Genomic DNA, 114,605 nt, shown 5'->3' on the forward strand with positions numbered 1-114,605 from the left:
GAAGTGGACTACATCAAGCGCCTCGTCGGTCTGCCCGGCGACCGCATTCAGGTCACCAATGGTGTGCTGTTCGTCAACGGCACGGCCGTTCCAAAGCAGCCCGATGGCGTCTTTACCTCGGATTACCGTGCCGATCCCGGCGCCAACGTTCCGGTTTTCCGCGAAACGCTGGATAACGGCGTGACGTTCGACACGCTGGACCAGTCACCGGACTCGCGCGGCGATAACACCCGTGAATTCATCGTGCCTGAAGGCCATTACTTCATGATGGGCGACAACCGCGACAATTCGCTCGACAGCCGTTTCGACGTCGGTTTCGTGCCTGCAGAAAATCTGATTGGCCGTGCAAGCGTCATCTTCTTCTCGCTGGGCAACGATACGCCATTCAGCCGTGTCTGGGACTGGCCAGCTAACATGCGTTGGGATCGCCTGTTCAAGGTCGTCCAATGAGCAAGATAAAGCCGCTTTCATTGGAGGAAATCGGTCGTCTGGAAGCGCTCATCGGTTATAACTTCAGGGAAAAGGCACGCCTGGACCGTGCATTGACCCATGCGAGCGCGCGCTCCGCCAAAGCGGGCAACTATGAGCGGCTGGAGTTTCTGGGAGATCGCGTACTGGGTCTGTGCGTAGCAGAGCTTCTGTTTTCGACCTTTCGCTCCGCCACCGAAGGCGAGCTTTCCATACGGCTCAACCAGTTGGTCAGCGCGGATTCCTGCGCGGCCATTGCTGACGAGATGGAGCTGCATCTCTTCATCCGCACCGGTTCCGACGTCAAGAAGCTGACCGGCAAGACCATGCTGAACGTGCGCGCTGACGTGGTGGAAAGCCTTATCGCCACCATCTATCTCGATGGTGGGCTGGAGCCTGCCCGCCAGTTCATTTTGAAATACTGGCAAAAGCGTGCAACCAAGGTCGATGCCGGACGCCGTGATGCAAAGACCGAGTTGCAGGAGTGGGCGCACGCAAAATTTGCGGCCACGCCTCTTTACAGGATTGACGGGCGTACCGGACCGGATCACGATCCGAGCTTCACGGTAACGGTGGAAATACCCGGTCTGCCGCCTGAAACAGGCGTGGACCGCTCCAAGCGCGCTGCGGAGCAGGTGGCAGCGACCAGACTATTGGAACGCGAAGGCGTCTGGCAGAAACCATCTGCCGCAAACTGATTGGACACTTATGACAGAGAACGAATTCAACGCCGCGCCGGAAAACGAAGATGGTCCGGACGCTGGCGAAACCAGACCGACCCATTCCGGCTTTGTCGCGTTGATTGGCCCGACAAATGCTGGCAAGTCCACGCTCGTCAACCGACTGGTTGGCGCGAAGGTGTCGATTGTCAGCCACAAGGTGCAGACGACGCGCGCGGTTATGCGCGGCATCGCCATCCACAACAACGCTCAGATCGTTTTCATGGATACGCCCGGCATTTTCAAGCCGCGCCGCAGGCTCGACCGAGCCATGGTCACATCGGCTTGGGGCGGTGCCAAGGATGCGGATGTCATCCTGTTGCTGATCGACAGCGAACGCGGCCTCAAGGGTGACGCCCAGACGATTCTGGAAGGCCTGAAAGATGTGAAGCAGACGAAAATTCTCTGCCTCAACAAAATCGATCAGGTGCAGCGCGAGGATCTTCTGAAGCTAGCGGCCGCCGCCAACGAAGTCGTTTCCTTCGATCGCACCTTCATGATCTCCGCCACCAACGGCTCCGGTTGCGACGATCTGATGAACTATCTCTCCGAAGAGCTGCCGCAGGGGCCCTGGTACTACCCTGAAGACCAGATTTCAGATTTGCCCATGCGTCAGCTGGCGGCAGAAATCACCCGCGAGAAGCTTTTCCTGCGCCTTCATCAGGAGCTTCCTTACGCTTCCCACGTCGAAACCGAGAAATGGGAAGAGCGCAAGGATGGCTCCGTTCGCATCGAGCAGGTCATCTATGTGGAGCGCGACAGCCAGAAGAAAATCGCACTCGGCAAGGGCGGCGAAGCCATCAAGGCGATTTCGACCGCATCTCGCAAGGAGCTCTCGGAAATTCTGGAGCAGCCCGTGCATCTCTTCCTGTTTGTGAAGGTGCGTGAAAACTGGGGTGACGACCCGGAACGGTTCAGGGAAATGGGTCTCGAGTTTCCACGGAACTGAGACTTTGCAGCATTGCCGGGAGGGGGCGCCGGGACGACGCCTCTAATACACGTTTCGAGTTTGTTGTTGCTGCTGGAAGGTCAGATTGCTCAAAAAGCCCAATGGAATCTCAACGACTCCCTGCGAGCAATGTCCTTTGCGCGGCCTGACCCATTTTCGGGATTTCACGCCGCCCGAACTCGATTTCGTTTCCCGGTTCAAGACCGGCGAACTGTCGGTCGAACCGGGGGCCATCGTGCTGATGGAAGGCTCCCACAGCGCCCATCTCTACACCGTTCTGGAAGGCTGGGGGTTTCGCTACAAGACGCTCGAGGACGGGCGTCGGCAAATCCTGAACTATCTCATGCCGGGTGATCTGGTCGGGTTGCAGGGAACCGTCATGGGGGAAATGCAGCATTCCATCGAGGCGCTTTCTCCGGTGACCCTCTGCGTCTTCGAGCGCGGTCGTCTTCACAGCCTCTTTGCTGACCATCCGTCGCTGGCCTATGACATAACCTGGATTGCGGCCAGCGAAGAGCGGATGCTCGACAGTCACCTGTTGAGCGTTGGCCGACGCACCGCCCTTGAGCGGGCGGCCTATCTTCTTGCGTTTCTTTACGACAAGGCGGTAAGGGTGGGGCTGATGGAAAAGGATATGGCTATCCCCGTCACGCAGCAGCATGTTGCCGACACTTTGGGCCTGTCCATCGTCCACACCAACAAGACGCTTCGCAAGCTCGCCGACCGGGATTTCATCCGCTGGACGGACAAGGGCTGTCTCGTGCTCGATCATGTCGGTCTTGCACAGGCCGCAGGTTGGCACCCGGACAACCGCGGGGCGAGACCTTTTATTTAGATGTCGCTGATGTATTCTCGATTTGTTCCGCTATGTCTTTTTTAAATGACTAGTGTGAGTCGATCTGCGATGTCATAAATTATTGATCCCAAGAACCCTTGGGAATGTATTGCTGTCGCGGTTTGTTCCGCGTCTTGAGGAAGATAAAGAATGATCCCTCAGCGGGTTCTCGTCGTGGAGGACGAATATCTGGTTGCGATGGACGTCGAAACGTCCCTTCAGGCCATGGGTGTCGATACCATCGATATCGCGACCACGTTGTTTCAGGCCAAGGAATCACTTTCGCGGGCAAAGCCGGATTGTGTGCTTCTCGACGTCAGCCTGTCGGACGGCATGAGCTATGAACTGGCGCGGCATCTTCGAGATCACTCCATTCCATTCGGTTTTGTCAGTGGCTATGGCGATACCAGCGGCTTTCCGCCGGACTTTGCCAATTCGCATCTGCTCGATAAGCCCTTTGGCGAGGTGGAGCTGAAGGCATTCGTTTCCCGTATCATGGCTGTCGAAAGTTAAGCATCGCTTCGCCGGATTGGGTATAGTCCTTTCTCCGAACCGGCAATGTTAAGCGACCCATTCCATGCAGTGGCAAGACGAGGCAATCATTCTGGGCGTCAAGCGCCATGGCGAAACGAGCGTCATCGCAGAGCTGATGACGCGCAGCCGTGGCCGACATCTTGGCATGGTAAGGGCCGGACGGTCGCGCACAATGCAGCCGGTGCTTCAACCCGGCAACAGAGTCGATGTGACCTGGCGCGCACGTCTGCATGATCACCTCGGTGAATACCGCATAGAGCCGCTGCAATTGCGCGCCGCGCAGCTGATGGAAACCGCGACGGCGGTGTACGGCGTGCAAGCCATGGCGTCTCTGCTGCGGCTGCTGCCGGAGCGTGATCCTCACCCCCATCTGTTTGAAGCCCTGGATGTCATTCTCGACAACCTGTCCGACCCTGCGGATGCAGGCGAGCTCTTCGTACGCTTTGAACTGGCGGTGTTGGACGATCTTGGTTTTGGGCTCGATCTCAGCGAGTGTGCCGCAACGGGCCTGCGTAACGATCTTGTCTATGTTTCTCCCAAAACGGGCAGGGCGGTCTGCCGCGCGGCGGGTGCGCCCTATGCCTCGCGCATGTTGGCGCTGCCGCCATTTTTAAGCGTTGAGCAATCGAAGGCAGCCGATCGTGAAAGTCTGGCCGCCGCATTCCGGCTGACGGGACATTTTCTGCATCGTCATGTCTATGAGCCACGGGGCATCAACGAAAATGCCACCCGCGACGGTTTCGTGCAGGCGGCATTGAAAGCTCTGGAAAAAGCCGGTTGATCGAGGCTGTTCAGGCCGCAGCAGGTCGTGCCACAGCACGTTCCTCGATGGGCCAGTGCACGATGGCGGCGAAGATGCCCATGGCAACGCCGAGCCACCACACCACATCGTAAGAGCCGAGCTTGTCGTAAAGGAAACCACCCAGCCATACTCCGAGGAAAGAGCCGACCTGGTGCGAAAGGAACACGACGCCACCTAGCATTCCAAGGTGACGGGTTCCGAACATGATGGCAACGAGTCCGTTTGTCGGTGGCACCGTCGAGAGCCACAACACGCCCATCACCGCCGCAAATATGATGACCGACAGGGGAGATTGCGGCAGCAGCAGGAAGGCCGTAACGGCGATGGAGCGGCCAATATAGATATAGGCGAGAAGATAGGGCTTCGAGTAGCGCTGCGCGACGAAGCCGGCGATGAGAGAACCGGCGATGTTGAAGAAGCCGATCAGCGCCATGGCAATGACCGCGTAGCGCGGCTCAATACCGATATCTCCGAGATAGGCCGGGAAATGCGCAGTGATGAAGGCGACCTGGAAGCCGCAAACGAAAAAGCCGGTCGTTAGCAGCAGATAGCTCTTGTGTCCGAGGGCTTCTTTCAACGCCTGGGCTGCGGTCTGCTGAAATTGCGCCTGGGACTGGCTTCCCGATGACGAATTGCCGCGCAGGGGCCAAGCGAGAAGCGGCACGATCAGCATCATGGCTGCGAGCCAGACAAGGCTGTCCGACCATCCATAGCTTGAAATCAGGCCCTGGCTGATGGGCGCGAAGATGAACATGCCAGCAGAACCGGCTGCCGTGCCGATGCCGAATGCCATGGAACGCTGTTCCGGCGTGACATGCCGGGCAAAGGCCGAGAGAATGACGCTGAACGAGCCCGCCGCGATGCCGAGGCCGACCAGCACGCCGCCGCCAAGATGCAGCCATAGCGGCGATGTACCGACGGACATGCAGACAAGACCTGTCGCATAGATCAAGCCGGACAGAACAAGCACACGCGCCGTGCCATATTTATCCGCCAGCGCGCCAAAGAAGGGCTGGCCAAGACCCCAGAAAAGGTTCTGCAACGCCATGGCAAAGCCGAATGTGGAGCGGTCCCAGCCCGTATCTGCCAGCATGGGCAACTGGAAGAAGCCCATGGCCGAGCGTGGCCCGAAGGTCAGCACCGCAATCAGGGACCCGGCGACAATAATGAGCCATGGCATGGGTTGGCTGGCGACTCGTTTTGCAATGGACATGGATGTTCCTCAGTAGATGAGAAACATTATCACTGATCGCCGATCTCTCCAGCAACTTTTCTTGAAGATTGAATGAGCGCGCTTGATGGGTTGGTGCATGTTCCAGTCACGCTCCCTGAAAGGCTCCAGCTGCTAATGGAGCCCTTCTGGAAACAAGTGTTATTTGTCGCGCGTAAAGGTAATGATCGATCGCGTCGTACCGGGCCAATTCGGCATCTGTCTCCAGGGAGTTAATACTTCCAGACGTTCGCCATTGCGACGGAATTCGCGGCATTGCGTGGTGCCGACCCATTCAGGGTTCCATGATGCTTCAACATGAGTACACCATTCATTCTTCTTGGTTTTCTCGATGCCGGTATAGGCAACCAACGTGTTCAGCAGCGCAGCCTTATCTGCATCCGTGCTACCAGCCTTTCTGCCTTCGCCGGTCAGTACGAAGGAAACACGGTGATCAGCTGTGAAAATAACGCGACCCGTCGGATGGTCGCCCATTGCGGGGATTTTTTTGCCGGTAGCCTGGGATTCGACCTCATAGCTTACAAGTTTCCATGAGCCTGTTAGAGAAGTATCGTCAGCCTTGGCCTGCCCATTTGATAGACAAAAAGATGCAATTACAGCTACCGTCCAGATTTTAAAGTTCATCTTATTTAGAGCCTTTAAATATTAGTCATGTTGTTACTGATGTTCAGTGCTAACGCCACGTGAAATTAAACAAGTAAAGTCAAAGTGTGGAAAATCGTAAATAAACGACTTAGAAATTAAGAATAATCATAAAGTCTCTTTGGGATGTCGACCGGCGGAAATAGTGAATCGTCAAGTGGCGGCATTCGACAGCTGTCCCCGTTGAACAGACTGGAAGGGGGATGATGCTTACCCCCGCCGCTTGAGTGGCCAGCCTTCTTCCCGCTCTTCCACAATCTTCGCTATGTCTCCAACTGCAATCGATCCAACGCCACGCGGCGTCACGTTCCAGCCGAACAACACGCCGGGCACGCGGCGGTCGGCAGACATGCGCAGGCGACCCATGGCTTTCATGGGGGAGGGTACATCGCGGGAGCCGGTTGTCTGATCCTGCGTGGTCATGATGCAGCGGGTGCAGGGTTTGACGAGGTCGAGCCGGATGCCGTTGATTTCGAGCGATGCCCAGCGGTCTTCGGCCCATGCTTCATCCGTTTCCAGCACGATGTTGGCGCGAAAACGCTCCATGCCGACCTGATCTTCGCCGTTAGCGGCCATATTGGCATTGAGGGCAGCAAGCGAAGCCGTGGTGGTGACGAGGATCTGGTAGCCGTCGGAGAATGTGACGGGCGTTTCGTCTCCTGCCCACTCCGGGTTGGCAATGCGGCGTGACTGCTCATCGAAGAAGACGAGCATTACATCGCGGCCGAGCCAGCCGGAGAGCGTTTCATTCGCCTCATCCGTGGCGATTGCCGCATCGATGACGGATTTCCACACGGTCGCATCGAGGCGCCTGTCCGATGGTTTGGCGAGAATCTCGCCCTTGCCCTCGGCAGAGATCCGCAAGCCGCCCTGTTCAGGCACCACGCTGACCGTCGCGAGAGCCTGCATTTCGCGTTGGGTGATGAAGTGCCCGGACGCGTCAACCAGCACGGCGCGACGGTCTCCAGCCAAACCCTCGGCGGTTATTTGGCTCTGCGCAAGCGAGATGCCGCGGGCGCTTTTCAAAGGGTAGATGTTGAGTTCCGTAATGCGCATGGTTGCCTCAAATCTCGTCCAGAAACAGGGTCAGAACCTGTTGCAGACGTTCATGCCGTTCTTTTGCCAATTGCCGCCCGGTTTGCGTCTGGAAGCCATCGGCAAGCTTGAACAGCTTGTTTTCGAAATGATCGATGGCAAATCGCCGATCATCCAGCGGGCGGTTTTCTGCCAGCGGATCTTCGGGGTCGTAGAGGGCAGAGCCCATGCGCCCGGCGATGTAGAAACAGCGCGCGGCACCAACCATGCCGATGGCATCCAGCCGGTCCGCATCCTGTAGAATTTTTGCTTCCAGGGTTTCAGGGGCAATATTGGCGGAAAAACTGTGGGTCAGAATGGCGTGGGCAACGGCCTCGATATCCGTCTCTTCCCAGCGCAGGTCCCGCAGCAGGCCGCAAGCCTTTTCCGCTGCAAGTCGCGACGCCTGCGCGCGCAGTGGCGAGTTCTTTTCCACGGCAACGCAGTCATGCAGCAGCACGCTTGCCGCCAGCACCGTTCCATTGCCGCCTTCCTGCCCATGAATACGCATGGCATTGCGAAACACGCGGTGAATGTGCGCCAGATCGTGCGATCCGTCATCGCCCTGCGTGGCGTGGGGTATCAGCGTTTCGGCAAGCTGCTCGTAAGGCGAAAAGGCATCTGCCCGCATGTGATTCCCTCGTCATGAAAGATGCTTTTAGGACGGGGAAAAGGCAGGCGCAATCACCCCTGTTCTTCCTGCGTCTTTGGCTGGGCGGTGAGTATCTTCTGGTAGAACAGGCCAATCCCGATCAGGACCACGCCAAGACCGATGAAGGACAAAGCCCGCAGCACGCCTTCCAGATTGCTCATGTCGATGAGGAATGCCTTGGCGACGGCGAGCAGCACCAGGGCAGCGGAAGCAAGGCGCAGGCTTTTGGCGTTGAAGCGGGAACCCAGCAACAGCAGCAGCACGCCAATGACCAGCCAGACAACGGAATAGCTGTAGGTTTCTCCCTGCAGGAAGCCCTTCCAGTCCGCGATGTTTTCACCCTGCCAGAAACGGCGGACCGAGAGTGTCGCCCAGGCAAAGCCAAGTGCCGCGCCAGAAAGGGCCAGCATCGCGACATAGGCGGCGGGGCGTTTGCCGCGCGCATACCAGGCAAGCCCGCCATAGGCCGCAGCCGGCATCAGATAGGCGATGAGCAGCAGGTTCAGGAACGGCCACGGCCCGGTATTTTCGCCGGTAAAATAGGGGTTGAGCGCAAAGAAATGGGCCACCAGCACATTGAACATGGCAATGACGCCCGCCAGCATGGAGCCATAGCGAAAGATGGGGCTCGGGCTTTTCAGATCCAGCGTCATCAGCACGCCTGACATGCCGATGGTCAGCAGCGTGTAGATGGATTGTTCGCCAAGCGTTGGCGCAGCGTCGTTCAACACGCCGCCATTCATGGCGTGACGAACGAGAATGGCGATGGTCAAAAGACCCATGAGGCTGGCTATGGCCTGCAGGACGTTTTTTGCCCGAGCGCGCGGCCAGTCGCGCAACAGCCATGCGGAGGCGATAGCCAGCAAGGCCGGTATGCCGTAACCGGGCAGAAGCGCGTTGAAGAGCGGTGTTGTGCCAAGGTTCTGCGGACCGACGATGGTGGGCTCCCACGCAATGCGGCCAAGAACAAAGAGGCAGGCCAGCGCCATGACAAAGGGCAGGGCGTGCCAGCGCAGTCTAAGGCCGCCAAGCAGGTAGGAAAAGCCGACGACGGAAATGAGGATGGTGGTCGCCAGACCCGATGTCAGCGTATGAACGACAAAGACCGTCGCCAGGAACGACCCAAGTGACATGATGTTGAGGGGTGCTGTAAACGCCTCATCGTCTTTCTTGCTCAGCCAGTAGGCGCGGCCAAACAGCAGCAGCGCCGCAGCCAGACCGTAGGCCGCATGCAGCCAGTCACGCGTCAGGTTGCCATATTCCACGAAACTGATGATGCCGAGACCGAGCGGCACGATGGAGCCGAGAACAGCCCACAGGATGCCGAAGGAGCGATCCCTCGAAGACATGCGCCGGACGGCCTCTATGGAGAACAGCAGGAAGATAACGCCCATGACCCGCGTGATGGTGCCTTGCACGGCGGTGTCCACCCCCGATGCCGAAAGTGCGGTGCTGCCGTCACCCAGTGTGGGAAGGTAGTTGACGCCGAAGCCAGCCAGAAGATTGGCGCAGCCAAGGGCCGCCAGCGATGCGAAGATGGCAGGCCAGACCGCGTGGTTGCGCCCGGCACCATATGCCGCCAGCCCAAGCACCAGAACTGCCATGGCATAAGCCGGGTGCATCGTAATTCCGGTCTCGATGACGGAAAAGGCGAGCGCCGGCAGGACAATTGCCATGGAAAGCGTGATGTTGATGCTCAGTGGCGCCCGGCTCATGAGATCGGTCACAATCGATCGGCCGGCGAGGTCCGGTTGCGTATCTTCTTCGATATTTTGCTGCTGGCTCAAGTATTTTCCGGGCCATATCCAGATCGATCCGGCGATCATGGCAATCAGGCTGGCAATGACAGGCTCGGCTTCGATCAATGGCGCAAAGACCATGTAGCCTAAAGCCCAGAGACCAAGGCCCACATTGGCAAGAGTGGGGACGACGTGCCAGCGTTGGCTGCGCGATGCCGCAGCTGTCGCAAGCCATGATGCGGTAAGATAGCCGAAGAGTGCCCAGATGTTCGGGCTTTCGGTGGAAATCAGCAAGGGCGTGGCCATGGAGCCGAGCAGGCCAAGACCCGCCAGCGCCTGCCCATGCAGCAGCGACAGTCCAAGTGTTGCGAAGCCGACAATCGCCAACAGAAGGAAGGCCGTCGTCGGGCCGATGTATCCATAAATGCCATAGGCGGCATAGGTGACGCCGAACAGGGTCAGAGCACCAGCTGCCGTCAGCACGCCGGGAATCATTGCGTTAGAATAGGCGCTTGCAATGTCAGGCATGACCTTGCGCCGGACGGCTTCACCGGCGGCGGCCAGCAGCAGGCCGAAGATTGCAGCCATGGCCAGCCGGACGCCTGGGCTCAGAAGGCCGCTTTCAATGGAGTATTTGACGAGGAATATGCCGCCTAGCGCCAGCGCCAGACCACCGGCCCAAACCGCCCAACGCGCTCCGAGCCTGCTTTCAAAGCTTTCCTTCTGACGTTGCGGAGCTGGTTCTTCGGTTGTTGCGGGGCCGTCTTCCGCAGTCGTTGCGACTGCGGGCAGGGCTTCCTCCGAAGGCTTTGCAGCTATGGGCAAAGCCTCTTCCGTCGTTGATGGTGCAGTCGTTGCTTCCTGCGAAACATTTTCGCTGGGCAGGCTAGGCGCAATCGCAAGCTTTGACTTGAGAGCCTTCAGTTCCGCTTCGACGATTTCAAGCCGCCGCGAGTTCTTGATGCTCGCATTCAGCGTGTAGAAAAACGCCACGATATAGGCCAGCAAAAGCAGCAACAGGAATGCGGTCATAAGAACTCCGGATATGATCCTGTTTTTTAAGCTCTTTCTGAAGGATTAGGCAAGGCCCGTCACGCCAGCCTCCACCGCCCATTGTCTTGCCAGCTCCACATCTTCCAGCCCAAGTTCGTGACCAAGTGGCAGATGTGTGATTTTTACGTCGGCACCATTATCCTCAAGGCGGGCTTTCAGTTGCTCCGTTTCATTGCCGTGGCGATCCTTCGTGCCTGCTGCAAGCGTCAGCTGTTTTCCCGCAAGATCCGAAAGCGGCCACGGTTCAAGCACCGGCATGGGGCGCAGCAGCAGGGCATTACGCGCAAATTGCGGGTAGAGCGCAAAGAAAGCAGCCAGGAAGTTGGCGCCATTCGAATGGCCGATGAAGCTCAGCCTTTGCCAGTCCAGATCATAGGCGGAAATTGCTCCCTCGATGAAAGCGGCAAATGCTTCCGCTTCGGATGCGATGTCCTTCTGGTCAAAGCTTGTGGAGGAGAAGCGGCGAAACCAGCGCGCAATGTCTTCTTCCGTGCTGCGGCCGCGCACGCCAAGCAAGGTTGCGCGCGGGTTGGCACGGTGTGCGAGAGACATGAGACTGGTTTCGCTGCCGCCTGATCCATGCAGGAGAAGGATCGTGCTGCCATCCGCATCCTTCGGCGTGTAGAACCGGTGCACGAAAGGAAGGTCGCGGTAGATGACCCGCTCTTCCCCCGGCATGGAGAATTGCGGCAGAGCCACGCGCACGTCCTCCTCATCCCGCATGAAAAGCGGCGGTATGAAGAGTTGCTCTCCCAAGGTTTCTGCCGGCTCATCCAGCGCCATGCCCGGCGCATCTGTGGCCATCTCGATCAGCACGTTGCCGGGTTCGCGAACATAGAGGGAAGAGAAATATTTCCTGTCATGTGCGTTTGTGGTGGAGGAGTTCAGGGACTTGAGCTCCTTGAGCGTCTCGTTCAGGTCATCCATGTCTCTCGCACGAAAGGCGATGTGATCCACCGTGCCGGTGCCGGGTGCGCTCGACCAGAAACCTGCGGCATCGCGTACATCCACAATGTCGCCGGACGCTGATACCAGTCGCCGGATCGATCCGTTGTGACCAATCCGCTCATAGCCGAAATAGCGCTGCAGAAAGCTTTCCGTTTCCTCTGGTACTTCACTCAGCATCGTTGCGCCGCGAATGCGGCGAATGGCGTGTTCGAGAGGGATGCCGGGGGCCACATGCGGCGTTGCCTCCGGAAAAGCATGAGTGCCGACAAGTTTGAGGATGATGCCGTCAGGGTCCTTCAAGCGAATGACCGGTTCGCCGAATTCCTCCATCGGGCCTTCGGTGCGAATGCCGGCAGAGAGCGCGCGCGTCAGCCAGAAGCCGATGCTGCCGGGGTCTATGGCAAGCGACACTTCGAGTGTCTGCCCGTAGCCCACGCGACCCTGGCCACCGTCTTCCCAGACAAGGAAGGTCATGAGAGAGCCCGGTGTCGCCGCGTGATCGCCGTAGAAAAGGTGGAGCTGCATGGCATCTTCGAACCCGGCCGACCGCTTGACCAGCCGCAGCCCCAGAAAGCCGACGTAAAAATCGACATTCGCCTGAACCTTGCGGGTGATCATGGTGATGTGGTGGATGCCGAGGGCGGATGTCATGGGTGCCTCCAAAAGGTCTTCGCTTGAGGCCCTATGTTTGCCGCATCTGCTTTTTTAGCAATCCCGCCATTAGAGAACGATGTGTTCGTTTTGTGAACAATCTTGTGACGAAGGCCATGAATGCCTGCGAAACGCGCTTAAAGCAGCTGCTAAAAATGCTAAAAGCATAATATTTAATCAAAATAATTTTTGTGTAAAAAATGTGCTGTTTTTGCTTGCCATGCCGTTTCAAATTGGTTTGTATGGTCGCCAACACAATAAAAAACCTCCAGAGGGAAATTTCAGAATGTTGACGCGAAGGCTGTTTTCAAAGACAGCGGCTTTGGCCGCTATAGGTTTGTCTGCAACTATTGCAGCGCTGCCCCTTCCAGCCTTCGCGCAAACCGCCGTCAAATTCACGCTTGATTGGAAATTCGAAGGTCCTGCCGCCGGCTTTCTGCTCGCGCTCGACAAGGGATATTTCAAGGCGGAAGGTCTTGATGTGACGATCGACAGCGGCAATGGCTCGGTGGAAGCCATTCCGCGCGTGGCGACCGGTGCCTATCAAATGGGTTTCGGTGACATCAATTCGCTCATCAAGTTCCTGGACGAAGATCCGTCCCAGAAGGTCAAAGCCGTCTACATGGTCTATGAGCGCCCGACATTTGCGGTTGTTGGCCGCAAGTCGCTGGGTGTGACCGGTGACCCCAAATCGCTGGAGGGCAAGACGCTGGGCGCACCGCCGCCGGATGGTGCCTTTGCTCAGTGGAAGGCTTTCAAGCAGGTCGCGAAGATCGATGACAGCAAGATCAAGATCGAATCCATCGGCTTTCCCGTGCGTGAGCCGATGCTCGCAAAGGGTGATGTCGACGCCGTCTTCGGTTTTGCCTTTTCGGTCATTCTCAATCTGAAAGCCCAAGGCATTGCCGATGACGACATAGCAACCATCCTCATGGCGGAACATGGCTTGAATCTCTATGGCAATGCCGTGATGGTAAACACTGATTTTGCTGCGGAAAACCCCGCTGCGGTCAAAGGATTCCTCAAGGCTCTCGCCAAGGGTTTCGCCGATGCGGTCAAGAACCCCGAGGAAGGCGTTGCTGCCGTTTTGAAGTGGAATGAAACGCTCAACAGCGACATTGAATTGCAGCGGCTGACAATGGCCAATGCCATGAACATCAAGACACCCTATGTCGTCGAGAACGGCATGGGTGGCTTAGATCCCGCGCGCCTTGCGGCATCGCTCGAAACGCTCAAGGTCTCGCTTGGCCTCAAGGGAAATGCGAAGGCCGAACAGGTGTTCGATGCGAGCTTCCTGCCGCCGAAGGATGAGCGGTTGCTGCCCTGACGCTCGCCCGGCGACGGCAACTGCCGTCGTCGTATGAAGACTGCGAGCTTCAAAGCGAAATTCAAAAACAGGAACAGGAATGGCTCATCTGGTTGAAATCGATGGCGTCGATATGCGCTATGGCGGCACAGCCGGTACGCTTGCCGTTTCAGGTCTCGATCTTAAGATCAAGAAGGGCCAGTTTGCCGCTGTGGTTGGACCATCGGGCTGCGGAAAATCGACCTTGATGAAGCTCGTCACCGGCCTTCATATCCCCCAGACCGGCAACGTCATCGTCGCAGGTAAGCAGGTGACGGAGCCGGTATCCATCGTTGGAATGGCATTTCAAAACCCCACCATGCTGCCATGGCGCACAACGCTGGAGAATATCCTGCTGCCGCTGGAGATCGTGGAAAGACACAGGCACAGGCTGAAGGCCAACAAGGCAGAATATATCGCCAAGGCCGAGCGCCTGCTGGAAATCGTGGGGCTGAAAGGCTTCGGCTCGAAATTCCCGTGGCAGCTGTCTGGCGGAATGCAGCAGCGGGCAAATCTCTGCCGCGCGCTCATCCATGAGCCTGAATTGCTGATGCTGGACGAACCATTCGGCGCGCTGGACGCCTTTACGCGCGAAGAGCTTTGGTGCGTCATCCGCGACCTGCACGCTGCCAAGCGCGTGACCATCGTGCTTGTGACGCATGATCTGCGCGAGGCGACATTTCTGGCCGACAAGGTCTTCGTCATGAGCGCAAGACCGGGGCGGATACTTGCGGAACACAAGGTTCCTTTCGCCAGACCGCGCCAGCTGGATTTGATGTATGAGAAAGGCTTCAACGAGATGGTGCAGCAGTTGCACGGCGAAATCGCCAAGGCGAGGGTTGCTGCATGAGTTCGGCCATCGAAAGCCCGGTGGCTGCGGTACCGCCCAAGCCACTGGTTGCCCGTATCAACTGGGTCAAGGCGGCGCCGTGGCTCTATACGCTTGCGCTAATTCTTGTGTGGGAACTGCTGGTCCACGCGCTGAAGATGCCGCAGACCGTTCTGCCGTCGCCCATGCGGGTCGCGCAGGCCATCGTGCAATACTGGTCGCCGATCTGGAAAAACTCGCTGCAGACGCTTTATACGACCACGCTTGGATTTGCGCTTGCTGTGGCAGCAGGGCTGGCAATCGGTCTGTTCATTGGGTGGTCCAAAACCATTTATGCCGGGCTTTATCCGCTCATGATCGGCTTTAACGCCATCCCTAAAGTGGCGCTAGTCCCCATTCTTGTGATCTGGTTCGGCATCGGAACCGTGCCTGCGGTGCTGACGGCCTTCCTCATCTCCTTCTTCCCGATCGTCGTCAATGTGGCGACCGGTCTTGCCACCATCGAGCCGGAAACAGAGGATGTTTTGCGGGCGCTGGGCGCAAGGAAGATGGACATTATGCTGAAAGTGGGCATCCCCAGATCAATGCCCTATTTCTTCGGCTCTCTGAAGATTGCCATCACACTTGCCTTTGTCGGGTCCGTTGTCTCAGAAACCGTCGCTTCCAATTACGGGCTTGGCAACATGATGAGCTCGGCCCAGAGCCAGTTCAATGTGCCGCTTGTTTTCGCCGGGCTGTTGATGCTCGCCGTCGAGGGCATCGTCATGTACGCCATCATGGCGTGGGTTGAACGACGCATGACAGGCTGGGCACACCGGTCTACCATGGGTCAGTAAGTCGGGCAGGCAGGTCGTTCGGACGACCTGCCTGCGTCACGCTTTTACTGCGCGGACTGATCTCCGACATTCACCGCGCGTTCGTCGAACGCTGACTTCAGCGCCTTTGTCACATCGCGAGTCGTCGCAAACCAGTTATCGCTTTTCGCCCAGTAGCGCAGCTTGACGGTTGCGCTGTCGTTGCTGGCGGAATCGACAAATGTTGTCGGTGCGGGATCAAGCAGAACACGGCTGTCGGAGCGGACGATGTTCATCAGCATTTCCTGCGTGTCAGCGATGCTTTCGCCCTTCGGAACGGTAACGGTAAGCTCATGGCGGCGTGATGGGAAACGGCTGAAATTGGTAATCGGCACGTTCCACAGCGTCGAATTGGGAGCCAGGCGATAAAGCCCGTCACTGGTCTTCAACTCCGTCGCAAACAGTCCGATTTCAACGACAGTACCGGTGACCGCGCTGGTTTCGATATATTCGCCAACGCGGAATGGGCGAAGGACGAGCAGCATGATGCCGGCAGCAATGTTCTGCAGCGTGCCTTGAAGCGCCAGACCTACGGCCAGACCGGCGGCACCCAGCGCCGCAAGGATCGAAGCCGTCTGTACGCCAAACTGGCCAAGTACCATGACGAGCACGAGAATGAGCACAACGTAGCGCACGATGCCGGAGAAGAACCGCGCCAGCGTTTCATCAAATCCGCGAATGCGCGACAGACCCTCATAGGACCAACGCTGTAACAGCGTTGCAGCAATCCAGCCGATGATGAGCAGAATAAGGGCTCCAACAATGGAGAAGGAATATTGAACCATCAGCGCACTTGCCTGACGAAGTGCCGCCTGCGACGCGACGATGATATCCGTAGCCTGTTGATCCATATATCCTAACCTCTTTATGTTGCGTGAGAAACGGTAACGGCGCGATGCCGGTTTTGCTCCATCCGTAGAGAAAAAACGACGATCGGGGACCGTCCGAACCGGTTAAATAACGAAGCGGTTTTTTAGATTTGTGAAATGTCGACCAGAAATAAATGGTTAACAATTCGTTTTAATTTTCACTTCAATTCAAGTAATTATTGTCTGGTTCGCCTTTATCGCGTGGCGCGAACATGTCCCCCTAAACAGTCCAAGACAATATGCTCCGACAGGGAGACGGTGAATGACGACCATTTCATCAATTTCTAATAATCAGTATTATCGCAGCCCCAACGCTCTCGCCCAGACCTCCGATAGCACTGTCAATCACGAAGGAAACAGCACTGCCTCAGCTGGCGGCTCGTCTTCAGGCTCCAGTATGAGTTCTGAAAGCGCAGACAGCAGCAGCGCGATCAACCAGTTCCTTTCCACGCTGATGACGATGCTGCTCAACTTCTCACCGACCTCCGAGTCCGACGAGACGTCGAGCAGCACCAGCGAACAAGCACAAGCCGACTATTTCTCCAGTCTTGATGCGGATGGAAGCGGCACGCTTTCGCAATCCGAATTCTCGACAGCTCGGCCTGATGATGTGACCGAGGAGATGTCGACCAACCTCTTCACACAGCTGGATAGCGATGGCGATGGTGTCGTCAGCGCGGCAGAGATGTCTGCCATGGAAACCCGGCCGCGTGGTCCGCATTCCGCTGGCAGCGAGGAGGACGATCCGACCACGACATCGTCCCTGGATACCAACGGTGACGGCGTCGTTTCCCAGGCAGAATTTCTGGCCAGGCGCCCTGACGACCTAGCCGAAGACATGGCGACAAGCCTGTTCAAAAGCCTGGACAGCGATGGTGACGGTTCCGTCAGCCAGGAAGAAATGAAGGCGGGCAGGGGCACGGAAGGCGTAGGTCCACTGCAACGTGCCATGTCTTCTTCAGCGGAAACTGCAGAGAGCGATGACAGCAGTGTTGTCGATGGCTCAATGGATGGTTTTCTCGCGCGTCTGGAACAGATAGCCAAGGAATATCAGTTCGTAGGCGATGAAGAGGACACCACCGCGCAGTCGATCACCGTCTGACATGTCGTTGCCGCAATGATGCGGCGACCTCATCCATGGAGAGCCGGGGGCGGATCGTGCTTCCGGTTTTCGCCTCACTCCTGAGCCACCTGCTCATAGAGGGGCAGGACAAAGGGTACATTGCCATCCGTATCCGCGCCGCGTCCGATTGATTTGATGGCTGCAATCAGCGCACCGCCCCGGCCAAGCAGGCGATCGCCGATTTCGATGATGCGGGAATTGGGCGTAGCATAGGGTGAAACGATGCGGAGCCGCGCGGCGAGCGCCGCGTCATCCTGTTCCGGCCGAACCGCCAGAGCGACGATAAGCGCAGCGGCGGGAGAGCGCGAAACGCCCATCCAGCAATGAATCAGCAACGGGGCGGACTGGTCCCACCCATGGGCAAAATCGATCAGTTGCTGCACGTGCAGATCATCCGGTGCAATCAGCTTGTCGGTGCCCTTGAAGGTAATGTCATTCATCTGAAGGGTCAGATGGCGTTCTGCAGAAATCACGGCAGGGCGGTGGAAGCTCTGCTCTTTCGCAATCAGCGTTACCATTTCCCGCGACTTGTGTCGCACGGCCATTTCCCCGATGCGCGACAGGGGGCAAACGACAATCTGGCTCATCTCAAATCCTTCCGAAGCTGCTCTATAGCTTCGAAGCGTGCTATGAAGCGACCTTGAGCATCGATCGCAGGCACGGGCGATATCTCGATCATGTCTCTGGTTATGCCGCGTGGCAGGCCGAAGAACTTCTGCGCTTCGCTGAGGGAGAAACCCGCCAGCTCGGTTGCCTCAAAAAAGGCTGCGACAGTATCCGCCTTCTTGATGCGGTCCTTGAGTTCGCGTCCTGGATGCGGGGCAAGACCGAAGCGCAGGTGGATTGCCGCTTCCAGCCGCTTTTCGACACTCTTGTAACCGCCGCCGACGACGGATTTGAAGGGCGATATCATGTCGCCGATCACATATTCCGGCGCGTCATGCAACAAGGCCATCAAAAGTTCGTCCGCGGTCGCCGCAGGGTTCAATCTGGAGAAAATGGTTTCCACGATGAGGCTGTGTTGCGCGACCGAAAACGCATGGTCACCCTGCGTCTGCCCGTTCCAGCGCGCCACTCTGGCGAGACCGTGAGCGATATCGGCCAGTTCCACGTCAAGCGGCGAGGGGTCCAGAAGATCAAGCCGCCTGCCCGAAAGCATTCGCTGCCACGCGCGTGGCGTTTTCGACGCTGCCACGTTCAGTCTTCCGAAGAGACTGCCGGGTCGGCAGCAGGGAAGCTCAACCTGCTCCAGGCGGGCAGGGCGGCCGTGACCGTGGCGGAGCCTGCGGTGATATCGGCACCCGATGCCATCGCATCGGCGGCGCGATCCGTACGGATGATGGCTAGTCCCTGTTTTCCGCAGACGGTGCCGAGGACGCCGAGAGGCTTGCCGGCCGCGAGGATTTCCGTGCCGCTGTCCGGGAGGTCCTTATCTGCAGTTACCGTTACGACACGGCGGCGGGCCGTGCCGCGATGCTTCATCCTCGACACGACTTCCTGCCCGACGAAGCAGCCCTTCCTGAAGGAGACGCCTCCATTCACGTCCATCAGGACATCATGCGGGAAGGCATCCTGAAGCTGGTAGTCGAGACCAGCGACGACGATGCCATGTGCCACGCGAAGCTGGTGATATGAAGATGCGTCTTGCGCGCTGGAAGTGCCAGGCATGCGGTAGAGATCGACACCGGCCTTCGAGAAACGGCTATCCTTGACGGCACCTGCCGGTGCCGTCTCATCCCAATAGACGCTGACGCCCGGTTGTTCGTCTGCGGTGAGTTGGACGGGGGCACGCAGCTTGTACATGGTCAGACGGCGTAGCAACTGGTCCTGTTGATCGGTACCTGTTTCCAGCTCGTATCCGTCGTCGCTGCGCCAGATCAGGAATTCGAACATGATCTTTCCCTGCGGCGTCAGCAGTGCGCCAGCGCGCGCTTCGCCAGCGGGCAGCGAATCGAGATCGGGCGTAATGAGGTTCTGCAGGAAATCCGTGGCACCGGTGCCGGAAACCCGGATCAAGCTCCGGTCGATCAGAAAGGCGGAAGACATGGGCGTTACCACTCGGGGTTCGTTCTTTCCCGAAGAGCTAGAGCGTTTTCAATGCAATTGAAACCCTTCTCTTGGCCTGATGTCCATTAGAAAGGTGTGGGAGCAGCAGGAGTGAGGCGCATTGCACGGAAGGTGCGGACCTCAATCCCCCGCCGTGAAGAACTTCCATTGGCCGTCAGGCGAGATGCCGATCCGGTAGAAGCTGTAATTCCCGTATTCCTGCATATCCGCGAGATCGCCCGCGGTGATGATCCGCAGCAACTCCACCTTTTCAGGCTGAGTGAGGGTGTTTAGCGGCTTTCCGGCAAAATAGGGGAAGACATACATCTCGTCAGGCGTGCCAGCGTCGACATGCGCATAGCCGGTCGACAGCAGATCAATGATGATGGCGAGGACTTCCAGCCCATCCGGATCGCCGGAGAAGCTCTTGAGAGCAGCGACGGGATCTTCCGCATCACCATCCACCCTTGCCTGGTTCGGGCCGGGATTGACGAGCGGGCGCAATTTTTCAATGTCGCCGGTAGAGGCTGCATCGATGATGAGCTGGCGCAGGCGACGAACCGGCTCAGGTGCCTTGCTGATATCGTGCTCGATCTGTGCCGAAATCTGCGGTGTATCGTTCTGGGGCTGTTCGGCCTTCTGCGCGCCGGAGCGATTTACCAGGGGATCGGGGAGCGGAATGCCGTCCGAATCACCTTCGACTGCGTCCGGCTCTACGGGCTGCTTGTTCTCAGCAGGTTTTTCACCTTCGCTACTGGCGGGATCCTGCGCTGGCCGCAATTCCGACAGGGCGAAAGCAGAGCCTGGAACGCTGACGGCGAAGACGGACAATGAGAGCATCAAGGAAACAGCGGCTGTCGACCGCAAAAACCCCTTGCGAGAGCGATACATGATATAAAACTCCAGCTTACTGAATAATGCGGTGAGGGGAGAATTCGCCCTCAAGCATGCGCTGGCGCAGAGATTCCAGCATGGCTTCAGCGCCCGCTTCACCGTGCATACGGATGGTTTCGCGCATGGCAAGAGCGATAGCGGCGTCAGCGATGATCTCCGGCTCGATCCCATCGGCCATACCGTCGGCCCATGCTTCGTTTTGATGTTCCAGAGCGACCTGCATCTTTTCATGCGCGATCATATCGTGGATTTCGTTACGGCTTGTTTGCATCTTTCATCCTCGACAAGGCGGGCAACTCGTTACCACCCTGTTAACAACTCTAACAGTCTTTTCTCAAAACGGCACGGCCCGCAGCCAAAAGAGGTTAATAAACCACTAATTTCCGAACCTTGACGCAATTTCCTGCGCCAGTGTTGCCCCTTCGATACGGTATTTCTCTTCTGCAGCGATTGCGGCAGGCGTGCAGGCCGTATGAACGGCCGCAAAACTGCGATAGCCACGGTTGAATGCTGCAGTCATTCGCTGCCGCCGATTTGGCTCATTGGCGGTGTCTGCCGCCAGTAGATCGCTCATCGACTTGCGCCATTCCTCCGAGCCCGTGGCAGGACAAAGCGTGCGCAGATATTGCACGGCACCCAGTATCTCAGACAGTCGCGCCATCTGGTTGTCATAGGGTGCTGGCTTGTTTTCCTGCTGGGCAGCGGCTGGCGGCGGCGGTGGAGTGTGCTGCGCAGCATTGGCCACGGTCAACGGCGTTCCCGTTGCCACAGCAATCGCCAGCATCCATTCCATCCGTCTTTTGATCAATTTACGCATTACCCGGCATGACGGTTTACTCATCCGCCCGGAGATAGCCGCGATTCTTCTCAGCATTGCAACTGCCCCAGCAGACGTTCTGCACACTCGACAACGCTTTCCGGCGCAGGCAGGCCTCGGATTTCATCCAGCGTGTACCACCCGGCTTCTGCCGCATCGTCTGCTGCCACCACGACTGCGTTGCTGTCGGCTTCCACAGTGTATACCGAGAGAAAGAAATGGCTGGTCAAATGTCCGTCAGCGTCATAGCCGGGCAGATCATAGGTCGCGAAAAGCTGTGGATGACGGGCGACGATGCCGGTTTCCTCTTCCAGTTCACGCAATGCAGTTTCGTCCGGGCTTTCACCCGGCTCACCGCGGCCGCCCGGAAAGGCGAACATGTCTTGCGAGGGAGGATTGATGCGGCGCACGAGGAGCACGCGATCGGCGCGTCGAACGATTGCGGAAGAGGCAGCTTGGGGCAGGGGCATACGGTATCCTTGTGCGATATCGATGATCATTATGACCTGAACCTTGCAGGAAACGTGGCAACAGCTTCACGTTGCAGGAAATTCTTGAGGCAAGGCCCACTGCATCAGCTATATGAGGATATTCGATTTTGCTCAGTCCGCGCGCAGGCCGGTCACCGGCGGGAACATCGCATGAAACTCTATCTCATCTATGCCGCCGCAGCGCTGGCCGAAATTGCAGGCTGCTTTGCCTTCTGGGCCTGGCTGCGCATGGAAAAGTCCATCGGCTGGCTTGTTCCCGGCGTGGCGTCGCTGGTTGTGTTTGCATGGCTTCTCGCACTGGTTCCGGCTGATGCTGCCGGACGTGCCTATGCCGCCTATGGCGGAATTTACATCGTCGCCTCACTGCTCTGGCTGTGGGCCGTCGAGGGACAGCTTCCGGACAGATTCGATATGGCCGGTGGGGCGATTTGCCTTGCGGGTGCTTCGCTCATATTGTTCGCTCCAAGAGGATGAGAGCTTAAGGCCATGTGTGGACGTTTCGTGCTGGATGCCGCGCCAGGAGAAGTCGCGGACTATATGAACCTGAGCGAGCTGGAGGATTTTCCGGCACGGTTCAACATTGCGCCGACACAGCCCATTCTGGTCGTCGTGGAAGGTGGCCACTCAGAGCCGGGAAGCAACCTGCCCAACCGGCAAGCGTTGCTTGTGCGCTGGGGCTTCCTGCCGGGCTGGGTAAAGGACCCGAAGAGATTTCCTCTGCTGATCAATGCGCGTGCCGAGACAGCAATCGGCAAAGCCTCTTTTCGGGCGGCCATGCGGCACCGGCGAATTCTTATTCCGGTTACCGGCTTCTATGAATGGCGCAGACCATCGAAAGAGGAGGGCGGGAAATCGCAGGCCTATTTCATAAAGCCCAAGCGCGGCGGCGTGATTGCCTTTGCCGGCCTGATGGAAACCTGGTCATCGGCTGATGGTTCTGAAGTGGACACTGGCGCCATTTTGACTACGGCCGCAAACCGGACGATTGGACAGATTCATGACCGGATGCCGGTTGTCGTCTCTCCGGAAGATTTCACCCGCTGGCTGGACTGCAAGACCCAGGAACCGCGCGATGTTGCGGACCTGATGCGGGCGGCGGACGAGGATTTGTTTGAGATGATTCCCGTGTCTGATAAGGTCAACAAGGTTGGCAACACCGGCGCGGATTTGCTTGAGCCGGTTGCGGAAAGTCTGCCCACAGCCCCTAAAAAGGCGCCGAAAGACGACGCGCAGATGTCGCTGTTCTAGAGCGCCTGCCTCATGACATCTGGTCAAGCCTGGACAGCTCTCTGCGCGCCATGACATCGGAATAGACGCAGTTACGACCATTGGCTTTTGCAATGTAAAGCAGTTGGTCGGCGGCCGTCAGCTGCTGATCCAGAGATCCGCCCTTTTCCACCTCCACGACGCCGACGGAAATCGTCAAAGGTATCTCGGAACCGACAAGGCTTTCCGCATTCGCTGCGACTTCCTGACGAAGGCTTTCGCAGAATGCATGCGCCTGCTGGCCGTCCAGGCCTTTGAGGAAAATCGCGAATTCTTCACCGCCAATGCGTGCGGCGAGGTGCTCGCCTTTGCTACAGAAGTCTGAGAGAAGATTGGCAAGCATTTTCAGCGCCTTGTCACCTGCGCTGTGGCCAAAGGTATCGTTGATCTGCTTGAAGTGGTCGATGTCCACAATGGCGACTGCCCCACGTGCACCAGTTACCTTCAGGTTTTCCAGCAGACCGGTTGCATGGTCGAAGAAGGAACGTCGGTTCGGCAGGCCGCTGAGGTGATCCTTTTCAGCAAGCTCACGCAGACGCATCAGCTGTTTCAACGTTTCGACATTGTTGTCGATACGACATTGCAGCTCTTCCGGCACGAAGGGCCGGTAGATGAAATCCGACGCGCCGGCTTTCAGAAAATGCGCCGAGAGCATTCTATCGGTGGATGACGAAACGCCAATAATGCGAAGTTCTTCGGAGGAGCGTCCAGCGCGGATGAGGCGCGTCAACTCGTAGCCATCCATATCCGGCATGTAGTAATCGGTAATGACGAGTTGTATCGAGGGATTGCTGGCCAGGATATCAAGGGCCTGTGCGCCCGAATAGGCCTCCTGCACGGTAAAATTCTGCCGTGTCAGAATTTCCTTGAGGCTGGACCGTGCCGCTTTCGCGTCATCAACGATGAGAATGGAAAATTGTCTGTTGGCCAAGATACGGTCGACCGTCTTGACCACCGTATCGACCGTGCGACGTCCGTCCTTGACGATATAGTCGATGATCTTCTTTTCGGCATAGTGCTGCCGTGCCTGCTCGTCCACAGTCGCCGTAAAGACAATCGTCGGGACTTTGCGCTTTTCCAGCAGATTGAGGATTTCGCCATTTGGTGCGTCGGGCACTGTCAGACCGGTCAACGCAAGCGTAAACTTATGTCGCTTGAGGAGATCAGCGGTTTGCGACATCGTTTCACAATGGAAAATCTCGGCGTTCGTCTCGTCCGCGAGCCGCGTCTTCAGCAGAATGGAAAGAGCAACTGAATCTTCGATGAGAAGAATTTTATCCCGCATGAGTTGGTCGCAACCTTTGAAAACGAATTACGGTGTCATTGTCTTCGTTCGTCTGAAAGTTGGCCAAGCTGGATAGTAGCAAACGGTAGAGAAACAATTTTCCGAAAAAAGAACGATAAACGATATTGTTTTATATTTGGTGTTTTCGCCGGCTCCAAGAATAGCCGTATCTTTGCATGGCACTGGGCGCAAATCCAGCTACTAAACCACGCCTATAAAAAATGGCACCCGAGGTGCCAGTTTCCTTATTCGTCAAAAATCTGCGCCAAATGGGCGACTGTGCCGATTTACCGCCGTCTCAGGCTGCTTTCGGCTCTTTGGATTTGCGTGTCAGCATCAAAGCGGCAGCGGCTACAGCCTTCAGGCCAAGCGGCCTGTAATGGCTGTTGAGGTCCGGTTTCGCCGGAACGTCCTGTTTCGTCGTTTCGCTCATTTTCAATCTCCTGAATTCCCCTGTAAAGCCGCCGATTGGCGGTCTTCCCGGAAACCTCTTTCAAAAGAAATCATGACGAATTCGAGGCAAATTCAATCAATTGAAATTTGCAGGCTGCGACATTTCGTGTCCGGGCGAATGGACTAGAGACCGCGATCCATGGCGCTACCGTCGTGATGGTCACCGTGGATATCTTCCTCGATCGTCAGCGTGCCATATCGCTTGTGCCAGATCCGGGCGCTGAAGGGCAGGAAGGCCAGATAGGCAAGGACGGTAACGACAAGCACTTCCCAGGTGAAACTCATCAACAGCGCAACGTAGAGAACGACGATGAGAATGGCGGGAAGAACCAGATCGCGGCGAATGCGGCTTTCTGATTTGCCAGACCACACCGGCAGTCGGCTGATCAGGAAATAGCCGATAAGCACCGTGTAAGCGCTGCCGATATAGGCGAAGGTCTTGCCGGGCTCTATGCCCATGAAGCCGAGATAGACCGGCAACAGAACCAGCATGGCCCCCATGGGTGCTGGAACGCCCACGAAGAACTCGTTCTGCCAGGGCGCCTTAACTTCACGCTCAATCATGACGTTGAAGCGTGCGAGCCGCAGCCCGGCGGCGATGACATAGATAAGAGCGGCGATCCAGCCCAACGAGCGGGCGTGATCGAGGAGGTAGGCATAGACGACAAGAGCGGGTGCAACGCCAAAGTTGACGATATCAGCCAGCGAGTCCATCTGGGCGCCGAACTTCGACGTCGCCTTCATCATGCGCGCCAGGCGGCCATCGACACCGTCGAGGAACGCGGCGAGCAGGACCATGCCGACCGCAAGTTCGAAGCGGCCCTCGAAGGCGAGGCGGACGCCGCTCAGGCCTGCGCAGATGGCAAGCACGGTAACGAGATTTGGAATGACAAGACGCAGCGGTATTTCCCGCAAGCGCGGCCCGCGGCCACTGTCATTGGTCATCTCTGGCTTGATGTTGCTGCCGGGCTCGGGCGTCGTCGTTTCCATGGCGTTGCTCCTGCTCAGGCTTAGCCGCGTCGGCTGATGACCGGACCCTTGGCAGAACCAAATTCCGCCAGAACGGTTTCACCGGCAATGGCTGTCTGGCCGACGGACACGCGTGTCTGGAAGCCTTCAGGCAGGAAGATGTCCAAACGAGAGCCGAAACGGATCAGGCCGAAGCGTTCGCCAGCATCGACAGGCTCGTTCGGCTTGACCCAGCAGACGATACGGCGTGCGACCATGCCGGCAATCTGCACAACGCCGACCTTGCCATGCGCGGTCTCGATGACGAGGCCATTGCGCTCATTGTCTTCCGAAGCCTTGTCGACCTCCGCGTTGAGGAACAGGCCGGGGCGATAGGCGACATTGATGATGCGGCCGCGCACAGGCGAGCGGTTAACATGGCAATTGAAGACGTTCATGAAGACGGAAACGCGAACCATCGGCTCCTTGCCAAGTTCCAATTCGAGCGGTGGAACCACGGTCTGGATCGCTGACACGGTTCCATCGGCAGGGCTGATGATGAGCGTATCATCCTGTGGCGTGACCCGCTCCGGATCCCGGAAGAAATAGGCGCACCAGGCAGTCAGAACCAGACCGATCCAGAAGAGCGGTTCGGCTATCCAGCCAAGCACCAGCGACGCGACGAAAAAGGCGGCGACGAAGACGTAACCTTCCTTGTGGACCGGCACGATGGTGTTACGAATGGTGTCGAACAGGTTCATTGATCTTTCTTCTCCGAATTTATCTTTGGTCAGCCCGGCCGGGTCGTGGCGCTATGCTGCTATGTCAACCTCGCGACCGGACTTTTGCAATGCCTGGCTCTGCAATGCCCACTCCGGCACCAAAGCCATTCTGCATATAGTCATTCCGCGACGATATTCACGCCCAGACGCGACAACACACGAATAGGTGACTACAGGCAAAACGCTTGGCGAGCAATCTGTTAGGCTTGAACGCCAGCGTTTATACGCATCAATGCGCGGGTTCTCCCCGGTCCACGACACCCAGGTCGTCCTGTTCCCTGACTTCGCGCAGGCGTTCTTCCGCCTGGATGGCTTCGCGCTGGCGGCTCCACATGGAGGCATAGAGCCCGCCCATCTCGATGAGTGACGCATGGGTGCCACGTTCGGCAATCGTACCGTCCTTGAGAACGATGATCTCATCTGCGCCGATGACGGTGGAGAGGCGGTGGGCGATGACCAGCGTCGTGCGGTTCTTGGAGACGATATCCAGCGCGCTTTGAATTTCCTGTTCGGTGTGAGTGTCGAGCGCCGAGGTTGCCTCATCAAGGATGAGGATGGGCGGTGCCTTCAATATCGTGCGGGCAATGGCAACGCGCTGTTTTTCACCGCCGGAAAGCTTCAACCCACGCTCTCCAACCATGGTCTGATATCCCTGCGGCAGCTTGCTGATGAAGCCGCTGATCTGGGCGGCACTGGCTGCTGCCATGATTTCGTCCTGCGACGCATCCGGCCGTCCATAGCGGACGTTGTAGGCGAGCGTATCGTTGAACAGCACCGTATCCTGCGGCACCATGCCGATAACCGAACGCAGGCTTTTCTGCGTTACATCGCGGATATCCTGCCCATCGATGGTGATCGAGCCGTCTTGAATGTCGTAGAAGCGATAGAGCAATCGCGACAGGGTGGACTTGCCCGCGCCGGATGGTCCGACGATCGCAATTGTCTTTCCGGCGGGCACATCGAAGGAAATGCCCTTGAGGATTGGACGGTCGGGATCATAGGCAAATCGCACGTCGCGGAAACTGACCGTACCCGCGCCGATCTGAAGTTCCTTCGCGTTCGGTGCATCCACCACCTCTGCCTCGACTTCCAGAAGGTCGAACATCTCCTCGATGTCAGTCAGGCCCTGGCGGATTTCGCGATAGACGAAGCCGATGAAATTCAGCGGCACCGAGAGCTGCAGCAGCAGGGCGTTGATGAAAACGAAATCACCGATGGTCTGCTCGCCGCGCTGCACTGCCAAGGCAGACAGCACCATCATGACGGTGGAGCCAAGGCCAAAAATGACGCCCTGGCCGAAGTTGAGCCAGCCGAGCGACGTCCAGATGGCGGTTGCCGACTTCTCATATTTCGCCATGGAGGCATCGAAGCGGCGCGCTTCCATGTCTTCGTTTCCGAAATATTTGACGGTTTCAAAATTCAGCAGCGAGTCAATCGCCTTGGTATTGGCGTCCGTGTCGCTGTCATTCATCGATCTGCGGATGGAAATGCGCCAGTTGCTGGCCTTTACCGTGAACCAGATATAGGCCCAGACGGTGATGACGGTGACCGCCACATAGATGAAACCGTAGGTCATCCAGAAGACGATGACGGTCAGCAGAAACTCGATGAATGTGGGTGCCGTGTTCAGGATCGTGAACCGGACGATGGTTTCGATACCCTTGGTGCCGCGCTCGATGACGCGCGACAGGCCGCCGGTCTTGCGCTCCAGATGAAAGCGCAGGGAGAGGCGGTGCATGTGCACGAAGGTCTTGAAGGCAAGCTGGCGGACTGCGTGCTGGCCAACGGAGGCAAAGAGCGAATCCCGCAGCTGGTTGAGAGCGACCTGCAAAAGGCGCGTCAGATTATAAGCCACGACAAGTGCGACGGCACCCAACAGGAAGACGGGGACGAGCCCCGCCATATCGAGCTTGCCGTTCAGTGCATCCGTTGCCCATTTGAAGAAGTAGGGAACGGATATGAGAACGAACTTGGCGAGGATAAGAAAGAACGTGGCCCAGACGACCCGCATCTTGAGGTCTGGCCTGCCTTCGGGCCACATATAGGGCCAAAGATTTATGATCGTCTGCAACGGATTGCCCGAATCCGCTGAAATCGTCTTCTTCTTGTCCGTCATGCTCTGCTCCGGAAGGCGTCTGCCGGAATGCAGACAGCAACACGGCGGCTTCCTTGAAGCCGCCGTCTCAAATTAGATATAGCTGTCTTTCGGGCAATGCAATGCCGCAGGGGAGATCACCGACCCATCAGGCGCTTGCGGTGCAGCTCTTCGGCATTGGGCAGGGCATTTTCAGGAACGCCGAAGATCTGGCCGGGCTCGATCAGATCAGGATTTGCGATCTGATCCTGATTGGCAAGATAGATCGTCGTATATCGAACACCCTGACCGTAAACGCGGCGAGAAATCTGCCACAGAGTATCGCCGCGTCTGATGATGACGGCGCTGTCGCTGTGGGCGAGAGGTGCCTGTTCGAAGGTTTTCGGACCAGTCTGTGGTTGGGCCTGCGTTGTGGAAGCCGCAGCATTGGCAGCTTCAGGCATTGCCGCGTTCAACTGCGCGAAACGGTCGGAGAGGCTGGCGATCTGCTTGCCTATGGCCGCGACATCGTTCGGCAGACCATCGATGACGGCAAGCAGCGCACGCGCCTTGGCGACGATATCGGTAACGAAAGCCGTGAAAGCCGGATCGGCATTGGCAGCTGTACGGAATTCCGACAGCGAACGCAGGGCAATCGATGTGGCGGACTTTGCAGCTGCAACCTGTTCCAGCGCGGGCGACTTGCCGTCCGCGTAGAGACCGGAGAGAATGGCGAACGCCTTGTTCACATCAACGCGCAATGCCTCGAAAGCGGTGCGGTCACTGACAACGCCAGGGTCCTGCAGACCGGCGGCGGCACCTGTCGTTGACGACGGCTGTGTCGGCGTCTTCTGCATCGCGACCGTTGCCTGATCGCTTGCGGGACGCATGAAGGGCACGCGAACGCGAACGGTAACATTGCCCTCAGCATCAAGCGCCTCTGCCGTGACGATATGATCGCCAACGCTCAGCTCGATATCGCCCTCAATGACGAAGCTGCCGGATGCTTCTGCCTTCGCACTGCCGATCTGCTGATCGTCCACGAGGACACGCACGTTGGTGCCAGCCGGGGCGGATCCGGCGACGAAGATTTTCGTTCCCTCAAATTCCACGGCCATGACGCGGATGGATGAGGTTTCGCCGGATGTGGCGGCAGAGCCAGCCTGACCCTGCGCTGCAGGGGCTGTGGTGGATATGCCGGGCTGCACTGCTGTCTGGCCAGGCTGTGTCTCGCTGGCGTTCTGACCAGCGGCTCCGAGCGCAGGCGGGGCTGTCTCCGGCATGGTCAAGACGCGGCTGGCTTTTCCAGGCGTCGTCACCATGGCAAGAAGCTCGCCACTTTTCTGTTTCGGAACGGAAACGGTCGCGGTTTCCGTTGATTGGACCGTCGCGCCGTCCTTGCCGACGGCGCGCAGCACGATTTCATGATCGCCGGGCGGAAGCGGATTGTCGAGGACCGCGGCAAAGTCACCACTGCCTTCAACGGTCGTCTGCGCGATGACCTGTCCGTTGTTGACAATCTCAAGCTTGGAGCCCGGAGCAGCCTTGCCAGCGATGACAGCCGAACCATCCGGCTCGACGCGCAACACGTCGAAGCGTGGTAATTGAGGATCCGCTGCAGGTGTCGAAGCAGGCGTTGCGGAAGGCGCGGGCGCCGCAGGCGTTTCGGGCCGTGGTGCCCCATCGTCCGTGCCGGCAAAAACACCGGCAAGACGACGGACCTGATCCGCAGCCGCTGTCGCATCCGCAGGGAGGCCGCGCAGGAAGGTTATGGCTCTTTCGGCTGCGGTCCGCGCCGTTGTGATCAGACGTGAAGTGTTCTCGTCAAGTGATTCTGGAATATCGACATTTCCAAGTTCCTTGAGGGAATCCTCGACCTTCGCGCGTGCAGCTGCAAATTCCTCGTTGGTCGGCACCTTGTTGTCGGCAAAGCGGCCCGTCATATCCTTGATGGATTGGGTTGCGGCTTCTGCCAGACGTCCAACCTTCTCGGCGATATTGGTTGTTTCCTTCGCCGCATCCGACAGAAGGTCGCCGGATTTCTCGCTACCCATTTCCACGCTGTTCTTGACGTCGTTGCCAGCCTGATTGATGGCATCACCAATCGGTCTATCATCGGTAGACATACGTGGGAGAACGAAGAAGACCATGAGAAGCGTCGCGACGCCAAGCACGATAAGCGCCAGCAGTCCGGCCCTTTTATTGTTCATCATCACTCTCCGGGTAACTTTCTTGTCTTCACGTTGCGATAGCTAGCGTTTAAAAAACACTCATACAAGCGGCTGCCCTTGAAAAGCAGCCTATCCAGCGCTTCATTCCCCAAATTTTCTTGACGGATTGGCCGCCCGGATGTTCCCTCAGCCCATGACTGAAGAAAATACATCGATTCGATCCATCTGCGTCTATTGCGGTTCTCAGCCGGGACGCGACCCAGCCTATATGGATGCCGGGCGCGCGCTCGGCAAATCCATTGCTGAAAACGGCATCCGCCTTGTCTATGGCGGCGGCACAAAGGGCATCATGGGCGCTGTCGCAAGCGGCGTTTTGTCAAATGGCGGCGAAGTCACGGGTATCATACCGGAATTTCTGGTGGATATGGAGGCTACACGCCATTCTCTCGGACAATTGAACGAGCTCATCATCACCAAGGACATGCATGAGCGCAAGCACATGATGTTCGAACGCTCCGATGCCTTCGTTACCCTGCCGGGTGGCATCGGTACGCTGGAAGAGATAGTCGAGATCATGACCTGGGCGCAGCTTGGTCGTCACGCCAAGCCGATGGTGTTTGCCAATATCAACGGCTTCTGGGACCCGATGCTTGAACTGATCCGCCATATGCGCGACCAAGGCTTCATTCACCGGGCGCATCTGCTCAACCCGCTGGTCATCGACAAGATTGAAGATGTCGTTCCCGCCATCCTTGAGCAGGCGACGGCGCAAAACAACCCGGAAGGCGACCCATCGGTCATATCGCGCCTGTGATGCTGCTCGCAGTGGGTTGCCGCGTCTAGGACGCGGCCCTGCTGCGGACCAGCCCCGGCACGGTGTAGACCAGAAGCGCTGCCCAGATCATCATGAAGGCGGCGAGGCGCACCGTATCGAACGGCTCCTTGAAGATGAAGACTGCGATGATGAAGATGATCGAAGGCGCTATGTATTGCATGATGCCGATTGTCGAGAGCTTCAACAGCTTGGCGCCATTGCCGTAGAGAATGAGCGGCGTTGCGGTCACCACGCCGCTTGCTATGAGCAGCCATGTATCTACCGGCGTTCCCGCGAGAAAATGGGCCTGGCCCGTGCTCATGAGATAGACGATATAGGCAAGTGCGGGGGGCGTCATTAACAGGACCTCCAGCAGGAACCCCTGTGTCGGGCCTATCGGCAACGTTTTTCGGAAAAACGCATAGAAACCCCAGGAGACCGTCAGGGCGACGGAAACCCAGGGGAGGCTGCCAGCGTGCCATGTCAACAAGGCGACGGCGAGAGACGCCAGGACAATAGCCGCGATCTGAAACCGGCTGAGCTTTTCTCTCAGCAGCGCGGCTCCCAGAAAAATGCTGAAGAGCGGGTTTATAAAATAGCCAAGTGCCGCATCGAGCGCGCGGCCACTGCCAATTGCCCAGATATAGACACCCCAGTTGATGCTGATGATGGAAGCCGTCAGGCAAGCCATGGCCAACATGCGCGGTGTCGTCAGTGCCGCCCTGATTTCGGCGGTGCGACCCAGGATAACGAGCACGGCAGCGGCAATCGGCACGGACCAGACCACCCGGTGCGCAATCACCTCGAACGGCGAGACATGCGCGACAGCCTTCATGTAAAAAGGCAGAAAGCCCCACAGGATATAGGCGACGAATGCATAGGCAAATCCCCGTGCTCCATCCGCCTGTCTGGCACTTTCATTGGTTTGGTTCACGGCCATGTTGAATACCACGCTCATCGGAAAGCACCGGGCTATTCCTGTTTTGCGTGATATACCAATTCATTCGCGTGAAGGATGGTGTCAGAAAAAATGAGGCTGCCCGAAGAGATGCGCCGCCTTGAATCAGAATGTCAGGCGGTGCATCTAATCTCTTGTAACCAAGGGTTATTTTCCCGCGAAGCGATCTGTCGCCCGGATGAGCTGGTCGAGAATGCCCGGCTCGCTGACAGCGTGGCCGGCGGCCTCTACGATACGGAAGTCTGCCTTTGGCCATGCCTTTGAAAGCTGCCAGGCATATTTCAGCGGGCAGGGCATGTCGTAGCGCCCGTGGATGATGACGCCGGGAATGTCTTTCAATTTATAGGCGTCGCGCAGCAGCTGGCCCTCTTCAAACCAGCCGCCATTGACGAAATAGTGCGTTTCGATGCGCGCAAAGGCGATCGCATACTGGTCCTCGCCAAATTCATCGACCCGCGTCTGGTCCGTCACAAGCGAGATCGTGGCGCCTTCCCACTGGCTCCAGGCCCTTGCGCATTCCAGTTTTTTCTTTTCGTCAGAACCGGTGAGATAGCGGTTATAGGCCACCATCATCTCGCCGCGCTCGCCCTCAGGAATAGGCGCGATGAAGGTTTCCCAGCGATCGGGGTACATTTCCGAGACACCGAACTGGTAGTACCAGTCCAGTTCCGCCTTGGTCAGCGTGTAGATGCCGCGCAGAACAAGCTCGCTGACCCGCTCCGGATGCGTTTGCGCATAGGCGAGCGCCAAGGTCGATCCCCACGAGCCACCGAAGACCTGCCACGTCTCGAAGCCGAATTTTTCGCGCAGCTTTTCGATATCTGCCACCAGATGCCAGGTTGTATTGGCCTCAAGCGAAGCGTAGGGCGTTGAGCGTCCACATCCCCGCTGGTCGAAAAGGACGACATCATAGAGCACTGGGTCGAAAAGACGCCGCTGCATAGGGTTGACGCCGCCGCCGGGACCGCCATGCAGGAAGACAGCTGGCTTGCCGCCCTTGGTGCCGACACGCTCCCAATAGATGACATGGCCATCGCCTACATCCAGCATACCGGTTTCGAAGGGTTCGATCTCTGGATAGAAGCTGCGCAGCGTCTCGCTCATTGCATGTTCCTCAATTCACATTGTCTTCAGGTGGCCATACAGCCGTATCGTGGTCTGGATGCTGGTAGGAAACCAACGTGCTCTCATCCAGACTTTGCTGCGCATCGGGCTTATCGAACAAACTCTTGATCCATGGCATCTGCATATGGGCGTTGACCTGCACCTGCGGCTCAAGGTCTTGCGGGTGGTCGAAGGCGCCGATGGCAATCTCCACACCGCCGGGATAATGATATGTCAGCGGCGTACCGCATTTGTTGCAGAACCCGCGATGGATTTTCGCCGAAGAGCGAAAGAGCGTCGGCTGTCCGCGCGTCCATGTCAGATGCGCCTGATCCGCCGTCACCAGCGCGCCGAAGATGTTGCCGAAATGCTTCTGGCACATGCGGCAGTGGCAGATGGAAGGGCGGCCAAGCTTGCCTGCGTGAAAGCGTACCGCACCACACTGGCAGCCGCCGGAATATCCCGTATCAGTCATGATTTCTTCTCCGGCCATTCTGGCGTGTCGTGATCTGGATGCTGGTATGAGGTCAGGTTCACCAGATAGTCCACCGTGGTCAAGTCCTCTTCTGTCGCCACGGCGGGAAGGGTGTGGAGACTGTCCACGAAACCGATCTTTTTCTCTATACCCCATTGTATCGAGGGCGGAAAAGCTGAGGGATCGTCAAACGCGCCAGCCGCGATTGCCATGCCATCCGGCGCCTCATAGGTCAGCGGCGTTCCACACTCTGCACAAAAGCCACGCCGCACAACATCCGAAGACTGAAACCGCTTCGGCTCGCCTCGGGTCCATTCGAAACGCACACTACGGACCGAAACCAGTGGCGCATAATAGGCACCGAACGCCTTCTGGCACATGCGGCAATGGCAGATGGAGCTATCTTCAAGAACGCCCTCGACATGAAAGCGGATCGCACCGCATTGGCATCCACCGGTGTGGATCGTCATGGCTTGTCCTCCTCGATTGCTCTCTGGATGTGGAGACTTGGATTGTCGACACACTGTGAGATGCCGTTGCGGGACGGCATCCAACCCGATCACCAGCTTATGCGAAGGACGAGCAAAATCAACGATACATCCAAGACGCTGTGACGTCGCTGCGAAACAGAGAGGGGGCGTGCCGCGAAGCAAGCCCCCTGTGCAGCCAAAATTGCAGCGGTAGCGAAAGCCTTCAACTAAGGTGCGAAAAACCTATCGCTTGATTTCCCAGGTCGTTATCCGCTCGCCGGTTTCCTTGTTCTTGCCGTCCTTCAACTGGATGCCTTTGGCCAGGAGGTCGTCGCGGATGCGATCTGCTTCCGCGAAGTTCTTCGCCTTCAGCATCTCGAGCCGCATTTCCACCAGAGAATCAACCGCTGCCGCAATGGCATCATCCACAACGGCCTTTTTAGGCAAAACACCCAGCAATGCGGCACTGGCTGCGAAAGCGGGCAGCTTTTCCAGATCGGCATTGGCGGCTTGCGCGAGTGCGTGAAGGGCTTGCACAGCCGCCACCGTGTTGAGATCGTCCGCCAAGGCATCCAGCACCGTATGATCGGGCTCGGCATCGCTGACATCAGCGGCAGGCCATTTCGCCAGCAGACGTTCTGCCTCTTCCAGACGCTTGACCGAAAAATCGATAGGCTCGCGGTAATGGGTCATCAGCATGGCAAGACGCAGCACGTCTCCCGCCCACTTCCGACCGCCAAATGTTTCGGTGTGCAGCAACTCGTGGATTGTGATGAAATTGCCATCCGACTTCGACATTTTGCGGCCTTCGACCTGCACGAAGCCGTTATGCATCCAGACATTGGCCATGACATGCGTGCCGTGGGCGCAGCGCGACTGGGCGATCTCGTTTTCGTGGTGTGGGAAAATCAGGTCCAGCCCGCCGCCATGAATATCGAAGGTCTCGCCAAGGTAACGACCAGACATGGCCGAGCATTCGATGTGCCAGCCGGGGCGACCGCGGCCCCATGGGCTTTCCCAGCCGGGCTCATTGTGGCCCGAAAGCTTCCAGAGCACGAAATCTCCGGGGCTCTTCTTGTGAACCTCGACCGCCACGCGCGCACCCGCCTGCTGTTCGTCCAGCGGGCGCTTGGAAAGTTGGCCGTAATCGCCCATGGATTTCGTATCGAACAGGACTTCACCGCTGGCGACATAGGCGTGCCCGCGCGCAATCAGTTTCTCGATGATCTCGATCATCTGCGCGATATTGTCGGTGGCGCGGGGCTCGACCGTCGGCTCCAGGCATCCCAGCATGGCGACATCGTCGTGGAATTGCTGTGCCGTCTTTTCAGTGACGGAATGGATGGCATCGTTCAGTGGCAGGTCAGGGTAATCCCGCAGCGCACGCGCATTGATCTTGTCATCGACATCGGTGATGTTGCGCGCATAGGTAACGTGTTCCTGGCCATAGACATGACGCAGAAGCCTGTAGAGCACATCGAACACGATGACGGGACGCGCATTGCCAATATGGGCGAAGTCATAAACAGTAGGACCGCACACATACATGCGGACATTATCAGCATCGATCGGCTGGAAATCAGTCTTTTCGCGGGTCAGCGTATTGTAAAACTTCAGGCGCGACATGGGATTTTTCCTCAAGGGCAATCAATTCCCCAGCCGGAACGTTTGTCTGCTTTGACCTTTCGGGAGACGAAAACGATCTGGCGGGGTGGTTAAACCGGCAAAATTCAACTCAGCAACAGCAGCAGATCGTTATTTTCATGGCTTGCCTTATGAAACGGCAAGAGGTTCCGGTCAAGAGCTGTGGTGCGCCGCTGCGCACCAATCTCCACCTTTACTCCGGTGCGCGGTAGCTCACGAACTTCCGGTCGCGGACCACGTAGATCCTGCCGGTTTCCGTAACCTCAGGTGAGGCCAGCGGCAGAATGGCGGCTGCGACCTCTGATGGATGGGGCAGGGTGTCAGGATTTTCGCCTGGCATGGCCTGGGCGCGCATGGCCGTGCGGGTGGCGCCGGGATTGATGCTGTTGACGCGCAGTGCGGTCGCTTCCGTTTCCGCTGCCCATGTGCGGGCGAGAGCCTCGACCGCTGCCTTGGACGTTGAATAGGCACCCCAGAAGGGACGGCAGGAATGCGGTGCGCCCGATGAGAGGATGAGCGCGCGGCCTGCATCGGATTTCAACAACAGGGGTTCTACGGATCGGATCAGGCGCCATGTGGCAGTGACGTTGATGGTCATGACCTTTTCGAAGACCTTCGCCTCGATATGCCCGACGGGAGAAATGACGCCAAGCACGCCCGCATTGGCAACGAGAATGTCCAGCTTGCCCCAGCGCTGATGGATGGATGCGCCGAGTGCATCAATGGCGTTCATATCCGCAAGATCAAACGGCACCAAGGTTGCGGTACCGCCCGCTGCCTTGATGGCATCATCTAGGTCTTCGAGACCGCCGACCGTTCTGGCGCATGCTATGACATGTGCCCCGGCTTTTGCCAGTTCCAGCGCCGTGAAATAACCGATGCCACGGGATGCGCCGGTCACGAGCGCGATGCGGCCTTTAAGGTCGATGGTCATTGTCTCCCCCGAGAAGATGTTTAAGAGTGCGTCTTAAAGGCAAGCGCACCAGACGGCAATTGGCCGGGACGTCGCATGGGCAGGTGCGACAAGAAAAGCCCGCGCAGCAGCGCGGGCAATCTTCAATCAGCCATTGCTGGCAAGCATGGAAATCTTGTTGCCCATGGCTTCGCCATTCTTGTCCAGAAGGCGGGTCGGATATTCACCGGTAAAATAATGATCGGTAAACTGCGGACGGGCAGGGTTGCGGTCCACGCCGCCCACGGCCTGATAAAGGCCATTGATGGAAAGAAATGCCAGCGAATCCACGCCGATGAACTTCGCCATGTCGGCGACATCGGCATACTGGTTTGCCAGCAGCTTGTCGGCATCCGGCGTATCGATACCGTAGAAATCCGGATGGAAAATCATCGGGCTGGCAACGCGGATGTGCACTTCCTTGGCACCGGCCTCGCGGATCATCTGCACGATCTTGACCGATGTGGTGCCGCGCACGATGGAGTCATCCACCAGAACGACCCGCTTGCCTTCGATCATGGCGCGGTTGGCGGAATGCTTGAGCTTGACGCCCAGTGCACGAATGGACTGGGTTGGCTCGATGAAGGTGCGGCCGACATAGTGGTTGCGGATGATGCCATATTCGAACGGAATGCCGCTTTCCTGCGCAAAGCCTAGAGCAGCGGGCGTGCCGCCATCCGGCACGGGCACGACAACATCGGCCTCCAGCGGCGCTTCCTTGGCAAGGATGCTGCCCATGTTCTTGCGGGTCGTGTAAACGTTGCGACCGCCCACCACGGAATCCGGACGTGCGAAATAGACATATTCGAACAGGCACAGGCGTTCTGGCTGTGGCTTCACCGGCTTGCGGGCATCAATGCTGATCGAGCCGTCCGGCTGTATCTCGCAGATGATGACCTCGCCATTTTCGACATCACGAATGAACTTGGCGCCGATAATATCGAGCGCGCAGGTTTCGGAGCAGAAAATCGGCTTGCCATCGAGTTCACCCATGACAAGCGGGCGGATGCCCGTGGGGTCACGTGCGGCAATCAGCTTGGTGCGCGTCATCGCCAGCATCGAATAGCCGCCTTCCATCTGCCTGATGGCATCGATGAAGCGATCGGCGGTGGAGGAGTGGCGGGAGCGGGCGATCAGGTGGAGAACGACTTCGGTGTCGGATGTAGACTGACAGATGGCACCGGTTGCGATGATCTGGCGACGAAGCGTCAGGCCGTTGGTGAAGTTGCCGTTATGGGCAACCGCGATGCCGCCTTCTTCCAGTTCTGCAAACAGCGGCTGCACGTTGCGCATCGCGACTTCGCCGGTGGTGGAGTAACGCGTATGGCCGATGCAGATGGAGCCGGGCAGGCGGGCCAGCGTGGCTGGATTGGTATAATGGTCTCCGACAAGGCCCATATGCCGTTCCTGGTAGAACCGCTTGCCATCGAAGGACACCATGCCGGCGGCTTCCTGGCCGCGGTGCTGCAGGGCGTGCAGGCCAAGAGCCGTCAGTGCCGCCGCATCGGGATGGCCGAGGACGCCGAACACGCCGCATTCCTCATGCAGCGTATCGCCATCAAGAATGTCGTTGAAAGTAGAATGCGAAAGCGGCTCATTCATCTGGCTTGCCTTTGCTGAAGTGCCAAAAACAAAAACCGCGCCGGGGAGATCGTCCACCAGTTTGGTCTGTCTACTGCCTATATTGAATATCTAGCACAAATAGCGCGCCTTGCATGTATTGCAAGACGCGCATGACCGTCAATTGTTTGTGGCTGGAGCGGTTGTCGCAGGTGCGTCTTCCGCTGGAGTCTGCTCGGTCGTTCCTTCCGCTGGCTTGCCCAGAATGCGGGCCCGGATTTGCGGCTCGATATTGTCGGGAAGGGCCGCTTCAAGCTTCGAGACCAGACCGTCCAGGAAAGGCTTGGACTTGGCCTGCGTTACCCATTCCGGCTGGGTTCTGACATCGACCAGCCAGTTCCAGAAGGCAACGGCGACGACCAGAAGCAGGATGCCGCGGGCCGCCCCGAAGAGAAAGCCGAGTGTCCGATCCAGAGCGCCGATACGGCTGTCGATGATGAAATCGGCAATCCGCGACGTTATGAAGGATATGATGATGAGGGCGACGAGGAAGATGACGCCCGCCGAACCGGCAACCGCGATCTTTTCGTCATCGGTATAGTTGCGCGCATAGGGCAGCAGCACCGGATAGAGATAATAGGCGGCCGCGACCGAGCCGCCCCAACTAGCGATGGACAAAATTTCCCGCGAAAACCCCCGCACCATGGCGAGAATAGCGGAGAATAGAACGACGGCAATGACTATGCCGTCGAAAATCGTAATGGGCATCTACCAACTCCGGAGAACGCGACACTGAGTGAATCGTCACTGTGCCAAATTTGGTCCCTCTTACACTAGGCGTTTAGCCAGTTAAAGGACCAATAGCTTATGTTCTCAAAACTTGACCGTATAGTTCGAGCGCAGCCACACGGTCGGGTCCTGCCCCTGCGTGGTTGCGTTGACCATGAATGATGCCGTGCCACCGGCTACATCGAGCTCCGCACCGATGCCGCCGCGAACCCAGACCTGCTTGAGATCCTGACCTTCAATGCTGAAATTGATGCCGGTCAGTGTGCCGCTGGTGGCTGCGGATTGATCCTCGAACTGGTAGCTCACTTCTGTTTTTGCCAGAAGTCGAACGGTCTCGCTCATGGGGCGAACAAAATCCGCACCGATGCGGGCAATCGTCGAATGATCGCTCGTCTCGTCATAGCGCACGGGGAAGGAACCGCCGGTTTCGCTGTAGCCATCGACCGTCGTGCGCGCATAGGAAAGGCCCGCATAGGGGGTGATATCCGTGTTTGCGACATTCGCAGCGTTCAGCCAGTCGAAGCGGATCTTGCCGCCCCACGTGTCAGCGTCCGTGCTGCCGTTGGAGTAATCCTGTGCCGCGCCATTCAGGTAACCGCGCGAGGTATCGATGCTGGTGCGGCTGAAGTAACCGCCGAGGGTGACGTAGAGATTGGAACCCACATTGGCGGAGGCCTCGGGCGAAAGGTAAAAGCCCTTCTGTTTCACCCAGCCGCCTGCATCGAGATCCTGGTCGCTATAGCTGCCACCGACCGAAATGCGTGCGGTGATGCCTTCGGCAATGCCATAGCCATAACCGAATTCACCCAGCGCCAGACCGCCCTTGGAGATATCGCTGTTGTCATAACCACCATCGACCGTGCCCCAGGCAGACCGTTCACCGACACCAAGCAGGTTGCGCATCGGGTTACCCTGGGCACCGAACATGATGGTGTTGGCGCTGGAAACGCTGTTCTGCACGGTACTGGAAGCCGCCTGGACGACCGTTGGATAGAATTCCTCTAGCGTGATGATGCCACCGGTGCCGCCATCTGTACCGCCACCTGCATCACCACCTGTGCCGCCGCCTGTATCACCACCTGCGCCGCCGCCTGTATCGCCACCGGTATCACCGCCTGTGTCGCCGTCTGCGTCACCGGTAGTGTCACCGCTGAATTCACCCACACGGGCCACAAAGACGTCGCCGTTGCTTGTGTAGCCCATGACAACATTACCGTCATCGGAAATGAAGACCGCATCTTTTGTGGTGTAATTTGCCGTGACATTGGCACTTGCCAGCCACTGATCGACAGAAATCATGTTTGTCGTTTCAGACCAGCGAAACGCCTGATCTCCATAGGCGGTGCTCGTTGATTTACCAACGACGTAAGCGCCGTCGGCGCTCACGGCACGAGCCTCCGACGTGCTGGTGCCACCTTCATGGAGGACGCCCAGATCCGTGAGCGTCGTCTGGTTGTCGGAGTGCACGAGATAGCGAAAGGCATGCGTGGTGGAAACTTGATCCAATGTATCCATGGCGTCACCGGAACCGACGATCGCATTACCCGAAAGTGACAATGCAGCGGCATTCATGGCTCCCGGGGCCTGGGAATAGATGTCTTGCATCATGTTGCCGATGTCTTTAATTCCGCCGTCCGGCGTCCAGCGAAAAACCTTATAAAGCGAATTGCCTATCCCGCTGCCTGCTACCACGGCCCCGTCGGCGCTCACGAAGTAAGCGTAGGAGTAATCGTAAAGGTCGTCGTTAATATCCGTCACGGTGTTCGTTGCCGTGTTCCACACCATGGCATGGCTCTTGTCGTAGTCCAGCGGATCAGCTGGCCGAGCCAGCAAGTTACCGACAACTGTGCTGCCATCGCGGCTTATTGCATCGGCAAAGATATCGCTGTACTGGCTGCTGTTCGCCGGCGCTGTCAGCGTCGGGCTGCCGTTCTGCCAGAGGAAAAGCCGTGCGCCGTCACTCTGGTAGCTGTAAGTGCCAAAAACCTTGCCGTCGTTGCCTACGCCAGAGATAGTAAGGGATGCGCCGTCCTTGTTCTCGATTGAAATATTTGTGTAGGCTCCGTTGCGCCAGATGAAGCTGATGGTTTTGCCTGTTTGCGAGTCGTCATATTTGCCGACCACATATTTTCCATCAGGGCTTATGCTCCTGGGTTGAAAATTCTGTGCGCCCTGCGGAGGGGTCAGGGTGACGCTGGAATCGTTGGCATTGGAAACGACTTGATAGGTATACGTTATGCCGTCGCTGCTAGGAATTCCCACCAGGTAGAAGGCGCCATTGGCGCTCATCCCGTAAATATTCGATTGCGCATGGGGGATAGCTGAAGCAGCACTACCGTAACCTGCGACCACCGCTGCCAGCGATACGGCAGCCAAATATCCATTAAATTTCTTTTTCAGCATATACTCACCAAGCAATCTTCGATCCGAACCAATACTCGGATTTACGAATGATCAGGTAGCATTGGCCATTTTTGATTTCAATATTCTAGATTTAACCAAGTAAAGTTACGAATAGAGCGCGATAGTATATTTATCCAATTTTAACGAGTTTATATATGCGTTGGTTTTTAAGTGAAGCATCATACAGGATAAAAAAATACCGAGATAATCGCCAATGAACTTACATGAGTAATGTTCGATTTTCTATCCAAGAGTATTTTTTGAATATCATGAGAGTATTTGTAATGTTTTTGCCGTCGACTCCAAGAAAAAATTTGGACAGTCGGTGTTGAAAATTTACATCACTTTCCATCGGCGAAAAGCTTTGTGAAATGGGACGTCGTTACCAAGAAAGCATTTCGCTGCTAACAAACTTCAGCAACTTGAGCTTGAAATATTCATAGCTCGATGATGCCTCCGGACTAGGTGATCGACCGAAGCACGACGCGTCCTGCTGGACCACTCGCTTCCATCTTAAAACAATAAATCAAACTCGCCATTGCTCGCTGCATGGCTCGCACGACATCTCACATTCGCTGCTGTCACGGTCACGCAATGGTGTTTACACGGCCCGCCTTCAGGGAGGCGACCGCGCATTCGGTTGCTCACGGAAGCCGCGCGGTCACTATGCCTTCGTCGGGTCTAGTAGCCACCTCTATGTAGCTCTCGACGTAGGCGAAGACTGCTCTAATCATCCTCAGCTTGCCTGAACCGGCTGCCCGACCCCGCAATACGTGAGACAAGATCCGGCAGGCTTTCGATTTCAGTCCAGCGTCCCTTGCTACCCTTTGGTAATTCAGCCGACGCGGACGGCAGGAACGCGCTGGAAAAGCCGAGCTTTTCAGCCTCCTTCAACCGTTGCCCCGTTTGCGAAACGGGGCGCACTGCGCCAGACAGGCTGACCTCACCGAAATAGACGCAATCGGCGGGCAGGGCGAGGCCGGCCAGCGAGGAAACCAGTGCAGAAGCTATCGCCATATCCGCTGCAGGCTCAGAGATGCGGTAGCCGCCGGCGATGTTGAGGTAGACGTCGTGGCTGCCAAGCTTCACCCCGCAATGGGCTTCCAGCACCGCGAGGATCATGGCAAGGCGTGACGAATCCCAGCCGACGACGGCGCGGCGCGGGGTGCCGAGTGAGGTGGGTGCGACGAGCGCCTGAACTTCCACCAGCACCGGGCGGGTACCCTCCATACCGGCAAACACCGCCGCCCCCGGCGATTTTTCATTACGCTCGCCCAGAAAGAGTTCGGAGGGGTTGGAAACCTCCCGCAGGCCCTTGTCGGACATTTCGAACACGCCGATTTCATCGGTCGGACCGAAACGGTTCTTCACCGTGCGCAGGATCCGGTAATGATGACCACGGTCGCCTTCGAAATACAGGACCGCATCGACCATGTGCTCGACGACGCGCGGCCCGGCGATCTGCCCATCCTTGGTGACGTGACCGACCAGCACCATGGTCGCGCCCGTCTGCTTGGCAAAGCGGATCATGGCCTGCACGCCGGTTCGCACCTGTGTGACCGTGCCCGGCGCGGAATCGGCCGTGTCGCTCCACAAGGTCTGGATGGAGTCGATGATGATGAGGTCCGGGCGCTTGCCTTCCGAAATCGTGGCGAGAATATCCTCGACATTGGTTTCCGCCGCCAGGAGCACGTCGGTATCGGCGGCACCCAGACGCTGCGCGCGAAGGCGCACCTGTGCGACCGCTTCTTCGCCCGAAACATAGACGATGCGGTGTCCGCGACGGGATAGTGCCGCTGCCGCCTGCATCAACAATGTGGACTTGCCGATACCCGGATCGCCACCGATCAGGACCGCCGACCCGCGCACGAATCCGCCGCCCGTGGCGCGGTCAAGCTCGCCCATGCCGGTTGGAATTCGCGGGGCTTCTTCGATTTCGCCCGAAAGCGACGTCAGTGTAACCGGGCGTCCCTTTTTGGGCGTCTTGCCCGGGCCGGACCCGATGCCACCCATCGGATCTTCTTCAACGATGGTATTCCACTCGCCGCAGCCCTCGCACTTGCCTGCCCAACGAGTATGGACCGTGCCGCAGTTCTGGCAGATAAATTGTGTTCTGGCTTTGGCCATGAATTCCGGTGCTTCTCTTGCAAATGGATGGCGGCCGTCTGCTCATGATCTCTCAACGGTAGAGAGCGAACAGATCAGCGACGACCCGCATGAATCATTTTGATCACTTTTTGTTCTCTCGTAGCACAGGTCTGTCGCTCTTTCCAAGGGCCGAAACCGCCAGAGACTTTGAGCGCCTCAGTCCTCTTCGATCAGATACTGGCGCTCGTATCGCAATCCAAGACCGGTCAGCATTTCATAACCGATCGTTCCGGCTGCGCGTGCCACATCGTCCACGGGCATATTGGGGCCGAAGAGTTCGATGTAGTCGCCAGCACGGATTGCGTTTGCGGGGAGGTCGGTGACATCGAAAATCGTCAGATCCATTGTTACCCGACCCGCAATCGGCACCTTGTGACCATTCACGAAGCCATGAGCGCCGCTATTGCCCATTTCTCGGAGAGGGATGCCGGAGCCGGAGAGGGAGCGGTGGTAGCCATCCGCATAGCCAGCGGAGGCAATCGCGAGTCGGCTGTCTCGTGTGAGGCGCAGCGTGCCGCCATAGCTGACGGTCTGGCCCTGCTTTGCTTCACGGATTTGAAGGATCCGTGCTTCGGCTTTCGCCACTGCCCGCATCGGATTTGCTACGCCGTTGACCGCCTCACCACCGTAAAGCGCTATGCCGGGGCGGGTAAGGTCAAAGTGGTAATCCGGTCCGAGGAAAATTCCGGCAGAAGCGGAGAGGCTTGATTCGACGCCTTCGAAAGCCGCGACAACCTGTTGGAATGATTCAAGCTGCATCCTGTTCATGGGCGAGGATGGCGTGTCTGCGCAGGCGAGGTGCGAGAGCACGAGGACAGGGTCGAAGCTTGCCGGTCGTGTCACGTCGTCAGCCAGAAACAATGCATCATCCAGCGACAGCCCCAGACGATTGAAGCCCGTATCCACATGCAGCGCGAAGGGGTGATCGCCACGCTCGGCCATCAAACCCATCCAGAATGAGAGCTGTTCTTCCGATGCAACGACCGGCACAAGATCGTTTGCGAAAACCAGACGTTCCTGCCCGGGCCATATGCCGGACAGGACAAAAATCCGGGCTTCCGGTGCGTGGGGGCGAAGCGTTGCGCCCTCTGCCACGGTTGCAACGAAAAAGTCCCGTGCACCGGCGTGATAGAGCGTTGCGCCGCAGTCTTCGATACCCATGCCATAGGCATCGGCTTTTACCACTGCACTGGCGCGGGCCTTGCCGGAGCGACTGGCCATGTCGCGCCAGTTGTCGGCAAGTGCGCCAAGGTCGACGGTCAGGCGCAGCGGCGCAGCATCGAAGGCATCGGTTTCAATCTCGGAAAAGCTGTCGTCAAAATCGTCTGTCATGGTCCTGTACCGCTGGCTCTGATGGCGCTGGTCTATCACCTTTGTAGCAGCGGGTCATGACGCGAGAGACAAAACTTTGTCACGGCAGCATTGTCCCCCGGGGAGGCGAACTCAGGGGACGAAGCCTGAATCAATATCTCAGGCTTTGGGGTCAAGTGCCTGTAAAGACAACGCCCTGCGTGGCTGGCAGCAGGGCGTTGGTCGAAAAATCAATGCTCTTCATATTGCGTGAAGGATGGATCGGCCAGGTCCGCAAAGCGGGTGAATTCCGACTGGAAGGCGAGTTTGACGGTGCCGGTCGGTCCGTGACGCTGCTTGGCGATGATGACGTCTGCGGTGCCCTTGACCTTGTCGAAATGGGCTTCCCATTCGGCATATTTGGGGTCCGAGATATCGCGAGGTTCCATGTTCTTGACGTAGTATTCCTCGCGGAAAACGAAGAGCACCACGTCGGCGTCCTGCTCGATGGAGCCCGATTCGCGAAGGTCGGAGAGCTGGGGTCGCTTGTCTTCGCGGCTTTCCACCTGACGGGATAGCTGGGAGAGCGCGATGATGGGAACATTGAGTTCCTTGCCCAGCGCCTTGAGACCCGTGGTAATCTGGGTGATTTCCTGCACGCGGTTTTCGCCTGACTTGCCGGAGCCGGTCATCAGCTGAATATAGTCCACCACAAGGCAATCGAGGCCGCGCTGGCGCTTGAGGCGGCGGGCGCGGGCGGAGAGCTGAGCGATGGAAATACCACCGGTCTGGTCGATATAGAGCGGCACCTTCTGCATCATCTGGCTGCAGGCGACGAGCTTCTCGAAGTCCGCTTCGGTGATTTCACCACGGCGGATTTTCGAGGACGAGACTTCCGTCTGCTCGGAGATGATACGTGTCGCCAGCTGTTCGGACGACATTTCGAGCGAGTAGAAGCCGACGACGCCGCCATTCTTGGCCTTGAACGAACCGTCCGGCTGGACTTCCTGCTCATAGGATGCAGCGATGTTGTAGGCGATGTTCGTGGCAAGCGAGGTCTTGCCCATACCCGGGCGTCCGGCAAGCACGATCAAGTCGGAACGCTGCAGACCGCCCATGCGGGCGTCGAGAGAATGGATGCCGGTGGAGATGCCCGACAGGTTGCCGTCGCGCTCGAATGCGGCGCCCGCCATGTCGATGGCGAGCGAAACCGCGTCGTTGAAGGACTGGAAACCGCCGTCATAACGACCGGTTTCGGCCAGTTCGAACAGGCGGCGTTCGGTGTCCTCGATCTGCGTCTGCGGTGGCATGTCCAGCGGCGCGTCATAGGCGATGTTGACGACGTCCTCACCAATCTGAATCAGCGCGCGGCGAAGCGCCAGATCATAGATCGCGCGGCCATAGTCTTCGGCGTTGATGATCGAAACAGCGTCCGAGGCGAGACGCGCCAGATATTGCGCCACGGTCATGTCGCCGATCTTGCCGTCGGCCGGCAGGAAGGTTTTGATTGTCACCGGGTTGGCGGTTTTGCCCATGCGAATGATATCGCCCGCGACTTCGAATATCTTCCGGTGAAGCGGCTCATACAGATGCACGGGCTTCAGAAAGTCGGAAACGCGGTAATAGGCGTCGTTGTTGACGAGGATGGCGCCAAGCAGCGCCTGTTCCGCCTCGATATTGTTCGGTGCCTCACGGTAAAGCGGTTCAGCAGCCGGGGCGGGGGTGATTTTTCTCACAGCGTCGTTCATGGTTTTCTGTGATCTCCCTTAAGGCTGGTCGGAGCCTTCGTTTCATGCAAGCCTGCCGGTTTGAGGCCAGCGGCGGCGGCAGTCAAGGACATTGCGGCAACAGTGGCAAAGAGGCGTGCGGGAACTTTGGCAGGCGTCCTCACAAATTGTGTTGTTAACAGTAATCCACAGGCAAAGCCGTGAAGTGCAGGTCTGCAATTCGAATCGGTCGTGGTGGCTATGAGTTTACGTCATGGCTGCCATCGCCACAAAGCATCTTGCATCTTACCGCTTGCGAAAATAAATAGGGATGAAATAGATAGCGTGCTAATTATAAGGTGAAAGTACTTTGTCCCGTGCGAGTGAAAAAGAGCAGCTTTTCGATGAGATGGCGGCTTTCAATCGTAAGCTCAGATCCTTCTTCGATGCCCGGGTGGCAGAGCAGGGGCTGACGCTTGCGCGCGCCAGGGCTCTTTTTGCACTATCGCGCCGCGGTCCGCTGACCCAGAAGGAGCTGGCTGAAGAGCTGGAAATCGAAACTCCGACGCTTGTGCGGGTGCTGGATGCGATGGAGAAACAAAAACTCATCGAGCGGCGTTCTGACGAGATCGATCGGCGCGCAAAACGGATCCACATGACGCCAGATGGTATGACCACATTCAAGGATGTTGATATGCAGGCCAAATCCATGCGCGCAGAGATCGCGGCCGATATTTCGACGGACGATATTCGCGCAGCACTGGATGTGGTCCGAAAGCTCTCTCACAATCTGCAAAATCTCGCTGGCGAGAGGGTGCAATCATGAGCAACGCCCTGTCGAACACGGATGTAGAGGATGACGATGCCTCACAGGTAAGCGAGACCGCTCCCGCAGCGCCAGCGCCCGTGCCGGAGAAGTCGCTGGTCGCGAAACTGCTTTATATTGCCGCCGGACTGACGTTTTTCGTGACCCAGGGCATGGGCATGAACATCGTCATGGCCAACATCTATCAATTGCAGGGAGAGTTTTCAGCGACGATTGCCGAAGTTGCCTGGCTTTCCGCGGCCTATATGGCGCCCTATGCGACCTTTTCCATTGCGCTTTTCAAGGTGCGCCAGCAATACGGCCTTCGACCCTTCGCAGAAATCAGCATCATCTGTTTCGTTCTGGCTTCCTGTCTCAACCTCTTCGTGACTGATCTGCATTCGGCCATTGTCGTGCGCTTTGTCAGCGGCATGGCTGCGGCACCTTTGTCATCGCTCGGCTTTCTCTACATACTCGAGGCTTTCCCGGTGCAGCGCAAGCTGACGCTCGGCCTTAGTATCGCACTAACCGGCACGCTTCTGTCCGCGCCGCTCGCCCGCATCGTCTCGCCGACGTTGCTGGATATCGATGGCTGGCAGGCGCTCTATACGATGGAAGTAGGGCTTGCTCTTGCCGCCTTGCCCATCATCTATCTCTTGCCTTTGACGCCGCCACCGCGCGCCAAGGTCATCGAGCGTGTGGATATTCTCAGCTACATGCTGTTTGCGGGCGGGCTGGGCTGCCTTGCAGTATTCCTCACCCTTGGCCGCTTCTACTGGTGGTTTGAAACCTGGTGGCTCGGCGTTCTCCTTGCCACATCCGTCGGTCTGCTGACGGTGATGACGCTGATTGAGCTGCCGCGGAAAAATCCCATGCTGGATTTGCGCTGGATATTCTCGCGGACCAACCTGCATCTGATTGCAATTCTGCTGATATATCGCGCCGTTTCGTCTGAGCAGTCGTCAACAGCGGTCAGCCTCTATCAGCAGCTCGGCATTCTCAACGAGCAGACGACGTCGCTTTATGCGCTGATCATTCTGGCAACCGTGCTGGGTGGTGCGCTGTGCGGAATATTGATGCTGACGAAATATGTCGACACCGCCCACGTGATCGCGCTTTCATTGATTGCCCTTGGCGCATTCATGGATAGCGGGCTGACTAATCTGGTTCGACCGGAACAGATGTATCTCAGCCAGGCAATGATTGCCTTTGGTGCCGCCATGTTCCTGCCGCCTGTGATGGCGAAGGGCTTTGGTGCGGCATTGGCTAAGGGCCCGCCATACCTCGTCAACTTCATCACCATTTTCCTGTTTACGCAGATTACCGGATCGATGTTGACGACAGGCCTGCTGGGATCTTTCGTGACGCTAAGGGAAAAATTCCATTCCAACATCCTCGTGGAAAGCATCCTGCTGCAAAACCCGCAGGTCGCTCAACGCGTCAGCCAGCTTTCGGCGGGATACAGCCATGTCATTACCGATCCTGCCTTGCTCAAGGCGGAAGGTCTTTCGCTGCTCAGCCAACAGGTAACGCGCGAAGCCTACATATTGGCATATAACGACACGTTTCTGCTGATTTCGGCCTGTGCCGCGGCAGCTCTTGTCATGCTTCTCATCCATCTTGCATGGTTACGTTTCAAGCCTCTGCTCAAAAGCGCAGAGGATGGCGTGGCCGCACCTCAATCGTGATTGTCCGAGATATCAAAATGCTGAAGAAAATTTTCACGCCTCTTACTCTTATTGTTCTTCTGGGCGGCGTCGCCGGTGTGGCGCTGGTGCTCTACGCATGGCGTCTGCCGCCGTTTTCCAGCACGGTGGAAATGACCGACAATGCCTATGTGCGCGGCTATGTCACCACCATGAGCCCACAGGTCAGCGGTTACATCGTCGATGTGCCGGTCAAGGATTACCAGGAGGTCAGGGAAGGCGATGTTCTGGCCAAGGTCGATGACCGCATCTTCCGCCAGAAGCTGGCGCAGGCGGAAGCCTCGCTCGACAGCCAGAAGGCGGCTTTCGACAATTCCCGCCAGCAGGAAATCGCCGCCAAGGCCAATATCGGCTCCGGTGAAGCGGCGGTGGATAGCGCACAGGCATCACTGAAGCAGGCCCAGTTGGCTGCGGATCGTCAGGACAGCCTGCTTCGCAGTGGCGCCGGAACCTCCAGCGTGCAGGAAGAAGCGCAAGCCAATCTCGACAAGGCTCGTGCAGGTCTCTCACAGTCCAAGGCCGCACTTGAGGTGGCCCGGCAGGATCTCCAGACCATCATCATCAATCGCGGGTCTCTACAGGCGGCGGTTGCCAATGCGGAGGCCGCTGTCGAGCTGGCAAAGATCGACCTGCAGAATACCGAAATCCATGCACCAAGGGACGGCAAGCTGGGCGAAGTCGGCGTGCGCGTCGGCCAGTATGTCGCTGCCGGAACGCAGTTGATGGCGGTCGTTCCCCACGATATCTGGGTCGTCGCCAACTTCAAGGAAACGCAGCTTGGCGGCATGGAAGTGGGGCAGGCGGTTTCGATCTCGGTCGATGCCCTCCACCGTCGCAAGCTGACCGGCAAGGTCGAGCGTTTTGCACCCGCTGCCGGCTCCGAATTCGCAGTTATCAAGCCTGACAATGCCACCGGCAACTTCGTCAAGATCGCTCAGCGCCTTGGTGTCAGAATCTCCATCGACCCGGATCAACCGCTCGCTGCTGAACTATCTCCGGGGATGTCGGTCGTGGTGCGGGTAGACAAGGCCGCTACGCCGGGGAATGCCGGGACGGTTGCAAAGTAAGACGGATTTTGCGGGCAGGGGGCTCGGTCCTGCCCATTGTTACAGCGCGTTCCATTCTGCCGGAAGACAGAATATTTCGCGAAAACCCTTGCTGCCCGCGGGCGTGATGCGCAAAGCGCGACTGTCGGCGCGTCTGGCCAGCCAGCCCAGTTCCAGCGTGCGGTCCAGAAGGGCGGCGCCGACGCGCCCGGCAATATGGTAGCGGCGCTCGCTCCAATCCAGACAGGTCTTGCAGAGAGGGCGCTTCGAATGCGTGCCCTTGTCGAGGTCGATCCCGAACTCCCGCAGAAATGCATTTCCCTTTTCGGTCAGGAGCGCACCCTCGTCCGACAACAGGATGTGCCCATTTTCGGAAAGGCTGTCGGCCATGGCCACAGCCAACCTGCCAGCGATATGGTCATAGCAACTGCGGGCGATCCGCATGTCTTTTTCTTTTGGACCGACAGGATGATGCCGCTTCGGCCCATCGGCGGCTATGTTCATCAATGCATCGATGCCGTTGGCAACCTGCGCAGAGGCGAGACGGTAATAGCGGTGCCGCCCCTGCTTGACGGTGGAGAGAAGATTGGCATCGACCATTTTTGCCAGATGGCCGCTGCCCGTCTGTGGTGTTACCCCCGCCTGCCGGGAAAGCTCGCCCGCCGTCAGCGCCTGTCCGCCCATCAGGGCACACAGCATATTGGCACGCGTGGTGTCGCCCATCAGATTCGCGATGGCGGCGATGGTGTTGGGTGAGGCGATGCTTGTCATTCCGCAACGCTAGCACTAAAGCTGCGCACCGTCAGCGGGACATTGTTCGGCCGCTGCCGAAGCTTCCGGTCTGCCGACGTCTCTATAGGATGAGCATTGGCATCATGTAAGGGACATTGGAATGACGGGAAAAATCGGGCTTATGCGGGAACTTGGCCTGCTTGTTCTGCTGGGATGCCTTTGGGGCAGTTCCTACACCTTCATCAAGCTCGGTATCGAGACCATTCCGCCGGTAACGCTGATTGCCGCAAGAACCACGATAGCCGGTGGCATATTGATGGTCATTCTTTACTGGCGCGGCCTGAGACTTCCGACGAGCCCGCAGCTATGGAAACGCTTTGCGATTCAGTCGCTCCTCAACAGTGTTTTGCCCTTCACACTCATTGCATGGGCGGAACATTACATTGACGCCGGTCTGGCCGTGATCCTCAATTCTCTGACGCCGGTCTTCGCCTTTCTTCTGACGCTGCTCATCACCCGGCATGAGATCGTCAATGGCCGAAAGCTCTTCGGCGTCATGATCGGACTGATCGGAACGATCGTGATGATCGGCATACAGGCGCTAAACGGTCTCGGAAATGTCGTGCTTGCCCAGCTTGCCGTCATTGTCGCCACCGCATTGTATGCCGGTGCCGCAATCTTCGGAAAGAACTTCAAGGGCATCGATTCGATGATACCGGCAGCAGCATCGCTGATATGCGGCGCCATCATCCTCATTCCGATCAGCCTCATTGTCGACCGGCCATGGGAACTTGCGCCCTCAACCAGGTCGATCATGGCGCTGATGAGCCTCTCGATCTTCTCCACCGCTCTTGCATTCACCATCTACTTTCGACTGGTGCATACGCTCGGCTCGCTTGGAACGACCGCGCAAGCCTATGTGAGGGTGCCGGTGGGTGTTGCCATCGGGGTCATCTTTCTGGGGGAAGAGCTGCACGCCTCGACCATCGTGGGTCTTGTCTGCATCCTCATGGGTGTTGTCGCCATGACGCTGCCGCCTGGAGTGCTGCGGCTGGGGCGCCGCAAAAGTCCAGCCAGGCAGGACGAGCCTGCTTCCTCGTAAAACCGGCCTGATATCTCCCCTATGAAAAAACCCCGGATGTTGCCATCCGGGGTTTCTTTATAGCCGTAAGGCCAGAACGATTACTCGTCGTCGCCGTCCTGATCTGCATCTGGATCAAAGAAGTCTTCTGGACGAAGAGCATCTTCGTCAACGCCGTAGATGGCGTCTGCAGATGTCAGGCTCTCACCCTTTGCCTGACGCTCGGCTTCTTCAGCAGAACGGGCAACGTTGAGTTCAACCTGCAGCTCGACTTCCGAATGGAGGTGAAGCGTAACATTGTGCAGGCCGATGGTCTTGATCGGTGTGTTGAGCTCGACCTGGTTGCGGCCGATGTTGAAGCCTTCTGCGCCGAGGATTTCAACAACGTCGCGAGCAGCGACAGAGCCGTACAGCTGGCCGGTTTCGCCAGCGGAACGTACAACGATGAAGCTCTTGCCTTCGAGAGCGTCTGCAACCTTCTGGGCTTCAGACTTGCGCTCAAGGTTACGGGCTTCGAGCGTTGCGCGCTCGGATTCAAAACGGGTCTTGTTGGCAGCGTTGGCGCGAAGAGCCTTGCCCTGCGGCAACAGGAAGTTACGTGCGTAGCCGTCACGAACCTTTACGGTTTCGCCCATCTGGCCAAGCTTGGCGATGCGTTCGAGAAGAATGACTTCCATCTTCTTGATCCTTTCTAGTTATCGGTTTCGTTGTTGTCGGATTTCCGTACAGGGGTGAGGGAGATCGTGCTGCGCACGTCGCTCAGACCCAGTACGAGAATGATGAGCAGCGGAAAGACGAAGACCGCTGAAATATAGCTGAGGACCAGAACCGGCCAGCGCCAGTCCTTGCCCTTGGAACGGTGGTGCAGGGCGGCATAGCCGGCCATCAGGAAGCCCGCGCCGAAGGTGCCGCAAATGACAGCGCCGACCATGGCGACAGTGCCGCCGACGAAGGTCATGACGATACCGGCCAGAAATACGAAGATCGCGTTGCGATGCATCCGCAAAGCGGCTGCGATATCTTCGCGCGGGCGCAGACCCTTGCCGAAGGAATTGACCATGCGGCAGGCAAAGTAATAGGCCGCAAAGAGCATGATAACCCAAAGGCCGCCCTGAATCATGGGAAGCATCAGAACCAGCAGGGACTTTGTCTGAGACAGGGCCGTCGCATCCGGCGTGAAGCCTGCTTCGCGCGCCTGTACCGACGTCATCATTGCATCGACCAGCTGCGAAACGAGCTCAGGACCGTAGCCGATCATCGTTCCGAGAATGACGACCGATAGGGTGATAAGGCCGCACAGATGCAGGACGATGCCTGAAAGTGGATACCAGGCCAGCAGATCCTCAGGGCCACCAAGCTCGGAAGCGGGGCGTGCGAGATTGGCAAGATGAGACAGCCAGCCCGCTGGAACCAGTGTAAAGATTGAAATCGTAAGCGCGAAAATCGGCGAGACGGCCAGCGCACCCAGAAAGGCGGCGGACAGCACGGCAACGATGGCTGCAGCATTGCCCCAGCCCAGGCCGGCGACGAGCACGGGCATGGCGGAAGCAGCATAGAGCAGGAATGACATGGACGACTGTGCAGTTGCGCCGAGCGTAAGAAACGCTGCGCATATGCCGGCAAGGATGCCGGAAATCAGCACTGTCTGGTTCAGTTTTTGCACGTCGCTGTCCTGCTGGGATTTGGTAGCAGTTAGAGGATGGCCCGTTTGAACCGGATCCCCAACATGGGATTTCATATCTGGATCGATCCGCGCCCAACGCGGAAGGAGATATCTACTGATAGAAACGAGGCCGCGCGAAGACGCGGCCTCGCACCGTCAATTAAGACAGAACGTAAGGCAGCAGGCCGAGGAAACGAGCGCGCTTGATCGCCTGAGCGAGTTCGCGCTGCTTCTTCTGGGAAACAGCTGTGATACGGGAAGGAACGATCTTGCCACGCTCGGAAATGTAGCGCTGCAGAAGACGTACGTCCTTGTAGTCGATCTTCGGAGCGTTAGCGCCGGAGAAAGGGCACGTCTTGCGACGGCGATGGAACGGGCGGCGTGCCTGGGAAGAAGATGCGTCAGCCATTATATATGCTCCTTATGCACGGTCTTCGCGCGGACGGCGCGGACGGTCTTCACGGTCGCCAAAGCCACCTTCACGCGGCGGGCGAGGACCACGGTCGAAACCGCCTTCACGCGGGCCACGGTCAGGACGGTCGCCGTCACGGCGTGGACGGTCGTCGCGATCGCGCTTCTGCATCATTGCAGACGGACCTTCTTCGTGGGCTTCCACGGCGATGGTCATATAACGAAGAACGTCTTCGTTGATGCGCATCTGACGCTCGATTTCGTGGATTGCCGGCGCCGGAGCATCGATGTCCATCAGAGCGTAGTGAGCCTTGCGGTTCTTCTTGATGCGGTATGTCAGGGACTTCAGACCCCAGTTCTCGACGCGTCCGACTTTACCGCCAAACGATTCGATAACGCCCTTGTACTGCTCGACAAGTGCGTCGACCTGCTGGGCAGTGATATCCTGCCGGGCAAGGAAGATGTGTTCGTAAAGAGCCATTTAAGCTTTGCCTTTCTTGCGTTTCATTCATCACCCGGCAACGGCGCTAAGCCTCAACGACTGCTCCTGTTTGGCGAAAGCCAAGGGCAAGAAAAGCGTTGTTCGAGACGGTCGAGAGCGGAGACACGGGAGGCCGGAAAAACCTTATGGTTCCTGCTGTTTCGTAAACGAAACCAGCCCTCCGTTCAGCCACCAGCCAATTGGACCGGGTGTTGTGAACAGCGCGCTTATACGGATTTCTGCCAGGATTGCAAGCGCGCTGTCCAGATAGCTCGTTTTGATCGGCCTCAAATCGCCATCGGGTATTGGCGATGGATGTCGGCGATACCCTTCAAGGCTTCATCGGAAAGCACCACATCCTTGGCGGCTATGTCCGTCTTCAACTGCTCCATAGTGGTTGCGCCGATGATGACGGATGCCATGAAGGGGCGTGTCAGGCAGAACGCCAGAGCCAGTTGCGCCGGGTCTAGGCCGTGCTCATAGGCGAGTTCCAGATAGGCCTTGACCGGAGCTTCCTGAAGCGGCTGCAGCCGTCCACCGATATCGCCGTTGATGGAAGCGCGGGAGCCCTCCGGGCGCGCACCGCTCTGGTATTTCCCCGTCAGGATGCCGCCTGCGAGAGGAGAGTAGGCGAGCAGGCCGACGTCTTCGTGATGCGAAACTTCTGCAAGGTCGAGATCGTAGGGACGATAGAGGAGATTGTATTCATTCTGAATGGATGCAACGCGTGGCAGACCGTTGGCCTCGGCAATATCGATGAATTTCTGCGTGCCCCAGGCGCTTTCGTTGGACAGGCCGATGGCGCGGATCTTGCCAGCCTTGACCAGTTCGCCAAGTGTCTGAAGCTTTTCGGTGATTTCCTCGAGCGTCTTGACCTTGTCCTGCCTGGAGGCGTCGAAGTTCCAGTTGCCACGGAAGGCATAGGTGCCACGGTTTGGCCAATGGATCTGGTAGAGATCGATATAGTCGGTCTTCAGGCGCGAAAGGCTGGTGTCCACCGCTTCGCGAATTCCCGCCGCATCAATTTCACGGCCGTTGCGGATGTAGTCGCGGCCTGAGCCCGCAACCTTGGTGGCAAGGACGATATCCTTGCGCTTGCCGGATTTCTGGAACCAGGTCCCGATGTAATCTTCGGTTCGGCCCTGCGTCTCGGCTGAGACGGGGGTGGTTGGATAGAGCTCGGCGGTATCGAAGAAATTGACACCCTGATCGACTGCGTAGTCCATCTGCTCATGCGCCTCGGCTTCGGTGTTCTGCGTGCCCCATGTCATGGTGCCGAGGCAGATTTCAGACACCGAAATGCCTGTGCGTCCCAGATTATTATATTTCATGAAGATGTCCTGATGCTTGGCGTGTAGCTCGAAGGAAGATGGCGATGAGGCCGCAGCGGGTCAAGTTCGTGGAAAAACATTCCGAAATGCCCGGAATAACGACGGATCAACATCCTGTTATCGGCAAAGGGTAGTATTTTCAATCTCGCTAATGCAAATAGCGTGGAAGCTTTTGCTCTTTGCGCGTCGGCAAATAATGCCCGCTGCGCGTTGGAGTGTTGATCAGAACAAGCTGGAGGACGCTAGATGACAGACAGTGCAGCCATAGCCCGACCGCCACAGGAGGGCGGAAACGATGCCCCGCCCGCAACCGGTCGGTGGAAACTGATCGGTCCGGGAATCGTAGCGGCGGCCACAGGCGTTGGTGCGGGCGATCTTGTCGCCACCCTGATTGCCGGTTCCCGGTTCGGTTACGCGCTTTTATGGGCGGCGGTCATTGGCTGCATCGTCAAGATCGCGCTTGCGGAAGGCTCGGCGCGCTATCATCTGGCAACCGGCTCCACCATGCTGGATGGCTGGCGCTCGCTTGGAAAATGGACGAGCTGGTATTTCGGCATTTATATCATGGTCTGGGGTTTCGTGTATGGCGCAACGGCCATGAGCGCGACTGCCCTGCCTCTCGCGGTTTTCTTTCCATCCGTGCCGCTTTGGGCATGGGCGGTGCTGACGGGACTTTCCTGCGCCGCATTTGTCGCCTTCAATCGCTACGAAGCCTTTGAAACCGTCATGAAAATCTTCATCGGCGTCATGTTCGTCATCGTGATCGGCATCGCGATCATGGTTTCGCCGAATGTGGGTGAAGCCGTAACAGGTCTTATTCCAACGATCCCGGAAGGCTCGGCAATTTATACGCTCGGCCTGATTGGCGGCGTCGGCGGCACCATCACGATGGCCTCCTATGGATATTGGGTCAATGCCAAGGGCTGGCGCACGCCTGCCTGGATGGGCGTCATGCGGCTCGATAACCGCGTCGCTTATATCGTCACCGGCATGTTCGTCATTTCGATGCTTATCATCGGCGCCGAACTGCTCTACGCCTCCCAGATCGCGCTTTCGACCGGCGATCGCGGCCTGCTTGATCTGGACCGTGTGCTGGAGGAACGATTCGGCAGCACCATGTCCACGCTGTTTCTCGTCGGCTTCTTTGCCACTGCGGTGTCTTCGGTGCTTGGCGTGTGGCAGGGCGTGTCGATGCTGTTTGCGGATTTCGTCCGTGGCATCAAGGCAGAGACCGGCAGCCGGGAAGGGCTGGAAAAGACCCCGGCATTTCGCTTCTATCTTTTCTGGCTGACAATTCCGCCCATGGTGCTGCTGTTTCTCGGAAGGCCTTTCCTGCTTGTCATCATCTATGGTGCGCTGGGCGCTTTCTTCATGCCCTTCCTTGCCCTGACGCTCATCTGGCTGCTGAACTCAAAACGCGTGCCGAAAGAATGGCGCAGCGGCTGGCTTTCGAACGGTCTGCTCGGCATTTCCGCCTTGCTGTTCATCGTACTGTGCATCACCGAAGTCGTTGGTCTGTTCACACGATAAAGCCGCAATTGCGGGGTGTGAGAGGTGGACAGAAGCCTTGCGTACCCCGCAAAGCCTTGACTCCGTGAGCTGGAATGTGAATGGAAGTCCCAACAAATAAGAGAAGGGATGGATCCCATGGCTATCGCATTTACATTTCCGGGACAGGGCAGCCAGGCTGTCGGCATGGGCAAGGAGCTTGCCGAAAACTTTGCGGAGGCACGCGCCGTCTTCGAAGAGGTTGATGACGCTCTCGGCCAGAAGCTTTCCGACGTCATGTGGAATGGACCGGAAGAAACCCTGACGCTGACCGCAAATGCGCAGCCTGCATTGATGGCCGTTTCTGTGGCTGTCATGCGGGTGCTGGAAGCACGCGGTCTAAATCTGGCGGACAAGGTTTCCTATGTTGCGGGCCATTCGCTTGGCGAATATTCCGCGCTCTGCGCTGCCGGAACCTTCTCGCTTTCGGATACGGCACGTCTTCTGCGCATTCGCGGCAATGCCATGCAGGCGGCAGTACCCGTCGGTGAAGGTGCAATGGCCGCCATCATCGGGCTGGAGCACGGCGATGTCGACGCAATCTGCAGCCAAGCCGCCGCTGATGGCGTCTGCCAGATCGCCAATGACAATGGCGGCGGACAGCTTGTGATTTCCGGTTCGAAGGCTCCGGTTGAAAGGGCTGCTGCTCTCGCCTCCGAAAAGGGTGCCAAGCGCGCCATCATGCTGCCCGTTTCCGCACCTTTCCATTCCGCGCTGATGGCGCCTGCGGCTGAAGCCATGCGTGAGGCGCTGGCCAATGTCAGCAAGAAAAGCCCTGTCGTTCCCGTCATCGCCAATGTTCGCGCAGCGCCGGTCTCTGATGCCGACGAAATTGCGCGTCTGCTGGTGGAGCAGGTGACGGGCCAGGTGCGTTGGCGCGAAACCGTTGAGTGGTTTGCCGCAAACGATGTGACGACACTCTATGAAATCGGCTCCGGCAAGGTGCTGACGGGTCTGGCGCGCCGTATCGACAAGACGGTGAACGGCGTTGCCGTCGGGACGCCTGCGGATATCGATGCCGCTCTGGCAACACTTCTCGGCTGAGTTATAAAGATAGACAAAGGATAGGCATCATGTTTGATCTGACCGGCCGCAAGGCTCTCATCACCGGTGCAACTGGTGGCATTGGCGAGGAAATCGCCCGCACATTGCACGCGCGCGGCGCAACGGTTGGCCTGCACGGCACCCGCGTCGAGAAACTGGAAGCGCTTGCCAGTGAGCTGGGCGAGCGCGCCAAGATTTTCCCCGCCAATCTGGCTGACAGAGCAGAAGTCAAGGCGCTTGGCGAAAAGGCAGAGGCGGAGCTCGAGGGTGTCGATATCCTCGTCAACAATGCCGGCATCACCAAGGACGGTCTGTTCGTTCGCATGAGCGATGAGGACTGGGACAATGTCATCGAGGTGAACCTCACCTCCATGTTCCGTCTGACGCGCGAACTGACGCATCCCATGATGCGCCGCCGCTTTGGCCGCATCATAAACATCACATCCATCGTTGGTGTGACCGGCAACCCAGGTCAGGCCAACTATTGCGCCTCCAAGGCGGGCATGATCGGTTTTTCGAAGTCGCTGGCGCAGGAAATCGCCACGCGCAACGTTACGGTAAACTGCGTCGCGCCCGGCTTCATCGAAAGCGCGATGACGGGCAAGCTGAACGACAAGCAGAAAGACGCCATCATGGGCGCCATTCCCATGAAGCGCATGGGAACAGGTGCCGAGATTGCATCCGCTGTGCTTTACCTTGCTTCCAACGAAGCAAGCTATATGACTGGCCAGACCCTTCATGTGAATGGTGGCATGGCAATGATCTAACAGTCGTCCAGCTGGCACGCCGTGAAGAAAATTGCCTGTAGAGCAAGATGGTTAGCACTATTTTAAGGCTTTTTTCTCCCCGGAAACCGTGTTAAGCGGGCGAAGACTGTGAACAGTCGTCCCGGAAACAAAGGCGGCCGTTGCGATTTCTCGTGACGATGTTTAGCTTGAACCGGGTTGAACGGGTTTGCCCACGGCGCCTGCCTTGTAAAGGGTGCTTGGGGTTTTAACAGGGCAGGGTGTCTGAAGAAGGCATTCCTTTCAAAGTAAAGGTCGAGGAAACCGACATGAGCGATATCGCAGAACGCGTAAAGAAAATTGTAGTTGATCATCTTGGCGTTGACGCCGAAAAAGTCGTTGAAGGCGCAAGCTTCATCGACGACCTGGGCGCTGACTCGCTCGACACCGTTGAACTGGTTATGGCGTTCGAAGAAGAATTCGGCGTTGAAATTCCGGACGATGCAGCAGACTCGATCCTCACCGTAGGCGACGCTGTAAAGTTCATCGAAAAGGCTCAGGCCTAATCGACCGAATTAGGGAAGGCGTCAGCCTTCCCGATATGGCCCGGCCAGTCCGGGCCAATATTTTATCCTGCTGCGCGCCGTATCGTGCGATTGTCAGGAATGGAATGCGGTGCCCTGCGAACGCGCGGAGGGTGCTTTGAAATTGGAATAGGCACATCGTAGTTTTTGAAAACATTGCCGGTTTTCCAAAACTATGATGTGCGGGGATGATTGGATAAGGGCGGAGCATTAGCGATGAGACGTGTCGTTATCACCGGTACCGGCATGGTATCTCCTCTTGGTTGCGGAACAGAAATCACCTGGGAACGGCTATTGGCCGGTCAGAACGGTGCCCGTCTGGTAACCGAGTTCGAGGTCGAAGATCTCCCTGCTAAAATCGCCTGCCGCATTCCTGTTGGCGATGGCACCAATGGCACCTTCAACGCCGACGACTGGATGGAGCCAAAGGAGCAGCGCAAGGTCGATCCGTTTATCGTTTACGGAATGGCCGCTGCCGAAATGGCGTTGAACGATGCCGGCTGGCACCCCGAGACAGACGAAGACCAGATCATGACCGGCGTCCTCATCGGCTCCGGCATTGGCGGTCTGGAAGGTATTGTGGAAGCGGGCTACACCCTGCGTGACAAGGGTCCACGCCGCATCTCTCCCTTCTTCATTCCTGGCCGCCTCATCAACCTCATTTCCGGACAGGTTTCCATTCGCCACAAGCTGCGCGGACCCAACCATTCCGTGGTGACCGCGTGCTCGACCGGTGCTCACGCCATCGGCGATGCGGCCCGTCTGATCATGCTGGGTGATGCGGATGTCATGGTCGCCGGTGGTGCGGAATCGCCCGTCTGCCGCATTTCGCTTGCCGGTTTCGCGGCCTGCAAGGCACTGTCGACGCAGCATAATGACGATCCGCAGAAGGCTTCTCGCCCCTATGACAAGGACCGCGACGGCTTCGTCATGGGCGAGGGCGCTGGCATCGTCGTTCTGGAAGAACTGGAACATGCCAAGGCTCGCGGCGCAAAGATTTACGCTGAGGTCGTAGGCTATGGCCTTTCGGGCGATGCGTTCCACATCACCGCTCCATCGGAAAATGGCGAAGGCGCATATCGCTGCATGGTGATGGCACTGAAGCGCGCAGGGCTTACCCCTGCGGACATCGACTACATCAATGCCCATGGCACATCCACCATGGCAGATACGATCGAGCTGAGTGCCGTGGAGCGTCTTGTGGGCGATGCCGCCTCGACGATTTCAATGTCGTCGACGAAATCCGCAACGGGCCATCTTCTGGGTGCAGCCGGTGCGATCGAAGCCATTTTCGCAACGCTTGCCATCCGCGACAACATCGTGCCGCCGACGCTCAACCTCGATAATCCCGATGTTGAAACGGCGATAGACCTTGTGCCGCACAAGGCTCGCAAACGTCAGGTCAATGTTGCCCTGTCCAATTCCTTTGGATTTGGTGGCACCAACGCGTCGCTCGTTTTGCGCCGCTACGAAGCATAAGCTGAACGGTACTTGCCGTTTGCGCGGGAATCGCAGAAAAAGCGTTGAGCTTCCCGACATAGGTACAGGCGAGATCATCTGGTTTCGCTCTTATCCGGTGTCTCGTAATATCCCGGTTTCTGTGCCGGGATGTTCTTTTTCGCTGCTCGTGTCGGCAGCGTTCTAAAGCGGAAACATATCTGTCTTTGGAAACGAAGATGTGTTCGATGTTTCCCCGTCTATCGAGTGCAGAATAGCCTGCCGAACCTGTTTTTGCCGCATTGCCTGCTCACATAAGCCGCTGTAATGCCGAACTGAAAAGGACCGCCGGTGAGCGATACGAGAGAGAACAATCAGGCCCCCCAAGGACGTGACGGCTCCAGCGAGAGCAAGGGTGGCCCGATCATTCCAAAGTCTCCGACCGAGGCTTTGAGACCTGAGAAAGTTCCCGCTCCGCCAAAACGCTCCCGCAAGGCCCACAGCCAGCTCGTTATATTCCTGAATTTCCTGATGACGCTTGTCGTTGCGGTGTGTGTAATCGGCGTCGCCGGTTTCTACTATATGATCAACTCGTTTCACGAGCCCGGTCCGCTCGACGTGAACAAGACGGTCACGGTTCGCAATGGCGCAGGTCTTGCTGAGATTGCCAATAATCTGGAGCGTGAAGGGGCGATTTCCAACGCCCGCATCTTCCGGCTGATGGCAGATCGCTACATGACGCCCGGCCAAACGCCCAAGCCCGGTGAATATGAAATCAAGTCCGGTACGTCCATGAAGGACATTCTGGCGCTGCTCGAATCCGGAAAGTCCATTCTCTACACGGTGACATTCCCGGAAGGTCTGACCGTCAAGCAGATGTTCGCGCGTCTTGCTTCCGATCCCGTATTGGAGGGCGACCTTCCCGCCGAATTGCCGACCGAAGGGTCACTACGGCCTGACACCTATCCCTTCACACGCGGCACCAAGCGCGAAGAGATCGTCAACCAGATGCGCGCCGCCCAAACGCGCCTGATTGACATGATCTGGGAGCGTCGTGACCCGGACCTGCCAATTAAGACCGTTCAGGAATTCGTGACTCTTGCGTCCATCGTTGAGAAGGAAACGGGAAAAGACGATGAGCGTGGGCATGTCGCATCCGTGTTCTATAACCGGATGAAAAAGAACATGCGGCTGCAGTCCGATCCGACCATCATCTACGGCCTTTTCGGCGGCGAGGGCAAACCGGCTGACCGACCGATCTACCAGTCGGATCTGCAGAAGGAAACGCCTTTCAACACCTACATCATCCGTGGTCTTCCGCCGCATCCCATTGCCAACCCAGGCCGGGCCGCTCTGGAAGCGACAGCCAATCCCTGGCGGACGGAAGATCTCTATTTCGTGGCCGACGGGACCGGTGGCCATACCTTTGCCAAGACGCTTGATGATCACAACGCAAATGTTCGCCGTTGGCGCAAGATCGAGGCTGAAAAAGCTGCTGCGGGTGGCACGCCGGATACTGCGGTTGACGGGCAGCCGGGTGGCACGCAGGCAGAAAAGCCTGCAGCAAACAATTAAGACGTTAGGGTCTGCTGCCGCCATACGCCTGAGCGCCGGTGGCAGCGAAGGTTTTTCAGGGGGGGTATATTTTATGACATTACAATCCATGACGGGCTTCGCACGCAGCGACGGTTTCCATGGACGATACCGCTGGGCATGGGAGCTCCGGTCCGTCAATGGCAAGGGCCTGGACCTACGCCTGAGGCTGCCAGCAGGTATGGAAGCGATTGAGCCGGAGCTGCGTGATATCGCATCCAAGAGCCTTTCTCGCGGTAACATTCAGGCAGGGCTCAGCCTTTCCACCTCGGAAACGAAGTTGGAAGCGGTTGTCAACCGCGAAGCACTGGATGCGGTGCTGGCATTGAAGCGCGATCTCGCCGGTGCGGTAAGCGAAGCACCTCTCAATTTCGATAGCTTGCTTTCCGTGCGCGGACTGGTGGAGTTTCGCGAGCCGGAAGAAAGCCCGGATGTGCAGGAGGCGCGAAATCGCAGCATCGTTGAAGGCTTCGGTGTCGCCATCAGCGCATTGAAGGCCATGCGTCAGCGCGAAGGTGCATCGCTTTTTGAAATCCTTTCCGGGCAGATCGACAGGATAGAGGCGCTGACGTCCGTCATCGAGGCCGATCCCTCGCGTCAGCCGGAGCAGATCCGCGCCCGCCTGGCGGCTCAGATTGCGCTCATCGCGGACGGATGCACGGCACTGGACCGCGACCGCCTGCACACCGAGGCGGTGCTGTTGGCCACGAAAGCCGATCTGCGCGAAGAGGTTGATCGCCTCACGGGCCATGTCGCTGCTGCTCGGGAGCTTTTGGGCAGCGGGCAGCCTGTCGGGCGCAAGTTGGACTTTCTTGCACAGGAATTTAACCGCGAGTCGAATACAATCTGTTCCAAATCCAATGCCAGTGCTGTAACCGCTGCAGGTATAGAGCTGAAAGTGGTGATCGACCAATTTCGTGAACAGGTCCAAAATCTGGAGTAGACCCCCATGGCGTCAGCCAGCATTCCTCCCGTCCATATCGCCCGAAGGGGCTTGATGCTGGTCATTTCCTCGCCATCGGGAGCAGGCAAGTCAACCATTGCCCGCAATCTCCTCGAGAAGGACAAGAATATCAGCCTCTCGGTTAGCGTCACTACGAGGGCGCGTCGCCAGAGCGAGATTGACGGCATCCACTATCACTTCATCTCCAAAACGCAGTTTGAGCGTATGCGCGACGGCGAGGAGCTGCTGGAATGGGCAGAGGTCCACGGCAACTTCTACGGGACGCCGCGCGAGCCTGTGGAAACGGCGATGGCTGAAGGCAAGGACATGCTGTTCGACATCGACTGGCAGGGCGCCGAACAATTGCAGGACAAGATGAAGGCCGATGTCGTATCGATCTTCATCCTGCCACCGACCATGACGGAGTTGCAGTCAAGACTGCATCGTCGCGCCGAAGATACCGAGGAAGTCATTCAGACGCGCCTTGCCAACTCCCGGTCCGAGATCGAGCATTGGCGGGACTATGACTACGTCATTCTCAACGATGACCTGCAGGCCGCCTTCGAGGCCGTAGAGGCCATCGTCAAGGCAGAGCGGGTCCGTCGCGACCGCCGTCATGGCATGTTCGACTTCGTGCGCGGATTGCTGGAAGAAGTACCGACGCTGCCTGGCCGCTAAGGGTTTTGCGGCTTCTCACGCAACTGCTCTTGCGACTGTGTGCGTCGCCAGCGTGAGACATGCCGGCCAACGTGAGACATGCAGCTGGTCGTGACGTGCTCAGCCGCAAGGCTGGCCCGTCACAGGCAGTTTGCAAGCCGGACGAACTCTTCCACCGACAATGTCTCCGCACGCCTTGTCGGGTCGATACCGGCCTTTTCGAGAAGCGCTTCGCCGCCGATTGACTTGACGCTCTGGCGCAGCATCTTCCGGCGCTGACCGAATGCGGCTTCTGTCACCTTTTCAAGATTTGCAACATCGCACTGCAGAGGCTTCGTCCGTGGCAGAAGATGCACAACGGTCGATGTAACCTTCGGGGGAGGGCTGAAAGCCTGTGGCGGCACATCGAAGGCCATTTCCGGAACTGTGCGCCAACCTGAGAGAACCCCAAGCCGACCGTAGTGATTGTCACCTTCCTCGGCAACGATGCGCTGGCCGACCTCTTTCTGGAACATGAGGGTCAGTGACATCCAGAAGGGAGGCCATTGCTTCGGCAGAAGCCAGTTAACAAGCAACTGTGTGCCGACATTATAGGGCAGGTTGGCGATGACGCGGACTGGCTCGCCTCGCGGGACCAGTCCCTCGAAATCCGTTTTAAGAGCATCGCCCTCGATGACATCAAGTCGGCCTGGATAATGATCGGCGATCTCCGCCAGCGCAGGCAGGCAGCGGCTGTCCCGTTCGACCGCAATGACCTTCTTGGCGCCCAGCGACAAGATCGCGCGCGTCAGGCCGCCGGGACCAGGCCCGACTTCGAACACGGTGACGCCCTCGAGAGGACCCGCCGTTCTCGCAATCTTCTGAGTCAGATTGAGATCGAGCAAGAAGTTCTGGCCGAGGGATTTCTTTGCATCGAGACCGTGGCGCTGGATGACATCGCGCAACGGTGGAAGACCATCAATGGCTGCCATTATGCAGGTACCTGCCTCGATGAGATATCTGCGGCCATCATCAGCGCTGCGACAAGGCTCGAATCATTGGCAATACCCTGTCCAGCAATTCCAAAGGCCGTGCCGTGGTCTGGCGACGTGCGAATGAAGGGCAGGCCAAGCGTAACATTAACGGAGTCGTCAAAACCAAGCGCCTTGGCGGGTATCAATGCCTGATCGTGATACATGCACACGGCGACGTCGTAACGCTTGCGTGCAGCATCATGGAACATCGTATCCGCTGGCAGCGGACCGAAGGCGTCAATGCCCTCCTTGCGAAGCTGGATGGTCGCCGGATGAATGATGTCCCGGTCTTCGATGCCGATGGCGCCATCTTCACCCGCGTGCGGGTTCAACCCGGCAACGGCGATGCGCGGCGCGTCAATGCCGAACTTTGTTCTGAGATCAGACGCGACGATCCGGCAGGTTTCGATAATCAACTCTTCCGTCAGCGCGTGCGTGATATCCTTGACCGGGATGTGAATGGTCACCGGGACCACCCGCAGTTTGGGTCCGGCAATCATCATGACGGGCTTCACGGTCTGCCCGGTCGCTTTCTTTGAGAGCTCGGCCAGAAACTCCGTATGTCCAGGAAAGCCAAAGCCAGCTTCGTAGAGAACCGATTTGGCAATCGGGTTCGTAACGACGGCCGCAGCCCTCTTGCCGACAGTCAGTGTAACCGCCGTTTCAATAGCCTTTATCGTCGCCAGTGCGGCTCCGATATGCGGTTGTCCCGCCTGAACATCGAAACCGACGGGAAGGGGCAGAACAGGCAAAGCATCTGGAAACGCCGCGATGGCGTCCTCAGGTTCGCAAACCTTCACGGTGACGTCCACGCCGAGCAAATGGGCGCGGCTGCGGAGAACATCAGGATCGCCTACAAAAATGAAGGGAGGCAAACCAAGCTCCCGGCGCTTGGCCCAGGCTGTAACGGTAACGTCAGGGCCGATACCGGCGGGGTCGCCCTGCGTGAGGGCCAAAGGCAATTGTAGCAGGGTCACGAATTCCGCTTTCACATCAGGTGCTGGTAATCTGGGCTTTCTTCCGCAGCTCTTCCAGGTATTTCTTCTCGTTCGGATTCTCGCCTTTTTCGGCTTTTGTCAGATCTTCGGCACGGAAAACGATTTCCGCAGCATAGTCGTCTGAAACCTGCTGCTTTTTGCAGACCGCGAGATATTCAACACCCTTTTCGGTCACGCGCGTGCCCGTCGTGCCGCCTTGGGCGGTCTTTTCGACCAGTGGCTTCCAGTCCGGCGGCAACTCCGGCTCCATGATGCGGCCAAGATCCTTGATCGAAACGTCAAGCATTGTGGCTGCAAAGGTCTTGGCCTGGTCGCAACCCGGATACCGCTTGCGCGACGCTTCGGCCTCCGCCTTGCGCTTGCCGGTGATGGCATTGCGCTTGGCCTCAGGGATAACGAAGATGATCTGCTGAAGGAAATATTCGTTCGTCACCGGCTTCTGGCCGCGCTCCTTGAGCCGCGTCACGAAGTCCTGCGTCGACATCTTGTTGCGTCCGCCATAGCGTGCATTTACAAGACGTGGCCAGCTCATCTGGACAGCGATGAAAGATTTGAAATGCTCCGCACCGACCCCTGCCTGGGCAAGAACTTTTGTCAGTTGATCGGTGGACATCTTGTTCGTAGCGGCGAAGCGGGCAAAGGAGGCGTCGACATCTGCGGTGCTGACCGACATCTTGACGCGACCGATTTCCTCGCGCTTGAGGGCTTCATCGATGAGCTGCTCACGGGCCTTTTCTGCAAGATTGCCGGACTGACGCTGCAACTTCAAAAATGCGACGCGCTTGGCAATATCGTCAGTCGTGATCGGGGTCTTGTTGACCACCACCTTGACCGCGCTCGCCGCAGCGGCTCTTTCCGCAGGCAGCGCGATAACCATGGGAACCGCGAAAATCGCAAAGGCGAATGCTACACTTCGCAACGCCGACTTTCCGAAATTCATCCTGTTCTCTCCCTGTCGACAAGTCGTTGACGTGACCGCTACGACTTTGTTTCGATTGTTCTTCACCATCTGATGAGATGGATGTTTCCATTCGCCAGCCGGTTAATGCAGTTTGTGGTGCAGTAAAACCGTGATTGTGACCGTGTATATCATCGGTCCGAATAAAACGGCAATCGCAGCGAAGGCGAACATTGAAGATATCTTGCGGCAAAACCGTGGCGCGTGGAACTTCTGACTATCACACCCGCTAAAAATAACGGCGGAGCTTTCACCCCGCCGCGATCGAAGATCAATAATTTGTTGGCTTCCAGCCTATATCGGCATCATCCCAGTCCGTTCCCGCTGAGCCAACGCTGATATCGCCCAATGTACGGAAGGCGAGACGCGCATTTACCGACCAGTCGTTGGCGGCCTCGCGGACTGCGTTGATGTTGCCTTCGTCTGCATAGCTGACGGTGAAGATCGTGCATTCATCCTGATACAGGATGCCGATCCGCCGTTCGCTGGAGAACTTGTTGTTAATGTCGTAATTAATGGCACCGAACAACGACCAGTTGTCGTCCAGTCTCAGCTTGCCGGAGGCCTGAATGATATCGCGTTTTCTATCATAGCCGTAATCGGGCTGCGCATCGACCTGGGTATAGCTGACTTTGCCGGTAATCCGGTTATTCGTATAGGCAACAGCCGTCTCGGAACGGTTGACCTCGAAGCTGTCTTTATCAAAGCGGAAGCTTGTTGACAGTGACAGACCGATCGGCGCATCGATCGCTGCCATGGCAACATAGTCCGAACGGTCGGATTCCAGCCCGGAATTTGCACCGGCGTTCACGAGATCATTCGAAGCGAATGGGTTGTCGCCAGCGAGGTGGAACGACTGACCCGCAACAGCGCGGATGCCGTAACCATTGTCGAACGTGCCGTTGTAGCGAACGCCAATATTTGCACGGGTGCCGCCTTCGATGCGATCGAAGCCGGAAAATTTATCGCGCTCAAACAGGTTGGTCGCATCGAACACGAACGCCTGCGCGTCTTCATTGGGAAGCTCACCCGCGTAACCCTCGTTCGGACGAACAAAGATCTGCGCAATCGGCTCGATGACGTGGTTGCTGTGCAGCGCTGTAAACAGCACAGGATACTTGGCCTCGAGGCCGAATGTCGCCATTCCGCGGAGGCTCGCATCGTCATTGATAGTGCCGTCATAGTTGCGACCGGTACCGAAACCGTTAGCCGACATATCCGTCCAGAGAGCATCGCCACGTGCAGCCAGAAGAGGCGTCAGCAAAAGGCCGCTGTCGAATGTGAAGGTGCGCTTCCATTCAGCTTCGGTTGAGAAGCGCGTATAGCTTCCTTCAAGCCCGTTGTAACGAACAGAATCACCCAGATTATAGGCGTCCTGGTTCCTGCGCGTCAGGCTCGTGAAGTTGGTCGTGAGCGACAGCTCGCCGCCATAGACGGGATCCGGCAGGAAATAGCGATAATCCACGGCTGGATGGACAATGGCCTGCTTGCGTTCTTCAACTTCAGAATCGTCATTGTCCTGAACATTGAAGTAGTAGGCATTTGCGTCGAAGTCATTGCGTTCGCCGCGACCGGTAAGGTACAGCCGGTTTGTCTGTACGCCGTTCTTATAGCCCTTCAGCTCATAGGTACGCGAGAAGTTGTTGTCGGTCTGGACCATGGCATCCCAGCCGAATGTCCAGCGCGGATTGATGGTGAAATCACCCTTTGACGCGATCATGGCGCGTCTGTCGTTCAACGCGTCGCTGGTGTTCGCATCGAAATCATCCGGGTTCATCTGATTGATGCCGGCCGCACGCAGGGTGTGGCTGCCAGTCTCAAAGCGCTGACGCAACTCACCCTCAAGCAACAGGCCCTGAGCCGTATAATATGTCGGCGTTACGGTTAAGTCTGCCGTATCGGACAGCACCTGGAAATAGGGTACGCCAACGCCGAAGCCCAGATTGTCGGTAACGGTCATCCGAGGGAACAAAAAGCCGGACTTGCGCTTTACCGTGTTGTCGGGAACCGTGATGAAGGGCAGATAGGCGATAGACTTTCCAAAAAGCTCGAAGCGAGCCCTCTCAAGCCGCACCGTATGCGTCTTGCCGTCCTGGATAACGCGCTCGGCCTTCACCTGCCAGAGCGGAGGTTTGTCGGGGCGTTCCGCGCAAGGAAGGCAGGCGGTGTAAACGCCGTTGTTGAGGACCATCAAATCTTCAGAAAGGCGCTCGGCGCTTTCGCCTGCGATGCGGGTGTTGTCAGTCGTTTCGACGCGAAGCGTATTGACGAAGCCCTGCGCGAAATTATCGGTCACGTCGAGCTCATCCGCATAGATGCGGTTGCCGCCCGGCTCAATCAATTCGATGTTGCCACGTGCAAGTACGCGACCGGTCGACTGATTGTACTCGATGCGCTGGGCGACCATGCGATAGCCGGAATAGTGCATACGCACGCCGCCTGTCGCGATGACGCGCTCGGTGTCACGATTATACGTTAGTTCATTTGCTGTAAGCAGGAGTTTTGATTGGTCTTGTGGGTCGCCCACGATGACACCGTCCTCAGCGAAAACGCTGGAAGCGGTTGCCACATATGCGCACACAGCAGCCCCAGTCAGAAGGGCTGTCGCAAGCCGTCTGATATTCCCGCGGTCAAATACCGCCACTAGCCGTCCTCCTGATGAAGCAGAATGGTTGCACCCAAAGCCAGCGCCACGACAACTGGAACCCAGACCGCGACGAAGGGAGGGACAACCCCGCTACTCCCGAATGCTCTTACAAGCACGGTTACTACATAAAGCACGAAGCCGGAAACGATTCCACCCAGAATCACTGAACGAGACTGTGCAAAACGGCTGAACTTTAATGAAACAGTCGCGGCGATCAAGGTCATCGCGACGAGAAGAAATGGCATGGACAACAGGAAGTGGTACTGCGTCTCAAGCGCTTTTGAAGAAAGGCCGAAGGACTGTGCGATCTCGATTTTGCGAGAAAGGTCAAAGAAAGCAACGGTTTCCGGCTGTGTGAGACGCTCCTGAACGAATTCCTGTCTCAAATTGGTGCTGATTTTCGCGGTCGCTTCCCGGGTTGGCACATGGCCGGGCGTGATCTCTGCGACATCGTTAAGAAGCCAGTAACCATCTTCTAATTTAGCCGAGCGCGCATCCTGCCGTTTCAGGATGTTGCCGTCCTTATCGAGATGAATCAGCACCACGTCTTTCAGCATGGTACCGTTGTCTTCAAAGCTCTTGGCCCCGATGATCGTGTCCTGGCCGCCGCTGCTCTGCCGCAACCATGGAAGAATCTGCTGGCGCGAGGCGCCGCCTTCGTTGCGCCAGCCAGCTTCAACGGCAAGGGACTGGCTTTCGCCCCAGGCTGCAATGGGATTGAGAACCGTGACCGACAATATGCCGAGAATGACCGCCCCACCGACAAAAGGCATGATGAACTGCCAGGCGGAGATGCCGGCGGCTCTCGTGACCACCAGCTCGTAACGGCGGTTGAGCGAAATCAGGGTCGTCATACCCACGAAAAGGGCGATGAACGGCACGGTCTGCTGAAGAATCAGTGGCAGTCGAAGAGCGGTGAGGCCCAGCGCGGCTGGCACGGAATAGCCGGGCAATCCGGACATGCGCCTTGCTGTCTCGCTGAAGTCAGCAAGAAAGATGATGGCGGAGACGCCCAGCAGAAACCAGAAGGTGGTGATTGCGTAGCGCCTCAGGAAATAACGGGCGAGGGTGCCGAACATCATGCGCCTTGCCCTCCAGAACCGGAAACCTTGGGCGACATGCGCTTTTGCAGAGCAGCAGCCGTGTTGTGGATGACGTGAGGCATACGAAGCTTCTTGCCAGTGAGAAGCAGGAACACGGCCACCGAGCCACTAACAACGGGTACAGCATAAACCAGCGGTATGAAGGCTGCGCTCTGCTTGACCTGATTGGTGAAATAGAAGCCAAGCCAGCGTAGCATGAAGGCGGTGATCAAGGCCGCGACCATTGGATGGAGACGTGCCTCGCGGTGAGACCGCGCATCGGCTGCAACAACCAGTGAGATCAGGGCAAAAACAAAGGGGAACATCCAGTCCACTAGACGGCGATGCAGTTCCGAGCGGAAGCCGCCGGGCGACTTCTTGTAGCTATCGACATTTTCATCCGGCGAAAGAAGGAATGCGAGGCTCGCATCGCTGGATGAAATGGATGGCTCATTATCGGACTTCTCCGACATGGTGGAAAGATCGAAAGCGTAGGACAGGAACTTCACCACCGAGACCTTGCCGTCCGGTGTCTTCTGCTGAACTTCGCCATCGCGCATGGTCAGCGACGCGCCGCCCTCATCGATCATGCCTTCTTTTGCATAATAGATAAGGTCGTAATTGGGATCGCGACGATCGGCAACGAACAGGCCGCGCAGGATTCGCCCCTGCCGCTCCCCGATCTGGACATAAAGACCGTCCTGAATTGTGCGGAAGGTCTTTTCCTCGATGACAGATGAGAGAAGGTCGGCATAGGCCGCGGCGACCATTTGCCGTGCGGCCGTGCGGGCAGGCGGCTCCGCGAAATTCGTGATCCCGAACGAAACCAGACTGAGCACAGCGCCCAATATGAGGATGGGCTTGAAGATGATGGAGCGTCGCGCACCCGAGGCATCAATGATCGCCAGTTCGGAATCGGCATTCATCGCCGTCAGCGTCTGGGTGATGGCGATGACGAGGGCAAACGGCAGCACGACAGGAATCAGCGTCGGCAAAAGCATGGTCGCCAGCGTGACGAAGGAGCCCATGGATTGGCCGGTATCGGTCACGAGATTGATTCTCTGGAGAACCTGAATCGTCCAGATGATGGCCAGAACTGGCAGCAGCGCGACCAGAAACATCTGCGTCGTGCGTCGCATTATGTATCGTTCAAGAAGCGTCATTCATTCCCTGATACGGTCTTGTCATGCCAGTTCCCCCCGCGGGAACGGCTACTATCTAGCTGCAACAAACGTGGATGGCGATCCCGCAAAGCTCACAAAACTGTTTTCTGAAGTCATTTTTTTCAGCTCTGTGTCTTTTTCAAATAGACGAATATTTGTGCCTCGATTGACGTGATTCATAAATTTGACACCGCCAGACCCGATTGCAGGGTTGCGCCGGGACGGGAAAAGGCCATGATCCCGCGCATCCTGAAATACATTGATGAGCGAGAACATGTCCGCCAAGTTCGATATATCTTTTGCCAATTCCGCCTCCCTTGACGACGCCTGCGCAGTTCTGCTGCAGCTATCTGGCGAAAATGCGCCCGCCGGCCAGGCGCAGGTCGATCCCTCCGGAGTTCTTGAGAAAGCCGCCAGGGTGGCGGGCTTTAACGCCAAGTCTATGAGTGTGCTCGATGTGCTGGCGCCGCAAGGTTCACCAGCGGATCGGATCGTCATCATCGGTCTTGGCAAGGCCGCGAAGCTTACGGCGCATGACTGGCTGCGCGCTGGCGGCACCGCGGCCGCCCACTTCAAGAAGGCAGGAAAGGTCGTCATTTATCTGGACGCTCTCGGCGTTGAAGTCGATGGCAAGGCAGCAGCCGATTTTGCGCTCGGCCTTTTGCTGCGTGCCTATAGCTTTGACGACTACAAGACGAAGAAGAAGTCCGACGAAGACAAGACGCCCAAGAGTGTCGACGTCACAATCGTAACGGCCGCCCATGCGCAGGCCAAACACGCCTTCGAAACGGCTCAGGCTGAAGCCGGTGGCGTGATTCTGGCGCGCGATCTCGTCAACCTTCCGCCAAATGTCCTCGGCCCCGTGGAATTTGCCGAAAAAGCAGAAGAACTGAAAAAGCTTGGCGTCGATGTGGAAATCCTCGGCGAAAAGGAAATGAAGAAACTGGGTATGGGCGCTCTGCTTGGCGTGGCTCAAGGCTCAGTTCGCCCGCCGCGTCTGGCCATCATGCAGTGGAAGGGCGGCTCGAAGAAGGATGAACCTATTGCCTTTGTCGGCAAGGGGGTCGTTTTCGATACCGGTGGCATTTCGCTGAAGCCCGGTGCCGGCATGGAAGACATGAAGGGCGATATGGGCGGCGCGGCCGCGGTCATCGGCCTCATGCATACGCTCGCTGCCCGCAAGGCGAAGGCGAATGTGATTGGCGTTATCGGTCTCGTGGAAAACATGCCCGACGGAAATGCGCAGCGCCCTGGGGACATCGTCACATCCATGTCCGGCCAGACCATCGAGATCATCAACACCGATGCTGAAGGTCGCCTCGTGCTGGCAGATGCTCTGTGGTATACCAACGACCGCTTCAAGCCGAAATTCATGGTCAATCTGGCAACGCTGACGGGAGCAATCACGGTTGCACTCGGTAACTTGCAGGCTGGTCTGTTTTCAAATGACGACGAACTGGCCGAGCGCCTGACCAAGGCGGGCGACGCGACGCAGGAAAAACTGTGGCGGATGCCGCTTGGCAAGGACTACGACAAGATCATCGATTCCAAATTCGCGGACATGAAGAACAGTTCCGGCCGACTTGCCGGTTCCGTCACCGCCGCGCAATTCCTCAAACGCTTCGTGGGCGAGACCCCATGGGCTCATCTGGATATTGCCGGAACTGCAATGGGCGCTCCGCTGACCGAAATCAACCAGTCCTGGGGTACCGGTTATGGCGTGCGCCTGCTCAACGAGCTGGTTCGCGCAAACTATGAGGATTGAAACTTGACGGGGAAGCCGGTACGGGCGTTTCGATGACAGAGATACTGTTTTACCATTTGACGGAATCGAAGCTGGAAGATGCCCTTCCGCCCCTTCTGGAGAAATCACTGGAGCGCGGCTGGAAAGTCGCGGTCCAGACAGCGTCCATGGAGCGTCGGGACGCACTTGATGTGCATCTCTGGACATACAGGGATGACAGCTTCATGCCGCATGGCACCGATGCGGCGGAAAATGCGGCCCAGCAACCAGTCCTGCTGATGGCGAGTGGTGAAAATTCCAACGCCGCCAATGTCCGCTTCATCGTCGATGGCGCCGAGCCGCCGGTCGTGGACGCCTATGAGCGCATCGTCTTCATGTTCGATGGCTATGATGCCGAGCAGCTGGAGGCGGCACGCGGCCAATGGAAAAAGCTGAAAGGCGAGGGGCATACACTGACCTATTGGCAGCAATCCCCAGAGGGACGCTGGCAGAAGAAGGCATGACGCCCCATCATCTGCTTCGAGAACACATTTTTAACTGCAGTCCACAACTTGGTCAGAGCAATCTCGTTCACGAACGAAATGATCACGCGTGAGTGTTTTCAAATTCGCATTGCCTAATGTAGTGAATTAACGGGAATTGTGTAAGAAGGCGCGAAGAACGGAGCTTCAGTCGTCAGTCGAGGAGAATGAAATGGGTCAATCCGCCCCCTGGCCAGTCAACGAAGCGGAACGCCTTGTCGCAGTGCGCTCGATTCTCTCCCTTCAGTCTGGCCCGACGCCAGAGCTGGCTGCGCTTTCAGACCTTGCAAAAAGTGTGTTCGGCATGGATCGCGCCGCCATCCATATAGTGGACGAAGACTGGCTGCGGATCGCCCATCAGGCCGGAATACAGGTGAGTGAATGTTCCCGTGACATCTCCATCTGCACACGCGTTGTGCTTTCCAATGACGTGCTGGTGGTTCCCGATCTGAGCCTGCATCCGGAATTGCGAGGCTTTCCCTATGTGACAGGCGGTCCTCAGTTCCGGTTTTACGCTGGCGCGCCAATTGAGCTCGAGCCAGGACTTACTGTCGGAGCGTTCTGCATTCTCGACACGTCGCCGCGTCAACTTCAGCCGTCAGAGGTCGAAAGTCTCAGGCAGTTCTCCGTGCTTGCGGGGGCACTGCTACGTTTGCAAAAGGCCAATTTCACCATGAGCCTGGCAGAGCGTGCGCTGCGCGAAGCTGCCATGACTGATCCGCTCACCGGGTTTTACAACCGCAAGGCATTGAGCGCGCTTGTCGATTCGCAGATGTATGCCGCCCTGCAATCGAATGAAACATTTGGTGCGCTGTATCTCGACATGGATGGCTTCAAGGCGATCAACGATACGCTTGGTCACAGCGTTGGTGATAGCGTCCTGCATGAGGCGGCAGCGCGCATTCGCGAAGTCATCCGGCCAACGGATATTGCCGTGCGCATGGGAGGCGACGAGTTTGCGGTTTTCGTTCCGCGCCCGGCTGATTCGTCAGAGCTGGCTGTGCTTGCCGAGAGATTGCTGGAGGCTTTCAGGCAGCCCTTCACAATCGAGGGACGCCATATCCATGCCCCACTCAGCATCGGCGGTGCCATCGCACCCCAGGCCGGACAGGACTGCCTGGCTCTTCTGCAAAGTGTGGATGAGGCCCTGTATCAGGCCAAGAAGGCGGGGCGCGACCGTTTCGTAAGCCGCGCCAGCTAAGATCAATCGTAGAAGGAATCCACGAATTTGTGGCGGCCAAGCAGGAAGGCGTCGGCCACATGCGTCAGCGGAGCAAGATCGACATCGGAGGTCTTGGCCTTGATGATCTCTGCAAAACGCTCGTAAAGGGCAGGGTACTCCCGCTCGGGCTCAGACATCTTCTGCTCGCCAGCAATCGAAAGCTTCGCGCCGCCTTCCGAAAGAATCATTTGCCCGGCCTCGGTCTCGGCCACGATATCCCAGCTCTGCTTGCCGGTCTGGCGCCAGTCGAATTCGGCATGGACAGGCATTTGCGTGACATCGGAAAACTGGATGTCGGCCGCGATCGGCGCATCCCGATTTTCCGGGAATTCTAGCGTCGCTTTGGTGATGAAGAGTGCGCGCGGCAGAATATGCGTGATGATCGACAAGGCATTGATGCCGGGATCGAACACACCAAGCCCGCCAGCCTGCCAGATCCATTCCTGATTCGGGTGCCAGTGGCGTACGTCTTCCCTCCAGATCACGTGAACGCTGTTGATTTTGGTCGAGGCGAGGAAGCTCTTGGCTGCTTCAACCGCTGGCGCGTAGCGGGAATGCCAGCTGGCGAAAAGTGAAAGACCCTTGGAATCGGCCAGTCGGACCAGATCCTGCACTTCTGACAGCGTAGCGCCCGGCGGCTTTTCCAGAAAGACGTGCTTGCCTGCGTTCAGCGCGGCATAGGCTGCCGTGTAGCGATACTGGGGTGGCATACATAGAGATACAGCCTGCACCTCCGGTGCTGCTTCGAGCATGGCTTCGATGGTGCCGTAAGAGGGCACGCCTTCAACAGTGCCATGACGGCTGGCTGTTGCGACGAGATCGAAATCCGGATTGGCAGCGATGGCTGGAAGATGCTGATCGCGAACGATTTTGCCGACGCCGACGATGGCGAGCTTGGTGGCTGACATGAAAGAGAACCCGTCTTAATGTTGCAGTCGAATAATAGTACTTTTCGAGTTCTAGCAGAAACCCGCACGTCGGCAAGGGCAACACCAGCAGCTTGGGCTATTCCTGTTCAGTGGGTGAGGGATGCAAGCAGCATCGTCTTGGCGGCTGGCTTTTTATGAACCAGATGCACCACCTTGTAGCCCTCTGCTTTCAGTTGGGTCAGCAGGGCGGGCAGCATGGACGCGGTACGCCTATGGATATCGTGCATGAGAATGATGCCGCTGCCGCGATGGCGAATCGCTTCCATCGTGCGTGAGGCGACGACGGCGGGCGCGTCCTTGAAGTAATCCTTCGAGTCGATCTGGACATCCATGATGACCATGCCCCGTTCACCCAACAGGTGGCGCAGTCGTGGGCTATCGGCAAGATAAGGAAAGCGGAAGAATGACACATCGGTGTCGGTGGCCTTTGCCACTGCAGTCGTGCCCTTTGAAACCTCGGCCAACGCACGGTCGAAAGCGATAGCGCGCAGGTTCGGGTGGCTGAAAGTGTGGCTGCCGATGCTGTGGCCAGCGGCAGCGACTTTCCTGGCAATGGCCGGATGCGCCTGCGCCATTTCCCCCACCATAAGAAAGGTTGCCTTCACGCCAAATTCGTCCAGCGTCGCCAATATGCTCTCGGTCTTGCCGGGAACCGGCCCGTCGTCGAAGCTCAACACGACTTCCTTGTTGGCCAGCGCTATATCTTCAAGCGACGATACCTCAATATCACGCCCTGCCAGCCCTGCGGGATTGCGCGGTCGCACCCAGGCCACCGGCGAAAGCGCTACGGGATCGGTAGCCTTGAGGCCGGGCGCGGAGGGCATGGTAGCGGCGAAAGAGGTTTTGAGAGACGTATCGGATTGAGGTTTGCCCGCGCAACTGGAGAGGCACGCGGCAAGGGTTGCCGTCAGCATAAGTGAGTAAAAGCGCATGTAGAAAGCCCAGGCAAATCAGTGTGACGTTGCTTTGGAGCTTTCTCCTATTATGGTTAATTCAAAGTTACTGGCTCTTTGGTCAGTCAAACGACCTGAATGATCTCCAGACGTCTCAAGCCGATGCCGCGGATGACTTGCACTGGCAGATTTATGCCCGCATGGGAAGCCTTGCTTCGCAACCGTCCGAATGCCATGTCCAAACGTCGACTGAATGGATCATTGTTACCGGGATCGAAAAGCCTGAGCATGTCAATGCGCGGCACGGTCGGTTCGGAATGACGCGCCAGGAACTCGATCAGAAGGACTTCTTTGCCAGACAGCGATACCTCTGTCCCCTCTGGCGAAGACAGTGTCTGTCTTTTTCGGTCGAGAAGCCAATTACGGTTTTCCTTTGGACTGAGCTTGGTTGCGGGTCTTTCCCTGCGCCGGATGCGCTTCACCAGGTTTGTGGCCGCCAGCGCGAGTTCTTCACTGTCAAACGGTTTAGTGAAATAGAGATCAGCACCGCCATCATAGCCGAGGCGTCTGTCCTCTCTGCCGTTTAGCGCAGTCAGCATAATGATGCCCACGTCGTCCCTGTTGGAGAGAAAACGGGCAAGGTCAAGGCCGCTCACATCGGGAAGATTGACATCCAGAACAGCGACATCCACCTGTTTGCTCTTCACGATGTCGTGGAATTCAAGCCCGGTGGCTGCCTCGAAAACCTCGAAGCCCCGAAGTTGCATATATTCAGATAAGCTTTTTCTCAGGTCCGTATCATCCTCAACCACGACGAGGTGAGGCTTTAAATAAGCGTGCATCAGTATTTGCCATCATTTTCGATTTTGCAATATTATGTCTATATTGATTCAGATGGCAAATTAATGCTGGTTTATTGTGATTTATACTTTAGATTGTGAATATTATTTCACTAATGTTTATTTTTCGATGAGACTTAATTTTCCTCTGGTTGCGCTTGGCGGCAGGCGATGCGACCCCCGGATGTCGTCTTGCTCGCGGTTTTATCGGCGTTTGGCTGCAGCCTCTGTGCCTGCGGCACTCGTCTTTTTCCTTTTGTGCTTTTCGTACGTCGCTGCTGTTGCTGGCGAATTGCCGGTTATGGATGGTCATCTCTCGGTTCTGACTGACGAGAGTGGCCGCCTCCAACTCGATGATGTCCTGAAAAAGGAGTGGCAGTCAAAATTCGCACCCTTGCCGGGGAAGACGGCGAATATGGGATACACTAGAAAAGTGTATTGGCTGAAGTTCGAAGTTCTCGGTACCGAGGAAACAGACGCGCTGTTATCCATGGCGCCCAATTTTCTCAATTTCATTGATGCCCACATTTCGTATCCCGGGCACCATGATCGCGCTGACCAATTCCAGCACTTTTCCTTCGGCGATCACCGGACGCTGCAGCGGGATGGTTTGTCTCCCATCGCCCCCGCCGTGAAAATCTCGCTCCTTCCCGGGCGATCGACGTATGTTTATGTCCGTCTGCACAACGAGTCTTCCTTCACACAGATCAGCATGACACTCGAACCGCTGGAGAGCATCGGGGTCAGGCGTTTGGCAGAAGGTTTGGCGTTAGGGCTGTGGTTCGGTGGCATGTCCATACTGTTGCTGACACAGCTCGTCTTTTATTACTTTGATCGAAAAGTCGGATATATCCTGCTTGCGGTGTCGACGCTGAACGTCATCCTTGTCTATCTCGGCAATCTTGGGCTGAGCACTGTCTTCATTTTTCCCGACAATGGCTTCTGGAATGACAGGTTTCTCGGGGTAAACGCCTGGGCGGGTCTGACGGCGCACGCTCTGGCCTATGCGCACATCCTCGATATCCCGCGTCGTGAAAAGGCGTTCTACCCAATTTTTCTGGCAGTCGCGGTGATCGGCGTTATCGGCGTCGGGTTTGCTCTTTTCGGGCATTCGATCATGTTCGGTCCCTACGGCTCGGTCACGTCCATCCTCGGTGCATTGATGACAATGGCGCTGGGGTGGCGGCAGGTTAACCAGAATGATCGGGCCAGCACGCTGACGGCCATTGCCTGCACGCTCGTCGGCCTTGGTTCCAGCATCGGCATCATGCAGCGCATGGGTGCCAGTTGGCTACCGGAGTGGACATTCAATATTTACGGAATCATGGCGCTTCTTCAGGTGCTCTTTTTTACCGGCGCGGTCGCCAGTCGTCTACGTGCCGCCGAAACGCTTAACCTTGCCATGCAGGCGCAGGCACTTCGAATGGCCCAGGAAGCGGAACATGCCGCCACGCGGTTGGTAGAGGAGCGGACGCGTGAACTGGTGGTAGCACGCAAACGGGCAGAGGAGGCGCTACAGTCAGAGATGGAATCGCAACTGCGCCAAGTCAGGTTTCTGGAAGTCGTCTCACACCAGTACCGCACGCCACTTGCGTCGGTACGGTCAAATATCGATGCCATGGCAGTCACTTTAGAGAATATCGATCAGGCAAATCTGACGCGGATCTCGCGCATACGTCGCGCGGTGGCGCGTCTGGCGGAAATACTGGAAGTCAATCTATCGCGCAGTCGCCTGCAGGGCGCTTCATACCGGCCCAAGCTGGCGAAGGTTGCGATCGGGGTCGTCGTCGCTTCCGCACTCCAGCGAACCAGGGATCTACTCAATGACCCGCAACTGATTGTGGATACACCTGATGAGGTGGCGGCGGTGACGCTGGCCGCAGATGCCGACATGCTGGCACTTGCCATTGTAAATCTCTTGGAAAATGCGCTGAAATACAGCCCCCCAGACGCTCAGTCCTCCATCTGTTTGTCCCTCAGACACATCAAGAACGAGATTGTCGTTGAGGTCCGGGATCGTGGCATCGGCATTCCCGCTGGCGATCTGCCCCATATCTTTGAAAATGCCAGACGTGGTGCAAATTCAGGCACCATTGAAGGCTCGGGTCTGGGCCTGTTCCTTGTTGAGAAAATCTGTGTCGCGCATTGCGGGCGGGTGGAGGTGCAAAGCAACGAGGGTCAGGGAACGACGATCAGTCTGATTCTGCCGATCGCGATGGCCCTATGATGGCTCTGTGCCGCGTCTTCATATGCTTCAGAATGTAAGAATATTTCGCTATTCACTTCTTGTCGGAATGTTGCCTGCAGGTCACAGTTTTTGTTACCTGGCGTTACGTTCAGATACATCTGTTACATAGAAAAACTTACGCCATTTCAACTCTTTGGTTACTTTCCGGAACAGGCGCGGCAGGATTCGCACAATGCGGGCCGCAACCATAAATTTTGGAATTCGGGGGTAATGGATGTTCTACACTGTGACGACGCCAGGGAATCAGGCGCAGGACAAAAAGACACGCGCCATGAAGCGGGCAATGCTTTTGGCTTCCACGGTTTTGTTGACCATGCCGCAGTCTGTGCTGGCGGACGAGACCTATAATACCGGGTTAGCCACCATTGACAGCAGCGCGGATCGGAGTAGCGAAAACCTCTATGTCGGCTACACGTCCAGAGCAGACCTGACGATCAATGATGGAGCAAATGTTCAATTCGGTGCGACGTCAATTGGCTCGCAAGCAGGTGCGATTGGCTCGGTGACATTGACCCAAGGTGCCAAGTTAACATCGGTCAATAACGTCAATGTCGGTCAATTTGGAAACGGTTTGTTGGCGGTCGAGGATGGCGGCCAGTTCAAAGGCAGCAGTATTAGTATGGCGACATATGACGGTAGTGCTGCCGCGGTAAATTTATCTGGTGATGGCTCGTCTCTTGATGCGACCTATGACCTCATCGTCGGCGATCAAGGGAACGCTTCGCTTACGGTCGAGAATGGGGCTGATGCTAGCTCCTCCTATGCTTACATAGCAGGTCAAAGCGGTGAAAGCTCGATGACCGTGTCGGGTGCGGGTTCGACATTTGACGTCACCAACTCCCTCACGGTTGGTCAGGGTGGCATCGGTACGCTTCTTGTCGAAGGCGGCGGCGTGGTCAGCAGTGGCGAGGGCCTTGTGGGTGGCGTTATTTTTACCATGATGTCCACCTTATACGGAACTGGCACTGTGACTGTCACCGGAGCCGGCTCCGCCTGGCATAACACATCTGGCTTGACCGTTGGTGGTGGGGGTAGCGGAACGCTGACAATCGCCAATGATGGGCAGGTCACGGTCGGAGCCGTTGACAGTAATACAGGCCTCTATGACGGCACGATTACGGTAGACTCAGGTTCCCGCGGGGGCGTCGTGAATATCGGCGGCGCCATGAATTCGCCCGCGGTCGCTGCCGGTCAGCTTCTGGCTGAAGAACTTGTGTTCAGCTCACCGGGCGGTCAGCTCAATTTCAATCATACGGATACGAACTACGAATTCTCCTCAGATATCAAGGGTCCCGGTCAGATTTACCATTATGCCGGGATCACGAAACTATCCAGCGACGGATCGCTGTTCACGGGTACCACTAACATTGGTGGCGGCACGCTCGATGTAACCGGAGAGTTGGGTGGCACGGTTGGAGTATATACTGGAGGCACGCTGGGTGGCACAGGTACCGTTGGAGACACCACTTTGTGGGGCGGCAGCACGCTCTCTCCGGGCCTGCATACAGCGAATAATCAGACCAGAGGGGCTCTCAGTCCAATCGGTACATTGACGATTGACGGTGATCTCGAGCTGGCAAGCAACACAACATATGCGGTAGACCTTAGCAGCGAGATAGAGGCCAACTCGACTCTGGCAATCAGCGACCGAGTAGACGTCACTGGAAAGTTGACGATTGATAGCGGGGCGGTCGTAAGGGTCACGGCTCTGGATAGTCAGACTGATTATCATGATACGCAGATATACAAGATCATGACCGCTGGCAGCAACGACACGGGCGGATTCAGCCAGGTCGTGAACAACTCAGCGTTCCTCGATGTCCAAACATACACTGAAGATGACGGGAAAAATGTCTACCTCCGCGTCGCGTTAAAGTCTAACGACGCTGGCGATACTGGTAGTGGCGCCGGGTCGGGCGATTCCGGCTCCAGTGGCGGTGATGGTAGCGACACTGGTGCCGGTACCGGTCCGGTTCCGGATGATGGGAACGATAACGACGTTTTCACCCCGATCGCAAAAAATGCCAATCAGCGTTCGCTCGCGTCAGCGCTGGATAGTCTTGACCGGACGACTGGAAGTGCCTCGCTTGCGCTTTACAACAGCCTTCTGAATCTGGATGTAGACCAAGCGCAGGAAGCCTATGAGCAGCTTTCCGGCGATGTGTATGCCACGGCACAGGGTGCTTTCACGCAGACCAATCGCGCCGTCAACACGGCGCTGAATGGCCGCGTTCGCGCGGTCACGGACGGAGTGGCGGCTCCGTCCTCCATGGCGCTCGGCTATGCCGAGGAGAAGAAAGAGCCCGTCAAGGATGAGCGCTTTGCGGCCTTCGAGCCGAAGAAGAACTTCGATACTGATCGCTTTGCGACATGGATCAACGGCTTTGGCTCCTGGGGTAAGGTAGACGGTACCGACGGCGCAAGCGATACCGACGTTTCAAACGGCGGTGTGCTGGTGGGTGGTGACGTCGGTCTTGGAAAAGACTGGCGGGTCGGCTTGCTCGGTGGTTACAGCCGCTCGTTCTTCGACAGCGAAAACAGCGATGGCGACAGCACCAACTATCATCTGGGAAGCTATGCCGGCACGAAGTGGGGCGCTGTCTCGTTCCGCACCGGCATGAACTACACCTGGCATGATGTCAGCACCACGCGCAATGTGACTGTTCTCGGCCAGACGCTGCAAGGCGCCTATGACGCCTCCAGTCTTAATGCCTATGGCGAACTGGCCTATCGCGTTGACCTCGGCAAGTCGGCACTGGAGCCTTTCGCATCGCTCGCACATACCCGCATGAAGACCGATGGCTTCAGCGAAACCGGCGGCAATGCGGCTCTCACAGTCGCCTCATCCACGATGAACACCACCTACACCACAGCTGGCCTTCGTGCGTCGAAGGACTTTGAGCTAGGCAGCGTTGCTTCGGTTGTGCGGGGAACAGTAGGCTGGATGCATGCCTATGGCGACGTCAATCCTGTCTCGACGGCACGCTTTGCAAGCGGTGACAGCTTCTCCGTCAGCAGCACGCCGGTTGATCGCAACACGGCTCTGCTTGAAGCCGGTGTAGACTTCACGGTGACGCCATCTTCGACCATCAGCGTCAGCTACAATGGCCAAGTCGGTTCGAATGCCTACGATCACGGCGCGAACGCAAAGTTCCGCGTGAAATTCTGATCTCACCTTCACAAAGGGGAGGCGGCGGCTCAAGCCGCCTTCCGCGCACTGCCGCTGTCAAAAGATGCCAGAGAGTTCTTCTGCCAGCGAATGCGCAAGACCATAACTTCAATAAAAAAGGCGGCACTTGTGCCGCCTTATCTTTTCACGCTCAAAGCTCGAAATGCCTCAGCTTGCCATAGCCTCTTCATACTCGCTGGAAAGAAGAAGCCATTGCTCTTCGGCGTCGGCCAGCTTGCTGGCGGCTTCGCCGCGCTCCTTCACCTTCAGGGCTGCCTTGGCTGGCGCCTTTTCGTACAGTGCAGGGTCACCAAGCTCCTTATCAAGCGCTTGAATCAGCTTCTCAAGCTTTGCGGTCAAAGCCTCGAGATCGTTGATCTTCTTCTTGAGCGGGGCCAGCGATGCACGCTTTTCGGCATTGGCCTTGCGTTGCTCGGCTTTTGTCCCGCCGTCTACGACGATTTCAACTTTTTCTTCTTTTTTTTTACCGGCGGAGACAATGAGATCCCGGTACTCGTCCATATCGCCTTCGAACGTTGTGACGGTTCCATTGTTGACGAGCCACAGGCGGTCCACTGTCGCTTCGATCAGGTGGCGATCATGCGAGATGAGAATAACGGCGCCATCATAATCGTTCAGTGCCTCAATAAGCGCGCGGCGGCTGTCGATATCCAGATGGTTCGTCGGTTCGTCGAGAATGAGAAGGTTCGGCGCGTGAAAAGCTGCAAGCCCCATCAGCAGGCGGGCCTTTTCACCACCGGAGAGATCCTTGGCAGGTGTCGCCATCTTCTCGGTGGCCAGACCCATTTGCGCCACGCGCGCCCGCACCTTCGCTTCAGGCGCTTGTGGCATGAGCTTGCGCACATGCTCCACCGGGTTTTCTTCCGGTACAAGGTCATCGAGCTGATGCTGGGCGAAAAAGCCGATTTTCAGAGAAGGCGCGAGACGCAGATCGCCACTTTCAGGCGCCAGACGTCCTGAAATGAACTTGGCGAAGGTCGACTTACCGTTGCCGTTCGAGCCGAGAAGGGCGATGCGATCGTCATTGTCGATGCGCAGGTTCAGGCCTTTGAGGATCGGCTTGCCGGGCTCATAGCCAACCGCGCCGCCATTGATGGCCACGATGGGTGAGGCGGGCTGCTTTTCCGGTTCTGGAAAGGTGATCGGCTGAACGTGATCTTCGATTACGGAAGACACAGTGCCCATGCGCTCAAGTGCCTTTACGCGGCTCTGGGCCTGCTTTGCCTTGGACGCCTTGGCCTTGAAACGATCAATGAAGCTCTGCAGATGCTTGCGGGCCGCGTCGTTCTTGGCCTTGGCCTTCGTCTGCAGCTCGTCGGCCTCTGCTTTCTGACGCTCGAACTGATCGTATCCGCCGCGATAAAAGGTGAGCTTCTTCTGATCGAGATGGACAATGGAATTGACCGCGTTGTTCAGCAGGTCGCGATCATGGCTGATGATGATGACGGTGTAGGGGTAGCGGCGAATATAATCCTCGAGCCACAACGTGCCTTCAAGGTCGAGATAGTTGGTCGGCTCGTCCAGCAGCAGCAGATCCGGCTCCGCGAACAGAACGGATGCGAGCGCCACGCGCATACGCCACCCACCGGAGAACGAAGATGCGGGTCTGAGCTGGGCATCCTGATCGAAACCGAGACCTGCCAGAATGCTTGATGCGCGCGCTTCTGCCGAGTGGGCGTCGATATCGACCAGCCTCATCTGTATATCGGCGATACGACCGGGATCGGTGGCCGTTTCGGATTCCAGCATCAGGGCGGCGCGTTCCTTGTCAGCCGCAAGCACGATGTCGATAAGGCTTTCTTCCGTCGCAGGCGCTTCCTGCGCCACCTGTCCCATGCGCGCATTCTTAGGGATCGAGACAGAGCCCGTTTCCGCGCCAAGGTCGCCGGTGATGATGCGAAAGAGGGTGGACTTGCCCGCACCATTACGACCGACCAGACCGGCTTTCGTGCCGGTTGGAAGAGACACACTGGCGTGGTCAAGAAGAAGGCGGCCAGCAATACGGGCGGAGACATCGGTGATGGTAATCATGACGGGGTTTTGGCGGATGATTGGCGCGAAGGCAAGAGGGGCGCAGAGCAGGAAATGATCCACCAAGAACATTGATGGGGGATATCAGTTGTTTTCATTTGATCGAGCTACGGTCTTGGGCTCACTTACCGTGAGATCCATCCTTCGGAGATGCGCCAGATGACCAGAATTCTCTATTCCCTCAGCGGAGAAGATCGCAGCCGACCCTTTTCTCCGCATTGCTGGAAAGTCGTTCTGGCCTTGCACCATAAAGGTCTGGACTTCGATGAAGTGCCGCTGGCTTTTACGGAAATCCCGACGGTGGAGAACGAATTCTCGAAAACCGTTCCGATCCTGCGCGATGGCGACAGGTTGATCTCGGACAGCTTCCAGATCGCGCTTTATCTGGAGGAGGCCTATCCGGACCGGCCGAGCCTTTTCGGTGGAGAGGGCGGCAAGGCGATGGCGCGGTTGGTCGAAGGCTATTCGCAGACCACGATCCATCCGGCCGTCAGCGCCATCGCTCTGATGGACATCTACGGAATGCTGGCGCCGGTCGATCAGGCACATTTCCGCAAGACCAGGGAAGCCTTTTTTAACAAGCCGCTGGAGGAGGTTTTTCCGGACCGGGAGGGCGCAATTGCTGCCTTTCCTGCCAAACTCCAGCCGTTACGCCACATGTTGCGCTTCCAGCCCTATATCGGTGGGGAGAAGCCGCTCTTTGCCGACTACATCGTCTTTGGCGCATTCCAGTGGCTGAAGGTTGTTTCCGGCTCGGTGCATTTGCCGGAAGATGACGCTGCCCTGCAGTGGTTCGAGCGCTGCCATGGGCTTGCCGGAAACGCGCAGAAGCCCGCCGACATCGCCATTTGACGTCGAAAGACCGCACGCTTGAGTGGCCAGGTGATCTGTCCCTTTGTGACTGGTGCGTGAAATTCTTCCATACCCCTTGTCTTCGCGATTCGGGGCAGGTAGAAACCGGCCACTTTCCCTAGATAAACAAAGGACAAGACGATGGCGATTGAACGCACATTTTCGATGATCAAGCCCGACGCAACCAAGCGTAACCTCACAGGCGCCATCACCAAGGTATTCGAAGACAACGGCCTGCGCATCATTGCATCCAAGCGCGTATGGATGAGCAAGCGCGAAGCAGAAGGCTTCTACGCTGTTCACAAGGAACGCCCTTTCTTCGGCGAACTGGTTGAAGGCATGACATCCGGCCCAACCATCGTTCAGGTTCTGGAAGGCGAAAACGCAATCCTCAAGAACCGCGAAATCATGGGCGCAACGAACCCTGCCAATGCAGACGAAGGCACCATCCGCAAGCAGTTCGCGCTGTCCATCGGTGAAAACTCCGTTCACGGTTCGGATGCTCCTGAAACCGCTGCTCAGGAAATCGCCTACTGGTTCGCAGAAACCGAAATCGTCGGCTGATTCAGCCTACGAAGATCCGGAATCTGCATTTGAGACAGTCACGCTAAGTGGCCGATTTCAAAGAAAATAGCCCGTGTGTCTGCGATCCAGAAAAATGGATCATGGCGCACGGGCTTTCTATTTTGGATGACAAACTGAAAGCATAAAACACAATCATATTTTACGATCTGGGAGGGGAGGATCGACAATGGCTTTGGACCGGACGACACTCGAATTTTACGCTCAGGAGGCTGCTGCCTACACCACGCGGGGCCAGAAACACAGCCCGCATCTCGACGCGTTTCTCAAGGCTTTGCCACCCAAGGCTCGCATTCTGGAATTGGGATGCGGTGCCGGGCAAGACAGTGAATTCATGCTCGCCCAAGGCTTCGATGTTCGTCCGACAGACGGAACGCCTAAAATCGCGCAGGCAGCGGAACAGCGCCTGAAAATTCCGGTCGACACGCTGTTGTTCGCTGATCTGGATGATGCCGACGCCTATCAAGGCGTATGGGCCAACGCATCATTACTGCATGTTCCAAAGCAGGAATTATCAAAGGTGATCGGCCTGATATACAGGTCGCTGACATCAGGCGGCGTGTTCTACGCGAGCTTCAAGGCCGGGCAGTCAGATGGCAGAGACCAGTTTGAACGCTACTATAATTATCCATCTGAAGACTGGTTGATCGCAGTGTACAACGCATTCGACTGGCAACGGGTGGACGTCAAATCGGAGCTTGGCAGCGGATATGATCAAAAGCCAACGGACTGGCTTCATGTCACGGCTGTCAGAAACTAGCCATCGGTCTCATATGCGATCTTTGTGAATGAGGGGCGCGCCGACTGTGTCGGACACCCCTCGATCGCTCCCGTATAGAGAAGCACAGTTCAGCGGGATTTTCGTATTTGCTATCGCCATTTATCCTTGGCGGTCTCATCGGCATCCTTTGCCGATATCCACTCACCCGAGGTGCCGTCCTTGCCATGTTCCTTTTTCCAGAACGGGGCGGAGGTCTTGAGGTAATCCATGACGAAATTGGCGCCGTCGAATGCTGCCTGCCGGTGCTGGGACGCGGCGATGACGAGAACGATGTTTTCGCCGGTAGCGATCTTGCCGTAGCGGTGGATGGCGGTGAGACCGAGAAGGTCGAAACGCTCGATGGCAAGCGTTGCGATCCGCCGCATTTCCGTTTCCGCCATGCCGGGATAATGCTCCAGCTCGAGCGCAGAAAGCGCGCCGCCATCATCGCGGCAAAGGCCCGTAAAGGTGACGAGTGCGCCGATGGTTTTATCAAATTGCGTCAGCAACCTAGCCTCGGCAGCAACATCGAAATCCTCGGCCTGGACGCGGATGGTCGGCTCGATGCCCATGTGTCAGCCGCCCGTCATCGGCGGAAAGATGCCGATTTCCCGAGCGCCTGCAATGCTTTCATCATGCTCGACATGTTCCTGATTCACCGCGACCCGGATGACATCGGGAAAAGCAAAGGCTGCCTCGTATTCCTCTCCTAGCGCGGTCAGATGCTGGATGAGTTCGCCCGCTGTGGTCACAGTCGCGGGCAGGTCGATGTCCTCTTCGGACTTGCCGATTTTCTCACGTACCCAGGCGAAGTAAACGATCCGAACCATCATTCTTCGTCCATGATGTGCTTGAGGCCAGCCTTGAAATAATCATAGCCGGTGTAGATTGTCAGCGCCGCCGCCAGCCAGAGCAGGCCGATGCCGATCTCGGTGGTATAGGGCAGGACCTTGTCTCCCGCCGGACCCGCCAGCAAGAAGGCGATTGCCACCATCTGGATCGTGGTTTTCCATTTGGCGATGCGCGTGACTGGAACCGAAACCTTGAGCGCAGCGAGATATTCCCGCAGCCCTGACACCAGAATTTCGCGGCACAGTATTGTGATTGCTGCCCAGAGAGACCATCCGGCAATCGTGCCATCTGCTGCAAGCAGAAGCAGGATCGAAGCGATCAGAAGCTTGTCTGCGATGGGATCGAGCATCCGTCCGATATTGGACGTCTGGTTCCATATGCGCGCGAGATAACCGTCCAGAAAATCGGTGAGCGACGCGATGATGAACAGCCATAGCGCCGTCCAGCGCGCGAAATCCGAACTTTCCAGTTTCCCTTCGATGAAGAAACACAGGACGATTACCGGGACCGCAAGAATGCGGCCGTAGGTCAGAAGATTCGGGATGTTGTAGGTGCGCGAAGCCATGGGGAACCTGTCATTCGATATCAGAGCGTTGATGCAGCCCTGAGGAGCAAGCGTCAACACCCTAATGTGTTTTTTTGCGGGTACCAGTCAAAAGCGCGGGCCTAGTCCTTCCCGCTCTCATGGAAGTGATTGTAGACCTGCTTCGCGACAGTCTCGGAAATGCCGCCCACGGCCATAAGATCACTCAAAGCCGCCCGAGACACGGCCTTTGCCGTACCGAAATGCTGCAGCAATGCACGCTTTCTACCCGGGCCGATGCCGCTGATCTCATCCAGAGGGTTCTTGATCATTTCCTTCTTGCGTCGCGCCCGGTGGGAACCGATCGCGAAACGGTGGGCCTCATCGCGCATACGCTGGATGAAATACAGGACCGGGTCTCTTGGCGGCAACGAGAAGTCACTGCGTGTATCGGTGAAGAAGCGCTCACGGCCCGCATCACGGTCCACGCCCTTGGCAACGCCAATTGCCGTGACGCAATCACGGATGCCCAGCTCGTCCAGAATTGTGCGCACAGCGGTCATCTGCCCCTGGCCACCGTCGATCAGGATCACATCCGGCCATGCGGGGAAGGGCATGTCTGCTGCATCCTCCGGCGCGATCGTCTGGCTGCGGTCGGGCCTGCCTTCCTCTTTTAACAGACGCGAAAAGCGGCGGGTCATGACCTCGCGCATCATGCCGAAGTCATCGCCGGGAGTAATGTCCGTCCATTTGATGTTGAACTTGCGGTAGTGGCTCTTGCTGAAACCGTCAGGACCCGCGACGACCATGCCGCCGACGGCATTGGTGCCCATGATGTGCGAGTTATCGTAGATTTCGATCCGGCGCGGCACATAGGGCAGGGCAAAGGTTTCGGCAAAGCCCTTGAGCAGGCGCGCCTGTGATGATGTTTCCGCCAGCTTGCGCCCATGCGCCTCGCGCGCATTGCCCAGCACATGGGCAACGACGTCCTTCTTCTCGCCGCGCTGCGGCACTGAAATCGTAACCCTGTGGTTCGCCTTTTCACTGAAGGCCGCCGCCAGCAACTCCTGCTCATCCACGACTTCAGAAAGCAGGATCTGCTTCGGCACGGGCTTGTCGTCATAAAACTGCGCCAGAAACGCACTCAGGATCTCAGGCCCGGGAAGCGATGGATCGGCTTTTGGGAAATAGGCGCGGTTGCCCCAGTTCTGGCCGGTGCGGAAAAAGAACACCTGGATGCAGGAAACGCCGCCCTCGTGGTGGATGGCAAAGACATCGGCCTCATCAATGCCGGCAGGATTGATTCCCTGATGGCTCTGCACGTGAGAAAGGGCGGCAAGACGGTCGCGATAGACGGCGGCACGTTCGAAGTCCAGATCTTCCGATGCCTCGTTCATCTGCCGGGCAATGGTTGCCTTCACGCTCTGGCTTCTGCCGGAGAGAAAATCCTTGGCTTCCTTCACCAGCTCTGCATAGCCCTCGTCGCTGACTTCGTGTGTGCAAGGGCCGGAACAGCGTTTGATCTGGTAAAGCAGACAGGGGCGGGTGCGGCTCTCGAAAACACTGTCCGTACAGGTGCGAATGAGAAAGGCCCGCTGCAGCGAATTGATGGTGCGGCCAACCGCGCCAGCGGAGGCGAAAGGCCCGAAATAGTCGCCCTTGCGCGCCCGCGCACCGCGGTGCTTGAAGATGGCAGGAGCACGATTGTCCGATGTGATGAGGATATAGGGAAACGACTTGTCGTCACGCAGAAGCACGTTAAAGCGCGGACGCAAGCGCTTGATAAGGTTGGCTTCCAGCAACAGCGCTTCGATTTCCGTCCTCGTCGTGACGAATTCCATATGCGTTGTCAGCCGCACCATCTGGCCGATGCGGTTGGAATGAAAGCGCCCCTGCGCATAATTGCCGACGCGCTTCTTGAGCGACCGCGCCTTTCCGACATAGAGAACGTCGCCGGCATCATTGAACATGCGGTAGACGCCAGGGCTGTTGGGCAAATGCTTGACGAATTCGCCTATCAGCTCCATGCCTTTAAGGCCGGATTCATTTTTCCAGCCCGCATTCCAGTCCATGGCAACGGCAATCGGGTCTCCGGCCGCCTCGGCGCTCGGAGCGATGATGTCATCTTCGTCTTCGTCGTTATCATCGAAGAGAATACCGCCATCCGGCAGCTTCTTTTCGTTCATTCAGGTATCTCCGCAACGTCAGGGGTTTCCCAGCTGAGGTGCTGGCCACCGTCGAGTGCGATCATCTGTCCGGTAATCGACGGGGTGTCATATAGAAAGCGAACGGTCCTGCCGAATTCCTCCGGCTGCGGCCCACGCTTCAATATAAGGGCGTCGATCTGCGCCTGAAAGTGCTCAGGCTCCTGTCTTTCACTTTTAAACGATGGACCGGGACCAATTGCGTTGACCCGCACCCGTGGTGCAAAGCTTTGCGCCATCGTTTTCGTTGCGGTCCACATCGCTGATTTCGAAAGTGTATAGGAATAGAAGCGGGGCGTCAGTGAAAGCACCCGCTGATCGATGACATTGACGATCAATCCGGATGCGCTATCGGGCAGCTGCCGCACCAGCGCTGCGCCAAGGATCGACGGCGCGCGGACGTGAACGGCGAAATGTGCATCGAAGGCCGCAGAATCGAACTCCTCTGCGGCGTCATGACGGAACACCGAGGCATTATTGACGAGGATTCCGATGGGTCCCAGCGCCGAATTTGCTGCTTTCATAAGGTTTTCGGTTGAGGCCGCATTTTCGAGATCTGCCTGCAATGCGACCGCTTCGCCGCCTTTTTGCCGCAATTCGTTAGCGAATTCTTCCGCTTCCGACATGGATGAGCGGGCATGGACGCCGATCGCAAATCCTTGCGCTGCGAGATACTCCGCCATTGCGCGGCCCATGCGACGGGCGGCACCGGTAATCAATACGGTCTTGGGTATTGTCTCTGTCAAAGCTCGACTGCGCCCTGTTTTTCTCATTCAGTCTGTCGATATAAATCGAAAGGGCAAGATTTGCCCAGAGCGTAGGGGATTTATACAGAGTTATGCCTGTGCGCAATCTTCGAAGTAATCTCATTTAAATACATGTAAATTCTGCATATTCTGAAGTTAACGATCCGTTATCCTTAATAGATTTTTGTGTCATTTTAGCAACGTCCCATTTCCGTCACGTGGCTGCCCCAATCAATTCACATTTTGGCTCTGTGATTTCCTCAATCACCCATCATTTTGATTGTCAGACGGGCAGGGAACCAACTGTTTTATACCGCGTTTGGGCAACAAGTGTTTGAGCACCCTCGCGGGTTTGAAAAGGAGAATAGCATGCGTACTATCGTTGCAACACTTATGGCGACCACTATGGCAGCTGGGGCATTCTCAGTAGCCAACGCTGCTGACGCCGTGAACGAAGTGCCGCAGGCACCTGTCGCTTACGAACAGCCAGCACCGGTCAAGGATTGGTCCGGCGCGTATCTCGGTGGTACCGTAAACTACGATTGGGGCCGTTTCAGCAACAACGGCGGCGATCGTGATGCGGACGGCTTCGGTGGCGGCCTCTACGGCGGTTACAACTGGCAGAACGGCCAGATCGTTTACGGTGCGGAAGCTGACGTAAACCTTGGCGACGAAAAGGGTTCTGCGGGCACCGGTAACCTCGGTGAAGATCTTCGCGGCAAGCAGGGCGTAAATGGCTCGCTGCGCGCTCGCGTTGGTTATGACATGAACCCATTCCTGATCTACGGTACGGGTGGTCTCGCCATCTCTGACAACAAGGTGAGCAACTCCACGTCCAGCGACAGCGCAACAGCACTCGGCTACACGGTTGGTGCAGGTGTTGAAGCTCTCGTAACAGACAACATCACTGCCCGCCTGGAATATCGCTACAGCGATTACCAGGACAAGGACTTCAGCCTCGACACCGGTTCGGTATCCCGTGGCTTTGACGATCACAGCGTTAAGGCTGGTATCGGCGTAAAGTTCTAAGACTGGCAGTTAGTCTTCTTGAAAGCCGGGGTTCGCCCCGGCTTTTTTGTTGCGTGCGTGATGGAGAGTGTCCAGACGTCAGGCGGGTGCCTTCATCTCGGCATATTCCTTGAAGCGCTTGCCGAATTTTTCCGGCCAGTCGGCCAGGGTCTTGCGGCCACCAGCCCATTCTCCCGCGAATCGAAGTTCCAGATAGCCGATCATCGCGGCTAGGGCGAAATGACCGCCATGCAGCTTCTTGCCGGTCTTTGGCAGGTTGGCATTCAGATAGTCCAGGCCGCGGACGACTTTCGCCCATTGCTTGTCGATCCACGGCTGGTGGATCTTGTCCTCAGGGCGGAAGCGGCGCTCGTAGACGATAGCCAGAAGGCTATCCATGACGCCATCACAAAGCGCTTCCAGCACCTCGACTTCGGTGCGTTTCTGGTGCTTCTTCGGATAGAGCTTGTTGCCGGACTGCCGGTCGAGATAGTGCATGATGGCGACGCTGTCGTATATGGAACCGCCATCGTCCAGAAGCAGCACGGGGATTTTACCCAATGGGTTGTTGTCCATCAGCGTTGCCGGTTCAGCGGAGGTATCGACGCGAACATCGGTAATGCCGATATCGAGATACCGCGCTGCCATGCGGACCTTGGCGGAGTAGGGGGATGCGGGGGAGTACAGCAATTCCATTTTTTCTACCTTTTAAGTTTAGCGGATAGGCGTGATTTCGGCATCGTTTGCGCGGCACCCTTGACGATCAACCTCTGGGCATCGTCGAAAAGTCAGATCCTTGGTCATGCAGATGCGGACCTCTTCCATCTTACGCCCCTCACAGGTGACGGCGATGCCCTGCTTTTCCATGGAAGGATTGGCAGAAATGAATGCCGTCTCGATGTCGTCAATGGAGCGTATCTTGCTGCTTTTGCCGAGCGCTATGTCATCGGGCAACTTGATGCGGTCATAGGCCGCACGCGTCGCTTGCAGATAGTCTTCTTGCGTCAGCCCGCTGCAGCTTCCGTGTTTTCGCCACTGATGCCCAATCAGCCCCATGGACGGCATGATGTCGAGCATATCTCGACCAAGGCTATCAGGCACGCGGTCTTCCCGGTCCTTGCCGCAGAATTGAGGATAGCCTTTTTCGTTTTGTGGCCAAAGCCCGTGAACGACAAAACCATAATTGCGGTTGGAATTGCATTGCTGGCGATTGTTGCGCCCCGCCTCGCTTTGGCAGAAGGTGGGCGACCACGATAATGACAGCACGTAGAAGTCAAAGCCGGAACCTTGGGCTGGCTGCACCGTTTGGTTTCCAGGTGGTGACGTGCCAGTCCTTTGCTGGACCGTCGATTCGGGTCCTGTTTTGACGCCGCCGTCGATTGTTATCCAACCTGCCGCAGCAATCGAGAGAACCGCCAAAGCGATAAAACCGGCATATTGTTTCATCTGGCCAGCAGTCTTTCCGGGAAGCGATGACAAAGTCTTGATCAATATCGGGTTTTATACCATCTCGCCCCTGTGGCAAACAGGCGGCCCGAAAATGAATTCCGGCAACAGTCCTTGTTGTAACGGAGGTTGCATTGGGCATAAGCTCACTGCGAATCCGGCAATGGGTCGATGCTGCTGGAGGGGGAGCTAGTCCGGACATGACCGCATGAAACTGAAGAAATACATCTGGCCTGTCGTCGGTTTTATCACGATCGGCTTTTCGGTCTGGCTGCTCTACAAGGAACTCAAGCACCTTTCGCTTGACGATGTCTGGGATAGCCTGGCCGTCATCGGCCTTCACGACTGGATCATGTCGGGCCTGTGCACCCTCGTCGCCTATGCCGCGCTGGCCGGATATGATCGCATTGCCCTGCAACACCTCAAGCGGCGCGTCAGCCTTGTCTTCATCACGCTGACCTCGTTCACGACCTATGCCCTGTCGCATAATGTCGGTGCGTCCGTGTTTTCCGGCGCAATCGTGCGGTACCGCGCCTATACGTCGAAAGGTCTCAGTGCGTCTGAAATCGGCGTTCTGGTCGCCCTGTGTTCCTTCACATTTGCCATCGGCACGATCATGCTGATCGGGTTCGTTCTGGTCTACGAACCCGATATTACCGAGCGTTTCGTGGATATTCTGCCGGTTGAAGCATCAAGAACCACCGGCTTCATTCTTCTGGCCATTGCCGGGCTCTACCTTCTTGGCAGCCTGCTGAAACTGCGGCCGCTCAAGATAGCGTCATTCACCCTGTTCTACCCGGCACCGCGCCTTGTGCTTCAGCAGCTCGTCATCGGTCCGATAGAACTGCTGGGCGCGGCTGGCATCATCTATTTTGCGCTTCCCGATGCCGGAAATCCGGGCTTCATGGTTGTAATGGGAATCTTTCTGATCTCATTCTCGGCGGCGCTCATCTCTCACGCGCCCGGCGGCCTGGGTGTGCTTGAGCTCGTATTCGTCACTGGCCTGCCGGATATGAACCCGGCAGATGTCATTGCCGCACTGCTCGTCTTTCGCCTGTTCTACCTCATCATTCCCTTCGTCATCGGCCTGTTCATCATTCTCTTTTTCGAGAGGTCACAGCTGGCCGTTGCCGAGAGGGAGGAGCAGCAACTGGAGCAGGCTACTCGCCACGCAGCCAGAACGCCCGCTGGGACGCGTAACGATCCTGAGCCATGATGGTTTTCAACACCGGCAGCAAGACGTGCAATTCATCCTTCAGCGTGAAGGGCGGGTTGACGATGATGAGGCCGGATCCGCTGAGGCCGTCGAGCCTGTCGCTTCGCACCGAAAGTTCGGCACACAGCATCTTGGGAATTTCGTAGGATTGTAGCAGTTCGTGGAAGTCCTTGATCGGGGCGCCCTTCTTCAAGGGATACCACAGGCAATAGGTGCCAGTTGCAAAGCGGCGATAGGCCTTATGGAAACCTTCCGCCATGCGCTCATATTCGTTTTCTTTTTCGAATGGCGGATCGACCAGCACAAGCCCGCGCTTTTCCTTGGGCGGAAGATGCGCACCCAGCGAAAGCCAACCATCCAGTTCCGTCACGCGCGCCTGATAATCGCCTTCGAACAGGCGCGAAAGCGCGCGGTAGTCGTCGGGATGAAGTTCCATAGCCGATAACCGGTCCTGCGGGCGAAACAGCATTCTCGCAAGCTTTGGTGAGCCGGGGTAGAACTGCAGCCCGCCATCCGGATTCAGCTCCCGCACTGCAGTCAGGTAGGGGGCGAGAAGCTCCGCGACCGCAGGCTGAAGATCCGCCTCCAGCAGTTTGCCGATGCCGGTCTGCCACTCGCCGGTCTTCTGCGCCTCTTCCGAGGAAAGATCATACAAGCCGATGCCAGCATGGGTATCCAGAACGCGAAACGCCTTGTCCTTGTTCTGCAAATAGCGGACGAGCCGCGCCATGACTGCGTGCTTGAGGACATCGGCGAAATTGCCTGCGTGGTAGATGTGCCGATAGTTCATGGGCGCCGATGCCTTTTATGAATAATCTTGATGGTGGTGACTTGAGCCTTTTGGCCTTGATCGCTTTGCAATATACAAAAGTCATGAATGATGCGACCCCGATTTCCGCCATAGCCCTGACAGGTGCCCGCCGCACAGGCCACACCGTCTGTCCCCATGACTGTCCAAGCGCCTGCGCGCTGGAGGTCGACATCGATGCTGATGGCCGGATTGGCCGTGTGCGCGGCGCAAATGCCAATACCTACACCGCCGGTGTCATCTGCGCCAAGGTGGCGCGATATTCCGAGCGCATCTACCATCCGGGCCGCCTGCTGACGCCCAAGCGGCGCAAGGGTGCAAAAGGTGCTGGCGACTGGCAGGAGATCGGGTGGGAGGATGCTCTCGATGAGATCGCCGATGCTTTCGTGAAAGCCGAAGCAAGGCATGGCGCGGAGGCCATCTGGCCCTATTTCTATGCCGGAACCATGGGGCAGGTGCAACGAGACAGCATTGAACGGCTTCGCCACGCCAAGAAATACTCCGGCTTTTTCGGCTCCATCTGCACCAACATGGCATGGACCGGATATGTCATGGGTACGGGTGCGTTGCGTGGGCCGGACCCGCGCGAAATGGCAAAAGCCGATGTCGTGGTGATCTGGGGCACGAATGCCGTCGCCACTCAGGTCAATGTCATGACCCATGCCGTCAAAGCCCGCAAGGAACGTGGCGCGAAAATCGTGGTTGTCGATATCTACGACAATCCGACGATGAAGCAGGCGGATATGAAGCTGATCGTGCGTCCCGGCACGGATGCCGCACTCGCCTGTGCCGTCATGCACATCGCCTTCCGCGATGGTTATGCCGACCGTGCCTACATGGCAAAATTTGCCGATGATCCCGCAGGCCTTGAGGCGCATCTGGCCTCGAAGACGCCGCAGTGGGCTGCTGATATCACCGGCCTGTCGGTAGACGACATCGAAGCTTTTGCGCGTCTGGTCGGCACCACGCAGAAAAGCTTTTTTCGTCTGGGATATGGTTTTGCACGTCAGCGTAACGGCGCGGTTGCCATGCACGCGGCGCTGTCCATCGCCACGGTGCTGGGTTCCTGGCAATATGAGGGCGGCGGCGCCTTCCACAACAATGGTGATATCTTCCGGCTGGATAAATCTCAGCTGATGGGCACGGCCTATGCCGACCCTGGCGTACGACAGCTTGACCAGTCCCAGATCGGTCGTGTGCTGACCGGCGATGCCGAGGCCCTGCGCCATGGTGGCCCGGTTACTGCGATGCTGATCCAGAACACCAACCCCGTCAATGTCTGTCCCGAGCAGCGTCTCGTGAAGCAGGGCTTCCTGCGGGATGACCTTTTCGTTGCCGTGCATGAGCAATTCATGACCGAGACGGCTGATGTTGCTGACATCGTTCTGCCAGCCACCATGTTTCTGGAACATGACGATATCTACCGCGCAGGCGGCCAGAATCATATCCTGCTTGGTCCCAAGCTTGTTGAGCCGCCTGAGACCGTGCGGACGAACCTGTTCGTCATTGAGGAACTGGCGAAACGGCTGGGTGTTGCTGACATGCCGGGCTTTGGCGTGACGGAGAGGCAGCATATCGATGCCATTCTGCGCCCTGGCCAATGGGGCGACTTCGACAGCCTGCAAGAAGAGAAGTGGATCGATGCCCAACCGCCATTCGAAGTCGCGCATTATCTGGAAGGCTTTGGCTATGCGGATGGCAAATTCCGTTTCAGCCCCGATTGGCACAACGGGCCATCGCCCAACAAGCCACCGGCCAATGTGCCGGTCATGGGGCCTGTTGCAACCCTGCCGAAATTCCCGGATCAGGTCGATGTGATCGAAACGGCGGATGCGGAGCATCCTTTCCGGCTGGCGACGTCACCCGCGCGCAATTTCCTCAACTCCACATTCGCGGAGACCCCGACCTCGGTTCAAAAGGAAGGGCGGCCTGAATTGATGATCTGTCCCGATGATGCGCAGCGCATGAATATCGTTGACGGTGATATCGTCCGCATCGGCAATGCACGAGGGGAATTGCGTATCCACGCACGGATCGTCGAAGGCGCGCGGGCTGGCGTTTTGATTGCCGAGGGATTGTGGCCCAACAAGGCCCATCTGGACGGCGAGGGCATCAATATTTTGACGGGCGGAGATGCCGTTGCACCCTATGGCGGCGCAGCTTTCCACGACAACAAGGTTTGGCTTAAGGTTTTATCAGCAGGAATTTGAAATGCAGAAATTTGGCAATGCCACGATCGAAATATTGAAAGACGAAACGCTTTCGAAGAACTGGTACCATCTTCGCAATATTACCTACAACTACACCAATTCCAAAGGTGAAACGAAAACCCTGAAACGGGAAGCCTATGATCGCGGCAATGGCGCGACGATTCTCCTTTACGACCCGGAGCTTGATAGCGTGGTTCTTGTGCGCCAGTTCCGGGTGCCGACCTATGTGAATGGCTATCATGGATGGTTGCTGGAAACGCCTGCCGGGCTGCTGGACGGAGATAATCCGGCAGATGCGATTGCCCGCGAAGTCATGGAAGAAACGGGCTACCGGCTGCGGGATACGCGTTTTCTGTTCAAGTCCTTCATGTCGCCGGGATCGGTTACGGAAGAGCTGCATTTCTTCGCGGCGATCATCGACGCCTCCGATCGCGTGGAAGAAGGCGGCGGTGCCGCGCATGAGGACGAGGATATCGAAGTCGTCGTCATACCTCTGACTGACGCGATGAAGATGATCGAAAGTGGTGACATCTGCGACGGCAAGACCATCATGCTGTTGCAATGGGCAGCCTTGAACCGGGCGTCTTTGACGCAGTAAGAAGTGAAACTGCAACAGCGGTGGAGTTGAGTGTGGATCAGAAAGCAACGGAACGGCTGCAAGACGACGACCGGGTCAGGCTCGTTTCGAAGGAGACAGTCTGGAAGCGGTTCATTCATCTTCAGACAATGATCTTCGATCAACGGATGCCGGATGGCCGCATCATCCGCATCGATCGCGAGGTCCATGACCACGGCAGCGCTGCCGCCATTCTGCTCTTCGATCCGCAAAAGGGCATGGTCGTTCTGGTCCGGCAGTTCCGTCCTGCCGCCTTCGTCAATGGCGATCCGATCTTCATGCTGGAGGTGCCAGCGGGCCTCATCGATGACGACGCGCCTGACCAGGCTATTCGTCGCGAGGCAATGGAAGAGACGGGCTATGCCGTGGGCGAGGTCAAATACCTCTTTGAAACATATGCCAGCCCCGGCACCCTCACGGAAAAAGTCGGCTTGTTCTACGCCCGCGTCGATCTGGAGGAGAAGGCCGGGCTTGGCGGCGGACTGGAAACGGAAGGGGAGGACATCGAAGTTCTGTCCATTCCGCTCGATCAGGCGTTCGAGATGATCTCGACTGGAGAGATTACCGACGCCAAGACGATCATTCTTCTGCAATGGGCCATGCTGAACCGGACGACACTTTAAGCCTGTCCGAGCTTTCGCGGCTCCGATCAGGCAGAGATGAGCTGCTGTTCCGGCGCAGATTGGCTGCTGGTTATGATAGCCTTGCCGTTCTCCATCCGCACTTTTCCTTCCGCCAGATGGCGCAGGGCCAGCGGATAGAGCTGGTGCTCCACCGTCAATACACGTGCTGCCAGACTGTCGGCATCATCGCCAGCGAGCACCGGTACGGCTGCCTGGCCGATGATCGGACCTTCGTCCATGCCCTCGGTGACGAAGTGCACCGTGCAGCCTGTTATTTTCATGCCGCTCTCTATGGCGCGCTGATGCGTGTGGAGACCCGGGAACAGTGGAAGCAGGGACGGGTGGATATTGATGATGCGTCCGGCATAGGGCGCGATGAAGTCACCCGAGATCAGGCGCATATATCCGGCGAGACAGATGATGTCAGGCGCAATCTCCCCGAGCGCGGCCAGAATGGATGTCTCGTGTTCGGCCTTGCTGGAATAGGTCTTGCGTTCGAACACAAGCGTCGGGATGCCGAGGCCTTGGGCCTTTGCAAGCCCGCCTGCGTTCCTGTTGTCGGAGATCACGCAGGCAATTTCAGCCGGAAAATCCGGGGCCAGACATGCCTGCGCCAAAGCCATCATGTTGGAGCCGCCGCCGGAGATGAAGACGACGACGCGCTTGCGGGCGAGGGGACCGCTCATAGGCCAAGCGTGCCCTTGTAGATCGTGCCATGGCCGTCTTCGGCGCGGGCCACCATACGGCCGAGTGTGCAGACGGTTTCGCCTTCCGCCGTCAGGGCGTCTGTCACCGTCTGGGCGTTCTCGGCGGCCACGACGACGATCATGCCGACGCCGCAGTTGAAGGTACGAAGCATTTCGTTCGGCGCAACGCCACCCGTCTTGGCAAGCCAGGAGAAGACAGCCGGAACCTGAATGGCGGCAAGGTCGATTTCCGCTGCAAGGTGCTTTGGCAGAACGCGCGGAATGTTTTCCGGGAAGCCGCCGCCGGTAATATGGGCTAGCGCCTTCAGCGCGCCAGTCTCGCGGATCGCCTTCAACAAAGGCTTTACGTAAATGCGTGTCGGGGTCAGCAGTGCTTCGCCCAGCTTCTTGCCTTCGGCAAACGGCGCGGGTGCGTCCCAGCCAAGGCCGGAAATCGAGACGATCTTGCGGACCAGAGAAAATCCGTTGGAGTGCACGCCGGAGGAGGAGAGGCCAAGAATGACGTCGCCTTCGGAAATGTCGCCGGCTGGCAGAAGCTGACCGCGCTCGGCGGCACCCACCGCGAAACCGGCCAGATCGTAATCGCCATCCGAATACATGCCAGGCATTTCGGCGGTTTCGCCACCAATCAGCGCGCAACCGGACTCGCGGCAACCGGCGGCAATGCCAGTGACGATGGCCGCACCCTGGTCGGGGTCGAGCTTGCCCGTGGCGAAGTAATCCAGGAAGAACAGCGGCTCGGCTCCCTGAACCACCAGGTCGTTGACGCACATGGCCACCAGATCGATACCGACGGTGTCGTGATAGTTTGCGTCGATGGCGATCTTGAGCTTGGTGCCGACGCCGTCATTTGCGGCGACCAGAACGGGATCCGTAAAGCCCGCTGCCTTGAGATCGAAAAGGCCTCCGAAGCCACCGATTTCGCCATCCGCACCTGGGCGGCGGGTGGAGCGCACGGCTGGCTTGATCTTCTCGACCATCAGGTTTCCGGCGTCGATATCAACGCCCGCATCGCTGTAGGTAAGACCGTTCTTGCCCGACTGGCTCATGGCTCTCGTCTCCACTGGTTCCGTTTGGCGTCGCCATTCGCATGAGATGGGTGCCGATGCAAGACTGACGGCTGGAAAACGCATGTTTTTCACGCCTTTTGCCCGTTTTGGCCGTATTGGTATGGGAAAGCTCTGCTGGCACAAACATGGCGAACCCGCCACACTTGACCAGTCCGGTCCACGCATCCTATTTCCTAACCACGGCGTTGGACGTACTGACGCTCAAAGGAGCAGACGATGCAACCACATATCAGAGGCCTTAATCTGAGACGCCAGATTTTTTTCTGGCTGGGTGCTCTGGCCGTCTTCATCCTGTTCCTGATGGTATTCAGTTCCATCCTCCTGCCCTTCGTGGCGGGCATGGCGCTGGCCTATTTTCTCGACCCGATTGCTGACTGGCTTGAGCGGCGCGGGCTGAGCCGGATGATGGCCAGCATCATGATACTGGTGTCCTTCGTCCTTCTGTTTGCGCTGTCTCTCATCATCATCATTCCGCTTGTGGCCGCACAGGCCTCGGAATTCATTCAGCGCATTCCGCAATATATTTCTTCGCTACAACAGCTTATTGCGGGCGCCGATACCAACCTGCTGCCGACATGGGTCAGCGCGCAGATCGAGACCGTGAAGGAAAACTTCTCGAAGGTGCTGGCCGAAGGCGCGGGCTTCATCGGCACATTGCTCACGCAGATATGGAATTCCGGCAAATCGCTCGTTGATGTTCTCTCGCTGCTCGTCGTGACGCCCGTTGTCGCTTTTTATCTGTTGCTGGACTGGGATCGGATGATCGATAAGGTTGACAGCTGGATACCGCGCGACCATGTGACGACGGTGCGCCAGATTGCCCGGGATATGGATGCGACCATTGCTGGTTTCATTCGCGGGCAGGGCTCGCTTTGCATTATTCTCGGCGTGTATTATGCCGTCGGGCTTTCACTGGTTGGCCTCAACTTTGGCCTTCTGATCGGGTTGTTTGCCGGTGCGATCAGCTTCATTCCCTATGTCGGTTCGATGGTTGGCCTCGTGCTGGCGGTGGGTGTCGCGCTGGTGCAGTTCTGGCCTGACTATGTGGACGTCATTCTCGTGCTGGCGGTGTTCTTCTCCGGCCAGTTCATAGAAGGAAACATTCTGCAGCCGAAACTGGTAGGCAGCAGTGTCGGCTTGCATCCGGTGTGGTTGATGTTCGCCTTGTTTGCCTTCGGTGCACTGTTCGGCTTCGTGGGGCTGCTGGTCGCCGTACCGGCTGCGGCCGCTGTCGGCGTGCTTGTCCGTTTTGCTTTGTCGCGTTATCTTGACAGCGATCTCTACCACGGTCGCGCGGCCAACCTTCCCTGGGATTCGCAAGGACCACAAATGGAAGCGCTACCGCCGACAAAGATCGATTCTCAGAGCTGAAAGATGACCGATCATAACAAAACCGGTGGAGCGCGGATCAAGGCCGAGCAACTGCCGCTCGCTTTTTCTCACCAGAGCGCAACAGGCCGCGAGGACCTGCTGGTAGCCGCGCCGCTGGATGCTGCCGTTTCGATCGTCGATGAATGGCCGCGATGGCCGTCACCGGTGGTCATTTTGGTCGGCCCGCAAGGATCGGGAAAGTCCCACCTTGCCACCATCTGGAAAAATACCAGTGGCGCTGCGGATATTCATCCCGTGCTCGGCAAGGGTGCTGCGCGGCTTGCAGAAAACGCGCCCGTGCTGTTTGAGGATGCCGACAGGCAAGGCTTCGATGACACGGAACTCTTCCACGTCATCAACAGCGTGCGAGAAAACGGAAAATCGCTTTTGATGACCACGCGTCAATGGCCTGCGGCATGGCCGGTGACCCTGCCGGACCTTCGCTCGCGCCTGAAGGCGGCCACCGTTGTTGAAATCGGCGAACCGGACGAGGACCTGCTGGCACAGGTGCTGATGAAACTGTTTGCCGATCGTCAGCTTTACATGGATGACAAACTTGTCAGCTATATCGTTGCGAGGATGGAGCGGTCACTCAACACGGCGCAGACGATTGTCGAAAGACTTGATCGTCTGGGCCTTTCGAGGGGTACGCGCATCAGCCGGGCAATGGCTGCAGAAGTGCTGACGGAGCTCGGCGGTCAACCGGACGAGGATTGACTGTCACAGTTCCGTCGTCAAACTGTTATACGGGCATTGGGGTATCTGGCATTTATCAGATGCTGCAATAATTGGGGCGGCGAGACTCGAACTGTCTTTGTGCCGATCCGAAAATTTCAAGGGCGGAGTATTTTATGGATTCGATGGTGCAGGATAATCTGGAAGACAACGGCAAGGCAGAGCCGGAGGTTCAGGACCTTTGGGACAGCCCTTCGCGCTTCGTCAACCGTGAATTCTCCTGGTTGCAGTTCAACCGCCGCGTCCTTGAGGAAACGCTGAACACAGCACATCCTCTGCTGGAGCGTCTGCGCTTTCTGTCGATTTCCGCCGCCAACCTCGATGAGTTCTTCATGGTGCGCGTCGCAGGTCTGGAAGGCCAGGTGCGCCAGTCTATCACCATGAAGACGCCCGACGGCAAGACGCCTGCCGAGCAGTTGGAAGAAATCCTCAAGGAAATCGACAACCTTCAGATGGAGCAGCAGGCCTCTCTGGCCGTGTTGCAGCAATATCTCGCCAAGGAAGACATCTACATCGTCCGTCCGGCATCACTTTCCGATGAGGACCGCGTATGGCTCGAGAACGAATTCGAAGCACTGATCTTCCCGGTCCTAACGCCGCTCTCCATCGATCCGGCGCACCCATTTCCCTTCATTCCCAACCTCGGCTTCTCCATGGGGCTGCAGCTGGATAGCGTCAACGGTCGCGAGCCAATGACAGCACTCCTGCGCCTGCCACCTGCGCTCGACCGTTTCGTGCGCCTGCCGGATGACAAGAATGCAATCCGTTACATCACACTCGAAGATGTCGTCGGCCTGTTCATCCACCGGCTTTACCCCGGTTATACGGTGCGTGGCTTTGGAACGTTCCGCATCATCAGAGACAGCGATATCGAGCTTGAGGAAGAGGCGGAAGATCTGGTCCGCTACTTCGAAAGTGCGCTGAAGCGCCGTCGCCGCGGTTCGGTCATTCGTATCGAGACCGACAGCGAGATGCCACCATCTCTGCGTCAGTTCGTGGTTCATGAGCTGGGTGTTCCTGATAACCGCGTTGCGGTTCTGCCGGGTCTTCTGGCGTTGAACACCATCTCGGAAATCGTCAAGGCGCCGCGCGAAGACCTGAAATTCGAGCCCTATAATGCGCGCTTCCCGGAGCGTGTGCGCGAACATGCGGGCGATTGCCTGGCCGCCATCCGCGAAAAGGACATGGTGGTTCACCACCCCTATGAAAGCTTCGATGTGGTCGTGCAGTTCCTGCTTCAGGCCGCCCGCGATCCGAACGTGCTTGCCATCAAGCAGACGCTCTACCGCACCTCCAATGACAGCCCCATCGTGCGCGCGCTCATCGATGCAGCCGACGCCGGCAAGTCCGTCACGGCGCTGGTGGAGCTGAAGGCCCGCTTCGACGAAGAGGCGAATATTCGCTGGGCGCGAGATCTGGAACGCGCTGGCGTTCAGGTGGTTTTCGGATTTATCGAACTCAAGACGCATTCCAAGATGTCCATGGTCGTGCGTCGGGAAGACGGAAAGCTGCGGACCTATTGCCATCTCGGCACCGGCAACTACCATCCGGTCACGGCCAAGGTTTATACCGACCTGTCCTTCTTCACCTGCAATCCGAAGATTGCACATGATATGGCAAACATCTTCAACTTCATCACCGGCTATGGCGAGCCGGAAGAAGGCATGAAGCTGGCTGTGTCGCCCTATACCTTGCGTCCGCGCATTCTTAAGCACATCCATGACGAGATGGAGCACGCAAAGGCGGGCGCGCCTGCCGCCATCTGGATGAAAATGAATTCCCTTGTCGACCCCGAGATCATCGACGCGCTCTATCGTGCAAGCGCGGCGGGTGTCGAGATCGATCTGGTAATCCGTGGCATATGCTGCCTGCGTCCGCAGGTGCCGGGCCTGTCCGACAATATTCGCGTGAAATCCATCGTCGGGCGCTTCCTGGAACACAGCCGCATCTTCTGCTTCGGCAATGGCTATGGCCTGCCATCAGACAAGGCGCTGGTCTATATCGGTTCTGCCGACATGATGCCGCGCAACCTTGATCGGCGCGTCGAAACGATGGTGCCTCTCGTCAACCCAACCGTGCACGAGCAGGTTCTTTCACAAATCATGCTTGGTAATCTCATTGACAACCAGCAGAGCTACGAGATACTTCCGGACGGTACGTCCAGGCGCATCGAGGTGCGCAAGGGTGAGGAACCGTTCAACGCGCAGCACTATTTCATGACCAATCCAAGTCTCTCGGGACGCGGTGAAGCCTTGAAATCCAGTGCGCCTAAACTGATCGCGGGCTTGATATCATCCCGCAAGAAACAGGCTGAATGACAAGATCTGAAGCACAGGGGCGGCTTTCCGGCATAGCCCCCGTTTCCGTCATCGATATCGGCTCGAACTCCGTTCGTCTGGTTGTGTATGAGGGTCTCTCACGCGCCCCCGCGGTGCTGTTCAATGAAAAGGTTCTGTGCGGGCTTGGAAAAGGCCTTGCATTGACGGGTCGCATGGACGACGAGGGCGTGCGTCGGGCATTGACTGCCCTGCGCCGTTTTCGCGCCCTTTCGCATCAGGCGCAGGCCCAGCAACTGTTCGTGCTGGCAACTGCCGCCGCGCGTGAGGCAGAAAACGGTCCCGATTTTATCCGCGAAGCACAGGCCATTCTTGGCTGCGAGATCGAGGTTTTGTCCGGCGAAAAGGAAGCGCTCTATTCTGCCTATGGCGTCATCAGCGGCTTTCACGATCCCGATGGTATTGCCGGCGATCTCGGCGGCGGTTCGCTTGAGCTTATCGACGTCAAGGGCGGCAATTGCGGCACGGGGATAACGCTCCCGCTTGGCGGGTTGCGGCTGTTCGAACAGTCCGGCGGTTCGCTGGAAAAGGCGACAAGCTACGCCAAGAAGCAGGTCAAAAGCGCCAAGTTGCTGTCGAAGGGTGAAGGACGCACGTTCTATGCCGTGGGCGGCACATGGCGCAACATCGCCAAGCTGCACATGGAAATCACCAACTATCCTCTGCATATGATGCAGGGATATGAAGTGCCACTGTCGGAAATGCTGAGCTTCCTCAGCGAGGTGATTGCCTCCAAGGATAGCAAAGACCCGGCATGGCAGGCCGTATCCAAAAACCGTCGCTCCCTTTTGCCCTTTGGCGCCATTGCGCTGCGCGAAGTGCTGGAAGTGATGAAGCCAGCCCGTATCGCCTTCTCTGCGCAGGGCGTCCGTGAAGGCTACCTCTACTCACTGCTCTCTGAGACTGACCGGCAGGCCGATCCACTGCTGGTGGCCGCCGACGAACTCGCGATCCTTCGCGCCCGCTCGCCCGAACACGCGCGCGAGCTTGCTGACTGGAGTGGGCGGGTCTTTCCGGTTTTCGGTATCGAGGAGACGCCGGAAGAAGGCCGATATCGTCAGGCCGCATGTCTGGTGGCGGATATCAGCTGGCGCGCGCATCCCGATTATCGGGGATTGCAGGCGCTCAACATCATCGCGCATTCCTCATTCGTTTCAATTACCCACCCTGGCCGTGCCTATATCGCACTGGCCAACTATTACCGTTTCGAGGGTCTGAACGACAACGGTACGACGGACGGACTGGCCAAGATTGCCACTCCACGGATTATCGAACTGGCAAAGCTGCTCGGTGGTCTTTTGCGGGTAGCCTATCTCTTCTCCGCATCCATGCCCGGTGTTGTCGATCACCTGCGTTTCCGCAAATCCGAAAATCCCGATTACGATCTGGAATTTGTCGTGCCGCACGACTACTGCGATTTTGCAGGGGAGCGGCTGGATGGTCGCCTGCAGCAACTCTCCAAGTTGACAGGCAAGAAGCTGGCCTTCGTCTTCGAATAGCACGTCTTGCGCGACACTATTTTGAAAACCGCCATGGTGTGAACCATGGCGGTTTTCGTTTGTGAGGTGCTTACTTCGCGTCCAGCAGGTCTTTGACTTCAAGCAGAACGAATTCATTGTCGTCTGCTTTGTCCAGCGCACGACCTGCCGAGAAGGGCAGGTTGTTGTCGTTGCCGACGACGATATGGGTGGCGTCGACGCGGTCCACGTTCTCGATGGTGACGAATGGCATCGTGTAGATACCGTTCTCGCTGCCCTGCTTGGCCTTCTTGTCAGGATCAGCAATCTTCATCAGGTCGATATAGCCGATCTTGCGGGCAGCCTTGCCAACATTGGCATCGCTCAACTCGATCTTGTAGATGCGTTTGAACTTCGCAGGCACGGCAAAGCAGGTGGCTTCCGGCTTCTTTGCATCCGGGCAGGCCTTGTCGGCTGTTCCGGCGCCATTATCACGTTCGATAACCAGTGCGGTGCTGTCATCCACCATATTGAAATCGCCGATGGCTTCGCCGCCCTCGCTGAGTGGATAAAGCCAGGCACGTCCGGTCCAGCTCTTGGTTGCGACATCGAGCTCAAGAATCCGCAGACCGGTCGCACCATCCTCCGTCTTCTCGACCTGACCTTCTGCATTGTAGAGCGGGCCTTCAAGCAGGCCGTAAATCTTCTTCCCGTCTTTCGACAATGCCATGCCCTCGAAACCGCCTGAACGTTTCAGGTTGAAAGCGGGCAGCTTCTGCGTCGGGTTTCCTGGCAGGGATAGCGTCGGGTGATCTGGTGACTTGACCTCGATCTCCCCCGCCTTCGTTGTCACGACGTCCAAGAGCTTACCATCACGGCTGAACTTCAGGACATAGGGGCCAAATTCTTCACCGACCCAGAAACCGTCAGCGGTCGGCTGGATGGACTCAACATCGAAATCCGCACCGGTCAGATAGCGTTTATCAGAACCTTCCATGACGATGGGGAAGGGTGCCTTCTTGTCAGGATCGGAAAGGAACACTGTTTCAAGTGCTTCGACCTTGCCGCCGTCCCAGTCGAACTTGAGATGGTGCAGCATGAGCATCGAGTCGCTTGAATTCGCCTTTGAGCCAAAGCCGTTGTCGGACAGGCTCCAGAAGGTGCCATCATCCATGGCCTTGATCCCAGAAAAGCCCTGCATGGCCTGTCCGGCGAATGGCATGGAAAGGCCGGTCGCACGCACGCCATCCTTGCCCGGTACGGTGCCGAGAGCATCGGTGCGCTTGCGGTCTGGCGTGGTAAACTTGCCGGAGGTCTTGAGGTGCGCCGGCGCGTCTTCAGGCGCAGCGATGATCGTATTTGCAGGCAGGACGGCCTGCGAAACGAGCTTTGCAGGAAATTCCTTTCCCGCGGCATGAGCGGAGACAGTGCCGAGCAGTATAAAGGCGGCGGAGGCGAGGAGGGTGTTTTTCATGGAATGACCTTCGGTTTGCATATGCAATGCACGGACCGTTAGGCAAGCTTCATGACAGCCACTTGAATTCCCTTTGAAGATTTGATGACGCTGATAAATTAAATCAGTCTCAGCTTATGCTCGCCTGACGGCTCAATGCGCAGACGCCCAGTGTCTGCCCGCGACCCTTGACCGCGTGCTCTCCGAGATACTCGCTCTTGACGCCCTTTGGCAGCAGAAGCTGATGGGCGAGATCGGCGGAGATGAGGACGGGATGCCCGAGCATTTTGCTGAGCATCTCAAGCCGGGCAGTCGTATTTACGGTGTCGCCGAAATAGGTGATCTTGTGGTGATCCACGCCGATTTCAGCGGTAATGACCGGGCCACCATGAATGGCAAAGCGAAGCTTTGGTACTGTGCCGAAACGTAAAAGCCAGTCCGCCCGGTTTGCCTCGATGGAGGCGAGAATATCGAAGACGCAATTGATACAGGCTGCGCGCCTGATCGCCATATGATAGGGCCAGGTGATGATGGCCGCGTCCCCGATATAGTCGTCGATCACACCACCATGCCGCCTGACGGGCCCGGCATAGACCGAAAACAGTTCACCCAGATATTCCTGCGCGCGCAGGTCGCCATGCGTCTCGGCAAAAGATGTCGAGCCCACGAGATCAACGAAAAGGAAGACGCGCTCTTCAGCGACAGGTCGGCGGTAACGCCCGAGAATGAGATCGATGAAGATGTCCCGTCCCAGCAATTCGCGGACACGCATGACGAAGACGATAATGGCGCATACACCAAGCGTGAACACCAGCGTCTGCATTTCAGCGTGGACGGCCCGTCGCCAGCTGGTGGGCAGGATGCCTGTCGCCCAAAGGATGGTGCCGCCAAGACCGAAGCCGCAGAAGACCAGAACGGCATAGGCGGCAAAGGCCGACAGGATATAGGCGGGCGTTGGCAGCATACTGATTCTGCGCGACAGGCCGGGCATTATGTAGCCGCGTTCGAACGCCAGAATGGGCGCGCAGGCAAACAGCGCATAGGTCGCGCCGATGAATGCGCCGCCACCATATTCCAGAAATGCATAGGCGACACCGCTTCCGGCAACCGCCAGAAACAGCATCACATAGTCCAGCATTGCCAGAATTTTTCTCATCGTAACTCTTTTTCAGAACGGCAGAGTCGTCCTGGGATTGCAGCAGAAATGGTATTCCATCCCCGATGGCTGCGACCATATTGTGGAAAGGGTGGGGCCAAAAGTGATGTTTTGGTAATATGTGCGGATGCGATGCTGATGTGACCGACTTGCATCGGTCCTATCAGCCCGACGGCCGGTGATCGGCCGCCTTTCATTTAATTCCGGTCTGTAGCGGTTGTTAAACGATGCCGCCTATTGCGGCAGTTCAAGTGCTTCGACCTTTTTGCCCGCGAAGCGCAGAGCGACTTCACCGCGAATCAGTTTCAGGGCCGGTTCGCCAAAAAGATCACGACGCCATCCGGCAAGTGCGGGAACCTCGGCATTCTCGCCATCGGATGCTATCTTGTCGAGGTCTTCGCTGTTGGCGATTACCTTGGCGGCGACCCCATGCTTGTCAGCCGTCAGCTTCAAAAGCACCTTGAGAAGCTCTACCGCTGCGCCAGAACCTTCAGGAGAATGGCTCTGCCGGGGCGGGTGGGGCATTTCTGCCTTTGGCAGGGCAAGTGCAGCGTTCACGGTTTCGATGATTGCGGTGCCTGAAGACGATCTTTCCCAGCCTTTCGGCACCGTGCGCAGACGCGATAGCGCATCCGTGTCCTTGGGCTGCTGCTGGGCGATTTCAAAAATCGCGTCATCCTTCAAGACCCGCGAGCGAGGGACGTTCCGGCTGCGCGCCTCGCGCTCACGCCATGCGGCAATGAATTTCAGGATCGCGAGTTCTGTTGGTTTGCGCAGGCGAGACTTCAATCGCAGCCACGCATCGTCTGGATGCATGTCGTAGGTCTCGCGGGACTCAAGGATATCCATCTCTTCCTTGAGCCATGACGAGCGACCCTCCCGCTCAAGCTGCGCCTTCAGCGCCAAGTAGACATCACGCAGATGGGTGACATCGGCCAGCGCATAGTCAAGCTGCTTCTCCGTCAGCGGGCGCCGGCTCCAGTCCGTGAAGCGCGATGATTTGTCGATCTGCACGTTCTTGATCTTCTGCACGAGCTGATCATAGGAAATCGAGTCACCAAAGCCGCAGACCATTGCCGCAACCTGCGTGTCGAAAATGGGATGCGGGATCAGGCCGCCGAGATGGTGGACGATTTCGATGTCCTGCCGTGCCGCATGGAAAACCTTGACGACATCAGGATTGGCCATCAGTTCGAACAGCGGCGAAAGGTCTATATCCTTCGCAAGTGGATCGACCAGCACTTCGAGCGTGGGACTCGCCATCTGAACAAGACAGAGCTGGGGCCAGAAAGTCGTTTCGCGTAGAAATTCCGTATCGATGGTAATGAATTCGGATTTCGCCAGCTCCTTGCAGGCCTCAGCGAGTGCAGTGGTCGTTTCAATCATTGTTTTTTTGCCGCTCATGGAAAGTATCAAACTTACTTTCCCTTTGAAGCCGCCATGTCAATACAAAGCCGGCTGTTCTTTCGGCTATCGCGCATCTTTCCGACACAGATGTTACTCTTCCGGCCTTTTTTTATCCTGATCGGGCGAAGGCGGTGCTGCCAGCTTCGTAAAATACGCAGAGGTGCGCAACAGCGATCGGAAGCGCCAGTTCCGTTGCTCAGGCGGAACGCCGGCCCGAACGGTCAGCCGATAAATCGTGTAGATCATGAAGACGATCTGGATGGCCGCCGTATAGGCAAACAGGGCTTTGGGCCCGAAGACATCGATGAAAACGGAGGCGAGCAGCGGCCCCGCCGTGGCACCAAGCGACCAGAAGAACAAGAGCCCCGCCGACATCATGGCGTGTTCACCGTCCTTGGCGTGGTCGTTACCGTGGGCGGAACTGAGCGAGTAAAGCGGCAGCGCAAAGGCACCGAAAATGAATACGCCGATGACATTCCTGATTTCATCATTGCCGGCGAAGAAGGACAGAAATAGTCCGGTGACGACGGAGAAGGCCGTGGTCGTGAGAATGACGATGCGCCGGTCGTAACGGTCCGAGTAGGCTCCCAGCGGATATTGCAGCACGACACCACCGATAATGCCAGCGCTCATGAATGTTGCAATCGAGGTGACGGAAAATCCGATCTGTTCGGCGTAAATGGGGCCGATGTTGCGAAAGGCAGACATGCTGAGACCGACAGCGATACAACCGATGACGGCAAGCGGCGAAATCCGCCAGACGGCAAAGAGGTTGAACGGCACCTGGTTGGGTGGCGCCGGGTTGGATTTGTCAGCCAGCGATATTGGTACGATGGACAATGCGAGCGCCATGGCGATGATGGAAAAGATCGCTGGCCCCTCGATGCCCGCAGCCGGAATGACATATTGCGCCAGCGTCACGGAACCGAGATCGACAAAGCGATAGATGGACAAGGTGCGCGCACGGTTTGAATTCGTGACCTGCGCATTGATCCAGCTTTCGATGGTCGCGAAAAGACACGCGACGGCGATGCCGATGATGAAGCGCATGACGAACCAGAACACCGGATTGGTGATGAGGATCATGGTGATCGATGCTGCCGACGCGATGGCGGCCATGGCGGAAAAGACTCTGATATGGCCGATCCGACGCAACAATCGGGTAACGCTGATGCAGCCAACGGCAAAGCCAAGGCTGTAACCCGCGCTGATGAGGCCGATGGTGCTTGGCGAAAACCCTTCAGACAGTCCGCGCAGGGCGATGAAAGTTCCCTGCAGTCCGTTGCCACCGATGAGTATGCCCGCTGTCAGCAGCAGCGGAATTAGGGGTCTGATCTGGCTCATGCAATACACATCGCGTGTCTGGAGTGCGTCGGGGAAGGCTATAACAGCGATATCCGATTCTGCGCGGTCAAATACGTCTAAAGACGGCTCTGGACGGGACAATATTGCGCTTTGCCTTGACAAATCAGGCGGGCCGTGCGCTTTTCCGCCCGATTTAGAATACGCGATCCATGTGCGAGATCGCCGCTATGTTTCAGGATAACAAAATGCATCGTTACCGCAGCCACACCTGTGCCGCTCTCCGCAAGTCGCATGTCGGCGAAACTGTTCGTCTCTCCGGCTGGGTTCATCGTGTGCGAGATCACGGCGGCGTTCTCTTCATCGACCTTCGCGACCACTACGGCATCACCCAGGTCGTTGCCGACCCGGACAGCCCGGCATTCAAGATTGCCGAAACGGTTCGTGGCGAATGGGTCATCCGCATCGACGGTCTGGTCAAGGCCCGCTCTGACGACACCGTCAACAAGGGCATGGCGACTGGCGAAATCGAGCTTTACGCGCAGGAAATCGAAGTTCTGGCCGCTTCCAAGGAACTGCCGCTGCCGGTCTTCGGCGAGCCCGACTATCCTGAAGATGTGCGCCTCAAGTACCGCTTCCTCGACCTACGCCGCGATACGCTGCACAAGAACATCATCAAGCGCACGCAGATCATTTCCGACATGCGTCGCCGCATGGGTGATATCGGCTTTGCCGAATATTCCACGCCGATCCTGACGGCATCTTCGCCAGAAGGCGCGCGCGACTTCCTCGTGCCGAGCCGTATTCACGAAGGCAAGTTCTTCGCGCTGCCGCAGGCACCGCAGCAGTACAAGCAGCTTCTGATGGTGGCCGGTTTCGACCGCTACTTCCAGATCGCGCCATGCTTCCGCGATGAAGACCCGCGTGCCGACCGTCTGCCGGGCGAATTCTACCAGCTCGACCTCGAAATGAGCTTCGTGACGCAGGAAGACGTCTGGGAAACCATGGAACCCGTCATTCGCGGCGTGTTCGAGCAGTTTGCC

The 114,605-nt window shown here is 57.4% G+C and carries 105 protein-coding genes (2 of these 105 running past the window's edge); 43 read left to right on the forward strand and 62 right to left on the reverse strand.

Annotated features, from left to right (window positions below):
- The 6 genes from lepB to recO form a co-directional block, all read left to right on the forward strand.
- A protein-coding gene (lepB, locus tag QRN85_RS10090) for a signal peptidase I (RefSeq protein ID WP_062586937.1) crosses the window boundary here: on the forward strand, positions 1-450 show its 3' portion. The gene continues 297 nt to the left of window position 1, outside the view; only the last 450 of its 747 coding nucleotides appear in the window; its start codon lies beyond the left edge, outside the window; the stop codon is at positions 448-450.
- Entirely contained in the window at positions 447-1,166 is a 720-nt protein-coding gene (gene rnc / locus QRN85_RS10095) for a ribonuclease III (protein WP_062586938.1), read from the forward strand. Before lepB ends, rnc begins: the two co-directional genes overlap by 4 nt.
- A gap of 10 nt (positions 1,167-1,176) precedes the next feature.
- Positions 1,177-2,136, forward strand: a complete 960-nt coding sequence (era, locus tag QRN85_RS10100; RefSeq protein WP_062586939.1) for a GTPase Era — start codon at positions 1,177-1,179, stop codon at positions 2,134-2,136.
- An 85-nt stretch (positions 2,137-2,221) separates the two neighbouring features.
- Positions 2,222-2,971, forward strand: a complete 750-nt coding sequence (locus tag QRN85_RS10105) for a Crp/Fnr family transcriptional regulator (RefSeq protein WP_062586940.1) — start codon at positions 2,222-2,224, stop codon at positions 2,969-2,971.
- Between the two features lie 150 nt (positions 2,972-3,121).
- Positions 3,122-3,484, forward strand: a complete 363-nt coding sequence (locus QRN85_RS10110) for a response regulator (RefSeq protein ID WP_062586941.1) — start codon at positions 3,122-3,124, stop codon at positions 3,482-3,484.
- Between the two features lie 64 nt (positions 3,485-3,548).
- Entirely contained in the window at positions 3,549-4,286 is a 738-nt protein-coding gene (gene recO / locus QRN85_RS10115; RefSeq protein WP_062586942.1) for a DNA repair protein RecO, read from the forward strand.
- Positions 4,287-4,296: 10 nt separating this feature from the next.
- Here the strand turns inward: recO and QRN85_RS10120 are convergent, their stop codons facing one another.
- The 6 genes from QRN85_RS10120 to QRN85_RS10145 form a co-directional block, all read right to left on the reverse strand.
- On the reverse strand, positions 4,297-5,520 hold the full coding sequence (locus QRN85_RS10120) for an MFS transporter (protein ID WP_113099059.1): 1,224 nt from the start codon (positions 5,518-5,520) through the stop codon (positions 4,297-4,299).
- A 159-nt stretch (positions 5,521-5,679) separates the two neighbouring features.
- Positions 5,680-6,162 (reverse strand): lipocalin-like domain-containing protein, encoded by a 483-nt coding sequence (locus QRN85_RS10125; protein WP_284757770.1) that lies wholly within the window; start codon positions 6,160-6,162, stop codon positions 5,680-5,682.
- A gap of 228 nt (positions 6,163-6,390) precedes the next feature.
- Positions 6,391-7,236 carry an MOSC domain-containing protein gene (locus QRN85_RS10130; RefSeq protein ID WP_284757772.1) on the reverse strand — a complete coding sequence of 282 codons (846 nt, stop codon included), beginning with the start codon at positions 7,234-7,236 and terminating at the stop codon, positions 6,391-6,393.
- A gap of 7 nt (positions 7,237-7,243) precedes the next feature.
- Entirely contained in the window at positions 7,244-7,885 is a 642-nt protein-coding gene (locus QRN85_RS10135; protein ID WP_284757773.1) for an HD domain-containing protein, read from the reverse strand.
- Between the two features lie 53 nt (positions 7,886-7,938).
- Positions 7,939-10,677 (reverse strand): DUF2339 domain-containing protein, encoded by a 2,739-nt coding sequence (locus tag QRN85_RS10140; protein ID WP_284757775.1) that lies wholly within the window; start codon positions 10,675-10,677, stop codon positions 7,939-7,941.
- Positions 10,678-10,722: 45 nt separating this feature from the next.
- Positions 10,723-12,297 carry a VOC family protein gene (locus tag QRN85_RS10145; RefSeq protein WP_284757776.1) on the reverse strand — a complete coding sequence of 525 codons (1,575 nt, stop codon included), beginning with the start codon at positions 12,295-12,297 and terminating at the stop codon, positions 10,723-10,725.
- A 286-nt stretch (positions 12,298-12,583) separates the two neighbouring features.
- Between QRN85_RS10145 and QRN85_RS10150 the strand changes: the two genes are divergently transcribed.
- From QRN85_RS10150 to QRN85_RS10160, 3 genes are all read left to right on the forward strand, one after another.
- Positions 12,584-13,624, forward strand: a complete 1,041-nt coding sequence (locus QRN85_RS10150; protein ID WP_284757777.1) for an ABC transporter substrate-binding protein — start codon at positions 12,584-12,586, stop codon at positions 13,622-13,624.
- A 79-nt stretch (positions 13,625-13,703) separates the two neighbouring features.
- On the forward strand, positions 13,704-14,492 hold the full coding sequence (locus QRN85_RS10155) for an ABC transporter ATP-binding protein (RefSeq protein ID WP_162729289.1): 789 nt from the start codon (positions 13,704-13,706) through the stop codon (positions 14,490-14,492).
- Positions 14,489-15,307 (forward strand): ABC transporter permease, encoded by an 819-nt coding sequence (locus QRN85_RS10160; RefSeq protein ID WP_062586951.1) that lies wholly within the window; start codon positions 14,489-14,491, stop codon positions 15,305-15,307. Before QRN85_RS10155 ends, QRN85_RS10160 begins: the two co-directional genes overlap by 4 nt.
- Positions 15,308-15,351: 44 nt before the next feature.
- On the opposite strand, the gene QRN85_RS10165 is transcribed toward QRN85_RS10160, so the two are convergent.
- Entirely contained in the window at positions 15,352-16,176 is an 825-nt protein-coding gene (locus QRN85_RS10165; protein ID WP_284757780.1) for a mechanosensitive ion channel family protein, read from the reverse strand.
- Positions 16,177-16,456: 280 nt separating this feature from the next.
- On the opposite strand from QRN85_RS10165, the gene QRN85_RS10170 reads away from it, so the two are divergent.
- Complete coding sequence (locus QRN85_RS10170; protein ID WP_284757781.1) at positions 16,457-17,296, forward strand: EF-hand domain-containing protein; 840 nt, start codon at positions 16,457-16,459, stop codon at positions 17,294-17,296.
- Positions 17,297-17,370: 74 nt separating this feature from the next.
- On the opposite strand, the gene QRN85_RS10175 is transcribed toward QRN85_RS10170, so the two are convergent.
- The 7 genes from QRN85_RS10175 to QRN85_RS10205 form a co-directional block, all read right to left on the reverse strand.
- Positions 17,371-17,904 (reverse strand): tyrosine phosphatase family protein, encoded by a 534-nt coding sequence (locus QRN85_RS10175; protein WP_062586954.1) that lies wholly within the window; start codon positions 17,902-17,904, stop codon positions 17,371-17,373.
- Positions 17,901-18,512, reverse strand: a complete 612-nt coding sequence (locus tag QRN85_RS10180) for an HD domain-containing protein (protein ID WP_284757784.1) — start codon at positions 18,510-18,512, stop codon at positions 17,901-17,903. Before QRN85_RS10180 ends, QRN85_RS10175 begins: the two co-directional genes overlap by 4 nt.
- Before the next feature lie 2 nt (positions 18,513-18,514).
- A complete protein-coding gene (ygfZ, locus tag QRN85_RS10185) occupies positions 18,515-19,363 on the reverse strand; it encodes a CAF17-like 4Fe-4S cluster assembly/insertion protein YgfZ (RefSeq protein ID WP_284757786.1) in 849 nt (282 codons plus the stop codon).
- Between the two features lie 141 nt (positions 19,364-19,504).
- Positions 19,505-20,254 carry a hypothetical protein gene (locus QRN85_RS10190; RefSeq protein ID WP_112961283.1) on the reverse strand — a complete coding sequence of 250 codons (750 nt, stop codon included), beginning with the start codon at positions 20,252-20,254 and terminating at the stop codon, positions 19,505-19,507.
- 16 nt (positions 20,255-20,270) lie between these two features.
- Positions 20,271-20,528, reverse strand: coding sequence for a hypothetical protein (locus QRN85_RS10195; protein ID WP_062586958.1), 258 nt, complete (start codon positions 20,526-20,528; stop codon positions 20,271-20,273).
- Positions 20,529-20,633: 105 nt separating this feature from the next.
- Positions 20,634-21,041 (reverse strand): TIGR02301 family protein, encoded by a 408-nt coding sequence (locus QRN85_RS10200; protein ID WP_284757789.1) that lies wholly within the window; start codon positions 21,039-21,041, stop codon positions 20,634-20,636.
- 83 nt (positions 21,042-21,124) lie between these two features.
- Positions 21,125-21,544 carry an NUDIX hydrolase gene (locus QRN85_RS10205; protein ID WP_284757791.1) on the reverse strand — a complete coding sequence of 140 codons (420 nt, stop codon included), beginning with the start codon at positions 21,542-21,544 and terminating at the stop codon, positions 21,125-21,127.
- A gap of 171 nt (positions 21,545-21,715) precedes the next feature.
- Between QRN85_RS10205 and QRN85_RS10210 the strand changes: the two genes are divergently transcribed.
- A complete protein-coding gene (locus QRN85_RS10210; RefSeq protein ID WP_112961287.1) occupies positions 21,716-22,039 on the forward strand; it encodes a YnfA family protein in 324 nt (107 codons plus the stop codon).
- A 12-nt stretch (positions 22,040-22,051) separates the two neighbouring features.
- Complete coding sequence (locus tag QRN85_RS10215; RefSeq protein ID WP_284757793.1) at positions 22,052-22,813, forward strand: SOS response-associated peptidase; 762 nt, start codon at positions 22,052-22,054, stop codon at positions 22,811-22,813.
- A 10-nt stretch (positions 22,814-22,823) separates the two neighbouring features.
- Here QRN85_RS10215 and QRN85_RS10220 read toward each other — a convergent pair whose 3' ends face one another.
- The 6 genes from QRN85_RS10220 to QRN85_RS10245 all read right to left on the reverse strand — a co-directional run bounded on the left by QRN85_RS10220 (position 22,824) and on the right by QRN85_RS10245 (position 30,583).
- Positions 22,824-24,116: a GGDEF domain-containing response regulator gene (locus tag QRN85_RS10220; RefSeq protein ID WP_112961291.1), complete on the reverse strand. Its 1,293-nt coding sequence runs from the start codon at positions 24,114-24,116 to the stop codon at positions 22,824-22,826.
- Between the two features lie 298 nt (positions 24,117-24,414).
- Positions 24,415-24,549 carry a hypothetical protein gene (locus tag QRN85_RS10225; RefSeq protein WP_280136380.1) on the reverse strand — a complete coding sequence of 45 codons (135 nt, stop codon included), beginning with the start codon at positions 24,547-24,549 and terminating at the stop codon, positions 24,415-24,417.
- A gap of 143 nt (positions 24,550-24,692) precedes the next feature.
- Positions 24,693-25,559, reverse strand: a complete 867-nt coding sequence (locus tag QRN85_RS10230) for a CDP-alcohol phosphatidyltransferase family protein (RefSeq protein ID WP_062586963.1) — start codon at positions 25,557-25,559, stop codon at positions 24,693-24,695.
- Between the two features lie 20 nt (positions 25,560-25,579).
- Positions 25,580-26,278, reverse strand: coding sequence for a phosphatidylserine decarboxylase (locus QRN85_RS10235; protein ID WP_112961293.1), 699 nt, complete (start codon positions 26,276-26,278; stop codon positions 25,580-25,582).
- A gap of 250 nt (positions 26,279-26,528) precedes the next feature.
- A complete protein-coding gene (locus QRN85_RS10240) occupies positions 26,529-28,415 on the reverse strand; it encodes an ABCB family ABC transporter ATP-binding protein/permease (protein WP_284757795.1) in 1,887 nt (628 codons plus the stop codon).
- A 116-nt stretch (positions 28,416-28,531) separates the two neighbouring features.
- Positions 28,532-30,583: a LysM peptidoglycan-binding domain-containing protein gene (locus QRN85_RS10245; protein ID WP_284757796.1), complete on the reverse strand. Its 2,052-nt coding sequence runs from the start codon at positions 30,581-30,583 to the stop codon at positions 28,532-28,534.
- 154 nt (positions 30,584-30,737) lie between these two features.
- On the opposite strand from QRN85_RS10245, the gene QRN85_RS10250 reads away from it, so the two are divergent.
- The gene (locus QRN85_RS10250) at positions 30,738-31,358 is read left to right on the forward strand and encodes an LOG family protein (protein WP_162928075.1); all 621 of its coding nucleotides are present in this window, start codon (positions 30,738-30,740) and stop codon (positions 31,356-31,358) included.
- A gap of 25 nt (positions 31,359-31,383) precedes the next feature.
- On the opposite strand, the gene rarD is transcribed toward QRN85_RS10250, so the two are convergent.
- From rarD to QRN85_RS10310, 12 genes are all read right to left on the reverse strand, one after another.
- Positions 31,384-32,298, reverse strand: coding sequence for an EamA family transporter RarD (gene rarD / locus QRN85_RS10255; protein ID WP_284757799.1), 915 nt, complete (start codon positions 32,296-32,298; stop codon positions 31,384-31,386).
- A 165-nt stretch (positions 32,299-32,463) separates the two neighbouring features.
- Positions 32,464-33,420: a prolyl aminopeptidase gene (gene pip, locus QRN85_RS10260; protein WP_284757802.1), complete on the reverse strand. Its 957-nt coding sequence runs from the start codon at positions 33,418-33,420 to the stop codon at positions 32,464-32,466.
- Positions 33,421-33,430: 10 nt separating this feature from the next.
- The gene (locus QRN85_RS10265; RefSeq protein ID WP_284757823.1) at positions 33,431-33,895 is read right to left on the reverse strand and encodes a GFA family protein; all 465 of its coding nucleotides are present in this window, start codon (positions 33,893-33,895) and stop codon (positions 33,431-33,433) included.
- Entirely contained in the window at positions 33,892-34,365 is a 474-nt protein-coding gene (locus QRN85_RS10270) for a GFA family protein (protein WP_284757824.1), read from the reverse strand. The genes QRN85_RS10265 and QRN85_RS10270 overlap by 4 nt, the downstream gene beginning before the upstream one ends.
- Positions 34,366-34,608: 243 nt before the next feature.
- On the reverse strand, positions 34,609-35,991 hold the full coding sequence (cysS, locus tag QRN85_RS10275; protein ID WP_284757825.1) for a cysteine--tRNA ligase: 1,383 nt from the start codon (positions 35,989-35,991) through the stop codon (positions 34,609-34,611).
- A 211-nt stretch (positions 35,992-36,202) separates the two neighbouring features.
- The gene (locus QRN85_RS10280) at positions 36,203-36,943 is read right to left on the reverse strand and encodes an SDR family NAD(P)-dependent oxidoreductase (RefSeq protein WP_284757826.1); all 741 of its coding nucleotides are present in this window, start codon (positions 36,941-36,943) and stop codon (positions 36,203-36,205) included.
- Positions 36,944-37,069: 126 nt separating this feature from the next.
- Entirely contained in the window at positions 37,070-38,563 is a 1,494-nt protein-coding gene (purF, locus tag QRN85_RS10285; RefSeq protein WP_113093017.1) for an amidophosphoribosyltransferase, read from the reverse strand.
- Between the two features lie 138 nt (positions 38,564-38,701).
- Entirely contained in the window at positions 38,702-39,289 is a 588-nt protein-coding gene (locus QRN85_RS10290; protein ID WP_062586974.1) for a CvpA family protein, read from the reverse strand.
- A gap of 105 nt (positions 39,290-39,394) precedes the next feature.
- Entirely contained in the window at positions 39,395-41,713 is a 2,319-nt protein-coding gene (locus QRN85_RS10295) for an autotransporter domain-containing protein (RefSeq protein ID WP_284757828.1), read from the reverse strand.
- A gap of 726 nt (positions 41,714-42,439) precedes the next feature.
- A complete protein-coding gene (gene radA / locus QRN85_RS10300) occupies positions 42,440-43,840 on the reverse strand; it encodes a DNA repair protein RadA (protein WP_062586976.1) in 1,401 nt (466 codons plus the stop codon).
- A gap of 177 nt (positions 43,841-44,017) precedes the next feature.
- Entirely contained in the window at positions 44,018-45,193 is a 1,176-nt protein-coding gene (gene alr, locus QRN85_RS10305) for an alanine racemase (protein WP_284757829.1), read from the reverse strand.
- Between the two features lie 209 nt (positions 45,194-45,402).
- Entirely contained in the window at positions 45,403-46,899 is a 1,497-nt protein-coding gene (locus QRN85_RS10310) for a replicative DNA helicase (RefSeq protein ID WP_062586978.1), read from the reverse strand.
- A 328-nt stretch (positions 46,900-47,227) separates the two neighbouring features.
- Between QRN85_RS10310 and QRN85_RS10315 the strand changes: the two genes are divergently transcribed.
- Genes QRN85_RS10315 through QRN85_RS10325 form a run of 3 tightly spaced genes read left to right on the forward strand, consistent with a single transcriptional unit; the run spans position 47,228 to position 50,435 of the window.
- Entirely contained in the window at positions 47,228-47,683 is a 456-nt protein-coding gene (locus tag QRN85_RS10315; protein WP_062586979.1) for a MarR family winged helix-turn-helix transcriptional regulator, read from the forward strand.
- Positions 47,680-49,350, forward strand: coding sequence for an MFS transporter (locus tag QRN85_RS10320; protein ID WP_113218111.1), 1,671 nt, complete (start codon positions 47,680-47,682; stop codon positions 49,348-49,350). The genes QRN85_RS10315 and QRN85_RS10320 overlap by 4 nt, the downstream gene beginning before the upstream one ends.
- A gap of 17 nt (positions 49,351-49,367) precedes the next feature.
- A complete protein-coding gene (locus QRN85_RS10325) occupies positions 49,368-50,435 on the forward strand; it encodes an HlyD family secretion protein (protein ID WP_113093063.1) in 1,068 nt (355 codons plus the stop codon).
- 39 nt (positions 50,436-50,474) lie between these two features.
- Here QRN85_RS10325 and QRN85_RS10330 read toward each other — a convergent pair whose 3' ends face one another.
- Complete coding sequence (locus QRN85_RS10330; RefSeq protein ID WP_284757831.1) at positions 50,475-51,185, reverse strand: ArsR/SmtB family transcription factor; 711 nt, start codon at positions 51,183-51,185, stop codon at positions 50,475-50,477.
- Positions 51,186-51,306: 121 nt separating this feature from the next.
- Between QRN85_RS10330 and QRN85_RS10335 the strand changes: the two genes are divergently transcribed.
- Positions 51,307-52,248, forward strand: a complete 942-nt coding sequence (locus QRN85_RS10335) for a DMT family transporter (RefSeq protein ID WP_284757833.1) — start codon at positions 51,307-51,309, stop codon at positions 52,246-52,248.
- 80 nt (positions 52,249-52,328) lie between these two features.
- Here the strand turns inward: QRN85_RS10335 and rplI are convergent, their stop codons facing one another.
- The 5 genes from rplI to QRN85_RS10360 all read right to left on the reverse strand — a co-directional run bounded on the left by rplI (position 52,329) and on the right by QRN85_RS10360 (position 56,113).
- Positions 52,329-52,904: a 50S ribosomal protein L9 gene (gene rplI, locus QRN85_RS10340; RefSeq protein WP_062586982.1), complete on the reverse strand. Its 576-nt coding sequence runs from the start codon at positions 52,902-52,904 to the stop codon at positions 52,329-52,331.
- Positions 52,905-52,918: 14 nt separating this feature from the next.
- Complete coding sequence (locus tag QRN85_RS10345; RefSeq protein WP_284757834.1) at positions 52,919-53,890, reverse strand: DUF2232 domain-containing protein; 972 nt, start codon at positions 53,888-53,890, stop codon at positions 52,919-52,921.
- Between the two features lie 160 nt (positions 53,891-54,050).
- The gene (gene rpsR, locus QRN85_RS10350) at positions 54,051-54,299 is read right to left on the reverse strand and encodes a 30S ribosomal protein S18 (protein ID WP_042618600.1); all 249 of its coding nucleotides are present in this window, start codon (positions 54,297-54,299) and stop codon (positions 54,051-54,053) included.
- A 12-nt stretch (positions 54,300-54,311) separates the two neighbouring features.
- Entirely contained in the window at positions 54,312-54,782 is a 471-nt protein-coding gene (rpsF, locus tag QRN85_RS10355) for a 30S ribosomal protein S6 (protein ID WP_062452557.1), read from the reverse strand.
- 287 nt (positions 54,783-55,069) lie between these two features.
- Entirely contained in the window at positions 55,070-56,113 is a 1,044-nt protein-coding gene (locus QRN85_RS10360; protein WP_113099033.1) for an aldo/keto reductase, read from the reverse strand.
- Between the two features lie 246 nt (positions 56,114-56,359).
- On the opposite strand from QRN85_RS10360, the gene QRN85_RS10365 reads away from it, so the two are divergent.
- From QRN85_RS10365 to gmk, 8 genes are all read left to right on the forward strand, one after another.
- Positions 56,360-57,643 (forward strand): Nramp family divalent metal transporter, encoded by a 1,284-nt coding sequence (locus QRN85_RS10365; RefSeq protein WP_284757839.1) that lies wholly within the window; start codon positions 56,360-56,362, stop codon positions 57,641-57,643.
- Between the two features lie 117 nt (positions 57,644-57,760).
- The gene (fabD, locus tag QRN85_RS10370; RefSeq protein WP_284757842.1) at positions 57,761-58,705 is read left to right on the forward strand and encodes an ACP S-malonyltransferase; all 945 of its coding nucleotides are present in this window, start codon (positions 57,761-57,763) and stop codon (positions 58,703-58,705) included.
- 29 nt (positions 58,706-58,734) lie between these two features.
- Positions 58,735-59,472: a 3-oxoacyl-[acyl-carrier-protein] reductase gene (gene fabG, locus QRN85_RS10375; protein WP_113093010.1), complete on the forward strand. Its 738-nt coding sequence runs from the start codon at positions 58,735-58,737 to the stop codon at positions 59,470-59,472.
- Between the two features lie 287 nt (positions 59,473-59,759).
- Entirely contained in the window at positions 59,760-59,996 is a 237-nt protein-coding gene (locus QRN85_RS10380) for an acyl carrier protein (protein ID WP_006727438.1), read from the forward strand.
- Between the two features lie 234 nt (positions 59,997-60,230).
- Positions 60,231-61,493: a beta-ketoacyl-ACP synthase II gene (gene fabF, locus QRN85_RS10385; protein ID WP_062586986.1), complete on the forward strand. Its 1,263-nt coding sequence runs from the start codon at positions 60,231-60,233 to the stop codon at positions 61,491-61,493.
- A gap of 309 nt (positions 61,494-61,802) precedes the next feature.
- Positions 61,803-63,026: an endolytic transglycosylase MltG gene (gene mltG, locus QRN85_RS10390; protein ID WP_062586987.1), complete on the forward strand. Its 1,224-nt coding sequence runs from the start codon at positions 61,803-61,805 to the stop codon at positions 63,024-63,026.
- A 73-nt stretch (positions 63,027-63,099) separates the two neighbouring features.
- Positions 63,100-63,987, forward strand: a complete 888-nt coding sequence (locus tag QRN85_RS10395) for a YicC/YloC family endoribonuclease (RefSeq protein WP_284757846.1) — start codon at positions 63,100-63,102, stop codon at positions 63,985-63,987.
- A 6-nt stretch (positions 63,988-63,993) separates the two neighbouring features.
- Positions 63,994-64,665, forward strand: a complete 672-nt coding sequence (gene gmk, locus QRN85_RS10400) for a guanylate kinase (RefSeq protein ID WP_062586989.1) — start codon at positions 63,994-63,996, stop codon at positions 64,663-64,665.
- Between the two features lie 119 nt (positions 64,666-64,784).
- On the opposite strand, the gene rsmA is transcribed toward gmk, so the two are convergent.
- The 6 genes from rsmA to QRN85_RS10430 all read right to left on the reverse strand — a co-directional run bounded on the left by rsmA (position 64,785) and on the right by QRN85_RS10430 (position 72,505).
- Positions 64,785-65,615, reverse strand: a complete 831-nt coding sequence (gene rsmA, locus QRN85_RS10405; RefSeq protein WP_284757848.1) for a 16S rRNA (adenine(1518)-N(6)/adenine(1519)-N(6))-dimethyltransferase RsmA — start codon at positions 65,613-65,615, stop codon at positions 64,785-64,787.
- On the reverse strand, positions 65,615-66,634 hold the full coding sequence (gene pdxA, locus QRN85_RS10410; protein WP_284757850.1) for a 4-hydroxythreonine-4-phosphate dehydrogenase PdxA: 1,020 nt from the start codon (positions 66,632-66,634) through the stop codon (positions 65,615-65,617). The genes rsmA and pdxA overlap by 1 nt, the downstream gene beginning before the upstream one ends.
- 16 nt (positions 66,635-66,650) lie before the next feature.
- On the reverse strand, positions 66,651-67,595 hold the full coding sequence (locus QRN85_RS10415; RefSeq protein WP_284757852.1) for a SurA N-terminal domain-containing protein: 945 nt from the start codon (positions 67,593-67,595) through the stop codon (positions 66,651-66,653).
- 289 nt (positions 67,596-67,884) lie between these two features.
- Positions 67,885-70,257 carry an LPS-assembly protein LptD gene (locus QRN85_RS10420; protein WP_284757854.1) on the reverse strand — a complete coding sequence of 791 codons (2,373 nt, stop codon included), beginning with the start codon at positions 70,255-70,257 and terminating at the stop codon, positions 67,885-67,887.
- Complete coding sequence (gene lptG / locus QRN85_RS10425; protein ID WP_112961334.1) at positions 70,257-71,342, reverse strand: LPS export ABC transporter permease LptG; 1,086 nt, start codon at positions 71,340-71,342, stop codon at positions 70,257-70,259. Before lptG ends, QRN85_RS10420 begins: the two co-directional genes overlap by 1 nt.
- The gene (locus QRN85_RS10430; RefSeq protein WP_062586994.1) at positions 71,339-72,505 is read right to left on the reverse strand and encodes an LptF/LptG family permease; all 1,167 of its coding nucleotides are present in this window, start codon (positions 72,503-72,505) and stop codon (positions 71,339-71,341) included. The genes lptG and QRN85_RS10430 overlap by 4 nt, the downstream gene beginning before the upstream one ends.
- A 274-nt stretch (positions 72,506-72,779) precedes the next feature.
- Between QRN85_RS10430 and QRN85_RS10435 the strand changes: the two genes are divergently transcribed.
- The 3 genes from QRN85_RS10435 to QRN85_RS10445 all read left to right on the forward strand — a co-directional run bounded on the left by QRN85_RS10435 (position 72,780) and on the right by QRN85_RS10445 (position 75,971).
- Positions 72,780-74,270, forward strand: a complete 1,491-nt coding sequence (locus QRN85_RS10435; protein ID WP_284758828.1) for a leucyl aminopeptidase — start codon at positions 72,780-72,782, stop codon at positions 74,268-74,270.
- A gap of 32 nt (positions 74,271-74,302) precedes the next feature.
- Positions 74,303-74,752: a DNA polymerase III subunit chi gene (locus QRN85_RS10440; protein WP_113169975.1), complete on the forward strand. Its 450-nt coding sequence runs from the start codon at positions 74,303-74,305 to the stop codon at positions 74,750-74,752.
- Between the two features lie 190 nt (positions 74,753-74,942).
- Positions 74,943-75,971 (forward strand): GGDEF domain-containing protein, encoded by a 1,029-nt coding sequence (locus QRN85_RS10445; RefSeq protein WP_113169941.1) that lies wholly within the window; start codon positions 74,943-74,945, stop codon positions 75,969-75,971.
- A 2-nt stretch (positions 75,972-75,973) separates the two neighbouring features.
- Here QRN85_RS10445 and QRN85_RS10450 read toward each other — a convergent pair whose 3' ends face one another.
- From QRN85_RS10450 to QRN85_RS10460, 3 genes are all read right to left on the reverse strand, one after another.
- Complete coding sequence (locus QRN85_RS10450) at positions 75,974-76,900, reverse strand: Gfo/Idh/MocA family protein (RefSeq protein ID WP_284757858.1); 927 nt, start codon at positions 76,898-76,900, stop codon at positions 75,974-75,976.
- A 107-nt stretch (positions 76,901-77,007) separates the two neighbouring features.
- The gene (locus tag QRN85_RS10455) at positions 77,008-77,853 is read right to left on the reverse strand and encodes a polysaccharide deacetylase family protein (RefSeq protein ID WP_284757860.1); all 846 of its coding nucleotides are present in this window, start codon (positions 77,851-77,853) and stop codon (positions 77,008-77,010) included.
- A gap of 86 nt (positions 77,854-77,939) precedes the next feature.
- Entirely contained in the window at positions 77,940-78,656 is a 717-nt protein-coding gene (locus QRN85_RS10460) for a response regulator transcription factor (RefSeq protein WP_284757861.1), read from the reverse strand.
- 298 nt (positions 78,657-78,954) lie between these two features.
- Between QRN85_RS10460 and QRN85_RS10465 the strand changes: the two genes are divergently transcribed.
- Both QRN85_RS10465 and QRN85_RS10470 read left to right on the forward strand, forming a co-directional pair.
- On the forward strand, positions 78,955-80,880 hold the full coding sequence (locus tag QRN85_RS10465) for a sensor histidine kinase (RefSeq protein ID WP_284757862.1): 1,926 nt from the start codon (positions 78,955-78,957) through the stop codon (positions 80,878-80,880).
- A 235-nt stretch (positions 80,881-81,115) separates the two neighbouring features.
- Positions 81,116-84,070: an autotransporter outer membrane beta-barrel domain-containing protein gene (locus QRN85_RS10470; protein WP_284757863.1), complete on the forward strand. Its 2,955-nt coding sequence runs from the start codon at positions 81,116-81,118 to the stop codon at positions 84,068-84,070.
- 168 nt (positions 84,071-84,238) lie between these two features.
- On the opposite strand, the gene QRN85_RS10475 is transcribed toward QRN85_RS10470, so the two are convergent.
- The gene (locus tag QRN85_RS10475) at positions 84,239-86,122 is read right to left on the reverse strand and encodes an ABC-F family ATP-binding cassette domain-containing protein (protein ID WP_113169974.1); all 1,884 of its coding nucleotides are present in this window, start codon (positions 86,120-86,122) and stop codon (positions 84,239-84,241) included.
- A gap of 159 nt (positions 86,123-86,281) precedes the next feature.
- Between QRN85_RS10475 and QRN85_RS10480 the strand changes: the two genes are divergently transcribed.
- The 3 genes from QRN85_RS10480 (at position 86,282) to QRN85_RS10490 (ending at position 88,316) form a co-directional block, all read left to right on the forward strand.
- Positions 86,282-86,974 carry a glutathione S-transferase family protein gene (locus QRN85_RS10480; RefSeq protein ID WP_284757864.1) on the forward strand — a complete coding sequence of 231 codons (693 nt, stop codon included), beginning with the start codon at positions 86,282-86,284 and terminating at the stop codon, positions 86,972-86,974.
- 141 nt (positions 86,975-87,115) lie between these two features.
- Complete coding sequence (ndk, locus tag QRN85_RS10485; protein ID WP_042618581.1) at positions 87,116-87,538, forward strand: nucleoside-diphosphate kinase; 423 nt, start codon at positions 87,116-87,118, stop codon at positions 87,536-87,538.
- Between the two features lie 187 nt (positions 87,539-87,725).
- On the forward strand, positions 87,726-88,316 hold the full coding sequence (locus QRN85_RS10490) for a class I SAM-dependent methyltransferase (RefSeq protein ID WP_284757865.1): 591 nt from the start codon (positions 87,726-87,728) through the stop codon (positions 88,314-88,316).
- A gap of 110 nt (positions 88,317-88,426) precedes the next feature.
- Here QRN85_RS10490 and QRN85_RS10495 read toward each other — a convergent pair whose 3' ends face one another.
- The 5 genes from QRN85_RS10495 to QRN85_RS10515 form a co-directional block, all read right to left on the reverse strand.
- Positions 88,427-88,888 (reverse strand): molybdenum cofactor biosynthesis protein MoaE, encoded by a 462-nt coding sequence (locus QRN85_RS10495; RefSeq protein WP_284757867.1) that lies wholly within the window; start codon positions 88,886-88,888, stop codon positions 88,427-88,429.
- A gap of 3 nt (positions 88,889-88,891) precedes the next feature.
- A complete protein-coding gene (gene moaD, locus QRN85_RS10500; RefSeq protein WP_062587005.1) occupies positions 88,892-89,146 on the reverse strand; it encodes a molybdopterin converting factor subunit 1 in 255 nt (84 codons plus the stop codon).
- Positions 89,146-89,733, reverse strand: a complete 588-nt coding sequence (pgsA, locus tag QRN85_RS10505) for a CDP-diacylglycerol--glycerol-3-phosphate 3-phosphatidyltransferase (protein WP_062587262.1) — start codon at positions 89,731-89,733, stop codon at positions 89,146-89,148. The genes moaD and pgsA overlap by 1 nt, the downstream gene beginning before the upstream one ends.
- A 101-nt stretch (positions 89,734-89,834) precedes the next feature.
- Positions 89,835-91,877, reverse strand: coding sequence for an excinuclease ABC subunit UvrC (uvrC, locus tag QRN85_RS10510; RefSeq protein WP_284757869.1), 2,043 nt, complete (start codon positions 91,875-91,877; stop codon positions 89,835-89,837).
- Entirely contained in the window at positions 91,874-92,668 is a 795-nt protein-coding gene (locus tag QRN85_RS10515; protein WP_284757870.1) for an SDR family oxidoreductase, read from the reverse strand. Before QRN85_RS10515 ends, uvrC begins: the two co-directional genes overlap by 4 nt.
- 342 nt (positions 92,669-93,010) lie before the next feature.
- On the opposite strand from QRN85_RS10515, the gene QRN85_RS10520 reads away from it, so the two are divergent.
- On the forward strand, positions 93,011-93,670 hold the full coding sequence (locus QRN85_RS10520; protein WP_062587008.1) for an outer membrane protein: 660 nt from the start codon (positions 93,011-93,013) through the stop codon (positions 93,668-93,670).
- Positions 93,671-93,748: 78 nt separating this feature from the next.
- On the opposite strand, the gene QRN85_RS10525 is transcribed toward QRN85_RS10520, so the two are convergent.
- Positions 93,749-94,345, reverse strand: a complete 597-nt coding sequence (locus QRN85_RS10525; RefSeq protein WP_284757871.1) for a glutathione S-transferase — start codon at positions 94,343-94,345, stop codon at positions 93,749-93,751.
- A gap of 18 nt (positions 94,346-94,363) precedes the next feature.
- Positions 94,364-95,095, reverse strand: coding sequence for a ribonuclease T2 family protein (locus tag QRN85_RS10530; protein ID WP_284757872.1), 732 nt, complete (start codon positions 95,093-95,095; stop codon positions 94,364-94,366).
- Positions 95,096-95,303: 208 nt separating this feature from the next.
- On the opposite strand from QRN85_RS10530, the gene QRN85_RS10535 reads away from it, so the two are divergent.
- Positions 95,304-96,311: a lysylphosphatidylglycerol synthase domain-containing protein gene (locus QRN85_RS10535; RefSeq protein ID WP_284757874.1), complete on the forward strand. Its 1,008-nt coding sequence runs from the start codon at positions 95,304-95,306 to the stop codon at positions 96,309-96,311.
- Here the strand turns inward: QRN85_RS10535 and QRN85_RS10540 are convergent.
- Complete coding sequence (locus QRN85_RS10540; RefSeq protein ID WP_284757876.1) at positions 96,256-97,101, reverse strand: 23S rRNA (adenine(2030)-N(6))-methyltransferase RlmJ; 846 nt, start codon at positions 97,099-97,101, stop codon at positions 96,256-96,258. The two genes, QRN85_RS10535 and QRN85_RS10540, sit on opposite strands and share 56 nt — an antisense overlap.
- Before the next feature lie 17 nt (positions 97,102-97,118).
- On the opposite strand from QRN85_RS10540, the gene QRN85_RS10545 reads away from it, so the two are divergent.
- Genes QRN85_RS10545 through QRN85_RS10555 form a run of 3 tightly spaced genes read left to right on the forward strand, consistent with a single transcriptional unit; the run spans position 97,119 to position 100,568 of the window.
- Positions 97,119-99,329, forward strand: a complete 2,211-nt coding sequence (locus tag QRN85_RS10545; protein WP_284757878.1) for a molybdopterin-containing oxidoreductase family protein — start codon at positions 97,119-97,121, stop codon at positions 99,327-99,329.
- Between the two features lies 1 nt (position 99,330).
- Positions 99,331-99,927 carry an NUDIX domain-containing protein gene (locus tag QRN85_RS10550; protein WP_112961368.1) on the forward strand — a complete coding sequence of 199 codons (597 nt, stop codon included), beginning with the start codon at positions 99,331-99,333 and terminating at the stop codon, positions 99,925-99,927.
- A 32-nt stretch (positions 99,928-99,959) separates the two neighbouring features.
- Positions 99,960-100,568 (forward strand): NUDIX domain-containing protein, encoded by a 609-nt coding sequence (locus tag QRN85_RS10555; RefSeq protein ID WP_284757882.1) that lies wholly within the window; start codon positions 99,960-99,962, stop codon positions 100,566-100,568.
- A 26-nt stretch (positions 100,569-100,594) separates the two neighbouring features.
- Here the strand turns inward: QRN85_RS10555 and purN are convergent, their stop codons facing one another.
- Together purN and purM are read right to left on the reverse strand one after the other, a co-directional pair.
- Positions 100,595-101,254 (reverse strand): phosphoribosylglycinamide formyltransferase, encoded by a 660-nt coding sequence (gene purN / locus QRN85_RS10560; protein ID WP_284757884.1) that lies wholly within the window; start codon positions 101,252-101,254, stop codon positions 100,595-100,597.
- Positions 101,251-102,324: a phosphoribosylformylglycinamidine cyclo-ligase gene (gene purM, locus QRN85_RS10565; protein WP_284757886.1), complete on the reverse strand. Its 1,074-nt coding sequence runs from the start codon at positions 102,322-102,324 to the stop codon at positions 101,251-101,253. Before purM ends, purN begins: the two co-directional genes overlap by 4 nt.
- Before the next feature lie 237 nt (positions 102,325-102,561).
- Here purM and QRN85_RS10570 point away from each other — a divergent pair, with 237 nt between their 5' ends.
- The 4 genes from QRN85_RS10570 (at position 102,562) to ppx (ending at position 108,286) form a co-directional block, all read left to right on the forward strand.
- Complete coding sequence (locus QRN85_RS10570; RefSeq protein WP_284757888.1) at positions 102,562-103,716, forward strand: AI-2E family transporter; 1,155 nt, start codon at positions 102,562-102,564, stop codon at positions 103,714-103,716.
- Positions 103,717-103,719: 3 nt separating this feature from the next.
- Entirely contained in the window at positions 103,720-104,433 is a 714-nt protein-coding gene (gene hdaA / locus QRN85_RS10575; protein ID WP_284757890.1) for a DnaA regulatory inactivator HdaA, read from the forward strand.
- A 134-nt stretch (positions 104,434-104,567) separates the two neighbouring features.
- Entirely contained in the window at positions 104,568-106,769 is a 2,202-nt protein-coding gene (locus QRN85_RS10580; protein WP_062587017.1) for an RNA degradosome polyphosphate kinase, read from the forward strand.
- Positions 106,766-108,286 carry an exopolyphosphatase gene (gene ppx / locus QRN85_RS10585; protein ID WP_284757891.1) on the forward strand — a complete coding sequence of 507 codons (1,521 nt, stop codon included), beginning with the start codon at positions 106,766-106,768 and terminating at the stop codon, positions 108,284-108,286. Before QRN85_RS10580 ends, ppx begins: the two co-directional genes overlap by 4 nt.
- 70 nt (positions 108,287-108,356) lie before the next feature.
- Here ppx and QRN85_RS10590 read toward each other — a convergent pair whose 3' ends face one another.
- The 4 genes from QRN85_RS10590 to QRN85_RS10605 all read right to left on the reverse strand — a co-directional run bounded on the left by QRN85_RS10590 (position 108,357) and on the right by QRN85_RS10605 (position 113,604).
- On the reverse strand, positions 108,357-109,718 hold the full coding sequence (locus QRN85_RS10590) for an esterase-like activity of phytase family protein (RefSeq protein WP_284757893.1): 1,362 nt from the start codon (positions 109,716-109,718) through the stop codon (positions 108,357-108,359).
- 109 nt (positions 109,719-109,827) lie between these two features.
- Positions 109,828-110,853, reverse strand: coding sequence for an adenylate/guanylate cyclase domain-containing protein (locus tag QRN85_RS10595; RefSeq protein ID WP_112961378.1), 1,026 nt, complete (start codon positions 110,851-110,853; stop codon positions 109,828-109,830).
- Positions 110,854-111,087: 234 nt separating this feature from the next.
- Positions 111,088-112,239, reverse strand: coding sequence for a ribonuclease D (gene rnd, locus QRN85_RS10600; protein WP_062587266.1), 1,152 nt, complete (start codon positions 112,237-112,239; stop codon positions 111,088-111,090).
- Positions 112,240-112,350: 111 nt separating this feature from the next.
- A complete protein-coding gene (locus QRN85_RS10605; RefSeq protein WP_284757897.1) occupies positions 112,351-113,604 on the reverse strand; it encodes an MFS transporter in 1,254 nt (417 codons plus the stop codon).
- 206 nt (positions 113,605-113,810) lie between these two features.
- Here QRN85_RS10605 and aspS point away from each other — a divergent pair, with 206 nt between their 5' ends.
- A protein-coding gene (gene aspS / locus QRN85_RS10610; RefSeq protein WP_113093051.1) for an aspartate--tRNA ligase crosses the window boundary here: on the forward strand, positions 113,811-114,605 show its 5' portion. It continues 996 nt past the right edge of the window; 795 of the gene's 1,791 nt are visible here — the first part of the coding sequence; it begins with the start codon at positions 113,811-113,813; its stop codon lies off the right edge, out of view.

Source organism: Agrobacterium sp. fls2-241-TYG-188a (assembly GCF_030209845.1).

Excerpts from the sequence above, each read along its gene's own strand:
- QRN85_RS10320 (WP_113218111.1), top strand. The coding sequence starts at position 47,680 with ATGAGCAACGCCCTGTCGAACACGGATGTAGAGGATGACGATGCCTCA.
- QRN85_RS10310 (WP_062586978.1), bottom strand. The coding sequence starts at position 46,899 with ATGAACGACGCTGTGAGAAAAATCACCCCCGCCCCGGCTGCTGAACCG.
- QRN85_RS10145 (WP_284757776.1), bottom strand. The coding sequence starts at position 12,297 with ATGACATCCGCCCTCGGCATCCACCACATCACCATGATCACCCGCAAG.
- QRN85_RS10160 (WP_062586951.1), top strand. The coding sequence starts at position 14,489 with ATGAGTTCGGCCATCGAAAGCCCGGTGGCTGCGGTACCGCCCAAGCCA.
- QRN85_RS10430 (WP_062586994.1), bottom strand. The coding sequence starts at position 72,505 with ATGACGCTTCTTGAACGATACATAATGCGACGCACGACGCAGATGTTT.
- QRN85_RS10480 (WP_284757864.1), top strand. The coding sequence starts at position 86,282 with ATGACCAGAATTCTCTATTCCCTCAGCGGAGAAGATCGCAGCCGACCC.
- fabG (WP_113093010.1), top strand. The coding sequence starts at position 58,735 with ATGTTTGATCTGACCGGCCGCAAGGCTCTCATCACCGGTGCAACTGGT.
- QRN85_RS10415 (WP_284757852.1), bottom strand. The coding sequence starts at position 67,595 with ATGAATTTCGGAAAGTCGGCGTTGCGAAGTGTAGCATTCGCCTTTGCG.
- QRN85_RS10240 (WP_284757795.1), bottom strand. The coding sequence starts at position 28,415 with ATGACGGACAAGAAGAAGACGATTTCAGCGGATTCGGGCAATCCGTTG.
- QRN85_RS10155 (WP_162729289.1), top strand. The coding sequence starts at position 13,704 with ATGGCTCATCTGGTTGAAATCGATGGCGTCGATATGCGCTATGGCGGC.
- pip (WP_284757802.1), bottom strand. The coding sequence starts at position 33,420 with ATGAGCGAGACGCTGCGCAGCTTCTATCCAGAGATCGAACCCTTCGAA.
- QRN85_RS10595 (WP_112961378.1), bottom strand. The coding sequence starts at position 110,853 with ATGAGAAAAATTCTGGCAATGCTGGACTATGTGATGCTGTTTCTGGCG.
- QRN85_RS10225 (WP_280136380.1), bottom strand. The coding sequence starts at position 24,549 with ATGAGCGAAACGACGAAACAGGACGTTCCGGCGAAACCGGACCTCAAC.
- QRN85_RS10215 (WP_284757793.1), top strand. The coding sequence starts at position 22,052 with ATGTGTGGACGTTTCGTGCTGGATGCCGCGCCAGGAGAAGTCGCGGAC.
- QRN85_RS10475 (WP_113169974.1), bottom strand. The coding sequence starts at position 86,122 with ATGATTACCATCACCGATGTCTCCGCCCGTATTGCTGGCCGCCTTCTT.
- QRN85_RS10200 (WP_284757789.1), bottom strand. The coding sequence starts at position 21,041 with ATGCTGGCGATTGCTGTGGCAACGGGAACGCCGTTGACCGTGGCCAAT.
- QRN85_RS10470 (WP_284757863.1), top strand. The coding sequence starts at position 81,116 with ATGTTCTACACTGTGACGACGCCAGGGAATCAGGCGCAGGACAAAAAG.
- QRN85_RS10130 (WP_284757772.1), bottom strand. The coding sequence starts at position 7,236 with ATGCGCATTACGGAACTCAACATCTACCCTTTGAAAAGCGCCCGCGGC.
- QRN85_RS10325 (WP_113093063.1), top strand. The coding sequence starts at position 49,368 with ATGCTGAAGAAAATTTTCACGCCTCTTACTCTTATTGTTCTTCTGGGC.
- rarD (WP_284757799.1), bottom strand. The coding sequence starts at position 32,298 with ATGGCCGTGAACCAAACCAATGAAAGTGCCAGACAGGCGGATGGAGCA.
- cysS (WP_284757825.1), bottom strand. The coding sequence starts at position 35,991 with ATGTCGCGCCTGAAGTTTTACAATACGCTGACCCGCGAAAAGACTGAT.
- QRN85_RS10535 (WP_284757874.1), top strand. The coding sequence starts at position 95,304 with ATGAAACTGAAGAAATACATCTGGCCTGTCGTCGGTTTTATCACGATC.
- QRN85_RS10605 (WP_284757897.1), bottom strand. The coding sequence starts at position 113,604 with ATGAGCCAGATCAGACCCCTAATTCCGCTGCTGCTGACAGCGGGCATA.
- QRN85_RS10525 (WP_284757871.1), bottom strand. The coding sequence starts at position 94,345 with ATGGAATTGCTGTACTCCCCCGCATCCCCCTACTCCGCCAAGGTCCGC.
- QRN85_RS10295 (WP_284757828.1), bottom strand. The coding sequence starts at position 41,713 with ATGCTGAAAAAGAAATTTAATGGATATTTGGCTGCCGTATCGCTGGCA.
- QRN85_RS10205 (WP_284757791.1), bottom strand. The coding sequence starts at position 21,544 with ATGCCCCTGCCCCAAGCTGCCTCTTCCGCAATCGTTCGACGCGCCGAT.
- QRN85_RS10210 (WP_112961287.1), top strand. The coding sequence starts at position 21,716 with ATGAAACTCTATCTCATCTATGCCGCCGCAGCGCTGGCCGAAATTGCA.
- QRN85_RS10150 (WP_284757777.1), top strand. The coding sequence starts at position 12,584 with ATGTTGACGCGAAGGCTGTTTTCAAAGACAGCGGCTTTGGCCGCTATA.
- QRN85_RS10550 (WP_112961368.1), top strand. The coding sequence starts at position 99,331 with ATGCAGAAATTTGGCAATGCCACGATCGAAATATTGAAAGACGAAACG.
- lptG (WP_112961334.1), bottom strand. The coding sequence starts at position 71,342 with ATGATGTTCGGCACCCTCGCCCGTTATTTCCTGAGGCGCTACGCAATC.
- gmk (WP_062586989.1), top strand. The coding sequence starts at position 63,994 with ATGGCGTCAGCCAGCATTCCTCCCGTCCATATCGCCCGAAGGGGCTTG.
- QRN85_RS10365 (WP_284757839.1), top strand. The coding sequence starts at position 56,360 with ATGACAGACAGTGCAGCCATAGCCCGACCGCCACAGGAGGGCGGAAAC.
- QRN85_RS10235 (WP_112961293.1), bottom strand. The coding sequence starts at position 26,278 with ATGAACCTGTTCGACACCATTCGTAACACCATCGTGCCGGTCCACAAG.
- QRN85_RS10190 (WP_112961283.1), bottom strand. The coding sequence starts at position 20,254 with ATGTATCGCTCTCGCAAGGGGTTTTTGCGGTCGACAGCCGCTGTTTCC.
- QRN85_RS10110 (WP_062586941.1), top strand. The coding sequence starts at position 3,122 with ATGATCCCTCAGCGGGTTCTCGTCGTGGAGGACGAATATCTGGTTGCG.
- moaD (WP_062587005.1), bottom strand. The coding sequence starts at position 89,146 with ATGGTTCGGATCGTTTACTTCGCCTGGGTACGTGAGAAAATCGGCAAG.
- rnd (WP_062587266.1), bottom strand. The coding sequence starts at position 112,239 with ATGATTGAAACGACCACTGCACTCGCTGAGGCCTGCAAGGAGCTGGCG.
- QRN85_RS10265 (WP_284757823.1), bottom strand. The coding sequence starts at position 33,895 with ATGACTGATACGGGATATTCCGGCGGCTGCCAGTGTGGTGCGGTACGC.
- rplI (WP_062586982.1), bottom strand. The coding sequence starts at position 52,904 with ATGGAAGTCATTCTTCTCGAACGCATCGCCAAGCTTGGCCAGATGGGC.
- QRN85_RS10545 (WP_284757878.1), top strand. The coding sequence starts at position 97,119 with ATGAATAATCTTGATGGTGGTGACTTGAGCCTTTTGGCCTTGATCGCT.
- QRN85_RS10280 (WP_284757826.1), bottom strand. The coding sequence starts at position 36,943 with ATGACCATCGACCTTAAAGGCCGCATCGCGCTCGTGACCGGCGCATCC.
- QRN85_RS10175 (WP_062586954.1), bottom strand. The coding sequence starts at position 17,904 with ATGAGCCAGATTGTCGTTTGCCCCCTGTCGCGCATCGGGGAAATGGCC.
- hdaA (WP_284757890.1), top strand. The coding sequence starts at position 103,720 with ATGACCGATCATAACAAAACCGGTGGAGCGCGGATCAAGGCCGAGCAA.
- era (WP_062586939.1), top strand. The coding sequence starts at position 1,177 with ATGACAGAGAACGAATTCAACGCCGCGCCGGAAAACGAAGATGGTCCG.
- QRN85_RS10250 (WP_162928075.1), top strand. The coding sequence starts at position 30,738 with ATGACTGAAGAAAATACATCGATTCGATCCATCTGCGTCTATTGCGGT.
- fabD (WP_284757842.1), top strand. The coding sequence starts at position 57,761 with ATGGCTATCGCATTTACATTTCCGGGACAGGGCAGCCAGGCTGTCGGC.
- rnc (WP_062586938.1), top strand. The coding sequence starts at position 447 with ATGAGCAAGATAAAGCCGCTTTCATTGGAGGAAATCGGTCGTCTGGAA.
- radA (WP_062586976.1), bottom strand. The coding sequence starts at position 43,840 with ATGGCCAAAGCCAGAACACAATTTATCTGCCAGAACTGCGGCACGGTC.
- QRN85_RS10290 (WP_062586974.1), bottom strand. The coding sequence starts at position 39,289 with ATGCCCATTACGATTTTCGACGGCATAGTCATTGCCGTCGTTCTATTC.
- QRN85_RS10125 (WP_284757770.1), bottom strand. The coding sequence starts at position 6,162 with ATGAACTTTAAAATCTGGACGGTAGCTGTAATTGCATCTTTTTGTCTA.
- uvrC (WP_284757869.1), bottom strand. The coding sequence starts at position 91,877 with ATGAACGAAAAGAAGCTGCCGGATGGCGGTATTCTCTTCGATGATAAC.
- QRN85_RS10270 (WP_284757824.1), bottom strand. The coding sequence starts at position 34,365 with ATGACGATCCACACCGGTGGATGCCAATGCGGTGCGATCCGCTTTCAT.
- QRN85_RS10220 (WP_112961291.1), bottom strand. The coding sequence starts at position 24,116 with ATGCGGGATAAAATTCTTCTCATCGAAGATTCAGTTGCTCTTTCCATT.
- QRN85_RS10570 (WP_284757888.1), top strand. The coding sequence starts at position 102,562 with ATGCAACCACATATCAGAGGCCTTAATCTGAGACGCCAGATTTTTTTC.
- QRN85_RS10435 (WP_284758828.1), top strand. The coding sequence starts at position 72,780 with ATGTCCGCCAAGTTCGATATATCTTTTGCCAATTCCGCCTCCCTTGAC.
- QRN85_RS10450 (WP_284757858.1), bottom strand. The coding sequence starts at position 76,900 with ATGTCAGCCACCAAGCTCGCCATCGTCGGCGTCGGCAAAATCGTTCGC.
- QRN85_RS10455 (WP_284757860.1), bottom strand. The coding sequence starts at position 77,853 with ATGCGCTTTTACTCACTTATGCTGACGGCAACCCTTGCCGCGTGCCTC.
- QRN85_RS10495 (WP_284757867.1), bottom strand. The coding sequence starts at position 88,888 with ATGGGCATCGAGCCGACCATCCGCGTCCAGGCCGAGGATTTCGATGTT.
- QRN85_RS10360 (WP_113099033.1), bottom strand. The coding sequence starts at position 56,113 with ATGAAATATAATAATCTGGGACGCACAGGCATTTCGGTGTCTGAAATC.
- QRN85_RS10515 (WP_284757870.1), bottom strand. The coding sequence starts at position 92,668 with ATGAGAAAAACAGGGCGCAGTCGAGCTTTGACAGAGACAATACCCAAG.
- QRN85_RS10135 (WP_284757773.1), bottom strand. The coding sequence starts at position 7,885 with ATGCGGGCAGATGCCTTTTCGCCTTACGAGCAGCTTGCCGAAACGCTG.
- QRN85_RS10580 (WP_062587017.1), top strand. The coding sequence starts at position 104,568 with ATGGATTCGATGGTGCAGGATAATCTGGAAGACAACGGCAAGGCAGAG.
- recO (WP_062586942.1), top strand. The coding sequence starts at position 3,549 with ATGCAGTGGCAAGACGAGGCAATCATTCTGGGCGTCAAGCGCCATGGC.
- ppx (WP_284757891.1), top strand. The coding sequence starts at position 106,766 with ATGACAAGATCTGAAGCACAGGGGCGGCTTTCCGGCATAGCCCCCGTT.
- QRN85_RS10520 (WP_062587008.1), top strand. The coding sequence starts at position 93,011 with ATGCGTACTATCGTTGCAACACTTATGGCGACCACTATGGCAGCTGGG.
- QRN85_RS10165 (WP_284757780.1), bottom strand. The coding sequence starts at position 16,176 with ATGGATCAACAGGCTACGGATATCATCGTCGCGTCGCAGGCGGCACTT.
- pgsA (WP_062587262.1), bottom strand. The coding sequence starts at position 89,733 with ATGGCTTCGCGCACCTACAACATCCCGAATCTTCTGACCTACGGCCGC.
- QRN85_RS10195 (WP_062586958.1), bottom strand. The coding sequence starts at position 20,528 with ATGCAAACAAGCCGTAACGAAATCCACGATATGATCGCGCATGAAAAG.
- purF (WP_113093017.1), bottom strand. The coding sequence starts at position 38,563 with ATGAATGAGCCGCTTTCGCATTCTACTTTCAACGACATTCTTGATGGC.
- QRN85_RS10530 (WP_284757872.1), bottom strand. The coding sequence starts at position 95,095 with ATGAAACAATATGCCGGTTTTATCGCTTTGGCGGTTCTCTCGATTGCT.
- QRN85_RS10335 (WP_284757833.1), top strand. The coding sequence starts at position 51,307 with ATGACGGGAAAAATCGGGCTTATGCGGGAACTTGGCCTGCTTGTTCTG.
- fabF (WP_062586986.1), top strand. The coding sequence starts at position 60,231 with ATGAGACGTGTCGTTATCACCGGTACCGGCATGGTATCTCCTCTTGGT.
- QRN85_RS10460 (WP_284757861.1), bottom strand. The coding sequence starts at position 78,656 with ATGCACGCTTATTTAAAGCCTCACCTCGTCGTGGTTGAGGATGATACG.
- rpsR (WP_042618600.1), bottom strand. The coding sequence starts at position 54,299 with ATGGCTGACGCATCTTCTTCCCAGGCACGCCGCCCGTTCCATCGCCGT.
- ygfZ (WP_284757786.1), bottom strand. The coding sequence starts at position 19,363 with ATGTCTTCCGCCTTTCTGATCGACCGGAGCTTGATCCGGGTTTCCGGC.
- QRN85_RS10140 (WP_284757775.1), bottom strand. The coding sequence starts at position 10,677 with ATGACCGCATTCCTGTTGCTGCTTTTGCTGGCCTATATCGTGGCGTTT.
- QRN85_RS10440 (WP_113169975.1), top strand. The coding sequence starts at position 74,303 with ATGACAGAGATACTGTTTTACCATTTGACGGAATCGAAGCTGGAAGAT.
- QRN85_RS10230 (WP_062586963.1), bottom strand. The coding sequence starts at position 25,559 with ATGGAAACGACGACGCCCGAGCCCGGCAGCAACATCAAGCCAGAGATG.
- purN (WP_284757884.1), bottom strand. The coding sequence starts at position 101,254 with ATGAGCGGTCCCCTCGCCCGCAAGCGCGTCGTCGTCTTCATCTCCGGC.
- QRN85_RS10590 (WP_284757893.1), bottom strand. The coding sequence starts at position 109,718 with ATGAAAAACACCCTCCTCGCCTCCGCCGCCTTTATACTGCTCGGCACT.
- QRN85_RS10170 (WP_284757781.1), top strand. The coding sequence starts at position 16,457 with ATGACGACCATTTCATCAATTTCTAATAATCAGTATTATCGCAGCCCC.
- QRN85_RS10330 (WP_284757831.1), bottom strand. The coding sequence starts at position 51,185 with ATGACAAGCATCGCCTCACCCAACACCATCGCCGCCATCGCGAATCTG.
- QRN85_RS10245 (WP_284757796.1), bottom strand. The coding sequence starts at position 30,583 with ATGAACAATAAAAGGGCCGGACTGCTGGCGCTTATCGTGCTTGGCGTC.
- rpsF (WP_062452557.1), bottom strand. The coding sequence starts at position 54,782 with ATGGCTCTTTACGAACACATCTTCCTTGCCCGGCAGGATATCACTGCC.
- QRN85_RS10540 (WP_284757876.1), bottom strand. The coding sequence starts at position 97,101 with ATGAACTATCGGCACATCTACCACGCAGGCAATTTCGCCGATGTCCTC.
- QRN85_RS10465 (WP_284757862.1), top strand. The coding sequence starts at position 78,955 with ATGGATGGTCATCTCTCGGTTCTGACTGACGAGAGTGGCCGCCTCCAA.
- QRN85_RS10395 (WP_284757846.1), top strand. The coding sequence starts at position 63,100 with ATGACATTACAATCCATGACGGGCTTCGCACGCAGCGACGGTTTCCAT.
- ndk (WP_042618581.1), top strand. The coding sequence starts at position 87,116 with ATGGCGATTGAACGCACATTTTCGATGATCAAGCCCGACGCAACCAAG.
- QRN85_RS10490 (WP_284757865.1), top strand. The coding sequence starts at position 87,726 with ATGGCTTTGGACCGGACGACACTCGAATTTTACGCTCAGGAGGCTGCT.
- alr (WP_284757829.1), bottom strand. The coding sequence starts at position 45,193 with ATGACAGACGATTTTGACGACAGCTTTTCCGAGATTGAAACCGATGCC.
- rsmA (WP_284757848.1), bottom strand. The coding sequence starts at position 65,615 with ATGGCAGCCATTGATGGTCTTCCACCGTTGCGCGATGTCATCCAGCGC.
- purM (WP_284757886.1), bottom strand. The coding sequence starts at position 102,324 with ATGAGCCAGTCGGGCAAGAACGGTCTTACCTACAGCGATGCGGGCGTT.
- QRN85_RS10445 (WP_113169941.1), top strand. The coding sequence starts at position 74,943 with ATGGGTCAATCCGCCCCCTGGCCAGTCAACGAAGCGGAACGCCTTGTC.
- QRN85_RS10120 (WP_113099059.1), bottom strand. The coding sequence starts at position 5,520 with ATGTCCATTGCAAAACGAGTCGCCAGCCAACCCATGCCATGGCTCATT.
- QRN85_RS10380 (WP_006727438.1), top strand. The coding sequence starts at position 59,760 with ATGAGCGATATCGCAGAACGCGTAAAGAAAATTGTAGTTGATCATCTT.